This window comes from Lentzea sp. NPDC051838, assembly GCF_040681245.1.
In the GTDB taxonomy this organism is placed as follows: domain Bacteria; phylum Actinomycetota; class Actinomycetes; order Mycobacteriales; family Pseudonocardiaceae; genus Lentzea.
The window spans coordinates 1-109,360 of sequence record NZ_JBFAYI010000029.1; the positions used below are offsets into that span (position 1 = coordinate 1).

The window sequence follows — 109,360 nt, forward strand, 5'->3', positions numbered from 1 at the left end:
TCCGTGAAACGAGGTGAGGCCCCATCCATGATCGGATGGGGCCTCACCTGCTGTTACGCTCCCCCAACTGGACTCGAACCAGTAACCCTGCGATTAACAGTCGCATGAACGCCGAGAGGGGCGGCTCGCTTTTGCGGGCCGCCCCTCTCGTTCGTGCTGTGTTACTCGGAGAGCTCGGCGAGCTGGGCCTTCACCTTGGCCAGCTCGGCCTCCAGCTCCTCCATGCGGGTGCGGTGCTGGTCGCGCGCCGCCTCCAGGACACCCTCGATGCCCTCAGCGATGGACTCGTGCAGCTCCTTGGCCGCCTTGGCCACGGCGATGGCCGGGATCACCAGGCCCGACACGACGCGCTGCGTGCCGTGGACCAGGTCGGCCTGCCATTCACCCTCGGCGGTACCGGTCACCGTGAGCGTGAGCTCGACGGTGCGAGTCTTCTTGGCCGTGCTCTTGGGGCGGCCGGCCTTCGGCTTCTCGGCCTTGGGAGCCGGAGCCTCGGCCTTGGGGGCTTCGACCTCGGGGGCCGGCGCGGGGGTTTCCTCCACGACGGTCTCCTCGACGTCCTGCACCTCGGTGAGCGTGTCCGACACGATCAGGTTTCCTCTCTCCGCAACGACTGACCCGGCGCGCATCCTAGAACACGTGTTCGATCGGGCGGCAATGGGGTCAGCCATGAGCCTATTGCGCTGCCGAGGAGGATTTGGTGCGGGGAGGGGATCCGGTTGCGCAAACACTGGTCATGGCCCGTGCTCACCGCCGTGGCGGGGCTCGTGGCGTTCACCGGGCTCGCCTCTCTGGTCGGGGCGATCGTGGTGCCGAACGGCAAGGGGGCGTTCGAGTTCAGCGTCTGGTCCGCTCTGGTCGCCGCCTCCGCCGTGGTCTTCGCGTTCTTGTTCTTCCACGCGCTGCCCCAGGCGACCGGGTGGCGCGAAGCCGGTGTGCGCGGCCGCGGCCCTCTGCTCTGTTACGTCGCGTTCGCCGGGGCGATCATGGCCTTCCTGTGGGCCGGAGGTGGCGGGCCGCTCGCGCAGTTGCAGCCGACCGCGGCGCTGAAGGTGTCGCGCGTGCTGGTCCTGCTCGCGCTCACCGCGGCCGCGCCGACGGTGCTGGGGCTGTGGCTGGTCGCCACGCGGTTGCGCCGGATGTCGGAGGCGTTGGAGGGGCCGACAGACCCGCCGACGCGAGCGGACGCCGTGCTCGCCGGTCTGATCGACTGCCGGCGCTCCATCGGTGTCTGCCTGACGGTGCTGGCGACGATCGTGACCATCGCGGTGGTCTGTTCGGGAGCTCAGCGCAAGGCGTTCCTGGCCACCGGCATCCCGCAGGAGAAGTTCCCGCCCGAGTGGGTGCTGCTCTACGGCGCGCTGTTCACCGCGATCTCGCTGTTCCTATATGTGCCAACGTTTGTCGCGTGGCGCACGCGCTGTCTGCTGTTCGTGGACCAGTGCTACCCGCTGCCCGACGACGCCCGGCCCACCGCGGACTGGGTCGACGGCCGGGCGCGCCTCACGAGCGTCCTCGGCGCGGACGTGACCGTCTCCAAGAGCCTCACCGCCGCCTTCGGTCTGCTCGCGCCGCTCGCTGTCAGCGTGCTCAGCGTCGTCGTCCCGGGGCTGAAGTGATCAGTACGGCGGGAGCTGCACGCGCCACTGCCGTTCGACGTCGATGACGCCCGGCACGGCCTGCAGCGCGGGGATCGAACGCACCTCCGCCGTGCCGGTCACCACGCCGAGGGCCTCCAGAACCGTGTCGATGACCAGGCCGGCCTCCCTCAGGTCGTCGAGGACCTTCGGGAGGCTGCCTTCGGTCACGGAGACCATCACCTGGTCGACCGAGGTGGTCATGGCGCCTGGACGAGCCCGCTGCCGATGTCGGTGGAGGGCAGCGGCAGCCGCAGCGCCGTGGACGACAGGCGTGCCCACAGCTCGTAGCCGCGCGCTCCCGTCGCCTGAGCGATGAGCACCGCGATGCCGGCCGCGTGCGGAGTGGCCATCGAGGTGCCGCGCAGGCGGGCGTACTGCTGCGGGAGCTTGAACGACGAGTAGACGTCCACGCCGGGGCCCGCCACGTCGATCTGGCCGATCTTGTCCGCCGAGCCGGACGAGAACGACGCGATCGCGCGGTTCACGTCGATGGCGGCCACCGCGATGATGGACGGGCAACGAGCCGGGTGACCGACCGGGGCGATGCGGGCCGGACGCGACGAGGCGTTGCCCGCCGCGGCGATGATCAGCGTGCCCTTGGCCATGGCACGCTGGGCCACGGTCTCGTACACCTGCGAGTACGGCGTGTTCACCGGGACGTCGGCGCCCAGGGACATCGAGATGACCGCGCAGCCGTTCGTGATCGCCCATTCGATGCCCGCGAGGATGCCGCCGTCGGAGCCGGAACCCGCGTTCGACAGCACCTTGCCCGCGAAGATCTCCGCCTCGTACGCGACGCCGTAGCCGGGCAGCGTGGCGGGCGTGCGCGGGCCCGACGACGTGCCGATGCAGTGCGTGCCGTGGCCGTGGCCGTCCTGGACGTCCTCGCCGGTGATGAACGACTTCGTGGTGATCGTGCGACCCGCGAAGTCCGGGTGGTTCTTCTCGAATCCGGTGTCCAGCACGGCGATCTTGATGCCCTTGCCGGTCGCGGTGCTGACGGCCGCACCCGTCGCCTGCAGGCCCCAGGTCAGCTTCGACTCTTCTTCCGCCGTGCCGGGGTCGGCGTCCTTGATCAGGTGCACGACGCGTTCCGGTTCGACGATCTGGACCGGGCCGGGGCGCGCGGCGGCGCCGTTCAGCTCGGCCAGCAGGTTCGGGTCCGCGGACACCACCGCGACGCCCAACTCGGGGAACACCTGCACGGTGTCCGCGTCGAGGTCGCCGCTGTTCGGGTCGAACCCGGCGATCGCGCCGAGCTCGGCCACCCCCTCATCGACGGCGTCTTCCTGCAGCAGCACCAGGAACCGCCCGGTGAACTCCTCCACGGGTTCGGTCATGACGTTCTCGCCCCACTCTCCGTGTAGCCCTCACTAGAGAGTCGTCACTTCGGGGCACTTGTTTCAGGCCATTTGGCGTCTGCGTTGAAAGAATTCCCCGATTGGCTCAACGTACTTGGCCGCGATCGGCCCCAGGATCGCCATCAGCAGCACGTACGCGGTCGCGAGCGCCGCCAGCTGACCGTCCACCTGGCCAGACGCCACCGCCAGGCCCGCGATCACGATGGAGAACTCTCCGCGCGCGACCAGCGCCACGCCCGCACGCATGCGCCCCATCTTGCCGATGCCCTGCCTGCGCGCCGCCCACCAGCCCGTGACGATCTTCGTGAGTGTGGTGATGGCCGCCAGTGCGACGGCGATTCCAAGAACAGGTGGAATCGAGCGCGGGTCGGTGTTGAGTCCGAACACGACGAAGAACATCGCGGCGAACAGGTCCCGCAACGGCTCCAGCAAACGGGTGGCGTTCTCGGCCGTCGAACCTGAGATCGCGATGCCGAGCAGGAACGCGCCGACCGCCGCCGACACCTGCAGCTGCGAGGCGACCCCGGCGACGAGCAACGCCGAACCGAGCAGCTTGAGGAGGAAGACCTCGTGGTCCGGACTGTCCACAATGGCCGAGATGAACCGGCCGTACTTGAGCGCCACCACCAGAACCACGGTGATCGCGAGCAACGAGATGCCGACCGACGTGAGTCCGCCGAGGAAGCTCACCCCCGACAGCACAGCCGTGAGCACCGGCAGATACACAGCCATCGCGAGGTCTTCGAACACGAGCACGGACAGCACGACCGGCGTCTCGCGGTTACCAAGACGGCCGAGGTCGCCGAGCACCTTCGCGACGATGCCGGACGACGAGATGTACGTGACGCCCGCCATCGCCAGCGCCGCGACGGGACCCCAGCCGAGCAGCAACGCCGCGATCGCGCCCGGTGCGGAGTTGAGCACCAGGTCGAGCACGCCCGCCATCCACGACCGCTTCAAACCGGTCGTGAGCTCGGAGGCCGAGTACTCCAGGCCGAGCAGGAGAAGCAGCAGCACCACGCCTATCTCGCTGGCGATGCTGGTGAACTCCTGGATGCCGTGTAACGGGACGAAACCGCCGACGCCGAAGGCCAGGCCCCCGACGAGGTAGAGCGGGATCGGCGAGATGCCTATCTTCCACGCGACTCGGCCGAGCAGGCCGAGACCGAAGAACACCGCGCCGAGCTGGATCATGGCGAGAGTTGTCTCGTGCACTGTGCTTTAACCGCCGTGGAGGATCTCAGCGGCGGCGTCGAGGCCGTCCGCGGTGCCGACGACGACAGCCAGGTCGCCGTTCTCGAAGATGAAGTCGGGGCCGGGCGACGGATGCGCGTTGCCCGAGCGCACGACGGCCACGATGGACACACCGGTCCTCGTGCGCAGAGCGGTCTCGCCGAGAGTGTGGTTCGCGAACGCCGTGACCGGCAGCTGACGCGTGGTGATGCCCGCGATGTCGCGGTGCTCCTCGCGCAGGTGGGCGACGAGCTGCGGCGCGCCGAGCAGGCCCGCGAGCGTGTTCGCCTCTTCCGGTGAGAGGGGTATCGAGGCGGCGCAGGAGTCCGGATCGCTCGCCTTGGAGAGGATCAGCTCGAACCGGCCGTCCCGATACGTGATCACGCCGACGCGACGTCCGGCGCGGATCATGAAGTCCTGGCGCGTCCCGATACCCGGCAAAGGCGTGATCTCTACGTTCACACAGATCATGATACTGGGATGACTCTGCGAGTACGCCCAGTGCGACGCGGGTGGGTGGTGCGCGACCGCGTGCCCGGCCCCGACGTCGACGAGTTCGCCGAACCCGGTCAGGTGATCGGAGCGCTCGCCAGAGCCCCGCACGGCACGTTGCTGGCCGTCCAGCACCCCCACCGCACGCCGGCGGCCCTGGCGGCGGGCACGGGACTGCTCGACGCGCTGCCCCACGCGCGGGCCGAGCTCTCGGCGTTGATCCGGCGGGCGTACCGCGAGGTGACGGACGTGGTCGCGCCGTACCGGGTGGACGGACCGGACGGGACGGCGTGCGGGCTGCTGTGCCTCGTCGACCCGGACGCGATCGAGCACACCGAGGACGTCTACCCGGACGTGGTCGCCGAACGCGGTCAGGTGCTCGCGTCGCTCGGCATCGCCACGAGCGCGGCCATGTTGATCCCGATCAACCCCCACGACGGGCTGACGGATCTCGTGCTCGGCATCACCGACGAGCCGGCGGTGTCGCTTGTGGACTCCGGCGGGCGCAGGCACTGGGTGTGGCTCGTGGGACCCGGTGAGCTTCAAGACGCCTTCCTGGAAGCGGCCGGCGCGCACCCGTTGCTCGTGGCGGACGGCAACCACCGGGTCGCCGCGGCCAGGGAGGCGGGGCTGGCCGGACTGCTGGCGCTCATCACGTCCGGGCCGGGGTTGCGGGTCGGGCCGATCCACCGCGCGATCGTGGGCACCGGGTTGGGCGCGTCCGATCTGGTGACGGCGTGGGAACGGGTCGGGCTGACGGTGTCGTCGTTGCCCTACGTGGTGGAACCGGAGCCCGGTGTGGTGGTGGTGCGCTGCGCGGACGAAGTGTTGAGGGTCGAACTGCCTGTGGGACAAGGGATCGACCACGCCGTCGTCGAGTCGTTGCTGCTGGACGCCGCGTTGGGGCTGGACCCCGAAAGTCCCTGTCTCAGGGCGGTCGTGGACCCGACGGTGGAGGCGGAAGCGGTGCTGCTGATCGCGCCGGTGCCGTTGGAAGAAGTGCTGGCGGGCACCAAAATGCCGCGCAAGAGCACGTATTTCACGCCCAAGCCGCGCAGCGGACTTCTGCTGGCTGACCTGCACCCGTAGGGCCCTGCCGGGCGGATTCGTTCGGCCCTGGTTGCCGATCACCCCAGCGATGAAAACTCGGCACATGCGCGCTGACGTGTCACCTTCGTTGCCTTCGCCTCACTCGAAGATCGGGCTTGTGCACGTCAGGCATCTCAGGGCGATGACGGCCGCGTTGCGCGCCGTCGACTACCGCTACGGCGGCGGGTCGTGCCGCACCCAGGTGGAGGCCCTGTTGTCGTGGTGCGACAAGGCGTTCGCGCACTCGGCGAGCGCGGCTGTGCGCCGTGACTTCCGCGGTGCCATCGCCGAGTTGCACTCGCTCGCGGGGTGGACCGCGTTCGACGCCGGGCTCGGCGGGTCCGCGCACCGCCACTTCCTCCTCGCCCTGGACTTCGCCCAGGACGAGGACCTGGTGGCGAACATCCGCTATCGGATGGGGCGGGTCCATCTGCACCACGGTGGGCCCGCCGAGGCGCTCGGCATGTTCCGGCAGGCGAGTCTGATCGCGACGAGTCACCACACGAACGCGATCCTGGCCGCGAACCAGGCCTGGTGCTACGCGGAAATGGGGCAGCGGGTACCCGCACTGGCGATGCTGGGGCGTGCGCACGACGAGTTCGCACGCGGGGATGTGGACAGTGCTGCGCCGTGGGCGGCGTTCTTCGACGAGAACGACCTCGCGGGCATCACGGGTGCCATCTACACAACTCTCGGACGCACTGTGGACGTGAGTTTCGCGCAGCCCGCCATCACGGCGTTGATGCAGGCGGCCACGGGGTATCGCGATGACATGACACGCAGTAGGACGTTCAGTCTCATCGCGTTGTCGCTCAACCATCTCGTGGCGGGAGACGCGGACGAAGCGGCGGCGGTCGCGGCGCTCGCCGTCGCACAGACCGACTACATGATGTCCGCCCGCACCCGCAAGAAGCTCGAACCCCTGCACTTCGAAGCGGGCAGACGCCGTGCGATCACGCTGAAGGAGTTGATCACGCCGTTGCTCGAGGCTCCGTCGTACGCCGCGTGATGAGCGCGCAGACCCGGTGGTTCCCGGCGATCCCGGGGTCGTTGCCCGAGATCCGGGCTTTCGTGCGCGAGCTCGCCGGTGAGTCGGGTCTGAAAGGGGACGACGCGCGGGACGTGCTGCTGGCGGTGTCCGAGGCAGCGGACAACGCGGTGCAACGAGCCGGCGCGTCGATCGTGGGGGTGACGTGGGAGCCGCGCGACCACGCTGTGTTGCTGACCATCGAGGACGACGGGGTGTTCGACCTCGAAGCCGGGACGTCCGCCCGGCCGCTGGGGCTGCGACTGCTGTTCGGCATCGCCGACGAGGTGCAGGTGCGGCCCGGCAAACCGACCTGGCCCGGCACGGTCGTGCGAGCGCTCGTCCGGGTCTGGTCACGCGCGGGCGCCCCGGATCTGCCCGCGCCACCGGGACGCCCGCGCGTGTTGCTCGTCGACGGCGACAGGTTCTCCGGCCAGTCGCTGGCCGCGTTCCTGCACGCCGAGGGCTACGACGTCACGCTGACGACGACCGTCGCGGCCGCCGAGTCGGCGCTGGAGAGTCCTCCGGCACTGGCGATCGTCGACCTGCTGACGTCTCATGGAGAGGGGACACGGTTCGCAGCCGTCGCACGGACGTTCGGAGTGCCGGTTGTAGCCGTTTCGGCGATCGAGCCGGCGACTCTTGTTGCCGATGCTTACTTGCCGAAACCGGCGCACCCACTGCGCGTGCTCGCGGCGGTGCGCGACCTGTTGTCTCTCGACTCGTGAGGCGCACGAAATGGAACCCGAACCGGGCCTGCTGGAGGTACGTCGCCACGGTGCTGTGGTGACGCTCGCCGGCGAGGTCGACCTCAACACCAGCGATCTGCTGAGGTCCGAACTGGCTCTGGCCTGCGCGTTCGGGGACGGCCTGGGTGACGTGGTGATCGACTTCAGCGCGCTGACGTTCATCGGGTCGAGCGGGCTGCACGTGCTGATCGAGACCGCGACGGCGCTGGGGGAGCGGCGGCTGGTGCTGCTCGGCGGAGGGTGGGCCGTCTACGTCGTGAACCTGCTGGGTCTCACGGTGCGGTACCCCAACATCGTCGTCGACAAATGATGCTTCCTCAAAACTGACTGACGCGTTAGTTTTCCGTCTTGCCGCGGGTCGCTGGATGTTCCACCTAGTGATGGGACGTTCATGCGCAGACCTGTCCTGCTGGTCGTTGCTTTAGTTGCGTTGGGTCTACCGGGAGTTGCTTCGGCCGCTCCACCCCCTGCCGAACGGGTGATCACGTTGATCACCGGCGACGAGGTGGTGCTGACCGGGTCGTCGCGGGTCGCGGTGCGGCCTGGGCCCGGGCGGTCTTCGGTGAGCTTCCTGCAGCAGACCGGCACGCCCGACATCTCGATCGTCCCGTCCGACGCGGCGCCGTTGCTGCGGGACGGGCGGCTGGATCCTCGGCTGTTCAACATCTCGGAGCTGGAACGGCAGGGGTTCGTCGGGTCGCCGCTGCCGCTGATCGTGTCCGGTTTGCCCGGAGTGCAGTCGTTGTCGTCGTTGAACGCCACTGCTGTTCGGGCGTCTTCCGAGGTGTGGCAGGCGGCCGTGAGCGGGTCGGCTCGGGTGTGGCTGGACGGCCGGGCTCGTGTGGTGCTGGACCAGAGCACGCGTCAGATCGGGGCTCCGGCGGCGTGGGACGCGGGGATCACCGGTGCCGGTGTGACGATCGCGGACCTCGACGGCGGCTGGGACCCGACGCACCCGGATCTCGGTGCGGTGGCCGAGGCGCGCGACTTCACCGGGACGGGGATTCGCGACGGGTACGGGCACGGGACGCACACCGCGTCGATCATCGCCGGGCGGGGTGGTCGCTATCGTGGTGTCGCGCCGGATGCCCGGTTGTTGGTGGGCAAGGTTTGCACGGACGACGGCAGCTGTCCCGAGTCGGCGATCATCGCCGGGATGGAGTGGGCGGCGGCTTCCGGTGCCACCGCGGTGAACCTGTCCCTCGGTGGCGCGCCCACCGACGGCACGGACCCGATGTCGTTGGCTGTCAACGCTTTGACGGCGCAGTACGGGACGTTGTTCGTGGTGGCGGCGGGCAACTCCGGTGCTCCTGGCACTGTGGGGACGCCCGGCGCGGCCGATTCCGCTTTGACCGTGGGGTCTGTGACCAAACAGGACGGGTTGAGCTCGTTCTCGTCCCGTGGGCCGCGTGTGGGGGACTACGCCGTGAAACCGGACATCGCGGCGCCGGGCACGTCGATCGTGGCGGCGCGGGCTTCGGGGACGTCGATGGGCACTCCCGTGGACGCGTTGTACACCTCGGCGTCCGGCACCTCGATGGCCACGCCGCACGTGACCGGCGCGGTGGCGTTGCTGAAGCAGGCGCATCCTTCGTGGCGTGCCGGTGAGTTGAAGTCCGCGGTGATGGCGTCGTCGTTGGAGCTCGGTCTCTCGGTGTACGAGCAGGGTGCCGGGCGGCTGGACGTGGCGCGGGCGCTGGGGCAGTCGGTGACGTCGTCGCCTTCTTCTTTGTCGTTCCCCTTTGACGCTTGGCCTTGGGGATCCGTGACGCGCACGGTGACCTACTCGAACGCTTCGGCTTCGGCGGTTTCGTTGTCGTTGAAGGCACCTGCCGGGCCGTTCTCGTTGAGTGCTTCTTCTCTTGTGGTTCCTGCTGGCGGTACGGCTTCCGTTGACGTGACGTTCACGCCTGGTGCTGCCGGGCAGTTCGGCGGTTCGTTGGTCGCCACTGGCACGGGTGTTGTTGTTCGGACGCCCGTTGGTGCCGTGGTGGAGGAGGAGAAGTACACGCTGTCGTTGGACGTCGTGGGCCGTGATGGCGGCGATCCGTGGTTCGCGACCGTGCAGGTGATCGACGTGGCCACCGGTGTCTCGCACGGGTACTTCTTCACCGATGGCGCGCATGGGTCTGTGCGGGTGCCCAAGGGGCGGTACGACGTGCACGCGATGGTGTACGGGTACAAGCGCGACACCACGTTGATGTCGTCGCCGGAAGTCGTTGTTGGTGGCGACACCTCGGTCCGGTTCGACGCGCGGACGGCCTCTGCGTTGCTGCCCAAGGTGGATCGGCCGGGCGCGAAGCACGGGATGTTCTTCCTGTCGCTGTACTCGGGCAACGCTTCGAAGTCGACAGGGATCGGGCTGATCTCGTCGGTCGGCGGGGACACGTTCGTGGCTCCGACCGCACGGGTCTCCGGGCGGATCTTCCAGTTCTGGTATCAGCCGGTGCTGGTGACGTCCGACGCTGTGTACAACCTGATGTTCGTGCGCGAGGGAGCGATCCCTGATCCCGCTTCTCTTGTGGTGCGTGACTCTTCGTTGGCACGCGTGAATGCGACCTATCAGTCGCAAGGTGGCGCACCGGCCGTTGGTGTGCGTGGCGGCTACGGGTACTACAAGGGGTGGGCGCCCAACGTGACCGTTCTGCTCGACATGCCCGTACCTACTACGCGAACCGAGTTCTACACACCTGGGCGTGATGTGGAGTGGGACAGCACGTTCGGGTTCCGCGGCGGTGGCTGGGGCGAGTACCAGCGGTCGCCCAAACGTTCGTACGCGGCGAAGTCGTACACGGTGGTGTGGAACAGGTCGCCACTCGGACCGTCACTCGGGTCCTACGAGGACAACTGGGGACTGTCGCGGACCGGTGATGTGCTCAATGCCTCGATCCCGTTGTTCTCCACCGCGGGCGACTGGGCGTACACCGAGTCGTGGGGCTCCTACGCCAACGCCTCGACCACGTTGTCGTTGGACGGCAAGGAGATCGCCTCCTCGCCGTATCCGGGCTGGATCGCCACTCCGGTGCCCGGCGCGGGCAAGTACACGCTCTCGACGGTGACGGACCGCCCAGCGCCCTACTCGGCGTTCGGCACGCACGCCGAGGCTTCGTGGACGTTCAACTCGCCTGGCACGACCGAGGCGAAGACCGCGCTGCCGTTGATGGTCGTACGCGCGTCGGGCCGCACCGACAGCCAAGGCCTCGCGCCGTCCGGTCGGCCGTTCTTGCTCGACCTGAAGGTGGACAAGCAAAAGGGTGCGAAATACGGGCGAGTGGGCGTGCCGCGCGTCGAGGTGTCGTACGACGACGGCAAGAAATGGGAGCGCGCTCTCGTAGTCGGCAAACACGCGTTGCTTTTCCACCCGCACGGCAAAGCGTTCGTTTCGCTGCGCATGTCGGTGTCGGATTCTCTCGGCAACTCGGCCACGCACACGGTGATCCGGGCGTACGAGGTCGTACCGCGCTAGGGTCGGGCCCATGGCGGTACGAGCGATCAGGGGAGCCACGCAGATCGACGCGGACTCGCGCGACCTGCTGCTGGAAGCGACGGCCGAGCTGGTGCGCGAGGTCCTGGAGCGCAACGCGCTGACAGCCGACGACCTGATCAGCGTCGTTCTCACCGCCACACCCGACCTGACGTCCGAGTTCCCCGCCTACGCAGCGCGTCAGGCGGGGCTCTCGGACGTGCCGCTGCTCTCCGCCACGGAGATCGCGGTGCCGGGCGCGATGCCGCGGGTGATTCGCCTGCTGGCGCACGTGGAAACCGATCTGCCGCGCTCGTCGGTGAAGCACGTGTACCTGCGCGGAGCGGCCGCTCTGCGCACTGATCTGAATCACTGAAGCCCGGTCGCTTTCTGTGAGGCCTGGAATTTCTGAACTCACCCAAATGGGTGTTTTGCCCCTGCCTGGATACCGATAGGAAGGATGCAAACCACACGTCTGATTCGTATCGCGCATTGTTCTGGGTCACCTTGGGGAAGTCGTGACCGGCGTTGACGCGGACGGGCGGGAAACCTTGGGGGCAGGGGGAACTGTGGGGATTCGTGAGGCGCGCCGGTCGCGCCTGATAGCGCTGAGCTGTGTCCTGGCGGTGGGCGCGAGCCTGCTGCAGGCGGTGACGTACGGGACGGCTGCCGGTGCCGCTCCCGGAGTGACGGCGGGTGCCGGACCGGTGGACCGGCCCGCGCCCGCGTCGGCACGGCCGGACGAGGCGGTGTCACCGGACAAGTGGCCACCCGTTGTGCCACAAGGGATCAAGGCCGGCGGCGGACCGGCCAAGGTGGACAAAGCCAGAATCGCGCAGGTCAAGGCCGAGGTCGACGAGGTCTTCGCGAACGTCGACCTGCGTTCGGGGTTCGTGCTCGGCGACACGTCGCTGGTGGCCTACTTCGACGTCAAGGACGACCCGCGGCCGTGGCAGTCGTGGCGCGTCAGGGTTTTCGAGGCGGGCAGTGGAACCGAGCAGGCCTCGACGACGTTGCCGCGATCCGATCTGAACGTCCGATGTGGAGCGGTGCGGCAGTTCTGCCGGTCGTTCGGCGCTGCGGACGGCTGGGTGCTCGACCGCGAGAAGGACTACTTCGTCACGATCGCCGCGGTGCTCGACGAGGGCGGCGAGCTCGTGTCGGCGCCGAGTCCGGCGAGCAGGCCGCGCACCACGGAGCTGCCGGATCCGCTGCCGATCGAGCAGGTGTCCGGCTGCGGTTGTGGTGCGGCGCTGAGCAGCACCGGTGCGCGGCCGGCGTTCCGCGGTGATGGCGTCAACACCGCGACCGGTGCCTACAGCAGGCTCGAACCGGACCTCGCGATGGCGTCGTTCGGCATCCCGTTCACCTCGAATCGCGTGTACTCGTCGAGCCTGACGATTCCGGGGCCGTTCGGGCCGGGCTGGGCGTGGTCGTACAACATGCGCGTCACGCCGACCGAGCAGGGCGCTCTCGTGCTCGCGGACGACGGCGCACAAGTGCTCTACAAGAACGCCGAGGGCGGTTTCCAGCGTCCGCCGGGTGTGCGGTCGACGTTGCGCAAGACCGCGACCGGTTGGGAACTGGTCACGCTCACGCAGATCGTGCACGAGTTCGACGGCCAAGGCCGGCTGATCGCGATCCGCACACCGCGCGGTGTCGCGACCAAGCTCGCGTACACCGGTGAGGGCGTGGAGATCACCGACCCGTCCGGCCGCGTGGTGAAGGTGCGGGTCGAGAACGAGCGGATCCGCTGGATCGAGCTGCCTGACCACCGCAAGACGTACTACGACTACGACGATTCCGGGCGCCTGAAGGTTTTCAAGGACGCGCGCGGTTTCAAGTGGAAGTACGGCTACGGCGCCGACGGCCGGTTGACCGAGGTGCAGAGCCCGCAGGACCACAAGCGGATCATCCTGGTGCGCAACGAGTACGGCGCCGACGGCCGCGTCACGAGGCAGCTCGACGCGCTGGGCAACGCCACGTCGTTCGCGTGGAACGGTGAGACGCAGGAAGCCACCACCACCGACGCGGACGGCGTGATCATCCGTGACGGCTACCGCGGCAACGTCTTGCTGTACACGCGTCGTGGCGCCGGTGACACGGACAACCACCGCTATGACAAGTCGCTGAACCGCGCGTTGGTCGTCAACGGCAACCACAACCAGCACGAGTCGTTGTACGACCTGAACGGCAACCCGGTCACCAGGCGCGCGCCGGCACCGATGAAGTTCGACGAGAAGACCAAGTACGACGCGCGCAACAACCCGATCGAGTACACGGACGCGAACGGCAACGTCTGGAAGAACACGTACAACGAGTTCGACGAGCTGATCCGCAGCACGGACGCGGAGAACCACTCGATCACCCACGCCTACGACGACCGCGGTCTGCGCGTCAGCACGACCGACCAGCGCGGCAAGGTGACCAAGTACGAGTACTTCGCCGCGGGGCAACAGAACTCGGGTCTGGTCGCCGCCGTCGTCTCGCCAGAAGGCAGGCGTTCCGAGCTCGGCTACGACAAGACCGGCCGTCGCGTCACCGAGACCGATCCGCGCGGCACCGTCCCCGGCGCGAACCGCTGGGACTACACCACGAAGACGAGCTACAACGAGCTGGACCGCGTCGTCGAGGTGCAGGAACCGGGCAAGGACCACTCGTACCGCACGTTCTACGACGAGGTGGGCCGGGTCCGGGCGATGATCAACCCGGAAGGCCTCGAGGTCAAGAACCGCTACCTCGACAACGGCCGCCTGGACGCGGTGATCGACCCGCGCAAGACGTCGTCGATCGCCTACACCAACGCGGGCAGGCGTGCGGCCACCCGCACCGAGATGCGCGGCGACGGTCCCGACCTCGTCACGTCGTACAAGTACAACGCCAAGGGGCTGCTGCAGTCGACCACGTCGGCGCGAGGCAACGTGCCTGGGGCGAACCCGGCGGACTTCACCACCACGTACCTCTACGACGCGAACGACAACATGGTCCGCATGTCCCGGCCGTATCCGGGTGGCCAGGTCGTGCACCGCGACATCAAGGTCGACCAGCTCGACCGCACGACGTCCACTGTGGACGAGCTCAACAAGACGTCGTCCAACCAGCGCGACAACAACGGTCAGGTCACCTCGGCGACCGACACGCTCGGCCGTGAGCTCAAGATGGGCTACGACCGCAACGGACGGCAGACCTCGCAGACCGACGCGGGCGGCAACTCCTCGAAGTTCACCTACGACGAGGCCGGCAACAAGACCAGTCGCACCGACGCGACCGGCGGCAAGACCACGTGGGAGTACAGCGACGACGGCCTGCTGGTCGCGACCACCGAGCCGCGCGGCAACGTGGCGGGCGCGGACAAGGAGCGGTTCACCACCCACGTCGAGTTCGACCTGGCGGGCAACCGCACCAAGGTGATCAACCCGCTCGACCAGGTCACGACGACGGCGTGGGACGCCAACAACCGCATGACGTCGGCCACCGACGCCAACAACCACACCACGCGTTACCGCTACCGGGAGGACGACCAGGTCCACAGCGTCCACCAGGCGGACGCGAAGTACCACCCGCACGCGCCGGACATCAACGCCACCGTCTACGACTACTACGAAGACGGTCTGCTGAAGTCGGTGCGGGACCCCAACTTCCACAGCTCGCGCATCGAGTACGACCGGGCCGGGCGTCCGGTGGGGTCGGTGGACGCGTTGGGGCGCAAGGTCGAAGCGGGTTACGACGCCGAGTCGAACCTCGTCACGATGATGACCCGCCGGCAGGGCGAGCACATCTCCGACGAGGAACGGGCCAAGCGCACGATCGTCAACACCTACGACATCGTGAACCGGCGCGAACGGCGTGCTTTGGGCACTGAAGGCCATGCGTACACATGGGGTTACGACGCCAAGGACCGCGTCACGTCCTACGGCGACCCGTTGGGCGTCCGCGAGGTCACCTACGACGACGAGGACCAGATCAAGAAGGTTCTTCGGCGTGAAGCGGGTGGCCGCACCGAGACGTTCAACTACGAGTACGACGTCCGCGGTGACATCAAGAGCCGCGAGTACCCGGACGGCACGCGCGTCACGTCGGACTACGACAAGGACGGGCGGGTCACCAGCGTCTCCGCGGCGGGTGCGACGTGGAACTTCGGCTACGACGTGGCCGGACGGCGCACCAGCACGACGTTGCCCGGTGGCACGGGGCTGACGGAGAACCGGGCGTACGACGACGCTGGACGGTTGACGGCCATCGGCACCGAGCGGGTCGGGCCCGCGCGGCCGGACGTGCAGGATCCGGTCTCCGCCTACAAGCTGACGCTGGACCCGGTCGGCAACCCGACGAAGGTCGACACCACCCGTGGAGGCGTGACCGAGTCCGTCGCGTACTCCTACGACGAAGCGGACCGCGTGACGTCGGCGTGCTACGCGGCGGCGGACTGCGGCAAGCACACGCCGTCGGCAGGCCGGATCGACTACGAGTACGACCTGGTCGGCAACCGGTTGTCGCAGAAGAGGTCCGGCACCGCGGGCGAGGATCTGACGCGGTACCACTACGACGCGGCGAACCAGCTCACCAAGAAGATCTTCGATCCGCGTGGTGGTCTCCCGACGATCACGGACTACGACTACGACCTCAACGGCAACCAGACCAAGGCCGGTCGCGAGAAGTTCACCTACAACCTGGACAACTCGCTCGCCACGGCCACGAACGCCGGTGGTCAGCAGACGTCGTTCTCGTACGACGCAACGGGTCTGCGGCTCGCGGGAGTCAGTGGCGAGAACACCAAGCGCTGGTCGTGGGACGTCAACGGCACGCTGCCGCAGATCGCGGTGGACACCACGTCGGGTGCTTCCGGTGCGGTGCTTGAGAAGCGCACCTTCGCCTACGGGCCGGACGACGAGCCGCTGGCGTTGATCGACCCGGCCGCGGGCGTGCACCCGTACACGCACGACTGGCTCGGCGGCATCGCGAACATGCTGTCGCCGGACGGAAAACCGTTGGCGGGCTATGACTACGACCCGTACGGCAACCCGCGGAAGGGCTCCACGCTGCCGCCGGGTGACCCCGCGGGACCGGCGAACCCGCTGAAGTTCACCGGCCAGTACCAGGACTCCAGCGCGGGGGACGGCAACTACTACCTGCGGGCCCGCAACTACAACCCCGACACCGGCCGGTTCACCTCGACCGACCCGATGCCGCAACCGGGGCCCGCGATCTCCGCCTACGCCTACGCGGAGAACAACCCGCTGGCGTTCACCGACCCGACCGGCGCGGTGGTCGACGCGGGTGGCGGCGGTGGCACGACGCTGGAGAACGGCGCCACCGAACCGACCGGGCCGAGCCCGGAGGACGTGGCGAAGGCCCAGCAGATCCAGAGCAAGAGCGTCCTCGACGTCATCCTGGAGGCCGGCGGTCAGATCCTCATGGAGTTCCTGGGGATCAACGACCTGATGAACTGCCTCAAGGGCGACCTGGGCGCGTGCGTCTCGCTCGTCGTGGGCGCGCTGCCGTGGGGCAAGATCTTCAAGGCCCCGAAGATCATCGGCGCGATCTTCAAGGCGGGCAAGGCCGTCGTCACCTTCTTCCAGGAGCTGAAGTGGGCGCGCGCCATCATCCAGGGCGCGGAGAAGGCCGCCGAAGCGGCGAAGGCGGCGGCCGCGGCAGCCGCGAAGGCAGCGGCGGAGAAGGCGGCGAAGATCCGTGCCGCGGCGGAGGAGGCGGCTCGCAAGGCCGCCGCTCAAGCCGCTGAACGTGCCAAAGCCGCGGCGGCGAAGGCGAAAGCGGCGACCAAGAAGAAACCCGAGACGTGTCCGGGCGTCAAGCACAGCTTCCCGGCTGGCACGCGGGTGCTGCTCGCGGACGGCTCGACCAAGCCGATCGAGGAGGTCCAGTCCGGCGACACGGTCGTGTCCTCCGACGAGAAGGCCGGCAAGTCGGCCGCGCAGCAGGTCTACTTCACGATCCGCACGGACCACGACAAGTCCTATGTGGACGTTGTGCTGGTGGGCGGCGAGAAGATCATGGCGACCGCCAACCACCCGTTCTGGTCGGTGACCGCCGGGCGTTGGGTGGACGCGGGTGATCTGCGGCCGGGTGATCTGCTCAAGACCGCGGCCGGGACGTTCGTGCAGATCTCGGCGGTGCGTGCCCACACGGCGTCGCAGCGCACGTACGACCTGACGATCAACGGGACGAGCACGTACTTCGCGCTCGCCGGTTCGACGCCGCTGCTGGTGCACAACTGCGGCACGAACCTCGCGGACGAGGCCAAGAACCTGCCGAAGGACCGCGACCGGAGGTCCACGGGCATTCTCGACGTCGGCACCGAGCAGTTCCCGATCTCGAGCGGTCCCGGTGGTCATTCCGAGCTGGTCAAAGACCTTCCCGGACGGACCAGGCAGAACGCGGACCACGTCGAGACGCACGCGGCGGCGTTCCTGAGGAGCAATCCGGGGATCAGGAAGGCGGTTCTTTACGTCCAGAACGCCAAGAACCAGATGTGCACAGGGCCCAACGGATGTGCTGCCAACCTCGAGGACATGCTTCCGGAAGGGGTGCAGATGTGGGTGTACATGAACGGAAGGCCGTTGGCGAAGTTCATCGGTAACGCGAACTAGGGCATAATGGTCGGGTGGAAGAACTTCTTTCGATATCCGGCGAAAGTGTCGAAAGGTTTCTGAGGAGATGGCACGGCGAGCCGGACCTACCGGCTCGCCGTCTGCCTGTGGACGCACCGGCGGCGCTGAAGGCCTGGTCCGAGCTCGTCTCCCGGTGGTCTGCCGACCTCTTCGGGGTCAGCGGGCCGCTGGATCCTCCTGAGCTCGAGGCCGGAAAGCTGATCTTCTGGGCTGATGGATCGGATTCCTGGGAGTTCGGTGTATCCGTTTCCGAGGATGATCCGCCGGTGTTCGCCAGGGAGGTGGACTCGGATTGGGTGCCCGTCCAGGAGTCTCTTTCCGAGTTCCTACTGCACGTGACTGTGCTGGAGTCCGCGATCGGGGCTGCTGATCAGTGCTCGGCTCGCGCTGTTCCGGTGGAGCGGTTGTCCGGAATTGTTTCCGGCTATCGCGCTCTTCCGTTGCCGGCGTTGCCGTGCCCGTCGATGGATGTCCGGATTTACGTCGGACCGGATTCGCTCCTCCAGATTTCGGAGAGCGTGAGCGATTTGACCGCGCCGAAGGGACAGTTGTTCGACGTTTCGGTTTCGGCGCTGGTACCGGCGTCGATCGACGAGGTGATGGAGCGTCATCCGGAGATCGCGTGGAAGCGCTACTCCGCTGCCGTTGCAGAGGGGTTCTCGCCCGACGATCTTCCGGAGTTTCTCCGCTAGAACCGTCCCGCTGCCTGTGTGAGCCTCCGCACCAGGCACAATGGTCGACCGTGGGCGTCTCGGAGGGAGCTGTGGTGGGCCAGGGTCAGTTGCGCGGTGTGGTGGCTCTCGACGGACCTTCCGGCACCGGGAAGTCCACCGTGGCGAAGCGCCTGGCGATGGCGCTGGACGCGCGCTACCTCGACACCGGCTCGATGTACCGGGCCGTGACGGTGGCCGTGCTGCGCGCCGGGGTCGACCCGGCGGACGAGGCCGCGGTCAACGAGGTCGCCGAGGGCGCGAAGCTCGTCGTGGGCACCGACCCGTCGGCGCCCGGCATCACGCTGGACGGCGACGACGTGTCGGTGGAGATCCGCGGACCCGAGGTGACGCTGGCCGTGTCGCCGGTGTCGGCCACGGCGCACGTGCGAGAGCTGCTCGTGGCGCAGCAGCGGGCGATCATCGCGGACGCTGTCGACCACGTCGGCGGGATCGTCGTCGAAGGCCGGGACATCGGCACCGTCGTGTCGCCGGACGCGCCGCTGAAGGTGTACCTGACGGCGTCGGCCGACGCTCGGGCACAACGCAGGACGAAGCAGGACAACGCGGCCAGCCGTGAGTCCACTGTGGACGTGGTGCTGAAGGACATCCAGCGCCGCGACAACTACGACTCGTCGCGCGCGGTGTCGCCGTTGAAGGCCGCTGACGACGCCGTGGTCGTCGACAACACTCTTCTGGATCTCGCGGGCACTGTGGACGCGCTGCTGGACCTCGTCGAACGCCGTGGGCTGCGGGTGACAGGGTGAGCGTTCCCTCCGGGAGTCTGGGGTGGCTGTTCGACTTCGGACGCTGGATCGCGCGCGTGCCGTACGCGTGGCAGTTCCGGATTCGGGTGCACGGGCGCGACCGCGTACCCTTGAGCGGCGGCGTGGTCGTCGTCGCCAACCACAGCTCGATGGCTGATGGACCGATCCTGTTCGGCGTTGTGCCCCGGCGCGTGACGTTTCTGATCAAGCAGGAGATGTTCAAGGGCATTGTGGGCTACCTGCTCGCGAAGATCGGACAGATCCCCGTTCGTCGGGGAGAAGCCGATCGCACCGCGCTGACCAGCGCGTTGGCCGTGCTCAAGGCCGGTGGCGTGATCGGGATCTTTCCCGAGGGCACGCGCGGAGAGGGCGACGTGGCCTCGGCGCAGAACGGTGCGGCGTGGCTGGCGCGAGTGGGCGGTGCGGTGGTGCTGCCGATCGCGTGCCGCGGGACTTTCGAGGCCAAGGGCTGGCGGCCTGAGGTCGACGTGCTGATAGGTGAGCCGTTCCACCTCCCTGAGGGGAAGGGGAAGGCCGCTCTCGGCGTTGCCACCGAGCAGGTGCGCGACCGCCTGGCGACACTGGTCGCCGAACTTGATGGACTTCGTGTGAGTGAGGGAAGACGATGACGGACCTGGACGGCACCTGGGAGGACGAGGCCGACTGGTCAGCCTTCGACGACCTTTCCTCGGAGGACGAGGAGGCCACGCCGCCGCAGCCGGTGCTCGCGGTGGTCGGGCGGCCGAACGTCGGCAAGTCCACGCTGGTCAACCGCATCATCGGCCGTCGTGAGGCCGTGGTGCAGGACGTGCCCGGCGTGACGCGTGACCGAGTGGCGTACGACGCGCTGTGGAACGGCCGCAAGTTCACCGTGGTCGACACGGGCGGCTGGGAGCCGGACGCGCAGGGCCTGCAGGCCGCCGTGGCGCAGCAGGCCGAGCTCGCGATGGCGACCGCGGACGTGATCCTCGTGGTCGTGGACGCGACGGTGGGCGCGACGACCACGGAAGAGGCCGTTGCTCGCGTTCTGCGCCGCTCGAAGAAGCCCGTGATCCTCTGCGCGTCCAAGGTGGACGACGAGCGGCTCATGGCCGACGTGGCGTCGCTGTGGTCGTTGGGCCTGGGCGAGCCGTTCCCGGTGTCCGGTCTGCACGGCCGCGGCTCCGGTGACCTGCTCGACGTGATCCTGGCGAAGCTGCCCGAGACGCCGCGCGACGACTTCCGCGGCGGCGCCGGTGGCCCTCGTCGCGTGGCTTTGGTCGGCAAGCCGAACGTCGGCAAGTCGTCGCTGCTGAACCGCCTGACGGGCGAGAACCGCTCGGTCGTCGACTCGGTCGCCGGCACCACCGTCGACCCGGTCGACTCGCTGGTCGAGCTGGACGGCGAGATCTGGCGCTTCGTCGACACCGCCGGCCTGCGCAAGCGGGTGAAGTTCGAGAGCGGCGCGGAGTACTACGCGTCGCTGCGCACCAAGTCGGCGATCGAGACCGCCGAGGTGGCGATCGTGCTGCTGGACGCGCACGAGCCGTTGTCCGAACAGGACCTGCGCGTTCTGACCATGGTCGTCGAGTCGGGCCGCGCGTGCGTGCTGGCGTTCAACAAGTGGGACCTGGTCGACGAGGACCGCCGCAACGAGATGGTCCGCGAGCTCGAACGCGGCCTCGTGCGCGTGCCGTGGGCCGATCGCGTGAACATCTCGGCCCTGACCGGCCGCGCGGTCCACAAGCTGGCGCCTTCTTTGCGCACGGCTTTGAACTCGTGGGACACGCGCGTTCCCACGGGCCGCCTGAACCAGTGGCTGTCGGACCTGATCGCCGCGACCCCGCCGCCCGTGCGTGGCGGCAAGCAGCCCAAGGTGCTGTTCGCGACCCAGGCCTCGACCCGCCCGCCGACGTTCGTGCTGTTCACGACCGGCTTCCTGGAGGCGTCCTACCGCCGCTTCATCGAGCGCAAGCTCCGCGAGGAGTTCGGCTTCGAGGGCAGCCCGGTCCGCATCTCCGTGCGCGTGCGCGAGAAGAAGAAGGCGGGCGCGTCGAAGAAGTAGTACTTGGGTGATCTAGTTGCCCTTTGGCATGAGGTGCGGTTGGTTGGGTTCGTGGCCGTACGAGTAGTCCTAGCCGACGACGAGGCCCTGCTGCGGCGGGGCCTGAAGGTCCTCCTGGAAGCCGACGGGCGAGTCTCGGTGGTCGGCGAGGCCGCCGACGGCGCCGAGCTGATCGACGTGGTGCTGGCCCATCTGCCGGACGTGGTGCTGGTCGACGTCCAGATGCCGGGCGTCGACGGCCTGGAAGCGGTCCGCCGCCTGCGCACCTGGGCCACCCCGCCCGCCATCGCGGTCCTGACCACGTTCGACCTGGACGACTACGTGGCGACAGCCCTGGACCTGGGCGCCCAGGGCTTCCTGCTGAAGGACGCCGAGCCCGAGGCCCTGGTCCGCGCCGTAGTGGATCTCGCGGCTGGTGGGGCGGTGTTGGACCCGCGCATCACGGCCCGGCTCCTGCCTCGGCTGCGTGGGTTTCGAGCCAATAGACAGCTCGACTCGCTGTCCGCCCGCGAACGCCAGGTGCTGGAGCTCCTGGCCGGCGGCCGCTCGAACCACTCGATCGCCGACGAGCTCTGCCTGTCCGAGGCCACCGTGAAGAGCTACGTCTCAACCGTGTTGACCAAACTCGGCGTGGAGAACCGGGTGCAGGCGGCTCTCGTCGCGCACCAGGTCGGTGTGTGGTGAAACCTGTTCTGCGCGAGGTCCTCACCGTGGGCATCACCACGGGAGTCGTGCTGCTGACCCAAGACCGTCCTTTCCCATGGTCTTTCTGGACCGCGGTCGGTGCTTCGTTGTTGCTGCCCCTGCGGTTGCGTTGGCCATGGCTGGCCTCTTTGCTGTGCGTCCCCGCGGTAGCCGGCGGACTCGGCTGGGCTCCGGCTCTGGTGGCCCAATTCCGCTTGGGCCGCAAGGAAAAATCCATCCCGGTCCAGGTGTTCTGGGTCCTCCTCCTGACCGTGGCCGCAATCGCCCCCGTCCTCCTGACCGAGGACATCCCTCTTGGGCCTTTGCTCTTGGCCACTGCGTTCGCCTTCGGCCTGGCCGCGGCTCCTACAGCTCTGGGCGCTCTGGTGACAACGCGCAAGGAACTGACCCAGTCGCTCTACGAAACCCGCCGAGCCCGTGCCGCCGAACTGGAAGCCCAGGAAACCTCAGCCCGAGCCGCCGAACGAGCCCGAATAGCCCGCGAAATCCACGACGCCGTGGGCCACCACGCGACCTTGATCGCAGTGGAGTCCGCCGCTTTGGCCGCCACCGCCTCGGACCCGGCCGTCCGCGAGACAGCCCAGCGCTTACGTGCCCTGGCAAAGGAATCCTTGTCCGAGATGCGCGCGGCGCTGGGCCTGCTGAACTCCGACACGTCGTATGCGTCGCTGGCCGAGCTGGTAGACCGAGCCCGAGTGGCAGGCGTCGCCGTAACCCTGTCCGAAACGGGTGAGACCGTCCTGTCGCCTGCCGTGTCCCGAGCACTCTTTCGTGTGGTCCAAGAAGCCCTGACCAACGTGACGAAACACGCACCAGGAGCCTCCGTCCTGGTGACCGTCGACCGCTCCTCGCCCGTACGCGTCTCAGTGGTGAACGGCCCAGGCGACCTGCCTTCGTTGGGAGATGGCGGCGGCGCGGGCCTGCACGGCCTCTCAGAGCGCGTCCGCCTAGCCGGTGGCACCTTGACCACGTCGTATCGTGCGGACGGCGGCTTCAGCGTCTCGGCCGTCCTACCGCCCGGTAAGTCGAAGGTTGACGGACAAGACTCGACTTTCGGCGGTAGTGCACGATCCACCGCCGACGCATAGTTCTACCTGTCGGTCGAGGATCGGGGGATCGGTCGGACCGAGGGACGCGGGGACCCGTACGCCGGGTCCCCGCTGTATTTCTCCTGTTTCCGCAGCTCGGAGCCGTTGTGAGGGCCCGTTTTTGATCTCCGTTCAGGGTGTTGTAGGATTCTTCCTGCACGCCGGGGAACCGGGAGTGTGGCCGGGACGTGGCGCAGTTTGGTAGCGCACTTGACTGGGGGTCAAGGGGTCGCAGGTTCAAATCCTGTCGTCCCGACGGCCAAGAGGGTTCTCGCAGGTCAGATACTGCGAGGACCCTCTTTTTGTGATCTTGCCGAGTTCTGCCGGGTCGAGCACGCCGCTCATCGACCCCTTTACTCGGAGGGCTTTCACAATGCCTCTTCTCGACCTGAACAAGCTCTCAATCGGTCTCTCGAAGACCTGGACGGGCTATCTGCGCGACTGGGACCGCACACTCCGTTCCGCGAGTCATCCGGAGACCACTCGCTACAACTATCTGCTGGCCGCCGCTCAGCTCGCGCGCTACCTGGCCGAGTACTCGCCCGACCCGGAGGCCGATGACGCCGCCGACGACCCGTGCGAGGTGACTCGTGCGCACATCGAGTTCTTCCAGGCGTGGATGATCGAGACCCGATCGGGTGCTACAGCGCTGAACAAGCACAAGGGCCTGCAGCAGTTCTTCAAGTGGCTTCAGCTCGACGAGGAGGACATCGACCGTTCGCCGATGGAGCGGGTGAAGCAGCCCAAGCCGCAGAAGAAGCTCATCGCCGTCATCCGCGACGACGACACCAAGAAGGTCCTTGGCACCTGCAAGGGCAAGGACTTCGTCCAGCTCCGTGACGAGGCCATCATCCGGCTTTACTACAACACCGGCGCCCGCCTGTCCGAGGTCGGCAATCTCAGCCTCGACGACCTCAACCAGGACACCGACTCGGTGCACTACCACGGCAAGGGCAACAAGGACCGTCGCGTCCGGTACGGGCCCAAGACCGCACGAGCGATCAGCCGCTACCTCCGCGCTCGCGCGAAACACAAGGGCGCCGAGCTACCTGACCTGTGGCTCGCCGACCGCGGCGGCCGGCCGCTGAAGCCCAACGGCATCAAGATCATGATCAAGCGCCGTGGTCTCTCCGCCGGGCTGACCGGTGTGCACGCGCACCGGTGGCGGCACAACTTTGCGCACGAGTGGAAGCGCGCGGGTGGCGACACCGGCGACCTGATGCTGCTGCTCGGCTGGACTTCCGAGGACATGCCTCGCCACTACGGCGAGAGCGCGGCTGCGGAGCGTGCTCAGGAGACTCAGCTGCGGATGGGGATCGGTGAACATGTCTGACGACCTGATCCGCCGGGCCGTGGTCGTGATCATGGCGACCGTCGTCGGACTGACGTTCCTCTTCGGCTTCGGCAACGTGCTGAGCCTTGGTTTCCGGCTGGGCGTGCCGACCTGGGTAGCGCCACTCGTGGCGCCCGCAGTCGATCTCTCCGTGCTGGGGTTGTTGATCGGCTTGCGCCAGCTTTCGGCGACTGGTGCCACACCCGGCCAGTTGCGGCCAGCGCGACGACTGCTGTTGTTCTGCAGCCTGGTCACGCTCGCTCTGAACGTGGCCGATCCGATCATCGCGGGCGAGTATGGCAAGGCTGCCTTCGACGCGGTCGGTCCCCTTCTGCTCATCGGTTGGGCCGATGTCGGCCCGACGCTTCTCACACGGATGACTGCACCCGCTCCAGTGGGCGACCAAGAGGTCGATTCTGTCGTCGAGGAACTACCCACTGGTCGACCGGCCGACGAACCCGCTGCTCCCGCGGTCGTACAAGACGAGCTGCTCGAGCGGGCGAGGCGCGAGGACATCCGGCATCGCGAACTCCACCACCGGCCGATTTCGGCAGAGGCGCTTCGTCAACGGCTCCACGTCGGCTCCGCAAGGTCGAGAAGGCTAGTAAGGGCGGTTCGCTCGGAGGACTGGTCAGGCGTTGGGCCTGTACTCGCCAAAGCCTGAGCGAGTGTGGGGTCGGTCAAACGCGTAGTGACGAACATCGACTAGGTGGCGAACCTATAGGTATGACTCCGATCCATCGTAGAAAACTCGCCTCTGCCTCATCACGATTACCTGCTCCGCGTAGGCGTCATGGCCGAACTGGTCTGAAGAGACCATTGTCGACTTATCGGGAGTGGAAGGCCATGAACTGGTCAATGATCACTTCAATCACGTCCATGATCACGACGATGATCACCGCCTTCACCGCAGTAGGAGCGTTGGTGTTCACGAGTCTGGCGCTCAAGGCTACGCAGGCTCAGAATGCGGTGACCGAACAAGGCCACTTCACCGACCGGTACACCAAAGCGGTCGAGCAACTCGATAAGGCAGGCACCGACCACTTGCAGGCCCGCCTCGGCGCCATCTACAGCCTTGAGCGCTTGGCGCGAGACTCTCCCCGTGATCAAGCCACCATTGTCGAAGTCCTCTCCGCCTTTATCCGTACCAACGCCGCAGCGCCGACGATTGCCAGCCGTGATCGGAGTTCCTGCCCAGACCTACCTCCTCATCCTGATGTCCACGCGGCCCTTGCGGTTCTAAGCCGCCGCGACAGTGGGCGTGATAACCGGGCTTTGGTCGACCTGCGCGGAACGTGCCTACGTAACGCGCGCATCACTCACTTACCCAGTGGTGGCTTCGGCACGAATGTCTACAAGGCGCAGTTTGCGGGCGCGTACCTCGATGGCGCAGACCTCAGCGGTGCAGAGCTCTGGTTCGTGGACCTCCGCGGCGCACACCTCGATGGTGCGTACCTCAATGGTACGAAATTGGGCAGCGCAGATCTCTTCGCTGCAGCGCTCACAGACACACACCTCAACGGCGCAAACCTCAGAGACGCGGACCTCAGAAGCGCAACCCTTAATGGCGCAGACGTTCGTGGCGCGGATTTTAGCCGAGTCCAGCATGATGAATTCACTGACGTCGAGGGTGTCACCACGGACACAAAGACGCTCGGTCGGTGGTGGTGATCGAAAGTATCCGTATGAGCATCAACGATGCCGCAGGGCTTCACCTACGGCATCGCGCAGACCAACTACCGCGGCCTTGGTCACCTAGAGCGCGCCGCGAGCGGTGTGCTGCGGGCCAGCTACTACTTCGAGAGCAGTCGGACATCCGGCGCAAGACGCACAACTGGTAGGACCGCTGAGGGACGACTGGCAGGCAACCGTCAAGGTCGAGGTTATGGCGATCGTCTGCTCGCTAATCCTCAGGGTGAGCGACCGGCTCGTATGGCCTGATCCTGCGGGCGATTGGTACCTGCAGGACCGACGGTCGCAGTGATCGCAGTCCCTAATCGTTGCGGTGTGCGCAGGTTCGAACCCCCGGCAAGGCACCACGCAGACCTGCTCACCACTTCGGCCAAGCGTCTGACCGGCAAGTTGGTACTTGAGACCAGCTTCGTCGTGGACGAGCCGCGGGGTGGGCGATGAACCGCCAGGTGGAGCGCGGTGCAGGTGGCCTGGTCGTTCGTGCGGTTACGTGGATCATGGCTGCGGTCGTGGGGCTGACCTTCTTGTTCGGGTTCGGCAACGTGCTGAGCCTTGGCCTCCGCCTCGGCGTGCCGGTTTGGGTGGCGCCGCTCGTCGCGCCTGCGGTGGACCTCTCGATCCTCGGCCTTCTGTTGGGCATTCGGCATCTCGCGCTCATCAATGCCCCTATCGAGGTTCTACGTCCAGCGCGGCGGCTGCTGATCTTCGCGAGCCTGGTCACCTTGGCGTTGAACGTGGCAGACCCGATCGTCGCCGGCGAGTACGGCAAGGCGGCGTTCGATGCCGTTGGGCCCGTGCTCCTGATCGGCTGGGCAGAGGTCGGTCCTGGATTCTTGCAAGCAATCGGCGCTGCCAACCTGTCGGAGGCCGCCGCCGTGCCGCGGAATCGTGGCATGGAGCAGCGCATCGTGAAACTTGAGAACGAGGCAAAGGGCGGATTCGGATCGGACTCGCGGATGCGTAATCAGACGCGGGCTCGGAGCCGTCCGCTGGAGCAGTGTCTCGACGAGGCACGTCAGGCGGATGCGGCTCATCGGTCCGCCCACCAGAAACCGATCTCTGCGGAGACTCTGCGCGTCTGGTTGGGTATCGGTGCCGCGCCTGCTCGACAGCTCGTCAAGATCGTTCGCGCGGAGTACCAAACTCGCCTTGCACCTGATCCAGATCTTGACGAGTTCAGCCGGTCGCAGGGGGCAGATCCGGTCCCGGTGGCGTGATGAGGTCTTGCCCCTAGGCGAGCACGTGATGTGAGCGTTCGGAGTTGACAAGGCCTGCGGGAAATTCAGGTAGTCCATCGCCGCATCAACTACTGGCTCTGCGGGCGGCGGATCGAGAAGGAACCAGGAGAGCCGATCACCTGCCGACAACGTCGACTGGGCCTGCCTGCCACCGCGCGCCGCCGGACGGCCTGGGCTGGCGAGCGAGACGGAAAGGTATACGTGAAGGAACTAGCGATTAGCGCCGCTCAAGCTGCCCACTGGCTCCAACCTGGCAAAATATGGCATTAGCGCGTGCCCCAGCAGCTGTCCTGGGCAACTGCATCGGATAGCGCACATCCACCCGTGGTTGAGTGGCAGCCCAAGTCGATCTTGGACTCGGTCCCGAACGAGCGTTCGTGATCTGCTCTCATGATCCAACAGTACGGTGGTTCACAGGTTCCACAACCCGAGGCATTTGGCGGTTATGGAGCGTTCGAGGTCGAACTGCATCGGTTGGCAAGCCGCAAGTATCGTCTCAAATGGACACAGAGGCGCTTTCGGCTCGTTCGCCCAGTTCGACCTTCGCACGAGACTTGGAGGGCATACACGCGCTTCTGCGTTCGATCGCCCGGGATGGCGGCGCGGACCTGAATCGGGTGTTGGCGTTCATAGATGGCTGTCACCATTGCGATCGCCACGGCATGCGGGCGAGCTGCGAGGTGTGCCGGCCCGCCGGCATCACGGCGGAGATGCTGTTGACCCTGAAGCCGCTCAGGATGGCGATACACCGATCTCCCGACCCGGACGCTGCATGACGCTCACTGCGACGGCCTACTTGGCTCGTTGGAGGTTCATGGGCAAGGCTGTGCTGACCAATGGAATCCACGACCAGCGAGCAGCCGTTCGGTAGACAGGTCTTGAGCTAGGTGATCGTGTCCTTGGCCGAGGGTGTGATGGTGCCAGAGGGCTATCGGTGGTAGACCCTCCGAGGGGCGGTGCCTCGATCCGGCGTCAGTCAAGTCGCTCGTTCGAGTTCTTCAGGCTGGTCGCCGCGATCATCTGCTTCCTGCGAACCAGCCTCGCTGCCTGCCTGCTCTTCGTCGTCAAGGCGTCCTAGCCAAGCTTTGGAGTCCAGGTTGAGTGCCTTTCGCAGAGCGTTGCCGGCCGCTGACCCGACGTTGGCAGGTTGGTCCGGCTTGCTGAAGTACAAGATGTGCGGGAGCACAGGTACGAACCGTGTCAACGGTCCGCTGTTGATGCCGACGTCCTCGACCCCAGCGCCGAAGACCTTCGCGACAGGCCCCGCGAACCAGTCACCGAACATGCCTTTGCGGGCCGGGAAGAAGATGTTGGTCCACCTGGTGACGCCGAACAGCGCGGCGTGATGTAGGAGCCGAATCTTGCGTTCTCCGCCCGACTTGTTGTACTTGCGCTCGTAGCCGTAGCCCTTGCCGTCCTCGTGCGTGTCCGGGACGGGAGGTGAGGTCGGCAGTTCACGGTCGTCTATACGAACTTTCAGGGTCGTCCGACGGCGAGCGAACAGCATGTCGGCATGACTGAGTGGACTACCCAGGCTCACGAAGTCCGTCACCAGCCATGGGTTGCCGTTGCGGCGCTGTTCCAGCCAGGCTTCTCGTTGTGCTTCGCGGTATGAGTCCAGATCTGTGGTCGGGGGAGTTTTCACCAACGCTTCGCCCTTCAGGTAGAGCGCGTTGGTTGCCTTGACCTGCGGATTTTCAGGGCTGCCGTGCTGACTGTTGAAGTCTGGATACAGGAAGCAGAGAGCGTCGTATCCGATGATGCTGCCGAGACTGTGCCCGACGACGACAACGCGGTCGTACCGACCGGATTTGTGGATCCGCCGGATCAATTCGACCGCTTCGGCGCGGATCTTCTGGCGTACAGCCACGTTTCGAGGCGAGCGGTCTAGATACCGTGCCACGTCGCCGAAATGTGAGACCGCGAAGCCTTGAACCACGACGCGGATCAATGCACGGACAACGAGCCTTCCAAGTCCCGTCAGTCCGATCGCGCCGAGCACGATGGCCAGGGTCAGCCCGTCCTGTGTGGACAAGGCGTTCGCGCTGAGGGCGAGGGCGCCAAGCAACACCAGCACCGTCAGCCAGCCGAGGACCCACATCAAGCGCAGACTTCCGGACACTTTCCAGCGGAGGAGCAGCGTACGCACGAGCGTCCACAGATGGGTTGGAAGGTTTCCCTCCATGTGGTGTGCCCAGTAGTACTCGTAGAAGTCGGTTCCTGGTCGCTTGTCGTTCTCAGGTGCGTGAAACTTGCGCACCTCGAAGAGTTCCGACATCTGGTCCGGCTTAGACCAGTACTGAGCCTTCGCTTGGCCCTTCTGCTTGGGGTCCGGCGGCGACCACAGGGCCGCCTTGACGAAGCTTCGCAGAAAGTCCATCGCTCTCTGCTCGCCCATGCCATGGATGACGACAACTGCCTGCCGCATCACCCTCACCACCTGCGGTCGTACGGTCGACGCTGTGACGATAGGTCGCAGGACCGCGGGCTCGTGTTACCGACCCAACCAAGTGGTGCGGAGGACGCCTGCTGATCATCTCGTTGTCGACGGCGCGCGGCTGATCGGGCTGAGGCGCTCTGAGCCGACTGCGTTCGCCGCGCGAATGCCACCTGACGGGCCCAAGTCTCGTCGCTGGTCACCTCGCAGACGGCGTTGCTCGCATCCGGTGTCATGGCACTGTTTTGACGCAGCGGCTCGCATCAGCCAGCTCTGCGACGGCCCGAGGCTGTTGATCCCCCTCATCGAGGCCAGAGGTTGGATGGGGTTGCGACGTCGCCACCGGATAGTTGACGTGACCTCTTCTGACACGAACACCGCCGGAAGCAAAGTCGCAGATGCCAGACATAGATCCCGCGCAATCTCTGCACGGCGTGACGATCTGCACCAAAGTGACGATGTTCAGACCATGACGCGACGACGAGGGCTCCTGATCGGTCTCACGCTGATAGCGGGTGCACTGGGGTGGTGGGTCCTGAAGTGAGCCTGTTGTCGGACGCAGATCGGGTCAACGCCAGTGGTTACGGGCAATTCGTTACGCGCGTGCACAGGGAATGATTGGAGCGTGGGGACGCCGGATGCAATCAAGAAGGCGGAAGAAATCCGCAAATGCCTGCTAACGACTTCTCGTGGATGTGAATCTCCACCTTATAGTAATGATCCGCCATCCAAGGCGCCGGGATTCACTGCAGTTTCGGCTTTTTGTGCAGGAAGGCCGACCTATACGTGACTGCCGTCCGGACCCGGCCGAGGGTCGCTGCTGCGCTCAACATGGGCCTACGAAGCTGTGTTTACCTATTCCGAGAAGGTTCACAGCTGGCATGGGAGGTTCCTTTGCGGTGCAGATCCTTCGTCCAGTAATATCATCTTGCCTGACTGTGAATACATTCTCATCATGCGCCCCGAGTGCGATGATGTCGTGATCATTGTTTTGTAGTACATGTACCAGGTGGTGCTGACCGTTCTTGAGGTAGATAATTTCATGCGGAAGCCATATGCCGCTTCCGCCTCCTTCGTGGATCATTGTGATGGCAAGTCCAGCAACTAGTGAAGCGGTTAGATATCGTCGGGTCTTGCGATCCTGCGGGGATGTCAAAGCGTGCGCTCCACGCTTACTTACTCTATTTTCCGGGCCGGTTGAGGTTGCAATCTGAGCAATGTTAACAGCGACGGCCAACGTGAGTAGGAAAAAAGACGATCGAGGCGTCAGTATGGCTGCCAAGGCGAGTCCGATGAGACCCGCAGGAATTGCCCTCCTGGCGGGCAAGGTTCCAATCGACCCTAGTTGCAGTACCACAAAAAGTGACATTGAAAGTAAGGCTGGCAAGATCTGAAAGAGCACGTTCAAGAACGCTGTAGGGATGTTCAGGCTGCTCACTATGATCGATATGTTATGCGGGTCAAAGTGGCTGACAACGACCAGCTGTGAAGTTGTCACCAGGGCTGGAATGCCTGCGAATAAGAGGCCTAGCCAACCGGTCAGCTCCCTCCTGAACACAGAAGATTCTCCAGCCGCCGAAAGTTCCCCTTCGCGGGTTTCGCTAGGATCGTTCTGTGGCATCTCGCGAGTTTCTCCCTTCGATGTGGTCCTTGATGCGCCAGGCTTGGCACAGGCACCACGCGTGCGCGGCAGTTCGTCAAGATCATTCGATCCGAGTATGACGAGCAGGTCGGTGCGGCGCGACATGACAGTGATCGAGCTGACGACGCCGATCAAGCAGCGATCCTGATCGCCTGAGCTGCAGCCGATCGCTGATCCAGGGCTCCGCGTCTGGTGGTGGCTCGACGGTTGGCGCGAAGCAGATGTTCTTGGTGGACCGTCGGTCGCGGATCAGTCGTCTTTGGCGAGGAGCGCTTCCGTCACGGTTCTTAGATCTTGGCTGTCAAGCTCGCTGAGACAATCGAGGATGCTCGGGAAGACATGGTTGGCACTGACACCGGCATCACGGAGAAGCAACGTCCGCATGTGCCTTGCCGTCGCAGGAAGAGGGTCAGTGGGAATGTTGGCTGGATTATCGACCGGCAGAGCTGCTCTGACGGCTGCCCTTGTTGCAGAGACCATGTCGCGAGCGGATTGGCCGCGGGCGCAGAGCGACAGGAGGTTTCCTGCGAGGAGCAAGGAGCCAATCTCGATAGCGGCACGAGTATTGGGACAGTGCATCACCGAGCCGAATACTGCCGCGTATAGCCAAGCGGCGACTTGATCAGGCTTCTCTCGTTGGCAAGCCCGCAGGACGTTGCTAGTAAGCGTCGTCGTGTCGGCGATGTCAACCCAAGCTTGGGGCTGCATGAGACTCGACGCGGCGCTGCCTGCCTGCCAGTCTTCCTGGCGGGCAATCTTGATGATCCGCGGAAATTCCAGATTCGGGTTGCCGATACGTTCCTGAACAAAGGTATCGAGTACGGCGTCGAACCTGGTTGTGCTCAGAATTTTTTCTTTTAGAAGATGTTCAAGAACCGCCAAGGTTGAGAACGTGGGCACGCCAAGGTCGCGGATCACCACGCGGGCCGCGGAATCGTCACACCACACCGCAATTCTTTTGCTCACGCTAAGCTGCACCACTGAGGCGTGAACGTTGAGTCGAAGGCGCTCGTGATCCACGTTGGGCCGTATCGGCTCGCGCCGCAGTCTGGTGATCAGAGACTGTGCCGCAGTCAGGCTCGCTCTGGCGGCAGTTACCTGTTCCTCGGTAAGTTCCGTCACTCCAGGCGCATCCGCGTCCGCGTTGTAGTAGAGCGTTCCACTCTGGCGACTGAGAGCCTCGTCGTACTGGCGCGCATCGCGCGCCACTTCCTCGGTTGTAATGCCACGACGAAAGACTGCCAGGGCGGCTTCACGGATCTCTGCTGGAAGAGTGTTGAGCACCACGATGCTCGAGGCGTCGATCGCGACGTCACGATTGGCAGAATTGCGTACAGTCTCGCGGCACAGCAACGACTCGCGAGTGTCTGGATGAACCATAGGGAGGACGCCGGTACCTCTGCGGATCAGCACGTCGCAGTAGGTCCGTCCCGTGTACTCCGCCAGCAGGATGAGCGGCTTCTCACCGCGGTAGAACTGGCGGGTGAGGCGATTGCGTTCGGCCAGTCGTTCTGGAGTAGGTCGCACCGAGTCGGTGAGCGCCTTGATAAGAAGCTCGTCGTCCTCGGTGCGAATACGGCGCAGGCGGGGGCTTTCCGGCCACCGCTCGAAGAACGACTCGAGTTCTTGGTGGTATTCGCCGAGGAGCTCTGCCGGAATGGGATCGTCGGTGGGTTGCTGCATCATGATGGACCACAGAACGAAAGCGCTGACCTCCTCGTCACCGCGAAACTTTCTGAGAAGGTCCAGGCAGCCGCGGATCGTGGTAGCGGGATCGGCGAATCGCCGATGAAGCTCCGCCCACATCTGAGCGTGTGAGCGGGTTTCGGGCTGTAGCTGTACTGGTGAGGCCAGCAGGGCATCCCATGCGTCCGTCATGTGGTCCAGGACCATGAGGCTGTTGATGAGGACCCATCGAGTCGAGCTGTCGCTCGGATTCTCCTGAAGGATCTGCCGGCTATAGGCGATGGCGAGGTCAAGGTTGGGCTCGTCGAGCGCAAGTTGAGCTGCAAACCTCAATACGTCAACGAACTCAGGCCAGTCGAGGTCTCTGCTCTGAATCAGAGTGGAGACCAATTTACTAGCTCGTTCCGTCTGCCCCGCGCCGGCGAGGACCATCGCTGCCTGAAGGCGAAGGTGGGGGTCGCTGAAGTCATCGGCAGCGTCCAGGAGTGTTTCTGCCGCAGAGTCGATCTCACCTATGGAGCCGTAGGCGTCTGCGAGGGTCATTGCGGCTGTAATGGATTCGTGGCGTTGGACTCGTAGCGATGCAACCGAGCGGTCGTAGTTTCCAGCATGAATTTCGGCGGCCGCTTGAATCTCTGCGGCTGCTTGCGGATGTATCTCCCTCAGGTCGTCCAGTCTGGGGAGGTCAGCTGCTCCGGTCCTGGCCAGGCCGCTCAATGCTTGGACGAGGTAGGTGTAGTTGTCAGCGGCGAGATCGACAGCTTCGCGCCAGAACGGCGTGCTGTCTTCCCGTCGGACCTGGGCGCTCAGAGCCTCGATTAGCTTTCGGTGGAAAGCAGAAGTGACATTGGCCGTGGCCAGCTCAGCGATGTCAAACTTTCGGAGCTGCAACGCTGCCAGTGCGACTTGCTGGGCAACGTCAGTGTGCCTGAACTCTTCAGCGGTTGCGGTACCACCTAGATCGGTTGGCAGACCTGTGCGCAGCACAAAGTCGAGGTCTCCACGTATCCCAGCCGCTTCGCATGACGCGGCGGCAGCAGCGGCGCTGTCGCCGCGGAATCGGCGCCGATCATCTCGTACACGAAGTGCGATCTCCTGCGCTTCGCGCAGGTCTCCAAAGAGGATCTTGGAACCTCGTTGACGAGCTCGAAGTGTCAGCATGCGAGACCGCCACAACGCTACGCCGCCCAGCCATTCCTCTTCCAGTAGCTTCTTCGATATTGACAGTGCTTGGTGGAATGCTTCGGGCTCAATTGCATCGTCGTTAGGATTGCCCAGTGCTATCTGGATAGACAACAACGCCTTAGCTGCTCGATCAGCTGGGTCATCCGGCGTCCATGTGCGAATTTCCCGAAGCGCGTCATTGAGGCGGGACTCGAAAAGCGCCGCTACTGCGCGGGCGTAAGGGTGCTCGGTTAGACCTGATGGCAGAGCCTGCGCCAGCAGCTCGGCAGACGCGGAGTGGTCACCCGCCGAGGTGAGCGTGAATACTGTACGAGCCGTCCAGAGCTGCTTAGGTGGGAATCCTTGCTCAACAAGCTCGGAAAAAATCTCTGCTTGAAGTCTATGAACTCCATAGGCACCTGCCAGTTCGGCAGTGGCAAGCTGGGTATCCCAGTCCGACTGGGCAAGCCATGCAGGCCGTTGCTCCATCCATTCCGTCAGGACCGCCTGTGGCGTTTGCTCGTCCGTCAGCAGCCTGACGAGCCTCCGAGCACTGCGTTCGTCTGTAGCCACAGCCGCCCCGATCCTGCCGTGTGCGACCACAGGCAGTCGGTCAAGTCGCTCGGAAAGCCAACGATCTTCCGAGCTTGCCGGTGTGGAAGAGTGCGTCGAGACGATCCGTCCTGCCTTCTCAATCCCGTTATCCTGAAGGAAGTCCCAGATTTCGTCAGCAGATACTTCCTGATGGATGATCTCGTCCGCGTATTGCAGCAGCACTCTTCGGGCCGCTTTGACATTCCCTGAAACCAGGATGAGTAGCGAGGTGTCGATTTGCTGATCAAGGCGTTCATCGTCGATGGTGTCAACCTTGATGAGGCGCAGCAGTTGGTGCGCCTCGCCGCTGCCAATGCCACCCCATGCAGCCTTGAGGGTCTCGAACCTCTTTCTGCGCCCAGACTTGAGGAATTCGGACTCGAACTCTTCTCGGTCAATGGCATCACGAGCGCCGCCGCAGAGCTGGCGTAGTTCGTCAGCGCTCGTTGTGGACGAGAATATGCAATTGTCTCCGGCTTGTAGCTTCGGCAACCAGTCTTGAAGAAACTTCTCCTTCAGGAGCGAGTTCATTGTCCAGGCGCCGGCGCTCCTCTGCCGTTTCGACTGAGTCCAGGTGCAACTCGAGCCTGCTCGCAGCCGAAACTCCGCTCCCGCTCCGGCATCTCCAGGCACTTCCACGCGGAGGGAGTCGGCGCGCCCCATCAAAATGTCGATCATGGCCAGGACAGTGAACCGGCGTTCGTAGCCGTTGCCGAGCTTGTCCGCGGCTCCGCCCGCCAGCGCCATCGCCACACTGCACCTCACGTATGTCAGTAGCAGGGCTCGATGCCAACGGGCCCGTTCGTTAGTTTCTACACGCAGGGTCTGACAAAGACGCATAGACGGGCCAAGGGCACGATGTTGTGTCTGGTGGGGGTCACTGGACGATCAACGCTCTCGCCAGCTACGACCGGACATCCCCGAGTGCTTCCTTCCACGCGTCCCAACCGGGATGAGGCGATCGCGGATACTCCCGAAGCAGGCGATCGCTCTCGAGCCGTGGTGCACTGGTGGGGCGAAAGACAAGTTCGGGTGGCCCAAAGTCATCGTGCCTGGGGCAACGCGGGCCGTGTGGCTGACTCAGACCTCGCAGCGTGCCGTTAGGCCGTTCATCCAGACGTGCGCTGGGAAACCCGGTGATGGGGTCCGCGAACCTGGCGGCAGCGTAGACAGTGTTTGGGGCCGGCCCTGCCCATTCGACCTGGAGGCTGTCGCAGCCGTGGGTCCAGATGCGGATCCATAGCCCGTTGCGCAGAACCGCGATTCGGCGTAGGAGTCCGCTTGTGAGCTGTGCTGGGCCGTAAGCACGGTCGTAGCGAGTGAGATCCAGTTGTTCGGAGGCGCTCAGACGACTGGGAGAGTGCTGATCGACGCGCGGATAGTCTGCGCTGGCTGCGACCATGGCATCTGTGTAAGCGAGGCTCGCTTTCAGCTCGGGTCCACTCAGTCCAGTGAGGACAACTCGCGTCGTCGCTGGGTGGTCAACGAGGTAAAGCTCGAGATGACGCCGGTGTACGCGGTATCGCAGCCCGACCACACCGTGGACTTCACCTTCGACGTCACGCGGCAAGAGCTCGGTGAGCAGCGGGCCGAGTGCGTTGGGCTCAAGAATCAGGATCAGGTGGTCGGCGGCCGGGATGGCGGCGCGAAAGCACCGAGCTGGCCTGCTGATGCTTACGGGCGGGAAGTTATGGAGGTCGTTGATTGCCCGTGAAGCTGCTTCAACGATGCCGGCCTCAAGTTCCTGTTGTGGACGGCATGGCGCATCGGGAAGCACGGCCTGTCGTACATGTTCGGCAAGGGCAGGGCTTGAGACTTCAGGTATCGATCGCAAGTCGCCGAGGCGTGCAAGGGCCGCAGCGAGCAGACCCCGCTCGTTGCGTGACAAGCGCTTGAGACCATCTTCTACGGCGGGCAGGGCCGAACGCAGACTCTCCCCAGTACTCACCCGACGGTGCTCGGCGAGCTTGCGGCTGAGCAACTCACGGCGCGACATGGCTGTCCTCGCTTTAGCCGCCCGGCTCGGCGTGACAAGGACGCGTGTTGTGCGTCGGTGATGAGGTAGAGGAGAGCGTGGGCTACGTCAGCCCTTGGACGGTCTGCCGCCGTGCTGCCGGGTGGCGGTTCCTGTCTGGCATCGCTTGGGTGCGGCGGGGACGCTAGCAGGTATCGCAGCGGTGTGACTCCGGCTGCGCTCCATGATCACTAGATCCGGTGAACCATCGTGGTGCTGGATTCCTATGTGCGCCACACCTCGATGCGTTTCAGCGCACTAGGCTGTCACGTGTGTTGGTGAGGATGTACGGGTTGCGTGTCACTGCTGACGTGACCGCCGAGGTTGAGGCGGCCGGGCTCGCCCCCTGCGGCCTCTGCCATGCGAACGTGGGCGGCCATGGGGCATGGACGTGTCCAGCGGAATCGAGTTGAGCCGGCGCGCTAAGGATCATGTGCTGGTGCCCGAGATCACCGCGATCGCGAAGGGCTGACTCATCGCATGGCCCGCGACGACAACTCACGGATGGAAGCTATCGGCGTCGCCAGGGTTCAACTCGCTGTCGTCGAGGCTCTGGGATGGGTGTTCCGTTCTCAGACCGACCAGGACAACGGGATCGACGCGCACGCCGAGGTCGACGACGGCGAGGACGTGACCGGGCGACTGCTTGCTCTGCAGATCAAAGCAGGGCCGAGCTGGTTTCGCCGTCCAGGGCCAGGCGGGTGGTGGTACTACGCGAGCGAGCGCCATGCCAGGTACTGGAACGGCTACAGCCTGCCAGTGGTGATCGTCCTGTACGACCCAGAGACCAAGCGCGGTTACTGGGAGCTCGTCAACGACGACACCGTGGTCCCCACATCAAGTGGCGGCAAGAAGGTCCTTGTCCCACAGACGCAGGTGCTCGACGAGTTCTCTCGTGATGCGCTGCAGGCGATCGCCGAGAACCGCCCGGTACCCCGGCTGGACCGGGAGACCCAGCAGATCGTGGCGATGCTTCCGGTGCGGCCACACCTCGTCCAGGTGCGGCGGAACCAGGCAGAGTTCCGGCGTGCATTGCTATACCGCTACGGCTCGGCGTGTGCGGTGACCGGCCCGTGCCCGCCAGAACTGCTAATGGTGGCCCATCTCGTGCCGCTCGCCGACGGTGGAAGCGACGCTACGGACAACCGAGTTCTGCTGCGCGCCGATGTGCACAAGATGTTCGATGTGGGCCTCCTTACCGTCGATCCCGACACGTGGAAGGCTGTCTTGTCGCCCGCGATCAGGGACAACCCGCACTACGCGGCGTTCGACGGTGTCACATTCGTGAAAGGGCCAGCGCTCGAAGCAGTTCGTCAACACTTCCAGCGCGCAACCGCCTCCTGGGCCTAGGTACCTGGCTGACTCGCGTGTTCGAAGCCCAGTTCCGCCGCCACCGTCCGATTCCGGGACCGAAGTGCGTTTGCATGCCGCGAGTTCCTCTCCATCCACCAGTGGCGTCGGTGTTGTCGGTCAGCCGCTCCCCTTGACCTGGCCTGCACAGCATCGAACCTGTTCCAGAAGCATGCTGCGTATCAGTTCTAGCGCCTCTCGCTCTTGCAGCTGCCGGCCGTGCTTCGTGTAAGCCTTGTGAATTCAGTAGATTGTGGACGTCAGCAGCGCCATCAGCGCTGGTTCGACACGTCGGAGCAGCAGGTGTGTGACACTTCCTTGTGCCTCCGCTGCTCAACAACATGCCGCTTGAACGAGCTAACCGCGTCGTCCTCCACCCGATTCATCAGGAGGCGATTGCGACCCTGGCACAGCTGGTTACCGCTCTGCGGCAGTGCCGAACGTCCGAGGACTACTACCAGTTCCAGCAAGATCTGCTCGCCAAGGTGCTCGCTGTGCAGACACATCGGGCTGGATGTCGCCGGATCGCGAAGCTCCTTCGTCAGGGCAAGAAGCTGCCGGCTGACGCTCCTGAGCTCCGGTCCAGCGAGCCAGCGATCGACCCTGAAACCTGGGATCTGGAGGCTGACGTCTGTGAGCGGGTGGATCGCCAGCTGCGCTCGATCGCCGACGCGCTTGCTTGGCGGGTGTTCAACTTCGACAGGCGAATCATCATCGCCCTCTCCCGAAATCAGCACCCAGGTCCGATGGTGGGGAAGAAGGGCCTCGCCGCGGAGCGCGCCTTCGTTGCCGACTGGTGGCGTGATGACCGCCGGTTCGTGTTGCTCCACGACCTGACCACGTGCTTGAGCATCGGCGACGCCACCTCCTTCAGGGAGGTCGGGAACGAGTACGAGGCCTACCTTCACGAGATCAAGACCGACCCGCACCGCAAGGAATCCCAGCAGCTCCGCCGGCAGCGGATGGCGGAGGAGGCGATCCGCTCCAGCGGCCCGTTGCCCGGAGGCCTCTCCGGACGCATCGTGCAGCTGGACCTGCCTTACAAGACTCACCTCAAGCTGCTCGCGACGGCATTCGACCTCGCGCACGACCGAGGCGTTCAGGGCATCAAGGTTCCCGGCGGCCGGGCGCTGGTGGTCAGTGACATAGTTCGCGGCAACGACTTGTGGTCCGAACAAGAGTTCGTCGACCGAACTGCTCAGGTGCACTATCAAGCGCTCAAACGCGCACACATTCTGGAGGTCGGCCACTCGGTCTACGTGCAGAGCAATGACCTCGTAGCTCGCTCGCCCACCATGCCGCCATGGGCGATCTACCCCCTACCGCCATCCTTGGTCGTAAAGTTGATCACCGACTACGCGATGTACTCCGTCACGATGTCGAGCGAATCACTGCTGGCGGCGCTCCGTGATGTTGGCCTGTCGGCTGAGTGGACCCTTGCTCGCGATCAGGCGACCGTCCGGCCGGATCAGGTGGTGCTTCGTGCGCACCACGGAGCTCGAACCATCGAGCTGCGTTGGGCCGAGGTACAGCGGCGACTGCTGCTCGAGATGGCTGATCTACCAACGTGGTCGGCGGGCGTTGCGCAGCTGCTGGATCACAACGACTCCGGACGGCATCCGTGGCAGTCATTCGCCGACGAGTGGAAAGTCTGGATGTAGGCGTCGATGACGCCTAGTCTCGCAGCGTCCCGCTCGCCGCGGCTCGGAACAGCCTAACGACGGCCAGCGTTGTCATGGTGCTTTGCTAGAACATGATCATCTGAGGAGTCGTGGTCGTGCTGATTTCGGGCCGCAAGTCTGCAGGAGATCTCGACGCACTCGATCTCTTCTCGCGCATGGACGTTCCTGCAACGGGTGCGGCGACCACGGTTCCGAGCCCGGAGCGTCGCGAGAGCTTTCACCAGAAGCTCAATGCCGTCCTGGATCAATCACTCTCCAACCCAAGCAGGCTTCATGGCTGGCGCGTCCAGGGACTCTTCGAGGCGATGATCGTGAGCCTTGGGACTGTCCGGATGATCAAGGAGGAGGACGCGGGCAGATACTTCTTCCATGCGGGAGACGAAGTTCGTCCTGCGGACTTCAGGATCATCACCGCTGCCGGCGAGCATTTGCTCGTTGAGGTGAAGGGCGTCAACCCTTCCAACATGACGAAGCCTCAACGTGTCCGCAACCAAGACCTCGATCCTCTGCTGCGCTACGCCGAACTGACCGGAGCGAGGCTGTTGTTCGCTCCCTACTGGTCCGCCATCAACCTATGGAGTCTGGTCGACGCATCCGCTCTGACGCGTCTTGATGAGCGGAGACGTGTGCTCAACTTCGAGTCAGCGATGATGGCGAACGAACTCGGCCTCGTCGGCGATGCCCAGATCGGCACTGAGCCACCGCTGACCTTCTCCGTCATCGCAGACCCTGCTGGCCAGGAGCATGACGACCGCGGCGCACAGACGGAGATTCGCTTCAGAGTCGGCGCCGTGGAGCTTGCCAGCGCTGGCCGAGTCCTTACCGACCCCCAGCAGCAAAAGATCGCTTGGTTCCTCATGCTGCATGGCCAGTGGCCGCCAACCGAGCAGCCCGTCATCGAAGACGGAAGGCTGGTCAGGATCAACCAAGTATTCAGGCCGGTTGTGCCTGACGATGAGGAACTCGCTGAAGCCATCTCCGACCAGGGCTTCGCCCTCGTCGGCTCGCTCAGCTCCATGTACTCCAACGCGTACAACGATGTGACGCTCACAGAGGACGGCGAGATCCGTGCCTTGCGTCATGAGCCAGACCCCGGCGCGCTCGCCTCGCTTGTTCCCTCCGACTACTGGGACAACCGCGAGAACGACGCTCTCCCCATCTGGAAGCTCACTCAGGACCCTGGCCGCTGAGCACAAACGCTTGGCACAGCGCGATGTTGCAGTGCTGATCGAACGTCAGGGCCACGAGTGGCTAGAGCGACGTGGTTTGCAGTGTTTGACCCAGAGGATGCGTAGTGGAGTCGAAAAACATCAGTTCGTGCCCTGGTAGTGCCTGCATCAGCGCGGTCTTGGTGTGCACGATGGCGACAGGGGCATCTGGGCCGCCGGTCGGATAAATCGAAATCGCGATCGGACGTGACGGCCCGGCAGTCAGTGCGTCCACGATGTGGCGGTCAGGCGAGCCGAGGCCCGCGCCGAACACAACAGTAGGTTGCTCATCGGCCAGGAAATCGCGGTATGCGAAAGACAGATAGTCAGAGCGCTGGATCGCACGCAGCTTGTCCTCGGGGTCGCCTTCGCTGACGAACAGCGGTTGCCGTGAGCCAGTCGCACGGTAAGCGCCGCGTACACCTTCCAACAGGCTGACGTCTGCGGCAGTCCACTTGCCACTTGTACCGGTAAGTGCGTCACGCCATAGATGAAGTCCGCCGTGCAGGTGGTAGAGCGCAGTCTTGTTGCTAAAGACCGCGGTGTCGGTGCTGTCGAACGTGAACTCGTGCGACCACATGAAGTCCACCAGGCGCCCACGGACGTCGTCGTGCTGCACCGCCCAGTAGAGCAACAAGTCGTAGTTGAGGGTGAAGACCCGCTTGTACCGAATGAGGTGTGTGGCCATCGACTGCAGGGTTGCCGGATGCACCGCGCTCCAAGGCACGTGCACCTCACCGACGGCATCGAACAGTCCGTCACGCACCTGGTCATAGATCGGATCAACCCAAGCGACCGGCTCGCCGACTGCATCCGTCAGCGTCCGTGTCAACGACAGGCCCGCCAGCACTGCTTCGAAGTTGCGTGTGCCCAGTCGGTCAAACAGGGCAAGAGCGGATGCGGTGAACCTGCTCTCAGCGCTCTCGTACAGCGATCCGTACCCGAATCCAGGTGAGACGTTGATGCTCGCGCCGTTGCCGACCAGCAGCGTGTCCCATCTCCTATCCTCGATGTCTGACCAGGTGAGCAGTTCCGCACTCACGGATAGTTGAGTCATCGACTGGTTCACCTCTCTGGCCCGCGGTGCTGACCTTTGATCAACGGGACGCATCGTCCTACGAACCAGTGTCTGTTGGTCGCCGTATTGATCAGATGGCGTGTCGGAGCTGCTGACTTGCGTCGTGTTGTTAAGCTGATGCGCGGTGGTTACGGCCGCCTTCGAGGCTCCTCCCTCAGCCCGGTTGGGAGTGCGTGCCTACTAAGTCGCTAGAGGCGGCACCGCGAACCACATGTTGCTGCTGACGTGCGTTTGGCATGGACTCTCGGCGGCGCTGACCGGGCAGCGTCAGCGGAGGATGTCATGTCGACTCAGTTTGTTCTGGGCCTCAATCAGCGGGTGGAGCTTCGTCGTAGGTGTACAGGGGAGCATCCCGTGCACCTACGACGCGAACTAGCGAGATCTGACGCTGCGTTGCTGCCGCCGGCCGAAACTCGGGCGCAACGCGTGTTGGAAGCAGGACTGCTCCTCGCAGCTGGCGCGGCCGTGGACTGGGTGCATCAGCAACGTGGATCGACGGCTGACCGCGTCCAGGTCGTCACAACGGTCCGCCCGTACCCACATCTGATCGGGTTGAGCATCGCCGACGAGTCCCTGAACGCGTTCCTCGCCGAAGCGCTGCCTCGTCAGTACGACGGCGAGCTCTACGGCGGGGCCGGCGTGCGTGTACGCGTCGAACGTGACCACCTCGTTCTTCAAGTGCTCGGTACGAATCCACCTGCGCAGGCGCGCGTGTACGGCGTGGGGGCACGTCGCTGGGGCGAGGCCGTGGAGTTCATGAGCGACCATCAACATCCAGAGGTGAACTTCTGGAAGGACCACCGGCGGGAGATTCACCCTGTAGAGGAAACGGCGCTCCGCCGCAGATCCCTGAGGCCGCATGACCTGATGAGCGCAGTGCTCCGCCGCTACGCGCTTTGGCAGGGAGCGAACTGGTGCGACAGCACGGTGACCGGTGAGGATCTGCACGTTCGCTGGAGCAAGGGCCCAGATCGCTTTGAGACTGCCTCGGTGCTCACCCACCCCGCATGCGGAATCCCTGGGGTGAAAGTCATTCCCGAAGAGTTGTCGATCGGCCAGCAACTCCACCTGACGTATCCGCCGCGTCCTGAGCGCGCCGCGCGCCGACAGCGCGAGGCGCCCGAGGACGTCAGAGCGTCTTTCACCGGAGAGACCGTTCGATCTGCGGCACTCGGACTCAGCGGATTCGGCTTGGGGCTGGACAGTTGCTCTGCTTCTCAGCGTGAGTTGAGGGCTCTGCTGGCGTTGCACGTTTTCAATGCGGGGACGCTGGGTGCTCCCCCTGCGCGGCGTTGCCTAGACGCTCTGACGTGCTACGACCTCATCATGTCGCCCAGGCATGACGAACTGGTGATCTTTGCGACGGCGCCGGACAACGTGGCTGGACGGCTTGTCGGCTCGTCGCCGAGCTCGGGGCTGCCAGGGCTGCGCATCGAATGCCGACCGGCCGGCGACATTTTCCGCCTCGTGCACTTGCCGACAGGCGCCCGCCTGACGATTTCCAGGCGTGATGAGCCACCATCATGCGACGCGGCCGAACATGAACACGGGTGGGACACTCGGGGCTGGCTTACCGTCAAAGACCCTCTTGGACAACAGGAGATCACCGACTTGGCGGCATTGCCGCCACGCTCACCAGAGATGGCCGAACTACTCGGCGCCATCCTCGTTCGCGTCGCTACGCGCGATCCCGCACAGCGCTGGGCCATCGGAACCTGGTTCCACGATCCTCTCGGCCGCGATCGGGAGCAGGAGAGGTCTGGGAGCGGTCTGCGGAGACTCTGGGGAGCGAACGACCACTGGGAACTCGAGTGGGGTGGGTACCCATCCGCAGATGATCTCGTGTTGTCACTGACTGACCCTGAAATCGGACTACGCAAGCTTCACGTGGCTGCCGACGACAGGCACACCGAACTGCGCTTCCACCGTGCGGTGCTGCGGACCACTCATCTTCCCTAGCGTCGAGGTCGAGGGATGACGGTCGCGTTGCACGGCGAGCGCACCGTTCGGCCTTCGTTCAGCCACCTGATCCGCTAAGCTCGCATTACCGTGATCACGCAGACGGTGTCGCTGCCCGGAACCGGCGACAAGACCGCTGCAGGGTTCATCAGCCCACACGGCCGCAGTTGTGAGAACTCCGTGCGTCGCACGGCACGCTGGTGTGTCTGACTTCGATCTCGCCGAGCCGGGCGGTGAGCAAGGAGGACTGCGCCAATGCCGCACACGGGTTCGTACTTCGATCGACTTGTCGGTCTCCGTTGCAGCCTCACTGGCGAACGCCCGGACCTCGCGCGGCACTTCGTCAACCGCGAAGCGATCAACAGCTGTGCAGACGTCCTGTCGACGATTCGATATCGAGGGCAATCGGCTGGGGATCTGCGGCTCGCGGTCGCACCAGTGCCCTTGTCTCTGCGGCAAGCGGTGCTCCCCGACGCGCACAGCCATGCGCAGCGCCTGCTGGAAGCTTTTGTACTGCTGGCCCTGCACGGCATCCAGGATGTCATCGAGTACTACCTCACAGGCACTCTCGATTTTGAGAACCACACCATCGCGCCAGTGATCACTTCGGTCAGTCCGTGTCGGGATCGGCTCATCGTGAGGTTGCACCCGGACGCGGCCATACCGCTCCTACGGAGCCTGATTCCGCACTGGGCCAACGACCCCGCCGACTACTGGGGTATCCGCGGACTCTGCGTCGACTTCCGCAAGCGAGCGCTCGTGTTGCGACTCTGGCAAACCGACAAGCACACGACGGCGGGTGAAGTGGTGCTCGGCGGGCTTACCCAACGCCACTGGGGACAGGCGCTCACGCATGTCCATGACACTGTTCAAGACCTCAAAGTCCTTGATCCCACTCGAAGTGGCAAGGGAGCCTCGTTGTCCGGCGAGGTCAAGCAGTGGCCACAACATCCAGGCAATGCTGCGACGATCCAAATCGCGAGCGCGGTCCTTCGCCGCTTCGCGCCACTGCGTATGACCACTCTGGACGTCTGGGATACCAACCACCACTTCAACGTCGAGATCGGAAAGCAAAAGCACATCTCAACTCTGGCGCGTGAGTGGCGTCGCCCCGTCGTTGGGATAGATCCGCACACGGCCATTCTTGATCAAGAACAGCCGCTGGACCTCTCTAGCCACGATGCCATCAGATTCCGCGCCGCTGATGACAAACAGGTTGTGCTGCTGCTGCGACAGCTTGACCTTCCGCTTGTCCACACTGGACAAGTTGGAGCGGCATCATGAGCAGTGCCAAGTCGAACTCTCGCAGCGACCGGAACGCAGAGAAGCTTCCGGCAGACCTTCGGTACAGTCGGACGAAGCGGTGCATGCCGTGCGGATGCGTGGTGCACAGCACCAGACGCCCACGGTCTGCCATCGAGTTCGTAGATCGCATACTCGCTTGTGACCAGCGTACCCACCGGGCAATCGCACTGATGGTTACGCTGTTGCTGGGTAGCTTGCTTGTCGTGGCCGCGGCGGCGTTCACTGTCTTCATCGTCTCACCAGGGTGGGTGAGCTCTGTCGTCGTAGGCTCGGCCGCGACCCTGGCCGCGGCTGGAACTATCAGCCGTCGACAACGATGATCAAAGTCGTAAGGCGTTGTGGCCCACAGGATTCTGGCTAGTCGCCATCACGAAGATCAAGTTAGCGCTGCAGCAAACGCCGTTGACTTGCTCGAGGGGCTCCAGTCGATCAAGACCTTGGCGGTGCGCAGAACCTTGGCCATCTTCGCGGTAACCAACGTGGGTGTCTCGGCGGCGGCGGACCACTTGGCCGCCGCCTTGGCGCGGGCCGACGGTGCGGTTCGGCGCCGGTGGTGATGGCTACGTAGACCTGCGGGCCGTCGGAACCAGAGGTCTTGGCCGAGGGGGTGAGACCGCCGCCGACCAGCACGTCCACGGCGGCGGCGCCCGCCGCTGGGCAGCGTCGCTGTAAGGAGCCAGGCCAGGGCGCTGGCGTCGATGTTCTTGAAGACGCATCTGATCCAGCTCTAGCCGCTGCGCTGTTCGGGTTGTCCTCACGGGTGGCCGTAACGGCTGCGGATTCGCTTCCGACGGTTGGTTCACGAACTGGATGCGACGATGCGCGAGGCTCTCGTGGACAACGGTGGATGCCCAGGCAACGGCTGGAGTGTGATCACTTCCGCGCCGACCAACTCGCAGCTGGCGGGCGTCCTCGCTGGCTTCGTGTTCACCGGGATCATCATCCTGTTCGGCCGGCCTGGCGCGAAGAACACCCAGACACTCGGCCTCTTTGCCGCGACGTTCGTGGTGCTGGGTCTCGACAGCTATCTGTTCAGCCTGGTTTCTGGCGGCAACACGGATCCGATGTGCGCTCGTGTGTGGAGTGAAGCCATGGCCGCAAGTGGAATGCTGGCGGCGGGTGCGATGGCGTTGATTGGCGGGATCAGGTGGCTCCTCTCGCACCACCTCGACGATGACGCGGTTGAGCTGGCGTCGGACTCGAAGATCGTGGATCTCGACCGGCTCTCGCGTTTCATGCTGTACGGCGTCGCGACGACAGTGATGCTTCTGTTGGCACGCACAGCGCTTGACTACTTCGAGGTCGTCTTCGGGAACCACGGGCCTGGCTGGCTGCGTTGGTTGGTGTCGCTGTCGCCCGTGGCCGTGGGTGTCGTAGCGGCGTGGTTGGGGTGGAAGCGAGCGCGGAGAGAAGCTGACGGCAGTATAGAGACGGCGAAGCGCTCGTCCTCGGCAACAGCGCTCGGATTGTTGATCTACGCGGTGATCGGCACCGTGTTCGCCGGAACGCTCACGAGCTTGCCCACGACCTGGTGGTCGCCGACCCCGATGTTCTTCGTACTGCTCACCATGGTGGTCGGGTTGGTGGTTCCCGCCGTCCTGGTGGTTGCACTCGTCCTCTCCGCACCTCGGCCGGCTGAGCCCGTCGTCGAGGCTCAGCCGGTAGAGACCGAAGGTGCTGACGGGCGATGACGACGGACACCTGCCCTGCCGAGATGACGTTGAAGTTCAACATCGCCGGTGTGGCCGGGTTCTACTCGCAGCTGGCGGGCGTGCTCGCCGGACTGGCTTTCGCCGCGCTCATCTTCCTGGCTTCGGCCCGGCTGGACGCGGTGCGGAACTTCTCGCCCGAGGCCGAGGACACACGTCGGCATCTCACGGAGGCGCTGGGCTCCGCGTACCGGATGCTGATCTCCGCGTTTCTCGCTCTCACGCTGGTGAGCCTCGGCGACGCCGTCCTCGCCGGGTCGTCGGTGTCCAGCGGACGTGCGGCTACCGAGGAAACCGTTCTGGCCGTGGCGTTCTCGTTGGCCGGCGCGATGCTCTTCTACGCCGTCGTGCTCACGTTGGAGGCTACGGAGACGTTGTCGTCCAGTTCCACAGACGGAAAGCTGTCGGCCTCCGGTTATGCGAGGAACGTTCTAGTGGTGATCGTGGCCCCGGTGATCGTCGTGTACACGGGGTTGGGCATGACCGACTACGCCGATGTCAGGTATGGCAGCGACCACCCGATCTCCGTCATTGAGCTGCTCGGCATCGGGATGATCGTGGTCCAGCTCGCGGTCAGCTGGATCGGCTATCCCGTGTACTGCCGACGCACACCCGAGTCGCGAACACCTGAGGAGCTGTCGCGATCCACCACCCGCATCGGCTGGATCTTCCTCGTCCTTGTGTTCGCCTCGGTGGTGAGCTTCGGGATCATGGACGCCTCGGCCAGCGAGGATCCGTGCACCACGTTCCATCCGGTCGTTCCATCCGCAGCGTTCGTTGCGACCTCGGCGGCGCTGCTCCTGCTCACCGCACACGTGGCGAGGTTCCGCGCGGTGGAAGCTAGTCGTTCAGAGCAGGTGGATCAGTCTTCGTGAGGCGCAGGTCCGGTTGACTGCCGACATTGCGAGCATGCTGCGCAACACACCTGCAGCAGCGCGCGGCCGCGGCATCTTGCGGTCGATCCCGCTGATCACCTGCTTCGGCACCGACAGCTGGCCGAAGCAGATCCGCTCGGTCACCAGGCTCTCTCCCGAGTCTGGAAGAACGCCTGGCCGCCCACCCGGTCCGGGAAACGGATCATGGTGACGGGCCAACCGCGCAGGCGGGGTAAGAGAAGCGTCGCGATACGGCTGCAGTAGTTGATGACCTCACCTTTGGTAAAGCCACACGGATGCACCTGTCTATCCAAATTGGACAGCACAATCGTTCGGCCGCCTGCGTTGACGGTCACGCCGCGGCCACTCTCGACGTGTCGCGCGCTCCTTCGGTGGTTGCGGGGGAGGGCGTTCGTCGGCACACGGAACGAGGGGCTAGGTCGAGTCGCGGTCGGCGCGCAAGCCGCGCGAGGAGGTGTGCTGCAGGCGGTCTTCGCCACTGGTGAACTGCCGGAACTGGACGTCCCGGCCAACGCTCGAGCTGTGTTAGCCGAAGTCGATCTGGTTGCTTTGCTGTAGACCACGACCTCACCGTCGAGGGCTGCGGCGCGCCCTCGCAGCGCCGCGGTGAGGACGCCTGTCAACTCGGCGAATTCGGCGGTGAGGTCGAGGCCGTTGCGGTTGGTCAGCACTGTGGTGCCATTGGCAGCGATCCGCATTGCCGCACAGTGGCCGTCCAGCTTGTACTCGTAGGCCCACCGCGTGGCTTCGCGGAGAGTGCCGCCGTCGGGCTTGGCGAGCATGGGGTCGATCCACATGCGCACGGAGAGTCGCGAGTCACGGACATGGTGCCCGGCGTTCCTGGCATGTTTCCTTGTTGTCAGGAATTCGAAGGTAACTCGATCGGCCTAACTGCGTGCGTTGGTACAGGCCAGCTCTGACTACTCACGTAGCCGCAGTACGTCAAAGGAGACTAGTTGGTCGGACACGTACAGCTTGTCGCGTCGGCCGTCGGCATAGTTGATCGCGTAGTTGACGACGCCGAGCCAGTCGCCTTCTACGCCGGGAAACCGTCCGTGGAGCTGACCCTGCACTGTGCCGGTCAGGTCGAGTCCGGTGGGAATGACGTGCCGCCTGGCATCTGGCCTGCGGGCGAACAAGCGGTCCAAGCTGACCGAGACCCCGGTGACCACCGGTCTGCGGCCGTGTACGTCGTTGCCCTCCCAGATGGTGAATGGGCTATCAAGCACGTTGGCCGCCTGTTGACGGCAGCGCAGCCCGCGGCCGGCTCCGAATGAGATCGAAGTAGAGCTCGTCGGACAGCTCGGCACGGTCGGGCGCGGGCGCCGTCGCGGTCAGGCGCCAGAAGTGGTCGGCGGTGTCGGTGGCGCAGGCCAGGCAGCTGATGCGGGCTTCACCGTCGCTCACGACTGCTCGGAACTGGGAGTGGCCGAGGGTGTGTCGGCCGAGCTTGCATCGCGCTGGCAAGAGAGCCACTGGCTGGCCAGTCATGTCGACCCTGTACGTGAGCTTACCGTCCATTTGGGACGGTTCGAGAAGCTGCCGATCCAAGGCGTGAGAACCTACCACTGTATTCGCACATATGTTCGCTAGGACGTGTGCGGCGCTTGTCGCGCCGTCTGCTCGGCGGCGGGAGGCAGGGCTTGGGGCCGAGACAGTAGACCCACACTTGCCAGTACCTGAGCCTCGGTTCCACGATGACGACTTGGCGTACCGAGCGAGAGTTCACCGCGTGACCGTGTCGGCCGCGATAGCGCATGGGGTCTCTGAGGTGCGGGTCCCTACCGCGCGACCAAGGACTGATCGGTGCCGCGTCGACTCATTCGGTTCTCGCGCTCATGCTGGACAGAATCGGCTCGGCTTCCATACGTAGCTGAGGTTCGAGAAGGTCCCACTCGCTGCCTTCGCCCACGATCCAGAGGTAGCGGCAGATCGCGGCGAGGAGAGCCAGGTTGCCGCTGAGGGTCTGGAGCTCTGGCATGTTGCGTATCCGCTGGGCGGTATGCGGGTCGAGAAGGCTGTTGCAGTAGAGCGTGGCTAGGTCGTACCCGGCGAACATGGGACGCCAGCTCTCCCAGTCGAGGATGCACATCTGTGGCTGGCGCAGGTTGGCCCAGTGCAAGTCTGCGTGCGCGGTCGTCCAGCTGACATCCGCGAAGACGTTCTCGGGCAACGTGATGCCGAAGTGGTGTTCGACGCTCCGGATGGTCGAGGCCACCGCGTCCAGTTCGTTGTGCCAGTCCATCGGGTGTGCCGCGAGCGCTGTGAGCGACCGTCGCAGTTCTTCCCACCAGATGTCCGGTAGGTGGGGGTCATCGCGCAGCACGCCGCCGGGGGCGACCGTCGTCCCTGGGGCGAGGGTCATCGCCTCGCCCCGGAGGCGCCGGCCGCTCAGGTACTCGTTGTTGTTCTGCCAGTCGTGCCACCGGAGAACGGTGGGTTTGGCGACGCCCAGGATCGAGTTGGCGGTGACGTTGCCGTCCCACCGGCAGACGGGCTCGTAGTCAGCGTCTTCCACCACGACCCTCAGCCAGACATCTTCGCCCTCGCTGCGGGCGACCGCGCCGGCTGAGCGCATGTCGAAGGTGTTGACCGGCTCGCCGACCACACTCACGTCCAGCGCAGCTGCTGCCGCGGCCAGCTGCTTGTCGAGCCAGACCCGTCGCTGCTCGACGGCTTTTTCGATCTCCTGGGCGTCCATGCTCACTTCTTCCAGAACTCGCCTTCTTTGCCCCAACTGCCGCCCTTGCGACCCCAGTCCACGCCACTGGTGCTCACGCTCGTCGTGGTGACGGCGGCCACGAGCTGTGCCCACCTAGTGTCGCGGTTGGACACTGCAGAGGCCATTGTCTCCAAGATCGTCATCTGCTTCCCCTTGTCTGTAGTAGTTCGGCAAGCGCCAGGACGGGCGCTTGCACGGAGTTTCGGCAGTGGTCGGTCTCGGTCGCGGTGAAGGTGCCGTGCTCGAAGAACCGATCACCCGCGTGTGCGCCCTGACAAAAGGAGAAGAACTCGCACGTGCGCTTGCAGGTCTCGAGTGCGGTCGTGAACTCCCGGACGTAGAGCAGGTCGTCAGAGCGCTGCACAATCGAGGGCAGGTCGTCTTCCAGCACGTTGCCCGCGATGAAGTCGTCGTAGGTGGTGCTGCGAGCTCCGAGCAGTTCCGGGGACAGCAGCACCACGTCCCCGTTCCACGCGATCGTCGGAATGGGGTCGTGCTTGGAGTCCGCGTCCCGCCGCTCCTGTGTCAGGCCGAGGAACCCGAACAGATTTGAGACCTCCCGCACGGTCACGTCTGTGTTGTGCCGGCACCACTCGAAGGTGTCACGCCAGAACTGGCGGGAGTGGTCGATCGAGGGTGTCTGGCCGTCGGCGTTCGCGCCTTCCTTGGCTTCGATGTTGAACCCGACCCACGACGTGCCCAGATCTCGCAGGAAGTCCAGGACCTGCGCGGCCTGGCCGGTGCCGCTCTGGCTGACGACCGCCAGGACGGTGAAGGGGATCCCCCTTCGTTTCAGAGTCTCGATGCCCGCGATGGTCCGGTCGAACATCGGCCGGCCACCGCGGTCGACGCGGTGGTGGTTGAGTTCACGAGGACCGTCGATGCTCACGCCCACACCGATCTCGTACTGCTCGAACACGTCGCACCAGGCGTCGGTGATCGGTCTGCCGCCGCCAGTCTGGACCTTGTGCCGCACACGCCCTGCTTGGCGCAGCGACTCGAACGGCTGCAACAACTGCACGAACCGCTCAAGCCCGACTGCCAATGGCTCGCCGCCGTGCCACACAACCTCAACTGGGTCCCACGACGAGCCGATGCCGTCCGCGATAGCGGACGCCACCTGAGGGGTCATTTCTTGCTTGAGGTGCCGTTCCAGCAGGTAGCAGTAGGTGCAGTCCATCGGGCACAGCGTTGTTGGCTGGACGACGATGGTCTTGGGCTGTTCGGCCAACCACGGGGTCATCGCTCCTCCGGCGTGTTGTCGCGGGCGTGACGCTGATCGAATCGCGCGTTCGTTCGTGATGATTCAAATATGGTTTGGAGGACGACCATGCGGCAGATGACAGGCAGGGACACGGAAGGACATTGATCATGTCCAGCGACGCCGCTGCGACCAGCGAGGGGAAGCGGCCGACGCCGAACCTTGTGCTGATCGCCCGGCGGCAGGCCAAGGGCTGGGGGCGAGACCGACTCGCCAGGGAGTTCAAGCGGCTTGGTCGCCAACTGGAGCTCACGACGCCGGAGTTGAGCGCCATGACCAAGGCGATCTACCGGCACGAGACCGGCAGAGCCGCCGTGCGCGACGAGGTCTACATCCGGCTGTACTGCGCCGCGTTCGAGGCCACACCACATGAGCTGTTCGGCACCCTCAACGCAAGTACCACGAACTGCCACTCGTATGGCCTCACGAGCCACAAGTTCGTACCAGTGCACCTCGGACCTGGGCTGCTCGCCGTGCTCATACAACGAGCGAACCTCACGCCGAGCTCGGTGCAATGGGCGGACTGCCACGTCGGACAGGTCGAATATCCGGCCGGCCTCTGCGAGCTGTACGCGTTCCCATGGGGCGTCGCGGTCTTCCACCTGGCCGAGGAGCTCAGCGTGCCGAACATCGCCAGCCTGGCGATGTGGCGTCGGCAGACCTATCGCGAGACCCGGCAGTGGGCGACGGCGTGGCTCCGCGAGCTGACCGGCTCGGACACACCCATCGCACACTACGTGCTGTCGGCCTACTGGTTGCACGAGTCACCGTGCAGCGGCCAGGAGCTCGACACCGCGATGAGGTTGCTGAGCATGCCCCGCGTCCTGCTCGACTGCGGGACGGACGAGGCCGGCCCATCGCTGCACCACGCGGAGCTGGTTGAGCAGATGCTGCTGCGCGATGGGTTCCACGACAGCCGCATCGACGAGTTCGGCATCCGCGGCGTGTCCATCGGATGCGCGAGTTGGGCGGGAATCAGCTACCACCCGCAAGCGGCGGGGCGAGCGCTCCAGACAGCGGACCTGGTCGACTGTGAGCTGCTGGTCCAGGCATTGTGGTGCTACTGCCACCGCGTGCACGAGCAAGTGGAACAAGGACGTGATCCAGTTGTCCCACCTGAGTACGGATGGCGCTGGATCCGTGCGGTCAGGTCGCGGTTGACCATGGCCAGGCCGCAGGAGACAGCGCAACACGCCGCGATGCGGCGGGCGGTGCTCGACACCAGCGAGCTGGGCAAGCACCTGACGACCGCGCTGGAGTTGCTGCGAGACACGAGCGGAGAATGATCAGGTGGACCTAGCCAAGAGCGTGCTGGTTGTCGTCGATATGCAGAACGGGTTCGTCTCCAGCAAGTCAGCGCCCGTCGTTCCGCACGTGGCGGATGTCGTGCGTCGTTGGGAAGAAGCTGGCGGCGCGACCGTGTTCACCCGATTCGTCAACCATCCCGGATCGCCCTACGAGCGGCTGATCAACTGGTCGCGAATGCAGACGTCTCCCGAGATCGACATCGTCGACGAGCTGGTCCCAGCATCACAGCGTGCGATCACGGTGCTGGACAAGCCGATCTACTCGCTGTTCACCGACGAAGGCGCCGCGACAGTGGCGCAACACGGTTGGACCGACATCGTGATCGTCGGGATCGCCACCGAGTCATGCGTGCTCAAGACCGCGTGCGACGCGTTCGAACGCGGCCTGACGCCCTGGGTGGTCAAGGACGCGGTCTACAGCCATGCGGGACAGGAAGCGCACGAGGCAGGCCTTCTCGTGACCAGCCGGTTCATCGGACGCCGTCAGCTCGTCGACGCGGACTCCCTTTTCGCCGACAAGCTGGTGGCGACCGCGTGACACGACCGGTAGCGGTGCTGGACATCGACGGCACTGTGGCCGACGTCCGCCATCGGCTTCACCTTCTCGACACCGACTCGCCGACCAAGTGGGCCGACTTCTTCGACGCGGCCGGCGATGATCCGGTGCTGCCGGATGGTGTCGAGCTGGCGCGCAAACTGGCCGTCGATCACGACGTCGTGTGGCTCACTGGGCGACCGGTACGACTGGCTGAGCTGACTCGCCGATGGCTCGCGGACCAAGGCCTGCCGCCGGGCGAACTGTTGATGCAGCCTCAGGGTGACAAGCGGCCGGCTCGGGTGGTGAAGCTTGAACGCGTTCTTGAGCTTCAACAGCACCGCACGGTCGTTCTGATCGTGGACGACGATCCCCGCGTCGTCAGCCAGCTCCGAGAGGCCGGACTTCCGGTCCATCACGCCACCTGGTCGCCCTGGTCCCCGGCGTTAGGCAATCAGTAGGTCGTACCGTGCCGTTCACATGGTGCCGCACGCATTTCGTATTGAAGCAAGTGACCCTCGGCACCTTAGTGCCGAGGGTCAGCTATGCAAGCTCGGGGCGAGCCCCGCTATGAAGCAGTCGGATAGTCCGTCGCGTAGTGAAGAAGGAACTTGAAGTCCCCGGGGCTTAGGGGAATCCACACCGTCAGATCACCCTTTGAGTCCCGGACAAGCGCCCCGCCGTTCTCGCATAACGCCATTTCGACGCATCCGCCTGAACCGTTGTCTGAGTGACTGCTCTTTTTCCATCGGTACAGGTCGTCTTTCATGCCCGCACCCGCCCTTCAGGTTGCCTTCACAGGTTCTTGGCCAGTCTATCCAGGAGGTTCCATGAGTCCTCCTGCGACAGCGCCACGCCCTGCTCAAGGTCGACCAACTGGTCGAACATGGCCTTGTACCGGCTCAGGTGATCATCACTGTTGAGGAACAGGGCAACCATTTCATGCTCGATGTGAATGAGGTCGACCTTCGGCTCGGGCGGGATCCGGAGGGCGATGCGGAACCCAGCGACCTGAGCGGCATAGGCGCCGGCGGTCAACGGCACGATCTGTATCTTCTTCAGCGGCATCTCGATTATGCCCTGTAGATGCCGACACAACCCTCTCATCGTCGCCGATCCGCCCACCAGGCGATGCAGCATCGCTTCGTCGATGACGACGTGCACCGGCTTGTCTTTGAGATTCTCGAACCTGACCTGCCGAAGCTCGACGTAGCGATCCAGGTCTTCCTGGGTGCTGTCGGGTTGTGCAGCTTTGCGGATGGCTCGAATGAAGTCCGGTGACTGAAACGGCCCAAATGGCTGGCCGGTCCCGTGTGCCCACAGTTCTTCGCAGGATCCCTCTACCTGCGCGTAGTCCAAGGTGTCGGCGTTCGCAACGTCGCTGTACTGCTCAAGCGGGTTGGCGATGCCGGTTTCCTTGGCCCACTGCACCAGCTCGCGGGTCTCCTTCTCGGACACTCCGTAGGCCTGGCACATGACTTCCACGTAGGCCGGGCGGATGGCCTGCCTGCCAGTTTCGATCTTGCTGACCGTTCCCTGCTTGATGCCAAGCCGCTCGGCGATCGCCGCTGAGGTCATCGGCACCTGGTCCCGAAGATCACGCAGCCTCTCGCCCAGGCGCTTCCTGACGAACGGCGTCCGCGGCTGCACCTCTTTGCTCATCCATCCTCCTGGCCGTCCTGGGTGACCAAGTGTGACCGACCCTCGCGAGACGAGGCGAGGCGGTTCCACCGAACGAAGTATTCCCTCAGGAATTATTCCTCAGGTAGTTTCGACCCTGGTCGACCTAGTCGACGACTCGTCTCCAGCCTTCACAGGTTCCGAAGCTGCCGGAGGCGGGTCGGTGGTCCGGGCTGCTGGTTCGCGGTTTACGCGGCGGCAGCCCGGACCGCCCGGCGAGGTGACGTTCGCCGCGGACAGTCCTGTCCTGCTCTGCGGTCATGGACGTCACGCAACCCGGAGAAGCAAGGAACTTCCGGAGGTGTGTGTTGCCGACCGAACTGACGTACGTCTTGTGGCTGACGGTGGCCGTGCTGGCCCCAGTCGGCCTGGCGGCCCTGGAGGTGCTGCTGGCAAGCCCCATCCAGCGAGGTACCGCCGACAGCCATCCACGTCGTGCACGCAGCCGACCGTCGCATCCTCCGTCGGCGACGCAGCTTCCGTCCTACTCCGCCGTCCGCCTCTGCCCCGACCTGGAGCGGCCGGTGCGAGGTGGGGGTGCCGACCGATCTTCGGGGTGTCGGCACCCCCGCGTGCATCGGCTCACGACTCGCGGACACGGAGACCTTGCCCAGGCGCGGCCAAAGGTTCGTACGAGTGACCTGCGGTGCTGGCTATCAGCTGGCGGTATTCGATGAGCGCGCTGCTGAACACCTCCACATTGTCCGAGGAGATCGGCAATCTCGGCGCCTCGCGCGCGCCTGTACGGAGACCGCGACGGACCTCCAAGATTCGCGCGGCAGCGCACGTCTCGGCCGAGCCGGAGTGGATGAAGACGCCGGACGCGTATTGGCGTGAGCACGACTTCGGGCGAGGCGGCCGCCCAGCGCCAGACACCCTGCTGACCGTCTCGCTCTCCGGCTTCGGTGTCCCTGTCGGTGTCACGTGCGGCAAGGTCCTCCCGTACGACGGCCGGTGGGTGTCGTCATCGTTCCCGGTCGTGCTGATGAGGCCTGGCTACGAGCCCACCTCTGTGTCGTGGATGCTCTCGACGACGCCCGCCCGCAACGGCGAGACGCTGCTCATCGCTACCTACGACCTGCTCGGCTGCAACCTCGCCGACGGGTTCGACCTCAGCGGCACTCAGGGCACCGGACGTTTTGACACAGAGACAGTCACCCTGCGGGCACGGCGACTGCGGCTCGCGGACGGCGAAGCATGACGGCCCCAAGGCTGATCGCGGTCGAGGCCGAGCTGGCGTTGTCGAGAGATATCGGCCGCGAGGTAACCCCGCCGCAGCGCAGCGATTCCGCCAGGACTGCCAGCCACGGGAGGTATCGGCGATGAGCAACCTGGTGCTGTTCGGTGAACTTCGTCGTCGTTTGGACGATCACCTTGAACGTGTGTCGCGCGTCGCGACCGATGGTGATGCCGACTCCGCCTTATCGGTGATGCGACAGGACGTTCCAGGTTTGGTCGCAGCACTACGTGTGTTCGCCGATGAGCATCGGCCGGACGAGAACGGCTGCTGCCGGAAGTGTCGCAGCGGAACGTTCTGGCGCAAGGTAGCGGCACCGTGCCGGATGTTGCTCAACGTGCACCTTGCTGTCGGTGCTGCGACAGCGACAACGCGGGACCGTACATGTTGGAGCCCCCGGCAGCACAGGCTGCGAACGTCCTCAAAGGACTGAAGTAGATCACTTGAAACCTTCTTACCAGTAAAAGGAATTGGGCTATGCCGAAGAGGTCCTCGACCGCACGTGGTCGCGCATTTGGTGAGGGCATGCGAAAAGCGATCGCGAACGCTGGGCTGACAGCACGCGAGGTCGCCGAGCTGCTGGACTGGGACGAAGCCAAGGTCTCGAACGTGCTGACCGGCAAGGGCGGCGTCAGCAAGCTCGAAGTCGCGTTGCTACTGGGTGTTTGCCGGGTCGAGGCCGCCGAGCGCGATCGCCTGCTCGTGTTGTTCCCAGTAAGGGAAATTCTTGGCTGGTGGCAGCAGCACGGTACCTGTGCGCCGATCCGGCCGAGCACGGCGCAGGCGCACGTCGCCAAGGCGAAGACTCTGCTCTCCTGGCAGCCGCATGTCGTGCCGATCTTCCTGCAGACAGACGCCTACATGCGTGAGCTGTTGGTCGCGTCCGCCACCGTGTCGGCGGCTGAGGTTGACGAGCGCTTGCGCGCGCAGTCCGAGTTCAGGGCGCTCCTCGGCAACCGGCTGGTCTGCACCTTCTTCATCCATGAGTTCGCACTCCAGCTTCAAGTGGGCGGACCTGCGACACATGCCGACCAGATACACCACCTGATGTTCATGGCGAACTGGAAGAACATCGAGATCCGCATGGTGCCCGCCGAGGCCGGCGCCCATGCGGGCATCGCAGGTTCGTTCTCGCACTTGAAGTCCGCGAAGTATGAGCCGGTGGTCTGGCTCGAAGCAGAGAACTCCAGCCTCTTCATTGAGAAGAAGGAGTCGATCACAGGCTACGAAGCGGTGGCTCGCGAACTCGACCGGGTGAGCCTGGACAGACAGAAGTCGATCGAGTTCATCGACCGCCTCCACACGAGGTTGCGAGAACTTGCAGGACAAGACGAATCAGGTTGTGAGGACGAGGAGACAGAGCAATGACTGAGACCGGAGTGCGCCCACTCGATGCCACCGCGGTGGAGGTCGTGGCCGCGCGGCTCAACGAGGCGATGGAGACAGGAAGTCGGCAAGACCGCGGACTGAGGCTGGGAGTTCGAGGTGAGATCGACCAACTGATCCGCTTTGGGCCGTCGCGCCTACCACTTCCTTCTGTAGTCGTGGTCCTGCTTGCGCTCGTGGCATGTGGAGGCTGGGGAATCCTGTGGGCGGCCACGACAGGGATCTGGGTGGCTGCGGGTCTGTTCGGAGTCCTGCTGATATTGGGAGTCTTCCTTCTCGACCAGGTGTGGCTGATGCAGAAGCGCGAGGATGCGCTGAAGGTCGGCCTGTACGTCGCCGCCGCGAACCAAGACTGAGATCTCTTATGCCAAAGGACTTCCGGGCCACGACGCTCGAACGTGCCATCGGGCGGCAGCTGGCGGGATGGCGCGACGAGCGCGCACTGAGCCTCACCGAGGCCGGTCAACGTGTGGGCTTCAGCAGCGCCAAGCTATCCATGATGGAGAACGCCATGCAGCCCTCAGCGCTCGTGGACATCATGGCGCTCGGGTACGTCTACAAGATGCCCACTCCGGAATGGCAGGCAGTGGTGCTGCGTGCGCAGCACGCGGAACGACTCCGCACGGGCATGCTCGACAACGCGCTGAACTTTGATCCGGCCGCGGACTTCGCGACTCTCGTGTTCGAGGCGTCAAGACTGCGCGTGTTCTCAACCGATCTCGTCCCCGCGATCCTTCAAACTCCTCATTATGCGAACGCCGTAACGCAGAACGAGGACCCGGTACGCGCCGCGCGGCTGGCAATGGTGCGCGAGGCCTGGGCAGGACGCCTCAACGGCAAGGATCCGCTCTTGGTCGAGGCCGTCTTTCCCGAGTCCGTCCTGAGGCCGGTGATCGGCGGGCCACGAGCGATGAAGGCTCAGCTGCTGCACCTTATGGAGATCAGCGAGCATCCGACGGTCAGCATCCAGATCGTGCCGCACAGTGTTGGGGTTTATCCGGCGATGGGCTCTCCGTTCACCCTGCTTGACTTCCCGCACCGCCAGCACAACAACGTTGCGTACGTGGAGACGCTCTTCAAGGCCGAGTACGTCGAGGATCCGGCGCTGACCGAGCAGTGCGCCCAGCGGTTCACCACGCTGCAGGAGCTCGCCCTCGATCCCGGTGAATCGCTGGAGCTCACCGCTGAAGCCGCCGCTGAGCCGACATGCACAAGCATGCGTTGAGATTCTCCGACCACCGGATGCTGAACGCCTCGCCACTGTAGTGAACAGGCTGACCTCGTTGGATGACGTTGGGCAGTCCGCAGAAGTCGCCTGATCGAGCGGCTGGCCGCACGCGACTGCTCACGGCTTGGCGCACTGCACTGCGCAGCAGGCTTGTCGCGCCGGCATCGATGTGCTCGAAGACCGGGTCTACTCGTCGGGCTGGATGATCATCAATCGGAATGGTGTCGACGGTGACTCGCGCCCGCACGTCTGCACCATGTGCCAGGCCAGGTTGCCGGGACCGTTGTCAGCCTGAGGAAGCCGCTGCCTGCTGATCCCAAGGACGCCGTCCGGGCTCTCGTCGAGGACCTCCGGCGTGCCAACGAGTACCGCCAAGCCGAACGCTTGCAACAACGAGGCGCTGTCGCTGTTCACCGACAAGTGATGTCACTTCACATGAACAAAGCCAGACGGGGCGAGAGTGACTGAGACCATCTACACGGCGGTGCCGGTTCCAGAGGATGAGGCGGCGCTGAGTGTGTTGCTGAGGCGGTGGAACGCGATAGGCGACCAGCACGGCGCAGTACATGGCGAGTACTTCCCGATGCTCGATATACAGCCAGGAATCGACTGCTGGTCATGAACACCGTTCTACGATAAGACCGGCATCGTCGTCAGGACTCTCGGGCGAGTATGGCCGCCAGTTCGACCCGCGACGTGACACCAAGCTTGGCGTAGATTCGAGACAGGTAGCCTTCGACGGCGCGGATGCTCACGTGCAGCTGCGTGGCGATGTTTCGGGCTGAGTGTCCGTCGGCCAATAGTGTCGCGATTTCAAGCTCGCGACGTGACAGTCGATGAATGCCGACTGGCCTATCGCCCTCGTGGTCGGTTGTGGAGGATGGCTTCGTGGTCAACAGAGTTAGGCCGGGGATGTGTTGCATGTAGCGGCTACAGGCAGAGATGAATAGAGGATCCTTGGCGAGGGAGCCGATGCTGGTGACAGCATAATTTGGTGCGACTCTCGGGTTCCTGATAAAGCCAAGAAGAAATCGGCCGAAGAAAACGGGGGTGCCAGCCGTGACTCTCGCGAACGGTTCTGCGCGGTATGGCGCATAAATGGATGCATCGAGTTCGAACCGGTATTCTTCACGGGAAGAGCGGGCGACGGGCCGCAGAATTCCGGTAAGGTGGATGCTTCCTCTATCGTCCTGCTCGCGTGAAAGGGTGAGACTGGTGGCGTAGCAGGGGTGCAGCACTTCATTGTGGGCGATCTCTGCCCATTCGGGAGTGGCGGCATTGCTGTCGACGGCGATGTCGATTAGATCATTCCCGGCAAGGAGAAGTGCCGCGTCGTAGGAATCGTTCGTCCACAGCAACTGACAGTCGGTCCACCTTTCTGTTGTGATTATTCCTCGGCTGTTGCGTACCTTTACCGACTTTGACGGGCCGGAGTGGTCCAGGGTGTGGGCAGCGGTGAGGATGAGACGGGGGCCAAGCAGGAAACCTGTACCGAGGTGCTCGAACCTGCTGCCGGCCAGGAGTGGATCACTGGTCCTGGCGATTAGGACTAGGCGGGTAGGTGACGGCTCGCCTGGCCATCGTGGAAGCGGTTCTGAGTCATCGGGTGTGCTCGGCGTGCTGTGGCTGGCGTTGTGCTGGTCAGCTGTGGTGGACTCGGTGTTGGCTGGGGTGTGTTCGTCCTGCTCGGCGATTTCATCCAATTTCAGGCGGAGCTCTGGTTTCAGCTGTGTTATGTACTGAAGCGAGTCGACCGCGAGAGACCGCAGCGTGCGTCTATGAGCGGGCTCAGAGTCGGCCCGATCGAGAATCTTCGTCAGTAGCTCTTCTGTCTGCAGAGCCAGCCCGCAGCCGGCTGCCATGAGAATGACCTCGCGCCACCGGTCGTCGTGGGCGTTGTGTGCGAGCTGATCGATGTCGTCTTGTTTAACCGCTGCGCGGGCAGCAAGGAATTCGTGGAACGTCCTGTGCAGGAAATCGATCTGACCCGCTGCTGGGGAGCGTAATACGCCGCTGCGCTCCAGTAGATATCGAAGCACGTCGGCTGCCGAGGAGTGTACGTTGGGCATACTCGCCAGGCGGGCAGTGACTCGCTCGATTGCCCGCTTCTCGCCGATGGTGGAATTGCCGTTTCGGAAGAGCCAATACGCAAGGTCCTCCAGAATGGCCATTTTTTCTTCAAGGCGCATCGTCTCGGCCGCGTTGCGCACGCGGATCCTGCGTTCAGCGTCTCTTCGTTCGAGGAGCATCTCCAGTGCACTTGAGTACAGCTGGATCGGGTCTTGTGCTCGTACGTGGAACTCGGAGTGCAGGGCGCAGATGAGTGACGCCATCAGCGGACTGGTTGCGAGACTGCCCAAGTGCGGGCTGATTCTGATTGCGTGGAGCAGCTCATCTCGCGCTGCTTGCGTTGGCTTCAGATCGGCTGCGTCAGGCGCGCCGTCTGCAAGCGTCGCGTACCAGTACCTGACGAAAGTGTCGATGTTGGAGGCGGTCATCGGCTCGATGTTCAGGCTCTCGAATGCCATTTCATCCAACCAGTTCCATGGCGTCGCGGCTGGTCTGGACGTGACGACATAGCGGACACTTGGATACGTCAGAAGCATGTCCCGCAGCCATTTCCGTACATGGCTGCGTTGTGGTATTGATAGCTCGTCCACGCCGTCCACCAGCAGGACGGCTCGCCCGCTCCGTAGCAGCTCGTGAGTCCAACCCGCGGGCATCAGGTCGAAGATTGCGGTGCCCACGTCGTTGAGAATCTGCTCCGGCTTCGGAAGGTCCCTACCTGCGTGTTGGCGCAATCGGACAAACAGTGGAACGCATCCGTTCCATTCCCGCATCGGCTCATCGAAGTCGCGGTGAGCGCAGCGAACCGCCAGCCACTGCAGAAGGGTTGTCTTGCCTGAACCGGCCTCGCCCCGGATCAGTGCTCGGGAGGTTGTACCGAGCGCCTCCTGAACAGACGTTACCCATTGTTCATGCACTACCGCACCGGAAGGCTGATATTGGCCATGGAGGATTTGCGACTGGATTGACATGCTCAAATGCGCAACTCTCAGCGGATGGTTGATGCCCCGACTGCTCATCGTGAGTCCAAAGACCTCAACTCGTTCCAACGTGTCTGCGAGGAAGCGCAGGTAGAATTCCTCAAAGGCTTCAAATGCCCCTGTTCGATCTCCTGCCCTCCGTGCGAGAAGGTACAGACGCTGGTTGATACGGAGAATAATCTCGAGCGGCCGCGATATTATGTCGCTAAATACTCCTTCCGTGAACGAAGGTAGCGCGTTCGCCACTTCGATGGAAAATGAACAGCACTCACGTAGAATGTCTTCGCAGAGCTCGGCCGCGGGCCGATTCAGTCCGTAGGTGAGCCGACTGGACCACCTGTTTATTGTGTTGAACAGGCGCTCTGGTTCGAGGTTTGCGTCGGCCAGGTCTTCGTCTGTGAAGATCGCTTCGTTGAGAGCGTCGGCAGCTGCGCGAGCGGCTGCGTCGAGCTCATCTTCCTGAAGTTCATCTCGATCCGCACCCTGGTTGACAAACAGGTGAGCCTGCACTTGTTCTGCAACTTGTTCGAAGAACCGGTCGAGATATCGCCGCTCGCGGTCTTTCGGCACGTGGGTGCGAATGACATCTTCCAAACCTACAGTTGGGTCGTACGCGGCTACAGGGTCTCTTAGCCATATTTTGCACGCGGTCTTGACCACAGCGGTGCTGAGGCCCAACGCAGGGTCCCCACTCCGTCGGTGGACCGCCGGCTCGGGCAGAGAAGAGTGCCTCCTGGTAGGACTGGCATCGGCCTCACGTCGGTCCTGGGCCTGGGTCAAGAGCCGACGTAGATCCCGGGATGCCTCGGCGAACGGCAGTAGCGACGGCGGAATCTCGAGCGGCCCGTCAGAGTCCGCGATGACTGCAGCAAATGTGGCAGTCGCATCCGGATGGTTGGCCATGTGGTGCGTGAGCACTCGATAGGTTCGCCACGCGTCGTGCACGCCGAGGACGTTGCGCAGTTCATCCTGGATGCCGTCGCGGAATGTCAGCGCGGTCTGATCGTTGTTGCAGGATGTGTCGAAGAGACCGCTCACGACGACTTCAGCGACATCGACCGTGTCCGCCTCAGGTACGAGAACCTGTCGGATCATGTCGAGTACTGGCAAGCTGACCTGGTTAAACGGCGCGCACAGTGTCGCCAGGCGGGCGGCTGCGGGTGAGGCCGTCAGGAAAAAGGCCTCTACGAGGTCACGAGCCGTCGTCTGATCGTCCAGATCATCCGATAAGGACCGTGGTAGTTCTGGGCGACCGCTCGGTGGAATCAGGACGGCGTCGCAGCCGGTGGGGTCGGAGCGCATCACTGTGGAGGCCCACTGTCCCAGCATGTGCGGGGTCAACGTCATTATTGGAACGGGCAGCCATTGCTGGTCGCTGGCGATGCCATCGCTGAACAGGGCGGGCACACGGTACTGCAGTGCGGTGTTGCGACACCCTGGTGAGCCTGGGCCGATGCGGACAGTGGGCAGATCCAACCCGGTCTGCGCCCACATCTTGGTGGGCAAAGGATTGATCAGCGCCACCGGAGTGCTCTGTGCGAGCTCTCGAAGTACGTCCCATGGTGCTGAGGCGAACCATCCGTCTGAGCAGCAGTCAGTGACGACGACGATGGCGCGGCGCTGGTCGCTAGACCGGAGTCGGTCGAGGGGCACCACTTCACCTCTGACATCGCGCAGCACCGGCACACCGGTCGTGGTGAGGCTCCAGCGCCGGATCGACCGAAATGCACCTACTTGGTGCAGCAACCGGAGGAGATCGGTGATTGCGCTGTCCCAGACTGCCATCGAGACCGCGTCGTCCACGACGACTTCAGCCTCGAACCAACGCTCAGGAGAAGGCCCGAGGACGGGGATCAACTGCAGGGTGCGTGCATAGCTCTGGATGGTTGCGTCCATGGCGAGTTGGCTCCGAGGGCCATCGGCCCATGGACGGCGGAACGGGCGCAATGATCGAGCCAGTTCGACCTGTCGAGGCAAGGACTGAGCCTTTGGTGCCCGAACTGTCCGACCTCGTTGGGGCGTGGCGTCGCCACCTGACCGCAACACACCATCAAACAATCCGGCCTCGGAGTCTTTTGGTTCCTCCGGCGATGGCTGGTTACTTGTTGATGAGTGCGCCGGATCTGTCAAAAGAGCGGGTCGGTCTACTGCTGGGAGCAGGTCTGGGCGAGTAGGTTCCGGAGACTCTCCGGGCGTGGCCGATAGCCACAGAACATCCGCGATGGCTGTGGCGTCGAGATGTTGATCGATCTGCCGCAGTCCCTCGACCAACCGCGTGATCCAGTCAGGCACGGGTTAGCTCGCGCAGTAGCTGCTCGGTCAGCCGGGCATGTTGCTCGCCCGTCGGTGCGGCTTGTCCGGTCAGCAGGTACGCCGCGTTGAGCAGTTGGTCGATTGCAAGGTGTTCACCGCGCTCAGCGCGCTCGAGGAAGTGTTGGACCAGTTCGTTCAGCTGTGCGTCACTGTCAGGGTGCTTGCCCAAATGGGCCTGCACCACTTGACTTATCACCAGTGAGTTGGGGGGAGGCATCGTGAAGCGGACGCACCGGCGCAGGAACGGTGCGGGAAAGTCACGCTCACCGTTGCTAGTCATGACGATGAACGGGAATTCCGCACACCTGATCCGGCCCCGCGCGACCGGCTGCTGCTGACCGCTCTCCCATTCGCGGATCGAGACGGTCTCTTTCTCGTAGCGGGCTAGCTCCGGGATCTCGAACTCGCCACGCTCAAGGACCTCTAGCAAATCGCTGGGCAGATCGAGATCGCTTTTGTCGATCTCGTCGATCAGCAGGGCTCGCGGACGCTTCGCCGGCATCAGTGCTGTGCCGAGCGGACCGAGCTGCAAGAACGGCGCGATGTCGTCCACGCTTTGCTGGAGCTGCTGGGCATGGATACGACCGAGAACGTCGTAGCGGTACAGGGCGTCCGTGAGAGTGCTGCGGGAGGTGACGTGCCAGCGCAATACCGGTCCAAGCATCAGCTCGTCGGCAACCGACTCGATGACGGTGGACTTGCCTGATCCGGCGGGACCTGTGATCAGCATGGGACGTCGTAGGCACAGTGCCGCGTTGACGGCGTCAGACAGACCCTCTGGCGGCTGGAAGATCTTGCCGAGCGACGGCCGGGGAAAGGTTCGCCACGGAGGCGGATCGGGCAGCACGACCTCGCGGACGGCTCCGTCGCCGCGGTAGAGCTGACTCCAGGCCATCAGTTGCTCCCTCGTTTCGCCGTTCGTGGCTGGATGCGGCGGCAGAACCCCAGCCACTCTTCGTCGTCCCACACTGCGCGCAGATCGGCGATACCTCCCGAGGTACCGCTGCCCCAACGCAGCCGGTAGCTGTACAGCAGTTCATCAGGCAAGAGGTGCCAACACTTGGTCACGCTGTCACGCAGGTCGGGTGGGAATTCGTCGACCGTCTGCGGCCACAGCAGGATCGGCGAGTGCATCAACAGCAGGTCCAGCAGGCCCTCCCGAGCGCGCGGCCGTCGGCCTAGACCGAGCGCACGTCCATAACGGCCGTTGGCAAGGTTGTCGCGCAGCTGGATGAGATCGCCGAGGACAGGTCCGTCCAGCCAGTCCACCGGTGAGTCAGGACTGCCCGCATCGAGCTCAGCCAGGCGTCGGGACGCATGGTTGATAGCGCGAACCATCATGCGATTCGGCTTCAACCGGTCGCTCCAACGGGTCGACACAAGAAAGTCCAAGCCCAGCTTCTGGTGGTAATGGACCTCTTCGGGGCGCCACCGCACCAGTAGCGCGGTAGGCAAGGCGACATCGACGTGCCGCAGATCCAGATCAAGATCCTCAGCGTGTTCCACCGCCCAGTCCATGGCGTCAACCAGTGCGGCTTCCACGCCCTCGCGATCTGGCAGACATGTGAACTCGTCTTGCTGGTACCGCTCACCGTCCCGAAGTAACCACGCGGAGACCGTCTCGGGCCAATCGCCAGCGACTGAGGCATGCAGGCTGATGATGAGCCGAAGGCGCCTGGACGCGTGACGGTCTCGCATCGACTCGAGCGCGGTGTTCAGTTCAGAGATCGCGTCGACTGAGTCCGCCCAGGCTTGAAGTCGAACGTCGCCCAGTTCGCCGCCGGACTCGACGATCAGTGCGGTTACGAACCTGGCAAGCTGTTGCCGGCAGTCCGGCTCCGTAGTCGGATGAGACAATGCGAGATGATCCAGAACGGCCGCGTCGTTCGCCAAGTGCATGGGCAGGGCCGGCAATCGGGCGATGTGCGCGGCACGGCGAAGCGTGGCTTGGCTCAACGCGTGGGCGAGATTGCCTCGTAGATACATCGTGGTCCGCGTTGCGACGTCGAGGTTGTCGATCGTCTTGAGGGCAAGTTCCTTCTCTACTGACCACTCCTGAACCTCGAGTTGTCGCCGCAGCTCATCGAGCCCGGAGCTGCTTCGATCCCTGGCCAACTCGACGGGCAGCCTAAGCTCGAGGAGTAGCTCCCCGAGCTGGCCTGCTGCTGGATCATCACCATGTACAGGCCTGATGACGCCGTGGCGCCGGTTGTGGGCGAGCCACAGATGTTCCTCGGCCAGTGAGTCGCCGTCGTAGGTCACAGAGACCGTGTCCTGACCAACGAGCTTCTCGCGAACTCGGCCAAGGATCGAGGAGGGGCTGAGCGTTGGCCCAGCTCCACGAATTCCAACACGCAAGACGCTGGCGACCTGCCGCGACAGCCGCAGGTTGAACGCCTCCTGGTGTAGCGCAGACGCCATGAGCAGATTGCATCGAGTCTTTCCGGTGCGGATGCCGGCGGCCAGTCGCCCAAGGTCCGGGGCAGCCGCCACCGCAGTGCACGTATCGATGATGGCAATGACACCGTTGACCCGTGGCATGTCCGCCGCCTCTATCAGCAGCTCGCGCACGTTGACTGCACTGGCTCGGAGCCCAGGCTCGGACTGCGATGCCATGAGGTACAGCGTCGGGTCGCTGCCTGTCACGAACCCATGGCCAAGTATCGCCAAGACCAGTGTGGCGTCATGGTCATTTGCATGCTCGATCGCTGCGCGTATCCCGATGCGAATGTCATCTGCGGTCAGGCACTTGGCTGTGAGCAGTTCCGAGCCATCGGGCAGTCCAGGGCGACATGCGCCCAGCGTCGAATCGGTGAGCACGCTTCGGAGTTCATCGGCAGCCTGGACGATCAGGGAAGTTAAGGTCGGATCATGGTCGTACTGGACCGCAACGATGAGGACATGGCGGCGGACGGTCATTGCGAGTCCGCGCTGAACCTCGCGGCTACCTCGGCCACCGGACCGGCAACGCTGCTGTGCTGCAGGTACTTTGTCGCGGGGTGAACCCACATCCCGTCTGAGTCAACCCGCGAGCTATGTGGAGCTACACCCTGAGAGTTCGCGGCGACATCTGTCTCAAGCTGAGGCCGGGCGGCGATGATGTCGTCCCGATCCCAGAAGTTGAGCCAGCGCTGCACAGATTCCGGCGCACGGGGCGGAGTCGGTCGCAGCCGTGATAGCACCACGGTGCGCATCGCGATTGGCGATCCGAGCGTCACCAACAGAGGCACCGTGCCAGTGAACTGATGCAGCGTCTCCAGACACACGACGCTGCCCAGTGAGTGAGCGACTACGATGGTCGGAGAGTCACCGAGTGCATCCATGACACGAGCGCGGATCCGCTCATCAAGACTGGACCCCGACGCGTCGTGCTCAGCGCGAGCCAGGTAGCGCGCTACCTGGGCGAGGTCGCGGACCATCATCTTGCCGGTAGCCCATTGCCCGGCCTTCCGCAGTGGGCCAAGCCCTAGCAAGGTGGTCGCAGCGTTGACCGTTCGTCGGACGATGTTGCCTACGCCCTGCGCAGCGCCCTCGGTGTGCAGTTCGCCATCTGCATGCCTGAGGCGGTTTTGGGCCGCCGCTTCGTGTGGCAGGGTCAGCTGAACGGTGATTGCCTCGCGCAGGAGATCGGCCAGGATCATCGCTTCACGCTCATTGAGATCGATCTCGCCGTCGGTTTGAGCGCCGGGCTTGGCGAACAAGTCTGCGTAGTTGGCGAATACGACCTCTGGGCCGGACTGCTGGTCGAGTGTGGCGGCGAACTGAGAATGACCGGCCTGACGGGCGCCGATGAGCAGGGCTTCCAGCCAAGCAGCTCGCTCGCGGTCAGTATCACGTACACCACCGATACCGTGGACGAACACGAGCCGCGTCATGGCGAAGCTTCCTCCCAGGTTCCCTGTTCCTAACACCTCGCTGAGAGGAAGCGATGTGTTACCACGTCAACGGAACGTGTCACGTATCGTTACCGCAGTCCGAAGCAGCTCAGCGTGATGAGTCTGCGGATCCCGGCTGACTAGGCCTTCCGGAGCATTCGCCCCTCTGAACAGAAGCCTGATCATCAGTCAAGACTGGACGACGTGGTCGGCGGTAGCGACAGGCCCGTATCCGTCGAACAGCTCAGCAACCCCGACGTTGAGCGTCTGCGCCATGACGAGCACATCGGCGAACGTCAGGTGTGTTCGGTTGCCGGTCTTGATGCCGCGGTCTTGCTGCGGCTCGGCAGCGCACCACGGCGTGGCCATGAAGGTCAGAACTGACCGCGGATGCCGGTCAGTTCTGACCGCAGTTGGCGATTAAGCGCATGATCAATGTCGATGAGTTTGGACCGCACTAGTTAATCTCGGTGGCGCTCAGGCGGTGGTGATCACCACGCTGGCCGATCTTTGTTGAGGGCGCAGGTCTGGGTGAGCCCGCAGGGTTTGGTTCCGGTCTCGATGGTGTTGCCGCCGTGGGTGGGCCCCGGTCGACGATCGCGCAGAGCCGCGGGTCGGTGAAGGTCTTGGTCCAGTCGCTGAGTCCTCTCGTTGGAGGCGATCGCGACGTAGTTCTTCTCCTCTGGTCCGGACAGCCCCGCACGGGCATCCCGGCGAATCGCGGCGTACAGCTCCACCCTCGACATCGACGGCACGAGCGGCTCCTCGGCACACGCGAAGCGACCATGCTCCTACCGCCGGCAACCCCGACGTCAAAATTCGTGAACATCGACCCGGACGATCAAGCCCCTGCCGTCCAGGTTAATGAACAACCGCCGTCGCAGAAGGCGAACAATCTCACCCTGCGGTCAGATGCCACCAACACCAGCCTCACGACCTCGCCGGGTGCGGTCACGACCAACGAACAACCGCGGTCACTTCACGCAGACAGAACCAAGCCGTCCTGGCCCGGCAACTCATGCGGGCCGCGAACGTTAGACAGCGGAGCGCAGAGGTAGCTCATCGACGCCTCGGGTTCCTGTCGAATCTGGAAGGCGTCCGTGGGCGTCTGGAAAGGAACCCCGTTGCACGGCGGGCGCAAGGTCCGTCAGCAGCGTGTCCGCCAATGGAGTCAGTTCGTACATGGTCGACTTCGGGAACCGTGCTGGTTGCTCATGCCGCACCACGAGGTTCTTGTCCTCCATGCTGCGCAGGGTTCGAGTCAGGATGCTGTCGTGCAACCAGCGGTCCGAGTCGGGTTGCCCGATCGCGGTGTCGTGAATGGTCGCCAAGATCTCGGAGAAGTGCTGAGGGCCATCAGCAAGTGTGCCGAGGATGGCCGGCACCCACTCGCCTCTCAGAAGCTGGAGCAGGTTGTACAGGCCGAACCAGTACGTCGATTCTCGAGCCGGAATGACTGTGCGGCAGGGCATGCACGGCGTCGGCCGCTGCAGAGGTACGAGGTCGTACCGCGATGATCCGGGGCTGCTGGGCAGCTCGTTGGGATCGTCGAGTCCGGTATCGAGTGTCGACGAGGCGATGCGGATCGTGTTGCGTCCAACGCGCTTGGCGCGCCGAAGGGCAGCATCGGCATCGAGCAGCAGCTTGTCGACGTCGGCGTCGTCCGCTCCAGGTGTGTGAACGGCAATGCCGATGGAGGCACTGAATCCGCTGAGGACCGCCTCGATACCTGAGGCTTCCGCGGGGGCGAGGCTGATAGCAGCGATATCTGCGTGGATCCGTCGCCCTACAGCGAGAGCATGTTCGGTGTCTGCGCCAGGCGCCAGGACTACGAACTCGTCGCCTCCGAAACGACCTACCAGGTCGGAGTCGCGAACGGCGTTGCGTAGCACCTCGGCGGCCGCACTCAGGACGGCGTCACCAGTCGAGTGGCCGAACTCGTCGTTGACGGATTTGAAGTGGTCCAGATCGATGAAGAGCAGCGTGGCCGACTGACCTCGGCGCAGAGCCTTGCTGAGGGCGTGTGGGGCGTGAACGTCCCAGCCCCACCGGTTAAGCAAGCCCGTCAGTCGATCCTGATCCCAGGTCCCCCGAGGCTGGCCGCACGATGCGCACTGCCGGGGCGGCGGTTCACTCAGTCGTGACGATGTGGCTGTGGCTGTAGTTGGCGCGGTCATCCTGACGATCCCCCGAACGCTTCTACCCGGCGTCACCCACCGGAGTTGTACTGGATTGCTGTTTCAGGTTTGTCACCCTTCAGGGCGGTTGAAGGCAAGTGCTCGTGACATTAGGCTGATAAGAGCAAGACTTCAACCAGAATGCGCCGATCTGGTGATATTTCCTCAATTCAGTACAAGTTCGGGCCGGGGGTGGGCGTATGGACGTACAGGCGTGGCCGTCGTTCGCGGATGTGCTCGACCAGCTGTGTTCGGCCCCGCGAGCCGGCACCGGACGGCCGTACTCCAACGTCGAGCTTGGACAAGCCACCGGCATCACACACAGCTACATCGCGCACCTGCGGAAAGGGCGCCGCGAGCCCACGCTGCAGACCGTCGTCGCCTTGTCCGAGGCCTTGGACGTGCACCCGGCCTTCTTCGTGGGCGGCCGCCGCGATCGCACGCCTCACCTGCCCGACCGTCCGTTCGCTGTCAAGCTCAACCGGTTGTTCTCACTGGTACACCCGCCTGGCCAGGGTGAAATCACGCCGGAGGCCGTGGCGGCCACGGTGCGCCGCAGGGCAGAGGCCATCGGCGACGACGGTTGGACGATCGCTCCGAACACCATTCGCGACCTGCGCAGCGGCAAGAATCCCAGCCCGAAACTCAAGCACGTGATCGCCCTCGCGGTCGCCTTCGGCGCGGAGCCCGCCTACTTCTTCGACGAGGAGCTCGCCGGCCGTGTAGAGGAGCAACTGGAGACCCATCAAACGATGGAGCGCCTGGGGGTCAACGAGGTCATCCTGAGGGCGACAGCGACATCCCCTTCGGCCGAGGTACGGACCAAGGTGGTGCTGGCGCTTGTGCGTGCGTTACGGCCCGAGGTCGAGTCCGAGGAGCTACTACGGCTGCTGGAGCAGCCCGACCTCGGACCATCAGGCGCTACCGGTGAAAGCAGCTTGAGGTGATTCGCGATGAAGCGGCCGACTGATGCCTGCGATCTCGCTGTGGCGCAGCACCAGAGCGGTGAAGGGCGGTGATGCGGCTATGAAGGCTCGGCACCTGCGGGGCCTACGCGACGAGTTGATCCGCGACTTGGATCTTGCGCCAACGGCGACGACCGAGACCGTGTGCCTCCGGCTATGCGAGGTGATGGCCCAACGCCTCCAGAGAGAAGTCCGACTGCGATTCGACGATCTGGGCGCCGGCGTGAGCGGCCTGTGGGCGGTCACCGACGACGACGTTCATGTGGTCATCGTGACCACTGCGCGCAGCTGGGTGCACCGGCTCCTGATCCTGCTGCACGAGATAGCGCACATGCTCTGCGAGCACCGGCCCATGCAGCTGACTGCAGAGGAAGCACGCGCCTTGTTCTATCCCGATTTGTCTTCGGACATGCTGCGGATCCTTGCCGGGCGTACGACACTCACACGCGCTGAGGAACGGGAAGCCGACCAGGTCGCTGGTGCACTGACGCAAGGGCTGATCGATTGGGCCGATCGGCAGGAGACCCCACCATTCGAGCCTGGCCAGGACGACCTGGCCATCAGGGCTTGGTACACCCTCGGGTACTCCCCGCGAGGTCGTCATGGTTGACGGAATCTTCTTCGTGGCAGCACTGGGCATCGCCGCGTTGGGGCTGTACAAGTACCAAGCGCTACGCCATGCCCCGGCCGATCGCAAACCGGCGATCCGGCCCGTCTGCGTTTCCTGCCTGTTTGCCGCTCCAGCAGTGCTACTGGCCGCACCAGCAATCGGCGTGAACCTCGACAGCATGACCGGGGTCCACAGTCTCTCGATCTTGCTGGGGTTCTGCTTTGCCTTGGGGTTTGTGTGCTCAGTACAAACCATGCTCGTCTACTGGCTGCATCCGCCGGCGGCGGCATGGCAGACCTCGCGATGGCTGGTGCTGACCTACTCGAGCGTGGCGGCCTCGATCATCGTGCTGTTCTTCCTGGGCGACCGCCCTGCCGAGCATCACCTCGACTTCGCCGCCGCATACGCACGGGCGCCCTACCTGGCCCCGCTCCTCGTTCTGTACTTCGTGTCCTATGCAGTCGGCGTGGCCAACGTCGTTCGCCTGTGCTGGCAGTGGTCCCACCATCCTGAGACCGCCGACCGACCTTGGTTGCGTCGAGGACTGCGCCTGACGGCAGTGGGCATTCTGTTCCCGGTCGCCTACGGCGTGATCAGCTTGGCCGCAGTGGTCGGCAGCTGGTTCGGTGCCGAGTTGGACTCCTGGAGCAGCGAGATCGCGCCAGCGCTCTCCGTCCTTGGCGTGCCTTTGGTAGTTGTCGGCAACAGCATCGCTGCCTGGGGGCCAGGCCTGTCGTCGGCGTGGAGTCGCATCACGCATATCGGTGCCGACCTTCGCGACTACCGTGCGCTCGCAGACCTGTGGCAAGCCCTGCGGAGTGTCGAGCCGGAAATGGTGCACACGCCCAGATCTCTGGCCGATCGCTTCAGCCTTCGGAGGCGACTGTTCTGGCGCGTTATCGAGATCAACGACTGGCTCCACCAGCTCTCCTCGCAACGCGATGCCGGTTTGATGGCTGCTGCGCGACAGCAAGCACGCCAAGCTGACCTTGACGACGTGCAAACCGCGGCCCTAGAGGAAGCCGTCCATCTCAAGACCGCCTTGCTGGCCCGAACCACCGACGGCGGCACCATCGACCGTCCAAATCAGACTCATGCTGATGACACCGATGATGCGGGACATGCCTTCGCCGGCGAACGTCGACGACTCGTTCTCATCGCCCGTGCCTTCACCAGTCCGCTGAGCAACGAGGCCGTCCTGGCCGCATCCCAGGAAACTCAGTCCGTGCGCGCACAGCCGCATCCCTAAGCCCTGGCAGCCATTCGGGAAGGACGCTCGCCCATGCCCACCGGAAAGCCATCGCATGCTGTCGTCCTGGGAGGCGGGCTGGCCGGCACCCTTGCCGCGACTGTGCTGACTCGTCATGTCGACGTGGTCACCATCATCGAGCGCGACCGACTGCCCGACGGACCTGTCCACCGCGGCGGTACACCGCAGGCCTACCACACCCATGTGCTGGTCTCTGGAGGCGCCCGCGCGTTGGATGAGCTGTTGCCTGACACAACCCGAGAACTACTCGATCACGGTGCACAGCACATCGGCGCACCTAACCGCCTTCTCGCGTTGGTCTCGAGCGGATGGTACGAGCGCTTCGAGGAGATGCAGTACCTCATCTCCTGCAGCCGCAGCCTGCTCGACTGGATCGTCCGGCGCCGCGTCCTTTCCGATCCCCGTATCAGTGTCCGCCAAGCCACCGACGCCATCGGATTGCTCGGCGGCCCGAAGCAAGTCACCGGGGTGCGCCTTCGGGATCGGCCGAACGGGCAGACCAGCGAGATCGAAGCCGACTTTGTCGTCGATGCCACCGGCCATGGTTCCGCAGTCATCGAGTGGCTCGCTACGCTCGGCGTACCAGCACCGGCCGAGGTACACATCGATCCGCAGGTCTTCTACAGCACCCGCCTGTACCAGGCGCCAGATGCTGCCAGGGATGAATTTCCTGAAATCAACATCATGTCCGACCCGGCCCGCACCGACTACGTCAAAGCCGGAGTCCTGGTACCCATCGAAGACGGGCAATGGATCGTCACCCTTGTCGGCACCCGCGACCACCAGCCTCCCACCGACGAGGCCGGGTTCGCTGCATACGCCCGAAGCCTGCGCCATCCCATCATCGCCGACCTCATCGACACCGCCCAGCCGCTCACCTCACCCCGCGGCTTCCGCATCCCAGGCAACCGGCGCCGTCACTTCCACGATCTACCGGACTGGCCGAGCGGATTCGTCGTGCTCGGCGACGCCGCCTGCACCTTCAACCCCATCTACGGACACGGCATGGCGATCGCCGCCCGCGGCGCACTCGCCCTCGACGCAGGACTTCACCGCCACGGCATCAACAACGGCGCTCATCGCATCCAACGCGATATCGCCGACGAAGCCGACCTCGCTTGGGAGATGGCCACCCGCCAAGACCTGCGGTACCCGACAACACTTGGGCCGCGTCCCGGCTCTGTGGCCCGCCTGCAACAGCGGTTTCTGGACCGCGTAACTTCGGCAGCAACCACGCGTCCTGCCGTCGCCGCCGCGCAACTGGATGTCTACACCCTCTCGGGACCTCCACGCCGTCTCCTAGCTCCTCGCGTCCTTTTCGGCACTCTGCTGGGTCCACGACGGCGAGCGCGGATCGAGCCTCCTCTCACCGCAGACGAACGGCCCACATCCTCGCGGCCGAGCACGTAGCCGACATCCCAACTCAGGCGGCTGATCATCTTCTGGCGCGATGATCAGCGGCTGATGGCCCCTGCCCCCGCATCTCGCCGAGGAAGTCGTCCATAAAGGACAGAGCGTGCGGATCTAAGTCAATCGTGCAGCGGATCTAAGTCAATGCAGGCGTCCCAATGCGAAGTGTCCTGGCTGGCTGTGGTGACAGCTCGAGCCGGGCGTGCAGCCGCCAGCCCGATCTCCCGCGCGAACGTGCCGACCGGCGGTCTTCCGTCGGCTTAAGCTGTTTTGCCATCGCTCTATTGGTTCTGTCTGCCTGAAGTGACTGCGGTTGTTGCTTGGTCGTGACCGCACCCGGCTCGAGCTGCTGGCCGGTGTTGGTGGCATTTGCGTGAGGTGACCTCCATAGCTAGAAGCCGTCAGTGTCGACGAATTAGGGCCGCGGGCACGCACGGGGTCTACAAAGCCCTTCGTCCAGGTAGGCGCGGGTTCGTCTTTAGCTTCCCCAACGGACGCACTCGTCTGACCTTGTCCAACCTAGCCGCGGGTTTGACGCGTTCTCCGCCGCTCGCTGCTGGCCATCCGAGATCGATGTGACTGCTCGGGCCGAAGGTCTTGCCGAACAGTTCAGCGGTCATGACTCGAACACCGTTGACCTCCAACGTGACCGAGTCAGGGGCCCAAACGCGACCGTAGCGCCGACGGACCTTGGCCGACCCGGTCGCCCACGGGTCAGGCCCCAAGACGAGGTGGGAGCCAACGACATCCTCGAGCTTGATCGGGTTGTCTGAGGTCGTCACGGTCGTGAGGCGGTTCGTCGTTCCTGGCTCGAGGTACGGGTAGGGCTTCCCGATCGGGTCCGCGTCGCGGGCCACGACGTCGACGGGGTTGATGTAGTTCACGAACGTGAGCAAGAACGACCTGGTCATCGTTCCGCCACCGGCACGGTTTGTCAGGGTCAGGACCAAGCTGGCAGACATGCCCAGGTTGCGTGCAGAGTTCGGGGCCGTTTTGATGATCATGGCTAGTGAGTCGATATCGAGATGGGTGACATCGGCTGCGAGCGCGCGCCCAGCGGTACGCAAGTTGCACCGCTTCAACAGGTCATCGAGAGGTGTCGGCCGCGGCCTCCCTGCTGGAAGACGCATCGTGGTTTCAGCCGCTACTTCGACCATCGTTACCTGATGCTCGAAGTATCTGGTGATGGCCTGGGTGGCGTAACTCAGGGTGCCCTGCGCGTTGGGGTGCGCCATGGACGCGATGAGCCCGTGCTGGATGCGGTGCACCTCATCAATGAGCGACTCCAGCAGCAGATCTCGGGCACCATCCCGGCCGGCCACAAAGTCAGCCAGGTCACGCTTGACTGTCAGGGGTCCATCGATCGCAGCGTTAAGCTTCGCAGCTTCCTTGCGCGCCCTCGCATAAGCCCCGCCCACATGGCCCAGACCGATGAAAGCGACAAGATCTCGCATGTCCTGGAGTTCACGAAAGCGTGGAATGAGCCGTGCCCGATCGGCAGCGGCAGGATCCTGGGTCGGAGAATCGTAGTCATCCCAGAGTCGGGAGTTCGGCGTGAAGCCCGCATGTGATGAGCTGAAGTGGGAGGGCACGAAGATAACACCAGGTCCACGGCGGGCATCATCGGTGTTCATATAGTTGACGGCTCTGCGAGTCCAGTACTGCCAGCGGCCGTGGAACCACTCGGATCGTGTCTGTGCCTCGTTGATCATCTTGTTGACGTCGATCATTTTGTAGACGTACCTGTTGAGCCACCACTTGAAGTCGTCGTTGTACTCGTGCTTGAACAAGGCACGAAGTTTGTCGGCGTCCGAGGAGTACGAGGCGCCGGAGTAGAAGCCGAAGTAGAAGATGACGGCGTTGGGACACCTGGTGCGCACGGCCTGGAGCAGAGCGGTGACATTGTCTTCCACGACGCGTCGGATGTCGCCGTCGTAACGTTCGATGTAGCGCCCTGTGTAGAGCAACGGGTTGATGACGTCCTCGGGAGAGATGTCGTTTAGGCCGCCAGTGACGAGGGCGACATTAACCTTCTTGCCTGCAGCGACGGGCAGCATCTTCACCTGCCCCAGCACCGTCGGGAAGGTCGCTGGGATCTCGCCGTATAGCCCGTGCGCTGGGGCGTCGGTAGTGCCATCGAGGAACTGCTTGCGGGCCGTCGCGTCGGGGAACAGGAACGGGTAAGTGTCGGTGAACTCGAGGCGTTCCCCAGGAAGATCGCGGACCTTGGCTCCCGAACGTGAAGCATCGAACACGAGCGCCCCAGGCTGGCTGGGCTTACCGAACGTTGAACCGATCAGCTGAGTGAACCGCATCGAGAACCGATCGGCTCGTTTGTTGCCCTGGCCCCACATGAGCGAGTCACCAAACGCCGCTATTCGGATGTGCCCGGGCAAGGGATCGCTGATGACTGGCCCCTGGCCTGGGTGGTGGTCTGGCCGAGGGAGTCCTGGACTACGCATTCCAGCCATGACGTGCTCCGCTCACCGAAGTGCCTGTTTCGACGCTCCTCGGCCTAAGCAGTGCTGTCAATAGTCGTGCGGCGCGCCAGCACACCGAGCCGCTCCGCACGGGCCGTTTCGGACAGTTGCCAGCGGGTGGGCCACGTAGCCTGCGTGTGTACTACTGGGCGCGAGCAGAAAGCAGATTCCAAGTCGCGTGGGAGATATAGGAAGTAGCAATAGCAACAACAGCAACTACATTGACTCGGACGCCGTGAAGGCGTTCCTCGGCATGCTGAGGATCCAGAAGTACCTTCACAAGAGCTACATCCGTGATCATGTCACCCTGTCCTACGTGGGAGCACGGCTGGGCCAGTCCGCTAGCTGTCTGACGACGACTGCTTCATCCAGTAGGCGAGGTTGTCACGGGTGGCCAGGGTGTGGGGGTGGTCAGGTCCGAGTACCCGCATCCGATCCGCAAGCAACTGCTCGAGAGCCGCGGCCGCACCGGCCGGATCACCGGCTTCACCCCGCCACCGCGCAAGGTTGTGACGGGTCGTCAAGGTGCGGGTGTGGTCGGGGCCAAACACCCGTTGCTGGTCGGCAAGTACCCGCTCGAGGGCCACCGCTGCTCCGGACGCGTCGCCGGTTTCGCCCTGCCACTGTGCGAGGTTGTGGCGGGTCGTCAGTGTGTGGGGGTGGTCGGGGCCAAACACCCGCAGACGGTCGGCGAGAAGCTGTTCGATGGCCGTTACAGCTCCAGCCGGGTCACCAGCCTTGCCCCGCCAGTAGGCGAGTTGGTGGCGGGACCTCAAGGTATCGATATGCTCCGGTCCGAGCACCCGTATCCGATCAGCAAGCACCCGCTCATAGGCCGTTACGGCTCCGGCCGGGTCTGTTGCCTCACCCTGAAAGTGTGCGAGGTTGTGGCGGGTCGTCAAGGTGTGAGGGTGCTCAGGGCCAAATACCCGCAGATGGTCAGCGAGCAGTTGCTCGAAAGCCGCTGCTGCTCCCGCCAGGTCGCCGACTTCACCCCGACAGTGCGCAAGGCGGTAACGGGTCCTCAAGGTGTCAGGGTGGTCAGGTCCGAGTATCCGTAGATGATCGGTGAGCAGTTGCACGAAGGCCGCTATTGCTCCGGCCAGGTCACCGGCTTTGCCCTGCCACAGTGCGAGGTCAAAACGAGTTGTCAGGGTGTCGGGGTGGTCAGGTCCGAGTACCCGTAGGTGATCGGCGAGTAGCTGCCCGAAGGCCGTTGCCGCCCCAACAGTGTCACCGACTTCGCCCATTGACCGGGCGAGGTTGTAACGGGTGGTCAAGGTTGTGGAGTGATCGGGCCCTAGAGTGCGGTCGGCGACTGTGTGGAGCATGTCGAAGTAGCCCTTGGCTTCCGCATACAGTCCGCAGTCGCCGAGGCTGCGTCCTAACCGAAACAACACGTGGTGGCAGCCGATATCCGATGCCCACAGATGGTCGCCCGCGGCTGCGTTGAGCGAGTAAGCGTTGCCACGCAGCACCAGACTTAGGTCGGTATCACGCTCGATGTCTGGCCACACCTGTGTCAGTGCGTTGGCACATGTGCGTGCCAACAACTGCGCGCGTTCTATGGTCATGATGTTGCGAGTGGCGCGCTGAACGAGCGCGTGCACCCGCACCGTCCGTGTCTGTGACTCCGGGTCGAGAGTGATCAGGCTCAGACGATGTAGACATGCCAGGCCGTCCTCCGCGTCCTGTGCACTAACCACTTGCCCCGCGCTGCCAGCGAGCAACTCCAGCACGGCCGGTGCAGACATCACCGCGATCGGGACGCCGCTGGTGTCCAGCAAGCTCGCGGCCTCCAGCAGCGGGCCGGCGAGGCCACGCGGACGCAACCGGTTGGCCTGTTCGATAGACAACGACCAGGTCGCGGACACCGTGGCCCGATGCTCATCGGGCAGTTCATCGTCCTCAGGTACCAACGCCGCCAACGAGTGTCGACGATCCGCTAATCGCGCCCGGTAAGCGGAACAGGACAGGTTGCGGTCGCGCATGTAGGCGACCGCCTGGGCCAGCGCGAGGGGCAGACACCCCAGATCCGCCGCAACCGCGTCGGCATCGTCGAGCAGTCGCGGACGGTCGGAGAGCGCGGTCCGCAGATAGGCGTGCGCTTCCTCTGAGGTGAAGACATCGAGATCGACTACGTGACGCCCGTAGCCGCGCAGCGCGGCGTCTCGCCGCCGAGTGGTCACCACAGCTGTCCCAGTCGTTGTCCCCGGCGGCCACAATCCCCGCAGATCTGCCGGGCTCTGCACATCGTCGAGCACCACCAGCCAGCGTGCTGCAGTGCTGGCCAGCCACGACATGAACCGCGCAGCCCCATGATCCGGCTCAGCGTCTTCGACACCGATCAAGTCCGCAGCCACACGGGCATAGCTGGACACCACCAGCTCACGGGAACCGGCGGTGATCCACACCAGCAGATCCACTTCACCCGCGGCCCACACGGTCTCCGCGAAGTCCACGACGAGCTGGGTCTTGCCCACCCCGCCTAACCCGCACACCACTCTCGTGCCCGGACCGCTCAAGGGACGCACCATCGTGCTGGCATCAGTCCCGGCCAGGCCGACCCGCAGCCCGGAGCCGTCACGGCGTTGAAACGACGCAGCCCTGGGCGGCACCACCCCGGCCCGGTACGGCAATCCCACCACCGGTCGTCCCAGGCCATAGTGGTTGTGAATCCGAACGCCACCGTCGATAGAGCCAGCCTGGACCACACTCCCGTGGACATCGCCGTAGACGTGATTGACAGCGTCGACCTTGGGGTCAGGATCGTTTGGCACCGTCGATAGTTACCACGCTTGCGTTAACCGCCGGTACCCGATCTCAAGTGGCTCAAAGTTAACCCAAACGAGTGACCATTCCTCCTGGCTTCTCATTCTGACTTCAAGGTCCGTGCCTTACGCACGTTGAAGCAAGTAGGGGGTCACGGTGTAGACCTGGGAGACAGCACCAAGTCTCAGATTTCAGAAGCAGGGAGGTGTCTTGTGTGGACGTTGACACCGCTGGACGGCGATACGTCGATCTTCCTGTTCTGTGGAACGCTCGGAGCAGTCGCAGGGCCGGCAGCCTTGATCCTCAGCCACTCGATCGCGCACGGCAAAACGATGTCGTGCGACCTTTCAGCGAGGATTGGCTGGCGTCCGCTTCTCTCGGCCGGTGCGTTCCTCAGCGCCACACTGATCCATGTCGCCTGGGTGGTGCCATCCGTGGCGGTGGCGGTCGTCGCCTGGATGGTGATCCTAGGTTTCCTGCTCGTATTGATCGATTGGAGTTGCCACCAGCTACCACACCGCGTGGTCGCAGTACTGCTTGCTGGCGGACTCGTCCAGTTCAGCGTCATTGGTGTCGCAGAGCGCAGCGTTGGACCGCTTGCTCGTGCAGGGGCGGCCGCGGTGGTGGTGTTCTTGGTGTCGTTTGTGATCTACCTTCGGCTTCGCGCGGATCTTGGGTTCGGCGACGTAACGCTCGCTACGACGTTCGCGGCCTTCCTTGGATGGTTCGGATGGCAGTACGTCCTATTCGGACTCATCGCTGGTCTCGTTCTCGCAGGGATCGCGAACCTGGTTCTGCTCGCGGCCAGGCGTATCAGCCTCCGCGACCACACTGCTCTCGGCCCTGCGCTGATCGTGGGGTCGATCTATACGGTTCTCCACGTGTGACGGAGGTGGCTTGATGTGTCCGCCGCTCAAGGACGAGAGCCCCGTCATCGCGTACGAGGCGCCGCGGGCGCTACACCGCGCTACAGCGATCTTCATGTTGATCGTGCAGGTCGCTCTCGCCGACTACCTCCGCCCGGACGTCAGCTTCGCGCCGGGCGTGCCAGTCGAGGTGGCCCCCGCGCCCTCACGAGGGGCCACCTCGGCACCACCGTTCACGTATCCCGTTTGGAGGCCGCGATGAAAAGGGCTGTATGCCTTCTCATTCTGGGAGGCGTGGTGAGCGCACTGACGGCATGCGACCAGCACGCTTTTGACAGTACAAACGTTGGCTCGTCGTCTCGACCACCGTCGTCATCAACGGGGGTTCCTGCTGACGTCGCTCGAGATAGCGCGGTCTCGGCCTATCGAGCGATGTGGTCTGCCTTCGCCGCAGCGGGGATGACGTCTGACTGGCAGTCTCCCGCGTTGGGGCAGCACGCAACGGGAATCGCCCTGGACAAGCTGACGCGGAGCCTGCGCGCGGACCAGGACAAGGGGCTGGTTACCAAGGGGAGCCCAACTCTCAGCCCACAAGTGTCCGCCGTGGATCCAGCTAGTGACCCGCGGAAAGTGACGATCACCGACTGCGGCGACTCGACCAACGCGCTCAAGTATCGCAAGGACAACGGTCAGCTTGCCGACGACGTGCCAGGTGGCAGGCGGCTCATCAACGCCATCGTGGAGAAACAAGCGGACGGGAAGTGGAAGGTAACCGACTTCGGCGTCCATGACCTTGGGACGTGTAAGTGATGCGACGAACCACAACACTGGTAGCGCTAGCAACGTTAGGACTGTTTGCAGGAGGAACAACGCCAGCACTCGCCGACGACATCTGGGGCGGAACGAACTGTAACCAACGGCCCTCTCCGGTATGCGACGTCTCGGCAGGCACTCGCCCAGACCACTCGACGAGCCACGGGCACAACAACACCAGCGGCGACAACGCGTCTGGCGACGAAGGTTTCGGCTGTCGCTACGTGCCAGTTGATGGCCAGCCGCCGGAGGGACAGCAGAAGGAATCTGGTGGCTGGTTCATGGTTCTGTGTTCGCCGGATGGCAAGGATCCTGACTCGCACGGTCCGGTCTGGATCCCTGCCGGCGCACAGCGTCCCGCGACGCCATCACCTGAGCAGGTCGCGCAGATCGCGCGCAAGCGGTTGCAGATGCCGCGGCCCAGTATCTCAGCGAGTCCGGGCGGAACCCAGCTGGTGAACCTCCCGACCTGGTTGTGGCTCTCAGGCGGATGGACGCCAGTCTCGGCCACCGCCTCCGTGCCGGGTGTATCCGTGACCGCTATGGCCAAGCCCGTCTCGGTGACCTGGTCCATGGGAGATGGCGGCTCAATCACCTGCAGCACCTCAGGCACTCCCTACACCGCAGATCGAGACCCGAAGAGCGCGTCGCCTGACTGCGGCTACACCTACCGGAAGTCGTCAGCAGGGCAGCCCGCCGACGCATTTTCTGTCACGGCAACCGTGAACTGGACCGTGACGTGGTCCGGTGCAGGACAAGCCGGAGCGTTCCCGAACATGACCACCTCAGCCGCAGTGGACCTACGGGTTGCCGAAAGCCAGGGGATCGCGGCCGGCTGAACCACGCCTATCGCCTTACGAAGGCGGGCGTTCAGAACGAAACACCAGGTTCGAACCAAGGCACGTCTGACACCTGAGTCGGCGCGTCGCGATGGCGCCATGCCTGAAGGAGGTAGGTGGTGACAACAACCGCAGCTTCGACCAGTACCGATACGACGACGCGAAAGGCATCGTCGAACGCGTGGACGGACCGTGATGGCAAGGTTCCCTCGCGTCTGACCGGCGGTGCTCGACGCCGCAGCGTGCCGTACCTCTCGCTTGGTGTCCTTCTGGTTCTCGTGTGCGCGGCCGGAGGTGTCTTCGCCGGCATGCAGCTAGGTGACCGCGAGAGCGTGCTTGCGTTGGCCCGTCCCGTTGCCGTAGGCCAGATCTTGTCTGCGCAGGACCTCAAACAGATCGGCATGCCGAGGAACAGCGGCGTGGACCTAATGCCTGCGGCGGCTACATCCGCAGTAGTGGGACAACCCATCGCATTCAGCCTGCCCGCCGGTTCTTTGCTGACCCGCTCTGCTCTCGGCGCGCCGCTAATTCCAGTCCCTGGCAAGGCCATCGCCGCGGTGGGACTCAAACCGGGGCAGTTCCCGCCTGATCTCTCCCCTGGGACCACGGTGACAGTGCTGACCACGCAAGGGCAGAGCACAACACCTGGAACTGCAACGGGAACAGGGCAGACGTCGTCGTGGACCGCCGTAGTGGCTGGCGTCGCAACGCGCGAGACCGAACAGACCACAGTCGTGTCCCTGCAACTGTCCGAATCGGACGCACGCGCACTGGCGGCTGCTCCAGCTGGACAGCTAAGCCTGGTCGCGATCGCAGGAGGAGGCCGCTAATGCTCATCGCCGTTTGCTCACTGAAAGGGTCGCCCGGCGTGACCACCCTCGCCACGGCTCTCGGCGCCCGCTGGCCAGGCCAGCAAAACCCGATCGTGGTCGAGGTCGACCCGGCTGGCGGCGACCTCATGGCCCGCTTCCGTCTGCGGGACACCCCCGGTCTGGTCAGCCTGGCAGCAGCAACCCGCCGCCGCGGCGGCACCGACCCCAACCTGCTGGCCCAGCACGCCCAGCTCCTACCTGGAGGGCTACGAGTGGTACTCGGCCCGGTTGGCGCCGAACAAGCACGCGCCGCCCTCGGCGTACTGGCACTGGGACCGCTGTCTCCGCTGCGTCGAGCCGCTGACCAATCTGGCAGCACGGTCATCGCTGACTGCGGCCGGGTCGACCCAGACTCACCTGCGCTCGCGATCATCCGCAGCGCAGACGTGATGCTGCTCGTCGCCCGTCCTCACGATGACGAACTCGCACACGTCGCACTCAAGTTGCAGGTGGCCCAGCAGTGGTCTCGCCGCCCGTGCTTCGTCCTGATCGGAGACGGCTACCCAACCCCGGAGGTGTCACAGACCCTCCGCGTCCCCGTCATGGCTCGCGTACCTCGCGATATCAAAGGCGCAGCTGCTTTGTGCGGTCAGAGCATTAGCCGACGCGGCCTCAGCAAATCCGCTCTCGGCCGTGCCGCCGCCAAGATCGCGCTCAACGTCCACGTGACCTCACAACAGCCGATCCACGACGGCACCCACGCACCGCAGCTGCAGCTGGCACGTCCAGGGGAAGCCACCTTGAGTGCCGTCCCGCAGCTGCCCGCGCCGAGCTTAGGCAATGGGGTGGTGGCACCATGACGCGGCCCAAGCTTGGCGACCTACGCATGACCACCTCGGCCAACGGCGCCAGCCCGAACTTGCTTACGACACAACATCCGCCAGGTCCCGCGCAGATTCCCTTCCAGCCGGCCGACGAGACGGCAGCCATCGAACGACTGCGCCAGCACCTGCGTCATGAGCTCTCCTCCCAGCTCACTCAACGCATTCGTGCTGACGAGTCTGCTGGCCGGCCACCGATCGACGGACCGCGACGCCGCCAGCTCGCCCAGGCAATCCTGACCGACGCTGCCGAGGCACATGCTCAGGCCGAGCTCCGCAACTCCGCTACCGGCGGAATGCTGGTGCCGCCCGACGTCGAACAGCGGCTCATCAACCAGGTACTCGACGAAGTCTTTGGTCTGGCTGGACTGGAACCACTCCTGGCCGACACCGAGATCGAGAACATCAACATCAACGGCGACCACGTCTTCGTCAAGCGCGCCGACGGTAGCCGCCACCGATTGCCACCGGTGGTGGGATCCGACACCGAGCTGATTGAGCTCATCCGCGATCTCGCCACCCGCAGCGGTGTGGAGGAACGGCGATTCGACCGCGGCAGCCCGATCGTGAACTTCCAACTTCCCGGCGGAGAGCGCGTCTCAGCCGTCATGGCAGTAACCGCGCGACCGTCAGTGAGCATTCGCCGTCACCGGTTCACCAAGGTCACCCTCGCCGAACTGCGTGGAAACGGCACCATCGACCTCGCCCTGGAGAGCTTCCTAGGGGCACTCGTGCGAGCCAAGCGCAACATCCTGGTCACCGGCGGCACGGCGATCGGCAAGACCACCTTGCTGCGCGGCCTCGCATCGGCCATCCCGCCCTGGGAACGACTGATCACCATCGAGGATGTCTTCGAACTCGGCCTCGAGGAAGACGCCGACGCGCACCCCGACGTGGTGGCGCTGCAGGCCCGCGAGCCGAACATCGAAGGCCAAGGCGCGATCTCACTGTCAGACCTGGTCTGGCAGTCCCTGCGAATGTCGCCGGACCGGGTCATCGTTGGCGAGGTCCGCGGCCCCGAGGTCATCCCACTGACCAATGCGATGTCTATGGGCAACGACGGCAGCATGGGCACCCTCCACTCGTCCAGCAGCCAAGGAGCCTTCACCAAGCTAGCCGCCTACGCAGTGCAAGGCCCCGAACGGCTCCCGATGGAGGCGACCAACCTGCTGGTGGCCGCCGCACTGCACTTCGTAGTGCACCTCGAGAAGCCACGCGACGACTCAAGCAAACGCGTCGTCTCCTCCATCCGCGAAGTCGTCGGAGCCGACGGCGCCCAGATCATCAGCAACGAGGTCTGGAGGCCAGGCCCAGATCTGCGCGCGGTGCCAGGTGCTCCGCTGCGCACCGACACCCTCGACCTGCTCGTCGAACGGGGCTATGACCCGGACTTGTCCGAGCGGCGCGATGGGTGGTGGACACCGTGACCGCGACCGCCGCCTTGTTCGGCTTGCTCGGCGCTGGCGCAGCCGTGGGTGTCTTGCTCATCGTGGCAGGGCTGCGTGGCCGTGCTATAGGCCCAGCTACGTCGTCGAAGCTGAGCGTCTGGCTCGCTGCGCGCCCCGACCGCAAACAAGTCGGCCAGTTGGTCGTGGCTGCCGTCGTGGGCCTGGCTGTCGGCACGGTCACCGGGTGGGTGATCGGCGCGGTCCTGGTCGCGTTCGCGGTCGTCTGTCTACCGCGGATCCTCGGCGCGAACATCGACCACAAGCACCACCTCGAACGCATCGAGGCGATCGCCGGGTGGACCGAGATGCTGCGCGACACCCTTGTGGCCGCGGCAGGTCTGGAACAGGCCATCCTCGCTACCGCGCCTGCTTGTCCCGTGGCCATCCGAGACGAGATCACCGAGCTCGCAGTCCGGCTGGAGCGCGGCGAACGACTCGCCCCCTCGCTGCGCCAACTTGCTGATCAGCTGCACGATCCGACAGCAGACCTGGTGATCTCCGCCCTCGTTCTCGCCTCCGAACACCAGGCCCGCCAGCTGGCCGAGCTGCTCGGTGAACTCGCGAACGAGGCACGCGAACAAGCATCCATGCGGATGCGTGTCGAAGCCGGCCGCGCCCGCACTCGAACCAGCGTGCGCGTCATCGTGATCACCACGCTGTCCTTCGCCGTCGGCCTGGTGCTGCTCAACCGTGGCTATCTCGCGCCGTACGACTCCGCATTCGGGCAGATCATGCTGCTGATCGTCGGCGCGCTGTTCGCCATCGCTTTCGCGTGGCTGGCCAGGATCGCGCGCCTGCACGAACCCGAGAGGTTCCTGACGGAGCTCGGAGCTGTCCGGCAACACGACACCGAGGTGGACATCGCCCACATGCTCACCGACACGGGGGCGTCGTCATGATCAGCACATTGCTTTGGGGAGCGGGGTTTGGTGTCGGATTGTGGGCGTTGGCAATCTATGCCTTCCCGCCGCGGCCGCCCTTGCGAGCCCTGGTCGACCGGTTGCACACGGTGCCCGAGCCGCCGCCGATCCTCACTGCGGACTCCGACGGTTGGGCTCTGCGCATTGGCCGCCCGTTCGTCAAGCCGTTGGCCTTGCTCGGATTGCCCAACCGCAAGCTGCGCAACGACCTCGCGGTCACCGGAAAGGGCATTGAGCACCATCTCGCTGAGAAGGCCACGTTGGCGCTGACAGGGCTGCTGCTGCCGACTCTCATCTACCTGTTCCTCACCGTGGCAGACGTGGGCCTTGGTTGGGAGATTCCGGCCATCGCGAGTCTCGTTCTCGCCCTTGGCGGATTCCTGTTCCCAGACCTCAGCGTTCGTCAAGAGGCCGAGCGACGCCGCTCCACCTTCCGCCACGCCCTGTCGGCTTACCTCAACCTGATCCGGGTACTGCTGGCCGGTGGCGCGGGCGTCGATGGAGCGTTGTCCGATGCGGTCGGTATCGGCAAAGGATGGGCATTCCAGCAGCTTCGCCGCGCGCTGATCACGGCCAAGCTGACCCGAACCACGCCTTGGTCCGCGCTTGGTCAGCTCGGCACTGAGCTCGACGTGCACCAGCTGTCAGAGCTGGCCGCGTCGGTCAGCCTCGCCGGGACCGAAGGCGCTCGCGTGCGCTTCAGTCTCGCAGCGAAGGCGGCGGCGCTTCGCACGCGTGAACTCACTGACGCCGAAGGAGAAGGACAAGCCGCTACCGAGCGGATGAGCCTGCCTGTCGTGATTCTCTTCGGCGCCTTCCTCACCTTCATCGGATTCCCGGCGCTAGCGAGCGTACTTGGAGGGCTCTAACAGTATCTGTCTATTTAGGACTTTGTAAGGGAGAAGACGATGTTCACAGAGTTTCAGATTCTAGTCGCACACATCCGCGTCGAACTGGAGCGGCTACGCAACGACAACCGCGGTTACTCGACCGAAGCGGTCGTCGTGACTGCACTGCTGGTCTCACTTGCTCTCGCAGCCGTGGCGGTCGTAGCCGTGAAGGCCATCCAGAAAGCCAACAGCATCAACCTGTAGGTCGGTGGACGTCATGCCGCACAACGAACGTCGAGTTGGACGGAGAACCACGCGCAGGTCTTCAGCCTGGTCATACACGCGAGGACGACTGTGTGGACTGCGGAGCGATCAGCGTGGGGCTGGCACAGTTGAACTGGTCATCGCCATGCCGCTGCTGCTCTTGCTGCTTCTGCTTGGCGCACAGTTCGCCCTCTACATGCACGCTACGCACATCGCTCAAGCGGCGGCCGCGCAGGCCTTATCCGCCGCTCGCGTCTCAGGCGGCAGCGCCGTAACCGGCTATGCCAAGGGACAGCAGATTCTCTCCCAACTGGGGACCGGTCCTTTGAGGGAGACGTCGATGAACGTCCAACGAGGGCCAACCCGAGCGTCTGTGACCGTGAAGGGAACGGTGATCGCCTTGATCCCGCTCACGACCTTCACGGTGCAATCCGAAGCTGTTGGGCCCGTGGAGAAATTCACGCCGCTGATCGACGGCGAGGTGGCAGCACCATGACTGAACGCGTTCGCCTCTTGATCCTGACGGCTCAGCGAGATGAGCGAGGCTCAGCCGCAGTTGAGCTCACTCTCTTGGCACCGCTCCTGATCCTGCTGTTGTTGCTCGTTGTGCTCTGCGGTCGACTGGCCGAGACCAAGCTGCGGATCAACGATGTCGCGCACCAAGCGGCTCGTGCCGCAACCCTCGCTCGAACATCATCGCAAGCAGTCGCCAACGCCGAAGCCACTGCCAACGCCGCATTGGCCTCTGCAGGAATCAGCTGCCAATCGTTGTCAGTTTCCACCGATGTGAATGGGTTCAAGCCTGGGGCCACGGTGATCGTCACGGTGTCCTGCAGCGTCGGCCTCAGTGACCTCACAGCTCTGGGCGTACCAGGAACTAGGACCTTCCGTTCCAGCTTCTCCTCTCCAGTCGATGTCTGGCGCGGCATACCGTCGCTCAACCACACCGGGAGCGTGTGATGGAACCATTCACGTTGGTGCGCAACCGAATGAGTCAGGTGTGCGAAGACGAGCGCGGCAGGGTGACGGCCTTCGTCGTCATCGTCGCTGTCGCGGCACTCTTGTTCGCTGGCCTCGTACTCGACGGCGGACTGGCCTTGGCAGCAAAGATCCGAGCGATCGGTGAGGCCCAGGAGGCCGCGCGGGCAGGAGCTCAGGAGATCGACCTAGCTGCCTACCGTGCCGACGGGAGCTTGCGTTTGGCAGCGCAACAGGCCAGCACTGCCGCTCACAACTACCTCACTGTTGCCGGACACACCGGCACCGTGTCGGTCAATGGCAACACGATCAACGTCACGGTCACCATCAACGAGCGAACCCAACTCCTCGGACTCGCTGGCATCGGATCGATCACAGTGACCGGAGCCGGGCAGGCCCAACCGCATCGCGGCATATCCGGAGTTCTCCCATAACCCGGCTCACTGCTCGAGCCAAGCACAGGCACCGCACAGAAGGAGACCACGATGCTTACAACCGAGGAGATCCAGCGTCGCGTCAAAGAAGCTGATGCTGACCGCGGAGCCAAGCGATCTGCAACCGCTGCGAGAGTCGGCGATCTCGCCAAGCGACGGGCCGCCGTAGCCGAACAGCTGGCCGACATCGACCGAGAACTCGGCGACGTAATCGCTGAGTCCAGCGACGTAATCGAGATCGATGAGTTGGCGAGATTCACCGACGTTCCGGCCGCAGACCTCAATCAGTGGCTCAATAGCCGGAAGGCGACTCGTCCGAGGCGCAAGCGGGCGACTGCTGGCACGTCGACCGCAAAGAGCGATGCTCCCCACGACGTTGCCACGACGGAAACTCCGTCGACGGGTCGACTTCCCACCTCGACAGCGCACGCGTCGAGTGCTGCCGATGCCCTGCAAGCCTCAGCGCGCGTCCCGGCCGAGGTGGCATGAGAGACGTCGCCGCCCTGTGGGCGCACAGCCTTGAACGCATTCGCACGGAAGCGACCAACGAGGCATAGACCCTTTCCCACCACGGAATTGAGCATGTCGTGACCGCACACGCCACTCATCGGAAGACGACACGGCACCACAACACTGGCCGCCAGGTCGGCTGGACCCAGGCAGCGGCGCGACGGTACGTCGTCCGGCTCATCCGCGGAATCCTTGCTGCTCTTTTACTTGCGACTCTCCTTCTTGGCCTCCCATGGGCTCTCGCGTACTTCGTGGGTTGGCCCCTGCCCGACCACATGCCGACCTGGGGCGAAATCCAGGCGACATTGCTCAACCCGATGAGCCCCCAGCTCCTTCTCGACAGCCTCGCGGTGCTGTGCTGGATCGTCTGGTTCGTCTTCACCCTCGACGTCTTCCGCTGCGCCATCGACGCTGCGCGGGGCATCACCTGGCCGCAGGTCCGTCCGCCCGGCCCGCTGCACGGGATCGCCGCCGCGCTGATCGGCAGCATCGTGCTGACTCTGCTCGGCAACCGCGCTCCCTACACCGTGACAGCGCCGGCGGCGGCCCTCGCAAACGGGCCCGCGCCCATCGCTGTTAGTGCACCGCTGATTCCGGGCGTGACCATCACCTCCGCCGAGGTCGCCGTGGCCGTAGCGCCTCAGACGACCCTGGTGATCGACCGAGCAGCACCGGCACCGCCAGGTACGGTCCAGGCCACGGAGGAAGTCCGGCTCCCGCGAGACGGGATCTATGACAGCCTGTGGCGCGTAGCTGAACGCATCTACGGGCCTGGTGGTGGGCCCCGCTGGCCTGAGCTGTTCCAGCTCAATCGCGGTGTCGAGCAGCTGGACGGCCACGCACTGACCAGCCCCAACCTCGTGCGTCCTGGCTGGAAGATCACCGCCTACATCCCCACACCGCCCGACGTGCACCCGCAGGATGAACAACCGCCGCAGCTTCCAACCGAGCGGCCTGTGCCTCCGAGCACGCCCACTTCAACACAACCCGCGCCAGCTACGACGCCGGACGAGATAGATCAGGCGGGCGAACACGACACCGATCAGTCAGAACCGGGGTTGGACCTGATCACTGGCGCCTTTGTAAGCCTCGCTTTGGCCGCAGGGATCGCGGCCGCGGTCATGACAGCACGCCTCGCCCGCCGGCGGCGCTATCGCATCGGCAGCGGCGACCGCAGCGACCTCGAGCGGACGATCGCGCCCGTGGTCCGAGCCCTACGCGTCGCTCAAGGCCCCGACGAAAACGGCGACAACCCAGGCCCGATTGACGACGTCGAGTTCGTCGACCTCACGACGGCTCCGCCCCGAATCCACATCACCGCGGCCGGATCCGTCGAACCCGACGATGCACCAGCACCCGTTCCTGCGAGGGTCGGCGTGCGTGGCGGACACGAGCTCGCACTCAACCTCGCCAGTGCCCGTGGGCTGGGCCTGACCGGGCCTGGTGCGATGGCTGCCGCTCGCGCGCTGCTGCTGCACCTCCTCACAACGCCTGGGCAACCGACCACCGGTCCCAGCGTGATCGTTCCGGCCAGTGACCTGTTGTTGTTCTTCGATGGAACGGGTGTCGAGAACCTTCCATCCACTGTGCTGGTGGTCGACTCCCTCGACGCCGCGCTCGAGGAGATGGAAACCGCCCTGCTCACCCGAACGCGCCACGTGATCGATGAGGCTGACTCGCTGATCACCTTCGGCTCGCTCGTACTACTCGCCAGCCCTGCCTCACACGCTGAGCGCCGCCTGCAAGCTGTCCTCGACAACGGCTCCGCCCTCGGCTTGGCCGGCATCCTGCTCGGTCAATGGCGGCCAGGTGCGACCATCCGGACTCGCCTTGACGGCACCGTCAGCGCGACCAGTCCCGGCCTCGGCGCCGCCCTCGCTGATACCCGGCTGTTCACCCTGCCGGCTGCTGACGCGAGTGACTTGCTCCGCGTGCTCCGCGACGCAGAACGACTCGACCTCGGGATTCCGAGCCGCGATCACGGGATGGCGAACGACGAGATCCAGCTCCCGGACACCGTTCATCAAGCCACACCGTCAGCACTGCGGCAGGACGACCTTCAAGCCGCGCCTGAGCTTCCCGCGCAGACGCCGATAGATGCGGCGACCGGATGCGACGACAACCTGAGCACTGAACATGAGGATGCTGGAGCCTCGTCATTGCGAGCGGACGAACATCACCAATCCGTCAACGACGAGCAGGGATCACCGCAGCGACCAGTGGCCATTCGTGTCCTGGGACATGTCCAGCTCATCCTGCGCGACTACGGCAAACGTGAGCTGGACAGTGCACTCACTCCGAAGCAGCGCGAAGTGCTTCTCTACCTTGCTTTGCACTCTGAGGGCGCGCGGCGTGAGGCTCTCAACGACGCTGTATGGCCTGACAGCAAGCCGCCACGGCCGTACAACAGCTTCCACAACACGCTGTCGCTCCTGCGTCGCGCCCTAGGCAGTGCAACCGACGGTGCGTTGACCGATCTCGTAGTCAATGACGATGGTCGTTACCAGCTCAATTCTGACCTGGTAACGGTCGACCTCTGGCAACTCCAGGATGTCCTTCAGGTTCCACGACCTGCTGACCGCAACGCTCATGCTCTGCTGACCAGGGCAGTCGAGCTCTATCACGGTGACCTCGCTGAAGACCTGACAGCGTCCTGGGTCGAGCCCTTCCGCGAATCAGTCCGCCGCGATGTACTTGATGCGCTCGGCGCCCTGATCCAGGCCTTGAGCGACAGCGAGCCGGAAACTGCGCTCGCGTTGCTCGAGCGCGCACGCAAGCTCGATCGCTACAACGAGGGCATCTACCGCGACATCATCCGGATCCAGGCCCGGCTCGGCCAGCATGCCGCCATCCCACGTGCGCTCGCACTGCTCACCACGACCCTTGAGGACATCGGGCAGCGGCCGAGCGGCGACACAGTCAACCTTGCCGAGTTCCTCCAACGCCGCAGCGACACTCGGCGGTCTGTGTCTCGCGGCGACGCCGCGGCCAGCTGACGAGCGAGGAGCGTCGGTCGGGCATAGCCCAGCCGACAGGGCTGCTCATCAGGGATTTGTGTAGGTTCTCGCCGCGCGTGACATCTCGATCTTCTGGGACTTGCGGGAACTCAGTGTGTCTCACTGTGTTGACACCATGATCAGTCTCAGTCGACATGTCGTTTCCTCCGGGCAGACGCACGATGTGCAGGTGAACGAGCAACTCGCGGAGGCCGAGACGCCGTTCTGAACGCTCGTCGACGATTCGGACTGGGCGCACGTGAGCGTGGAGGGTCTTGCGCTCGACGTCGGTCGGTGGTGGGACGCAGACTCTGGCACCCGGTTCGTCGCGTGTCGCGGTTGGACGCTCGGGATTCGCCTCGGAACACGGTGGACGTGCAGGCGCGGTCCGGGAACTACCCGTTCTGATTGCGGCGTAACGGTTTGTCGCGATGACCCGACATGAGATCACGTGCGAGGTCCCACAGTCGTCAGAACGATCGCGGCCGTCTTCGCGATCACTGCGTTGATCGCCGGATTCCTGAACCTCTTGCAGCACACCGACGACGACCGCACCTACCGGGAAGTCCACCGCAGCTTGGACAAACACTGGTACGACGGACCGGTTCCGGCACTGCGCGTCATCCTTAAGGCGACCGGCTTGAACTCGACCGAGCGCCAGCTGCAGGCGTCGCTGACGCTCCAACCACCCCGGTACGGCGAAGTGCCGGAGCTGGTCGACAAGAACGGCGACTCCATCGTGCAGGGCGGCAGCGTCAAGCAAGCCGCGACGGCCAACGGATCAAAGACAGGAGGTACTAGCCATGATCGCAACGAATCGCTCTCGTAGTGCCTCCCTGTCGCGAATGATCCGGACGACCGCGACGCATATTTCGTGCGCACGTGGAATGGGGCAGACTCTCGAGGCACCGTCCAAAGGTCCGGGCGAACTCTCGGGTTAGGCGGCGCCCCTGTTACCCGCAGGTGGCGCCCCGCTTCATTCTTCCAGCACGCACCGACCGCGGCGGTTCGGCTGTAGCCGTTTGGCATGCCCCGCGGGGAGGTGTGGGCGTAGCCGCCGCGAACGGCCTCTTGACGAGATGGCACCGCTAGGCGCGGATGCTGGCACGCTTGCGGCGACGTCGGGCCAAGTACCTCCTACCCGCGTCTGCGAGCAAGGTGCCGCCGGCGCCGGCCCCGGCGATGGCCGGGCCAAGAATGATCAAGGTCGCCGTGAAGATCACCCCGAAGAGCACCACCACGATGATGGCGCGGATGAACGGCGCCCACGTCTCGCCGGTGAGGATGTGGTTGAGCAGGGACCACCAGTTGTGGTCCGGGCCGTTGGCCATCGCCGCCCCCTTTCGCAGTGCTGTTACCCACTACTCCCGCGGCCGGACCGCACGCGAACCTCTTGATCATGCGAACCCTCGACTTCACCCCGGCTCCCCCTCCGTGATCACCGTCAACAGCTCATGAAGCCTGGCGTACGTCTCCTCGTACTGGTTCCGGAGCGCGCTCGCCGCCGCTCTCGCCCTCTCGCCGGCGAGACCGTCCCATCCGGCCTGGTCTAGCTGGTCGAGGACTTCGCCCGTTAGCGTCGACTTGCCCAGTTGTGTCGCCCATGCGAGGTCATGCCAGCGGTCACCCAGGCTGCGACCCTGGTCTGCACGCCACACCAGATCGCTGAACCTGGTTGTCCACAGTGGAGAAGCGCCGCAGCCGCCCACGCCCACGACGCGCACCATCACTCTGCTGTGGGTGAGTGGAGACGCTGCTACAGGAAGCTCCGTCCGTGGGAGCAGGTGCTGCGGATGCTTCAGGTTCAAGGCTTGCGCCAGCCTCGTGTAGCTCGCACTGGACTTCGCGAAGACCAGGAAGACGGTCTTCGTCAGGTACTGAGCGACGTCATGATCAGTGGGGCGAGCGGTGACGGCGTCGCTGTCGCGGTCGACAAGCCAGGCATTGATGATCTCGGGTTCAAAGTCGGCAGGCGTGAGCAGACGCCCTTGCCCGCCGTGATCGCTGACGCCAAGCGCGTCGTCGGCTCTGGTCACGGTGTCCTGAGCTGTGGAGTCGGCGACGTGCTGCGCGGCTTTGAGGATGGCGGCCGCCCGCGTCTGGGCGTCCTCCAGGATCGCGGTGACCTGGGTGCGCGCGTCGCTGATGGCGGCCTGTGAGCTGTTCGCGTCCGCCGTCAACCGCTTGATGCGAGCTTGCAGCCCGTCGAGGCGGTGGACGAGCTCCTGCGCGCGCAGCGTGACGATCTCCGGTTCGTTGTCCGGGTCGTCGGGCGTGCGGGCCATCGCGGTGTTGGCGGCGACACCGCTGATCACCGGGCTGTCGAGGACATCGAGCAGCTCTGTAACGGTGTGCAGCAGGTCGGCCGCGTCGAGGGCCTGGTAGCGGGCGGCGATGGCGAAGGCGTCGCGGGCACGTTCCAGGTTGCCTGCCGCGAGTTGCAGCTCGCCCAGGGCGAACGCGTCGCGGCCGAGTTGCCCGGCGTCCCGCAGGGCCTGGCGGGCGGCGGTCTCGGCCGGGGAACGCTCGGCTCGTCGCCGGTCGATAGCGTCGAAGTCTAGTGGCGGGGTCACCCCGTCGTCGAAGTGGTGGATACGCGTCATGAGGGGTTCTCCCTGGTGGTGCCCTGTGTGGGCTGGAGCTCCAGGTGCCTGAGCAGACGTTCTCGTGCCTTGGCGAGGTGGTCTTGCACGGCGCGCTGGGTGATTCCCATCTGGGCGGCGACGTCGGCGGTGCTCAATCCGTCGATCGCGACGGCGGCGATCACGGCCCGCTGCCGCTCGGTCAGTAACTGGGGTAGCAACTCCGTCAGCCGGAGCCGCTCGCAGTCGAGGCGGCCGATCAGAGCCAGGAAGTCGTCGTCGGCCTCCGGGTTGGCGGCGTTGAGCAGGACGTCATCGTCGATCGCATACGGCTCGGTTCTGCGCCGGTCCAGCTTCGCCCGGTGGTTGAACAGGTCCCCCTTGGCCGACGCCTTGAGGCGGGCGATGGCCTCGTTCCGGTTCCGGGGCGGCCCGATCTCCTCCCAGTCGCGCTTGAAGTCGACTGCGGCCTCCTGCATGAAGGCCTCGACCTCGTGATGCTCGTGCGGGTCCAACCGGTTGCGAATGTAGGCGGCCAGTTCGACCCAGCAGTCACGCAGCATCGCGCCCACCGGATCCTCACCGTCCCGGCTCCCACCCACAGTGGTCGGTGGCAACATCAGGCGTTTGCGTTCTGCCCGATCGAGCGCGGTTGGACGCGTGTCCGCGACGTGTCACGGTCGTTTCCTCTGGTGCTGGACCTACCCGAGCCAACTCGGATCCGGAAATCGAGTCGATGCCTGTCATGCATGCTCATCGGCGTTCTCCATCGGCGGTAGGAGGTTCCTTAACGCGTAACTCCCGCGACTCGACCTGACGCGAACCCCCCACGTTAATCTTGTCCCTCGTCGCGAGCGGCTCACCGGCTTGCGTGGCCGCGGGGAAGCCGGGTGATCTCGGTGCGGGCCAGACCAGGTGTCCTGGAGGGCAGTGGCGATGGTGTTCGCGAGGTCGTGGCCGTGCTGGGTGAGGCCTGTGATCGGGTTCGGCGGTGCGGCGCGGCGGACGAGGTGTTGTCCGAGCTCGCGTTCGAGCCGCCGGATATAGCGGGCGAGGTTCTTGGGATCGATCGGGATCGCGGCCGCTGCTGCGCGCAGTGTCGGGTGGTCGCGCAGGTGCATGAACGCGGCCAGGCGCGTCCACGGACGCGTGCCGGTGAGCACCGGTCGCAGTTCGGGCGGGATCACCTCGGTCGGGTAGTGCGCGCTGTGGTTTCCGTGCGGGCCTACCGCGCGTACCGGCAGGTCGTGCGGCGGCACCAGCTCAGGATGGTGTTGGCGTGCAGGCCCAGCTGGGCGGCGAGGTCTTCCGAAAAGCGGCCGCGGCGGACGTACTGCTCGCGCAGCCAGCGTTTGGTGATGCCGGGCGGCGGCTTCTTCGGGTCCCGCAACGGGATGCCGTAGGCCGCGGCCAGGGTGGTGATGCGGCGACGGTTGACTTGGTGGCGAACCGCGAACGCGGAGATGAACCAGCCCCGGTCGATGTAGAGCTCGCGGAGCCGCTCGCCGGGTAGCTGGGCGCGTAGTTGTTCGCTGATGTCGTCGTTGCCGCTGAAGGACACGCCTGCGCATGCTCGGTGCACCGTCGGTGCGGTCGACTAAAGTGCCTGGCGACCTGCAGAGCGACTTGAGGAGTGTGCGCCACGGTTCGGGAATCGCGCGCGGGAGATGACTTTCACCTGTTGTGGGCTGCGCGCCGATCGCTGCAGTTGCTGGCGCCGGATACCGATCTTCAACTCGTGAGGCTCGAAGGGCCCAATCCTGCAGACGGGACCGACGAGACCGACTTCCTCGGTTGCGACCTGACCGAGTACCACGGTGGGTCGACGTTCACCGACGCTCACCGGATCGTCGTCAGCCAGCTCAAGTACAGCGTGAAGCATGCCAGCAAGGCCTGGACTGCTGCCCGCTTGGCTGAGGGCAAAGGGGCGAAGAAGGTATCGGTCGCCAAGCGGTTGGCCGAGATGTTCACCGGGGTGTGCAAGAACATCGGGCTCGACGCAGCGCTGCAGAAGACCACGATCGCACTTGTTAGCAACCAACCGGTCGATCGTGCACTAGCCGACATGCTCGCCGACGCGAAGTCCTCATTGGAGTCGCGGCCGACCGGCTATCCGACCGCGTTGCTGCTCAGAGGCCTCGACGCGCGTCACCACGAAGATCTGAACAAGCTCTTGAAAGCCACAGGCCTGCGAAGCAAGGAGTTCACCACCTTCCTGCGAATGCTGGATCTTTCAGGCTGTGGTGAGGAGTCGCGCAGCTTGCAGCGACTCAACTTGTCGACCGGGATCGGCGACGTTCTGGTCGGGGACGCCAAGGCTGCTGGTGATGGCCTGATGGAGTTGATGCGGGCGCAGATGTTGCCGGAGACCGCGGACGATCCAGGACTGAGCAGGGCCAACATCATCGTCGCGCTCGGAGCTAGCGGCGAACGTGCCTTGTTTCCGTACCCCCTCCGCTTGAAGAGCCCGGAAAGCCGCGTCCAAACGCGACAGGCGCACCTGTTGGCACAAGAACTTCAAGGGGAGTCCACCAAGCTGCTGGCCCATGGCCCGCCAGGGGTAGGTAAGACCACCGTTGTGACAGCTCTGCAGCAAGAGCTTCCTGCTGGTTCGGCGGTTGTGGTCTTCGACTGTTACGCAGACGGCGAGTACCTATCGCCCCGCGAGGATCGGCACACCACACGTGCTCTGGTCCATGTGGCGAACGAAGTCGCTCTCCAGCTGGGCCTCGTGCCGACAGTGGTTGCGGACACCCCTCTCGATGAGGGGGTCATGTGGCGCCGTTTTGAGCATGTCATCGACCAGGCCGGCCTTGCTCTACCGCCCGATGCATTGCTCGTGATCGTGATTGACGCCGCGGACAACAGCGCCGAGGCCGCGCGCCGTGTCGGTTCGACGTCGGTCTTCCGCGAGCTGTGGCGTGTCAAGGTCCCGGACAACGTGCGCCTGCTCATGACAGCCCGCTCGCCTCGCCGCAGCGACGTCGTTGACGAAGCTGACCACTCAGTACGGCAGGTGTCGATCGAGCCGTTCGACCTCAAGGCAAGCTCCGATCTGCTGCGGTTGACCTATCCGGACGCGACCGACGAACAGTGCGACGTGTTCCACCAACACAGTCGCGGTATCGCTCGCGTACAGGCTTACGCCACCGCGACTGCGACCTCTGTGGTGCAGGATGCGATCGAACTAGTAGGTGTTGGCCTTAACGGGATCTTCGACGAGGTGCTGTCGACCGCGCTTTCATCAGTGAGCGGAACAGAACGCCAACGACAGATCGCAACTCTATCGACTATGTCCCGACCGGCGAACCCGACAACCCTCGCGCAGGTCTTGGAGGTCTCCGAGGCCCGTATCGCGGAGCTCGTGGAGGATCTCGCGCCCGCCCTTCGCTTCGGGCATGACGGCGTGGGCTTCGCCGACGAGGATTTCGAGAACCACCTCGCAGCCACGGTGACTGAGGTGGAACGCCGCGCCATGCACAGCGCGTTCGCGGACTACTTCTTGCGGAACTACCTCACCAACGAGGAATCGGCACTGCTCGTCGCCGAGCACCTCTTCAACGCCTGCAGAGCCGATGAGCTGATTGCGCTGGCGACAGATGCCTCGACAACCGCGGCGATATCGGACGGGCTGTTGCGGTCCCAGGCTCACCGAGCTCGCGTGCGGCTTGCGTTGCGATCACTTGCACCCGCCGATGAGGCCGGAACCGTTCACCCGGAAGCTCTCCATCAGGCTCTCAAGGTCACACTTGCCGCGGCCGACGCCGCACGGACCGACACAAGTCTCACCGACACGGTCGCAGCGAATCCTGGGCTCGCGGCGATGCATGCCCGTCCTGCGGCGGTCGCGGCGATGCTGTTCCGCCAGGAGCACTCCTCCTGGCGAGGCCGTCTGCACATGCAAGCGGCGGCGCTGGTCGCGTTGGAGGATCCGAAATCTCCTGACGCGCAACAACATCTTGAGTACGCCAATGTCTGGTTGCGAAACTGGTCGAGGTCACCTGACGGTGACCGCGGACAGTTTGATGCCGACGACATCGCATACATGGCCCTGGCAACAGCGCTGATTGACGGTGTCGAGCAGGCAGTCCGCGTCGTGGTCGGGTGGCGTCCCACCTCGTTCGTCCACAAGATCACAAATGCGGTTCTCGCAAGGGCACCGCGCTGGCTCCCATTGGCCACCACACGAGCTGCACTTGCGACGAGTCGCGCCAGCACGTGGGTGAGCGCCCGCACGGCAGTGTCCTACGCGGAGGCTGGCGACTCGGTCCCACAGCAGTGGGTCAAATCGATTGCACAACGCCTGGATCGGTTGCCGCACAGACCTAGTGCGAAGCCACCGACATGGGGTGTTGCGTTCTGTGAACTCGCTCTCAGCTCTGGAGTGTCGAATGCACGCACCCGGCGTCTGCTGTCCCGGTTCGCATCAGGCGTGCCTGACCACTTCGATGAGGTTGACGCTCATCAGCTTCTACGCCCTGTACTGTCCGCCACCAGCTTCAGGGCCGCGCTGAGCGGTAACACCGCCACCGCTGACGACGCTCTCAGACTTCTTCCGAAACTGGCTGACGACGCCCCACGCGAACAACGCGAGCGCCGCGAGAGACAACGCGGTTTGCTCAGCGCGGCCGCCGGCACGCTCCTGTCAGTCTTGTCCGCGCGAGCCTCGTGCCTTGCATCCATGCGTACGGATTCGAGCACCACAGCAATCACAGCGGTGACCCAGGTCGCCGACACTGTGCTCTCGACACTTGAGAACATCCATAGCAAGCCGACTCGGCGTTCGAACTTCCACAGTTCGGAGCGAACTTGGTTCATCGCAGCCACTGACGCGGTGGCCTCGGCGTTGCATCTACTTGACAGAAGTCGGGCTGACGATGCTTCAGGCCTCGGACTGGACGAAAGCCACCAGCAGGCAGCGGGCACGCTTGCGAATCTGTTGACCAACATCGCTGACACTGCTGAAACCAGCCTCGGTGAAGGAGCTTGCTGGGTCTGGATCGCTATGGCGAGGTCCTTGATCACCAAGAACCTGGAGAGCGATACCGCGGTCGATCTGCTGTACCGCTACGCGGCCAGCATCGAAGCAGCAGCGATGCCTGCACGAGAACGCCGTGACGCCCTGCTGGACGCGGCGAACGAAGCCCAACGCATCGATCGCGAAGTTGCATCTAACCTCTTCGACCGAGCCGTTGTAGCCGCAGCGGGTGTCGACTCGGACATCGACCTCCGTCTCCGTACCATCATTGACATCGCGGAACGGGCCGCGCAACCCGCTGTGGACGAGGAGCGTCGTCGCGAGCTCGCCGCGATGCTGACCGGAGCCGTTGAGGACGCCACCCCGTTCGTGGACGATGCCGCAGAACATCTGCCGCACGCCGAAGCCCTGAGAGTGGCCGCTCAGCTACATGCTTCGACCGGCCTCGCTAGCACGTGTCGCTGGATCCACGAGGATCGTCTCGATCTGACCTCGGGATTGGTCGCGGCGCTGCCGGCAGCGATCAACTCCAGAACCATGAGTGCGGAACGGGCGTTCTGGTTGCTTAGGCTCTGCCCGAGCTACAGCCACAATCGGAACATTCCGGAGTTGACGACCTACATCCTCGAAGCAGCCCGGACGGTCCGCATTAGCGGCAACAATCTTGCTTCGCTCCAGCTGGCGACGCTGACCGAATGGGCACTGCGCGACACACCCCTGTTGTACCGGCTGGGGAGTTGCCGCTGGATCATCACTGCAGCCGAGTCGATGCAGCTCGGCCAGCTCGCCTGCATCAACAAGCTCCGTGATGCGGCCGAACGTCTGGAAGAGCTTCGAGAATCTGACGAGCATCGCCCCTCACGTTTGAGGAGCGGCTCGTTCACTGACCGGGAGCCCTCTCAGAACGAACTCACTCTCAGGCGGCTGTCGGCTGACGCAGGAACAGCCACGTTCATCAACCTCGAAGCAGACCTCGCTCAGCTTCGAGAAGTGTGGGCCGGGAGCGAGTTGATCCAGCGGTACATGACGGTCGCTCTGCGGAGCGTGCCACGTGCTGATCGACAACAAGCCCTGGAAGCCCTCGTCGGAATGACCGATCGAGATCTACCTGGTGCCAAGGCGACAGACGTCGCAGAGGCCGTCCGAGCGATGTTGCACGAGTTTCGTGACACCAACAGCATCAGGACGTGGGCTGCGCAGCGCATGCCGCAGTGGGTCCGCGATCATCTACCAAGCTTGTTCACCTACGGTAACGCGCGCGACGGCCGATCGGTCCGCCAGCTTGTGCTGCCGACTCTCGACATGTCGCTGCAGATGATGCACGCGATCATTCAGGCGACCGCGACGCATCTAGATGCCCTTGACGCCACCAACCTCCACGCAATCACGCGCGTCCTGGCAGCAGAACTGACGGACGGTACGGCCTGCGCCGACACCGCGTGGTGGGCGCTGCACAACGGACCCACCCATACGATGCCTGCAACGGCGCTCGCCCGGCTTGAAGACTTCCGTCGTCGTCGATCCGAGCTGCCGACTCCGCCCCGCGAGCCGGTGGACCTGCTGGCAGGGATGATGTGGTCGTTGCTCGGGCACGAAGACTTGCATGTCCGATGGCGAGTCGTCCACACGGTACGGCTGCTCCTCGAGCACGGCTCCACGACCGCCTTGGCCACAACGCTGTGGACACTCGCTACCTCCGCAGAGGAAGACACTGGCGAATCAAGCGATCACAGCCGTGCCTTTCAGGCTGTCGAGACAGAGTTCTTCTGGCGTTCGGCGCGAACGTGGCTGCTGATCGCGTTGGCTCGGGTAGCGCACAGCAAGCCGTCTGTGCTTTTGCCGATCTCGACGGCTCTCTGCGACCACGCGCTCGACCGCACTGCACCTCATGCCGCGACTCGCGAACTTGCGCGCGACGCAGCGCTGGCGATCGCGACTGAGTTCCCTGAATCCCTTCCAGCCGCAGTAGTGGAGCGACTGCGAGTCGCCAACAGGCCAAGGAGTTCCACCAGCACCGATGACGATCGCTCTCACACTGGCGTGGATCACGTCGAGACAAGGTTCTACTTCTCCTCGTTCGACACCGTGCCCTATTGGTTCCGGCCCCTGGCAGAAGTCTTCCATGGAACAACGACACAGCACGTGGCCGACCTGACGGATAGATGGATCACCGATCGATGGGGGCGAACGGACGACGAACGGCGGAATGACCACATCCGCGGCCGTTACGGCCGGTCTAGACGCGAGACTCATAATGATCATGGGATGATTCCGCAGATCGAGACCCTTGAGACTTACCTGACCGTCCACGCGATGTTGCTTGCAGCAGGCGAGCTGGTCGATTCCGACGCCGCCCTCTCAAGGCCGCTCTACTACGAAACGTCGGATCCGTGGATGGATTGGCTAGGTCGCTTTCTGCCTGGAGACTTTGCGCTCTGGCAGTCGGACCTGCGGCAACCAGCGCCGATCACCCCGCTCGCGACGGGAGCATGGCATCACCTGCAAGACGAGCCAGCACTCCCAACAGATGACTCCACGTCAGCATCAACCGGCATCGATCCTGTAGCGGTGGTGAAACAGGCCGCCGCAAGCCTTCGAAAGCTGGCCGACGATCCAAGCATGATCATCGTCAGCGCATCAGTGCAGAGCGATCACGGCAAGCACAACTGCAGCGCATGGGCGGACAGCGCGTTGGTGTCGCCAGACGGAGCACCCTCTCTCCTCACCGCCTTGGCAACGAGCAAGTACGTCATGGCGCTGCCAGAGCTTGACGATGACTTCGGCCCACGCGGCGGGCAGATCGACGTCCCAGGACTGCGCCTGTTGGCATGGCAGACGCGACACAGGCATGGCCGTGAGGGCTTGGAAAGTCACGACCCTTACGCCGGCGCGGGCGCCTCGGAGAGTCGTGTTCCCTTCTCTGGGTTCCTCATTCATGCTGGCCTCGTTGGTGACCACACCAAGACCGTGTTCACCACGCCGCAAGGCCACGTAGGCGCTCGCCTCGTTCACTGGTCCGATGCGGACAGCCGCGATCGCTCAGACACATCGGGCTCCCGCGGATGGTTCCTGGCGGTTCACCGCGGCCTGTTTGTTGATTACCTACGAGCCAATGGTCTGAGCATCGTGCATACCTTCCGTGCGCGCCTGTACCTCGACAACGACAGTCCTATCGGGAGTGAAGACCACGACGAGCGCATCCACGACGCATCCTGTTACCTCGTCATGCACGCGGACGGAACCGAGGTGAAAATCGATGGTCAGCCCCAGCAGTGAGGGTCCAAGCGACGGGGGCACCGAAGCGCCTGCGCCACTGCTATCACCAGACGTGCTAGCACTTGGCGAGCGCATCGTGTCCGAACTGGGCGCCGCAGATGCATCCCTCCTGTCTCGGTGGATGGCCTTTCGAATTGCAGAACTCCTGTACCAGGCCCAGAACGCGCAGAGTGACGCTGACCGCCAAGCTGCCGACAGCGCATGTGCAGACCTCATACTCCGAGTTTGGGAGCATCGGCGTCACTGGCCTCAGGGCTGGCCACCTGAGAACGCACTCCAGGTTGCCGACGCACTCACACCCCGTTCGGCATGGTCCGCCGGCCTTCGAGGGCGAGAAGATCAGGACCCATCCTGGTTGCAGGTCTTGAGAGACGCACTCGAATCCATCGAACAAGAACGCAGACTTTGGCTTACGGCTGCGTTTCTTGAGCTAGACCCAGCAGATGCTCGTTCGTGGCTCGAGCAGCGAGGTGCCGAACTTACTGAAGGCGAACGTAGGGCGCTGGAATCAGTGGTCAACGCAGCTGACGGTGCAACCGTTGAGCTTCACGTCCTTTTCGGGCGAGGGCAGGGCAGTTCCACTGAGACCCAGGCGCCTGACTGGTCAAAATTCCTCGAAGACAGGATACTGGAGTCCGTCGAGCACCGCCGCGCTCTACTGGCGCGACTGTCGAAGCCTGAAGCAGTTAGTTCCGGTGAATCGAGCTAGGGGAACGTCTAGCGTCGATCGTCCGATTCGCTGATTGCCCCCGACATAAGTGTTATGCGGGAATTCCGTGAGCGGGCGCGTGCGAGGATCTCATAGGGTATCCATGGCGACGATCGTCGACATGCGTGAATAGCGTCCTGTCGACCTACCGATGCACGGTCCGATCCTGCTACCTATTAGAGCGGTAGCCCCCAACGGCAGCGAAGCGCCTGCTCGACCCATCTGAATCCCCTACCGATGCTACGTCCGACTCGGTGGCCGGCAGGCGCATGAACAGTCGATTTAGCTGGTGGCTGGCTCTCGGTCTGTAGACCCCATGGTTGCGTTGGCTGCGATGGTCTCCAGCTCCTCGTCCCCCACTTTCCCGGTCCGAGATCTTCTTTGCGCGCGCCATTGCGCTTGTCGCCGGACTCGCGCCAGTTCTCCTCGTCGGGTCTTTCGTCGGCGCCTGGTCAGATCCGTGTGGCGATGCCGGTGCGCGGTGAACGAGCTGCGCCAGGTCGCGCTCTGTATCGCCAGCGTTCGCTGGCGGCTGTCGCGCTTGGGATGACTGCTGCAGCGCCAGAAAAGGTAACAGGAAGGTAACGGCGCGCGTCCCGGGGTTGCGGAGTGTTGACTTAGAGTGTGTACTTCTACATGTCGACTCAACAGTATGAGGTCAACAGTTCGGGTGGAGAGGGTGAGAGTCAGGGCACGGCGTCCCTGTAGCCCTTCCGGTCTGGCCAGTACCTCCTTCTGGTGTCGGTGACAACCATAGTCCCTCAAAGCGCAATCGATGCCGACTGAGCGTTGCTTTGCGTTGGACTGAATCACAATGTCATTCAGCCGATTCTTTCGCCAAGCGGAGTGCTGTCATGGCTATGACTCTGATCTATTGGTCTGCCCGCATTAACGCGATTGCAGATGCTCTGTCTGTTCCGGATGGCGGATTCTCACTGGATCCCACCGATGGTTCAGACGTTCGTTGCGGTTACGCGGTAGCGGTGCATCCGGAACTTGAACGCGTCTATGAGCGTCGCGTGACCGGCGTTGACATTCACGAGTACGTAGCGCAAGCGCAGGACGCTCTTTCGTTGCCCGGTCGTGTTCTCGGCGGTTGGTGTGATCCTGAGACCGGCCGCGCCTACTTGGATGTTTCGGTCGTGACTGCGGATCTCTCCGAAGCTATGGCACTTGCGGTGAAAGCTGAGCAGCTCGCGATTTTCGACTTCTCGGCCATGGAATCCATTCCGGTTCTGGCCTCGTCTGTCGCGTGAATCCTGAGGACACCTAGGGGTGGAACTGCCATGCCCGAATCCAAACCTCACCCATGGTTCCAGCTGCATCCGGTAAGGGCCGAAAACATCGTGTGGCACTGGAGCCAGGCCACGCGTGACGAGATCGCGCAAGGCATGCGTTGGTATGCCGATGCGCACCATGTGGCCACCGCGATCGCGTATGGCGACGCACACCTCGGTGCCGGAATGCTGGCGATCTACTCGCCGCAACAAGGATGGATCGGCAACGTGCTGAACGCTGCCCGCGTCCTGCGTGAGGGCAAGGGGATCGGTGGACCCGGCAGCGGGATGTTCGCCACGATCGGACAGAAGAGCGCGGCCGACCGACTGCTTAACGGGGAACGGTACGAGGACATCCTCAACGGCCCGAAGATCCGCGACTTTGCCCACCTGATCGAGTTCGGCGGAGATCAGAACCCAGACACCCCGAGCGTGGTGATCGACCGCCACGCGCTGTCCGTGGCGCACGGCCGCGCGCTCACATCGGAGGAGTACGGGGCGGCACCGGTGAGCGGGTCCCGCCGTAAGGACGGATCGATCTCCCGCCGGCACTACGACCACGTGGTGAGCCTGTATCACCGCGCATCGGCGCAGCTTTCCGCGCTGGCAGGAGAGCGGATCTCCGCGCATCAGGTTCAAGCCGTGACGTGGCTGGTCCGCCAACGGCTCAACCAGGAAGCGGAGCAGCGACGCGGCCCGAACCCATTGGACAAGGGCCGCAACCACGCTCGCGTCAACTCCGAGCGCGCGTGGAACGAGTTTCGCACCACCTACCTACCCAACCTGGCCGCGTGTCCGGGCACGGGCTACCAGTCGGCCGCCTAGTGAGGTCTCACGATGATTCACGACAGCTCAACCACTTACGACGCCCTGTGTGCAGAGCTCGAGAAGGAGCGTGATCGGGTCCACGCTCTGCAAAACGGTGAACCGCCTGCAGGCAGCCAGTCTCACCAGCCTGTCTGACCTTGCGGGAGAACTCCGTTGTCAGGTAGCGGACCTACATGACAACGCGTTGAGTTCACAGCCCATGCCGCTCAAGGGTCTGCGGAGCGTCACGGGTCGGATGAGCGGCTTGGCGGACTCGCTGAGCCGCGCGGCACACGGCTACTCCGGTGCCCGGACCACAGACATGATCTACCCGACCATTGACGAGGACCTGCGCGAGCACAAGTGGACGCCTCGTCCGAACCGTGGGCTGGACGGCACGTTGCCGCCGGTTCCGATCGCCGAGCTAGCCGATCGACGTGGGTACGCGCGTGGATGGCATCGCGGCCCACAGTGGATCACGTTGTGGTTCACGAGTCCGTGCTCGTTCGCATTCGCGGACAGCAGTGACCACGGCCGGCTCACCGATGTGGACGGTATCCGCGCCGTGGTTACCTCCAGTCGCCCGCTGTCAGCTGGCGACCTCGCGAAATGGGTTGGGGCGCAACAGGAATCGCACATCATGCCGTTTGACGCCCCTTACGGCCGTGCTGCCCAGCATTTGTGCCTCTCCTGGGGAGGCATGGTCGACGACCACCGTTGCGATGATCACGGCCGTCCCGCACCCGACGGGCGCGGCCGGCGGTCGGTGTGGGCACGCCCGACTGACCCTGATTTCCGGCTCTGTGTCTGGGGAATCGGCGATGAACCGGCGCACGTCACCTATTGGGCGGGTCCGGTTGTTGACATGGCGCACCTCGTTCAGATCACGGGGCACTGCCGCTGATCGACGTTTTTCCTTGTGGAAATCGAACTGTCGAGATCCGGCAGGACCAGATGACTTCAGAAGGACCTATGTGGACGGAGAGGCACGATGAAGGACCAGAGCAGTTTCCAGCCTTCGAACGAACCCTGCGCGTCCCATCTGACGCCCGACGACACGTGGTGCATGTGGATCGACTCATGGGGGATGCGCTGTTCCTGGGCGACGGTCGTCGATGAGCGGATCGTTTCGCGGGATGGAACGGACACAACTGCCGACGAGGTTCTGGACTGGGCGGTGGACCTGATCGAGGACGAGACCGGCGACCGCTTCGCCTTGAACCACAACGTGATGCTGGCAACGATGCACCGCATTGTGCGTGAGCGCGACTCTGTCCAGCTGTCAGACGAGATCATCGACCAGATCTCCGAAGTGCTGGAAGCCACTAGTCACGCCGCCGCCACCGATGAGCTCTGCCAACTCGATTGCGTTGGCTTCGACGCGATCGTGCAGTTCGCCACTCTCGGTCAGGTCGTCTACGGATGACCGAACCGGCATGACATTCGCTTGGAGGGTTGGTCATGTCGTTGAACGATGTTCTTTGTGCCCGGTTGTTTCTTACGCGCGCAGTTGAACCGCCAGCACCCGCCGTGCATCACTTCGTCGCCGTGCACGGACCAGTTGATGCCGTTGCTCGTATTCGGCACGGCACCGCCCCTGCTGCAGTCCTCTCCGAGGTCACTCGACCAGGCGCCGAGATCGAGGGGGACTTGCGCGCCGTCGACAACGGCACGGTCCGCCTGCTGGTCCCAGAAGACGACGACTGGCCGCTCGGACGCCTATCCACGTTGGTAGGCCACGGCATACCGCTCGCCTTGTGGCTGCGAGGCAAAGCTTCGTTGGCCGAGCTCACCGACACCGCCGTAACGATCACCGGTAGCCGTGCCTCTTCCGCGTACGGCAACACGATTGCAGCGCACTTCAGCGGCGGGCTGGTTGACGCTGGCGCGACAGTGGTCAGCGGTGGAGGCCTTGGGGTGGACGAATCCGCTCATTGCGGCGCGCTTGCCGCCGATGGCCGAACGGTCGTGGTGCTGCCCTCTGGTGTGGATCGAACGTATCCACATCAGCGTGCCCAGCGCTACGACCGAGTTGTTGATCAGGGTGGTTTGGTGATCAGCGAGTATCCGATCGGCGTGGTGCCGACTCGAACCCGCTTCCATGCGCGATGCCGTCTGCTGGCCGCGCTCACGGCGGCGACCGTGATCGTCGAAGCCGGACGCCGAAGCGGCGCGCTTGCCGTTGCCGGTGCCGCAAAGGAACTGGGCAAGCGTGTGTATGGCGTTCCTGGGCCGATCCACTCCGCCGGGTCGACCGGCGTCAACGAACTCCTCCGCGTTGGCGCCGCCACGGTGGCGACTGCGGTCGAGCACGTCCACTACCAGGAGGGGCTGCGATGAACAGCCCAGACCCATTTCAGGCCGCGCTCGCAACCGCCTCGTTGCCCGCCGAATGGCAAGTCGAGGTGGCGATACGGCCGCGACGCCGCCATCTCGGGCTCCAAGTCAACCCAGGCGGTGCGGTCCTTGTCCTGGTCCCGCCGGCCATTGACCCGCGGCTGATCACCTGGTTCGTCACCTGCAAACGGCAGTGGCTTACCGAGAAGGTGAAGATCGCCACGCAGCTGGCGCCTGATCACCCGCTCAAGGAGTTCGTCGACGGGGAGGAATTCCAGCTCTACGGGGCCAGGTACAGGCTTCAGTTCGTCGACCGCGCCCCCGCGGGTATCGAGCAGCTGGCTGCGTTCGCACCGGACGGGATTCTGTACGTGCGTCGACAGTCGCCGGCTCGAGTTCGGCAGGCGATCATCATGCTCTATCGGCAGATCGGGCTGGCATGGGTACGGCTGTCAACGCTTCTTGAACTCTGACCCCGTGTGGGTCTTTGAAAGTTGACCCCTCAGAGGTTGTTGTCAGTTGTGGTCGGGGTTCTGTTGCTGGT

At 64.3% G+C, this 109,360-nt stretch carries 91 protein-coding genes and 1 tRNA gene; 60 read left to right on the forward strand and 32 right to left on the reverse strand.

The features are described from left to right. Positions 1 to 161: 161 nt before the first annotated feature. The gene (locus AB0M24_RS38130; protein ID WP_363778436.1) at positions 162 to 590 is read right to left on the reverse strand and encodes a DUF6319 family protein; all 429 of its coding nucleotides are present in this window, start codon (positions 588 to 590) and stop codon (positions 162 to 164) included. A gap of 129 nt (positions 591 to 719) precedes the next feature. Between AB0M24_RS38130 and AB0M24_RS38135 the strand changes: the two genes are divergently transcribed. Next, positions 720 to 1,619, forward strand: coding sequence for a hypothetical protein (locus AB0M24_RS38135; protein ID WP_363778351.1), 900 nt, complete (start codon positions 720 to 722; stop codon positions 1,617 to 1,619). Here AB0M24_RS38135 and AB0M24_RS38140 read toward each other — a convergent pair whose 3' ends face one another. From AB0M24_RS38140 to AB0M24_RS38155, 4 genes are all read right to left on the reverse strand, one after another. Then, complete coding sequence (locus AB0M24_RS38140; RefSeq protein ID WP_363778352.1) at positions 1,620 to 1,841, reverse strand: hypothetical protein; 222 nt, start codon at positions 1,839 to 1,841, stop codon at positions 1,620 to 1,622. Continuing rightward, complete coding sequence (locus AB0M24_RS38145) at positions 1,838 to 2,980, reverse strand: S8 family serine peptidase (RefSeq protein WP_363778353.1); 1,143 nt, start codon at positions 2,978 to 2,980, stop codon at positions 1,838 to 1,840. Before AB0M24_RS38145 ends, AB0M24_RS38140 begins: the two co-directional genes overlap by 4 nt. Positions 2,981 to 3,043: 63 nt before the next feature. Continuing rightward, on the reverse strand, positions 3,044 to 4,216 hold the full coding sequence (locus tag AB0M24_RS38150; protein WP_363778354.1) for a cation:proton antiporter: 1,173 nt from the start codon (positions 4,214 to 4,216) through the stop codon (positions 3,044 to 3,046). A 6-nt stretch (positions 4,217 to 4,222) separates the two neighbouring features. Continuing rightward, positions 4,223 to 4,696, reverse strand: coding sequence for a TrkA C-terminal domain-containing protein (locus tag AB0M24_RS38155; protein ID WP_363778355.1), 474 nt, complete (start codon positions 4,694 to 4,696; stop codon positions 4,223 to 4,225). 18 nt (positions 4,697 to 4,714) lie between these two features. On the opposite strand from AB0M24_RS38155, the gene AB0M24_RS38160 reads away from it, so the two are divergent. From AB0M24_RS38160 to AB0M24_RS38250, 19 genes are all read left to right on the forward strand, one after another. Further along, positions 4,715 to 5,815 carry a DUF1015 family protein gene (locus AB0M24_RS38160; RefSeq protein WP_363778356.1) on the forward strand — a complete coding sequence of 367 codons (1,101 nt, stop codon included), beginning with the start codon at positions 4,715 to 4,717 and terminating at the stop codon, positions 5,813 to 5,815. 64 nt (positions 5,816 to 5,879) lie between these two features. Further along, positions 5,880 to 6,824 (forward strand): hypothetical protein, encoded by a 945-nt coding sequence (locus tag AB0M24_RS38165; RefSeq protein WP_363778357.1) that lies wholly within the window; start codon positions 5,880 to 5,882, stop codon positions 6,822 to 6,824. Further along, complete coding sequence (locus tag AB0M24_RS38170; protein ID WP_363778358.1) at positions 6,824 to 7,570, forward strand: ATP-binding protein; 747 nt, start codon at positions 6,824 to 6,826, stop codon at positions 7,568 to 7,570. The genes AB0M24_RS38165 and AB0M24_RS38170 overlap by 1 nt, the downstream gene beginning before the upstream one ends. 10 nt (positions 7,571 to 7,580) lie before the next feature. Further along, complete coding sequence (locus AB0M24_RS38175) at positions 7,581 to 7,901, forward strand: STAS domain-containing protein (protein WP_363778359.1); 321 nt, start codon at positions 7,581 to 7,583, stop codon at positions 7,899 to 7,901. Between the two features lie 81 nt (positions 7,902 to 7,982). After that, positions 7,983 to 11,057, forward strand: a complete 3,075-nt coding sequence (locus AB0M24_RS38180) for a S8 family serine peptidase (protein WP_363778360.1) — start codon at positions 7,983 to 7,985, stop codon at positions 11,055 to 11,057. A gap of 10 nt (positions 11,058 to 11,067) precedes the next feature. Beyond that, positions 11,068 to 11,430 (forward strand): chorismate mutase, encoded by a 363-nt coding sequence (aroH, locus tag AB0M24_RS38185; protein ID WP_363778361.1) that lies wholly within the window; start codon positions 11,068 to 11,070, stop codon positions 11,428 to 11,430. Positions 11,431 to 11,623: 193 nt separating this feature from the next. Continuing rightward, entirely contained in the window at positions 11,624 to 17,662 is a 6,039-nt protein-coding gene (locus tag AB0M24_RS38190) for an RHS repeat-associated core domain-containing protein (protein ID WP_363778362.1), read from the forward strand. A gap of 107 nt (positions 17,663 to 17,769) precedes the next feature. Beyond that, positions 17,770 to 18,375, forward strand: coding sequence for a hypothetical protein (locus AB0M24_RS38195; protein ID WP_363778363.1), 606 nt, complete (start codon positions 17,770 to 17,772; stop codon positions 18,373 to 18,375). 98 nt (positions 18,376 to 18,473) lie between these two features. Further along, on the forward strand, positions 18,474 to 19,160 hold the full coding sequence (cmk, locus tag AB0M24_RS38200) for a (d)CMP kinase (RefSeq protein ID WP_363778437.1): 687 nt from the start codon (positions 18,474 to 18,476) through the stop codon (positions 19,158 to 19,160). Next, positions 19,157 to 19,789: a lysophospholipid acyltransferase family protein gene (locus AB0M24_RS38205; RefSeq protein ID WP_363778364.1), complete on the forward strand. Its 633-nt coding sequence runs from the start codon at positions 19,157 to 19,159 to the stop codon at positions 19,787 to 19,789. Before cmk ends, AB0M24_RS38205 begins: the two co-directional genes overlap by 4 nt. Next, positions 19,786 to 21,204, forward strand: a complete 1,419-nt coding sequence (gene der, locus AB0M24_RS38210) for a ribosome biogenesis GTPase Der (RefSeq protein WP_363778365.1) — start codon at positions 19,786 to 19,788, stop codon at positions 21,202 to 21,204. The genes AB0M24_RS38205 and der overlap by 4 nt, the downstream gene beginning before the upstream one ends. A 51-nt stretch (positions 21,205 to 21,255) precedes the next feature. Then, entirely contained in the window at positions 21,256 to 21,888 is a 633-nt protein-coding gene (locus AB0M24_RS38215; RefSeq protein WP_363778366.1) for a response regulator transcription factor, read from the forward strand. Positions 21,889 to 21,914: 26 nt separating this feature from the next. Next, positions 21,915 to 22,997, forward strand: coding sequence for a histidine kinase (locus tag AB0M24_RS38220; RefSeq protein ID WP_363778367.1), 1,083 nt, complete (start codon positions 21,915 to 21,917; stop codon positions 22,995 to 22,997). A gap of 182 nt (positions 22,998 to 23,179) precedes the next feature. Continuing rightward, positions 23,180 to 23,253: transfer RNA gene (locus tag AB0M24_RS38225), tRNA-Pro, on the forward strand. A gap of 117 nt (positions 23,254 to 23,370) precedes the next feature. Next, on the forward strand, positions 23,371 to 24,330 hold the full coding sequence (locus tag AB0M24_RS38230) for a tyrosine-type recombinase/integrase (protein ID WP_363778368.1): 960 nt from the start codon (positions 23,371 to 23,373) through the stop codon (positions 24,328 to 24,330). Beyond that, positions 24,323 to 24,994 (forward strand): hypothetical protein, encoded by a 672-nt coding sequence (locus AB0M24_RS38235; RefSeq protein WP_363778369.1) that lies wholly within the window; start codon positions 24,323 to 24,325, stop codon positions 24,992 to 24,994. Before AB0M24_RS38230 ends, AB0M24_RS38235 begins: the two co-directional genes overlap by 8 nt. Positions 24,995 to 25,209: 215 nt before the next feature. After that, the gene (locus AB0M24_RS38240) at positions 25,210 to 26,001 is read left to right on the forward strand and encodes a pentapeptide repeat-containing protein (RefSeq protein ID WP_363778370.1); all 792 of its coding nucleotides are present in this window, start codon (positions 25,210 to 25,212) and stop codon (positions 25,999 to 26,001) included. Between the two features lie 27 nt (positions 26,002 to 26,028). Next, entirely contained in the window at positions 26,029 to 26,271 is a 243-nt protein-coding gene (locus AB0M24_RS38245; RefSeq protein ID WP_363778371.1) for a DUF4360 domain-containing protein, read from the forward strand. 188 nt (positions 26,272 to 26,459) lie between these two features. Then, positions 26,460 to 27,239, forward strand: coding sequence for a hypothetical protein (locus AB0M24_RS38250; RefSeq protein ID WP_363778372.1), 780 nt, complete (start codon positions 26,460 to 26,462; stop codon positions 27,237 to 27,239). A 997-nt stretch (positions 27,240 to 28,236) separates the two neighbouring features. Here AB0M24_RS38250 and AB0M24_RS38255 read toward each other — a convergent pair. The 3 genes from AB0M24_RS38255 to AB0M24_RS38265 form a co-directional block, all read right to left on the reverse strand. Then, positions 28,237 to 29,688, reverse strand: a complete 1,452-nt coding sequence (locus AB0M24_RS38255; RefSeq protein WP_363778373.1) for a hypothetical protein — start codon at positions 29,686 to 29,688, stop codon at positions 28,237 to 28,239. 835 nt (positions 29,689 to 30,523) lie between these two features. After that, positions 30,524 to 31,474 carry a hypothetical protein gene (locus AB0M24_RS38260; RefSeq protein WP_363778374.1) on the reverse strand — a complete coding sequence of 317 codons (951 nt, stop codon included), beginning with the start codon at positions 31,472 to 31,474 and terminating at the stop codon, positions 30,524 to 30,526. A 114-nt stretch (positions 31,475 to 31,588) separates the two neighbouring features. After that, entirely contained in the window at positions 31,589 to 35,530 is a 3,942-nt protein-coding gene (locus AB0M24_RS38265) for a hypothetical protein (protein ID WP_363778438.1), read from the reverse strand. A 613-nt stretch (positions 35,531 to 36,143) separates the two neighbouring features. Here AB0M24_RS38265 and AB0M24_RS38270 point away from each other — a divergent pair. From AB0M24_RS38270 to AB0M24_RS38285, 4 genes are all read left to right on the forward strand, one after another. After that, on the forward strand, positions 36,144 to 36,497 hold the full coding sequence (locus AB0M24_RS38270; protein ID WP_363778375.1) for a hypothetical protein: 354 nt from the start codon (positions 36,144 to 36,146) through the stop codon (positions 36,495 to 36,497). A gap of 780 nt (positions 36,498 to 37,277) precedes the next feature. After that, positions 37,278 to 38,147 carry a DUF4365 domain-containing protein gene (locus AB0M24_RS38275; protein WP_363778376.1) on the forward strand — a complete coding sequence of 290 codons (870 nt, stop codon included), beginning with the start codon at positions 37,278 to 37,280 and terminating at the stop codon, positions 38,145 to 38,147. 320 nt (positions 38,148 to 38,467) lie between these two features. Further along, positions 38,468 to 39,808: a hypothetical protein gene (locus tag AB0M24_RS38280; RefSeq protein ID WP_363778377.1), complete on the forward strand. Its 1,341-nt coding sequence runs from the start codon at positions 38,468 to 38,470 to the stop codon at positions 39,806 to 39,808. Between the two features lie 110 nt (positions 39,809 to 39,918). After that, positions 39,919 to 41,019: a hypothetical protein gene (locus AB0M24_RS38285; protein WP_363778378.1), complete on the forward strand. Its 1,101-nt coding sequence runs from the start codon at positions 39,919 to 39,921 to the stop codon at positions 41,017 to 41,019. Positions 41,020 to 41,080: 61 nt separating this feature from the next. Here the strand turns inward: AB0M24_RS38285 and AB0M24_RS38290 are convergent, their stop codons facing one another. Continuing rightward, positions 41,081 to 42,079, reverse strand: coding sequence for a DUF4917 family protein (locus AB0M24_RS38290; protein ID WP_363778379.1), 999 nt, complete (start codon positions 42,077 to 42,079; stop codon positions 41,081 to 41,083). 501 nt (positions 42,080 to 42,580) lie between these two features. Here AB0M24_RS38290 and AB0M24_RS38295 point away from each other — a divergent pair. The 4 genes from AB0M24_RS38295 to AB0M24_RS38310 all read left to right on the forward strand — a co-directional run bounded on the left by AB0M24_RS38295 (position 42,581) and on the right by AB0M24_RS38310 (position 47,963). Beyond that, on the forward strand, positions 42,581 to 44,074 hold the full coding sequence (locus AB0M24_RS38295; protein ID WP_363778380.1) for a hypothetical protein: 1,494 nt from the start codon (positions 42,581 to 42,583) through the stop codon (positions 44,072 to 44,074). 255 nt (positions 44,075 to 44,329) lie between these two features. Continuing rightward, complete coding sequence (locus tag AB0M24_RS38300; RefSeq protein WP_363778381.1) at positions 44,330 to 45,358, forward strand: hypothetical protein; 1,029 nt, start codon at positions 44,330 to 44,332, stop codon at positions 45,356 to 45,358. An 839-nt stretch (positions 45,359 to 46,197) separates the two neighbouring features. Next, positions 46,198 to 47,070 carry a hypothetical protein gene (locus AB0M24_RS38305; protein WP_363778382.1) on the forward strand — a complete coding sequence of 291 codons (873 nt, stop codon included), beginning with the start codon at positions 46,198 to 46,200 and terminating at the stop codon, positions 47,068 to 47,070. Next, positions 47,067 to 47,963 (forward strand): hypothetical protein, encoded by an 897-nt coding sequence (locus AB0M24_RS38310; RefSeq protein WP_363778383.1) that lies wholly within the window; start codon positions 47,067 to 47,069, stop codon positions 47,961 to 47,963. The genes AB0M24_RS38305 and AB0M24_RS38310 overlap by 4 nt, the downstream gene beginning before the upstream one ends. Here the strand turns inward: AB0M24_RS38310 and AB0M24_RS38315 are convergent. The 7 genes from AB0M24_RS38315 to amcB all read right to left on the reverse strand — a co-directional run bounded on the left by AB0M24_RS38315 (position 47,937) and on the right by amcB (position 51,949). Further along, positions 47,937 to 48,107 carry a hypothetical protein gene (locus tag AB0M24_RS38315; RefSeq protein WP_363778384.1) on the reverse strand — a complete coding sequence of 57 codons (171 nt, stop codon included), beginning with the start codon at positions 48,105 to 48,107 and terminating at the stop codon, positions 47,937 to 47,939. The genes AB0M24_RS38310 and AB0M24_RS38315 overlap by 27 nt on opposite strands. Next, positions 48,104 to 48,781, reverse strand: coding sequence for a hypothetical protein (locus AB0M24_RS38320; RefSeq protein WP_363778385.1), 678 nt, complete (start codon positions 48,779 to 48,781; stop codon positions 48,104 to 48,106). Before AB0M24_RS38320 ends, AB0M24_RS38315 begins: the two co-directional genes overlap by 4 nt. Before the next feature lie 123 nt (positions 48,782 to 48,904). Next, positions 48,905 to 49,213 (reverse strand): hypothetical protein, encoded by a 309-nt coding sequence (locus AB0M24_RS38325; RefSeq protein ID WP_363778386.1) that lies wholly within the window; start codon positions 49,211 to 49,213, stop codon positions 48,905 to 48,907. Then, positions 49,206 to 49,391 (reverse strand): hypothetical protein, encoded by a 186-nt coding sequence (locus AB0M24_RS38330; protein ID WP_363778387.1) that lies wholly within the window; start codon positions 49,389 to 49,391, stop codon positions 49,206 to 49,208. The genes AB0M24_RS38325 and AB0M24_RS38330 overlap by 8 nt, the downstream gene beginning before the upstream one ends. 412 nt (positions 49,392 to 49,803) lie before the next feature. Further along, positions 49,804 to 50,685, reverse strand: a complete 882-nt coding sequence (locus AB0M24_RS38335) for a hypothetical protein (protein ID WP_363778388.1) — start codon at positions 50,683 to 50,685, stop codon at positions 49,804 to 49,806. Between the two features lie 2 nt (positions 50,686 to 50,687). Further along, the gene (gene amcA / locus AB0M24_RS38340; RefSeq protein ID WP_363778389.1) at positions 50,688 to 50,849 is read right to left on the reverse strand and encodes a multiple cyclophane-containing RiPP AmcA; all 162 of its coding nucleotides are present in this window, start codon (positions 50,847 to 50,849) and stop codon (positions 50,688 to 50,690) included. Next, positions 50,846 to 51,949 carry a cyclophane-forming radical SAM peptide maturase AmcB gene (amcB, locus tag AB0M24_RS38345; RefSeq protein ID WP_363778390.1) on the reverse strand — a complete coding sequence of 368 codons (1,104 nt, stop codon included), beginning with the start codon at positions 51,947 to 51,949 and terminating at the stop codon, positions 50,846 to 50,848. The genes amcA and amcB overlap by 4 nt, the downstream gene beginning before the upstream one ends. Before the next feature lie 128 nt (positions 51,950 to 52,077). Here amcB and AB0M24_RS38350 point away from each other — a divergent pair, with 128 nt between their 5' ends. The 3 genes from AB0M24_RS38350 to AB0M24_RS38360 are packed head-to-tail and all read left to right on the forward strand — an operon-like array spanning position 52,078 to position 54,270. Beyond that, positions 52,078 to 53,253, forward strand: a complete 1,176-nt coding sequence (locus tag AB0M24_RS38350; RefSeq protein ID WP_363778391.1) for a hypothetical protein — start codon at positions 52,078 to 52,080, stop codon at positions 53,251 to 53,253. Positions 53,254 to 53,257: 4 nt separating this feature from the next. After that, positions 53,258 to 53,812: an isochorismatase family cysteine hydrolase gene (locus tag AB0M24_RS38355; RefSeq protein ID WP_363778392.1), complete on the forward strand. Its 555-nt coding sequence runs from the start codon at positions 53,258 to 53,260 to the stop codon at positions 53,810 to 53,812. Positions 53,813 to 53,826: 14 nt separating this feature from the next. Next, a complete protein-coding gene (locus AB0M24_RS38360) occupies positions 53,827 to 54,270 on the forward strand; it encodes a hypothetical protein (RefSeq protein ID WP_363778393.1) in 444 nt (147 codons plus the stop codon). A gap of 107 nt (positions 54,271 to 54,377) precedes the next feature. Here AB0M24_RS38360 and AB0M24_RS38365 read toward each other — a convergent pair whose 3' ends face one another. Together AB0M24_RS38365 and AB0M24_RS38370 are read right to left on the reverse strand one after the other, a co-directional pair. Next, positions 54,378 to 54,578: a DUF397 domain-containing protein gene (locus AB0M24_RS38365; RefSeq protein WP_363778394.1), complete on the reverse strand. Its 201-nt coding sequence runs from the start codon at positions 54,576 to 54,578 to the stop codon at positions 54,378 to 54,380. Between the two features lie 26 nt (positions 54,579 to 54,604). After that, positions 54,605 to 55,471, reverse strand: a complete 867-nt coding sequence (locus AB0M24_RS38370) for a helix-turn-helix transcriptional regulator (RefSeq protein WP_363778395.1) — start codon at positions 55,469 to 55,471, stop codon at positions 54,605 to 54,607. A 691-nt stretch (positions 55,472 to 56,162) separates the two neighbouring features. Here AB0M24_RS38370 and AB0M24_RS38375 point away from each other — a divergent pair. The 4 genes from AB0M24_RS38375 (at position 56,163) to AB0M24_RS38390 (ending at position 59,337) form a co-directional block, all read left to right on the forward strand. Beyond that, a complete protein-coding gene (locus AB0M24_RS38375) occupies positions 56,163 to 56,690 on the forward strand; it encodes a hypothetical protein (protein ID WP_363778396.1) in 528 nt (175 codons plus the stop codon). Positions 56,691 to 57,251: 561 nt separating this feature from the next. Continuing rightward, positions 57,252 to 58,094, forward strand: coding sequence for a helix-turn-helix transcriptional regulator (locus tag AB0M24_RS38380; protein ID WP_363778397.1), 843 nt, complete (start codon positions 57,252 to 57,254; stop codon positions 58,092 to 58,094). Next, the gene (locus AB0M24_RS38385; protein WP_363778398.1) at positions 58,091 to 58,468 is read left to right on the forward strand and encodes a hypothetical protein; all 378 of its coding nucleotides are present in this window, start codon (positions 58,091 to 58,093) and stop codon (positions 58,466 to 58,468) included. Before AB0M24_RS38380 ends, AB0M24_RS38385 begins: the two co-directional genes overlap by 4 nt. An 8-nt stretch (positions 58,469 to 58,476) precedes the next feature. Then, complete coding sequence (locus tag AB0M24_RS38390) at positions 58,477 to 59,337, forward strand: helix-turn-helix transcriptional regulator (protein ID WP_363778399.1); 861 nt, start codon at positions 58,477 to 58,479, stop codon at positions 59,335 to 59,337. A gap of 189 nt (positions 59,338 to 59,526) precedes the next feature. Here the strand turns inward: AB0M24_RS38390 and AB0M24_RS38395 are convergent, their stop codons facing one another. Further along, a complete protein-coding gene (locus AB0M24_RS38395) occupies positions 59,527 to 59,754 on the reverse strand; it encodes a hypothetical protein (protein ID WP_363778400.1) in 228 nt (75 codons plus the stop codon). Between the two features lie 46 nt (positions 59,755 to 59,800). Between AB0M24_RS38395 and AB0M24_RS38400 the strand changes: the two genes are divergently transcribed. Next, positions 59,801 to 59,962, forward strand: coding sequence for a hypothetical protein (locus AB0M24_RS38400; RefSeq protein ID WP_363778401.1), 162 nt, complete (start codon positions 59,801 to 59,803; stop codon positions 59,960 to 59,962). A gap of 31 nt (positions 59,963 to 59,993) precedes the next feature. Here AB0M24_RS38400 and AB0M24_RS38405 read toward each other — a convergent pair whose 3' ends face one another. From AB0M24_RS38405 to AB0M24_RS38430, 6 genes are all read right to left on the reverse strand, one after another. Then, the gene (locus tag AB0M24_RS38405) at positions 59,994 to 64,679 is read right to left on the reverse strand and encodes an SAV_2336 N-terminal domain-related protein (protein ID WP_363778402.1); all 4,686 of its coding nucleotides are present in this window, start codon (positions 64,677 to 64,679) and stop codon (positions 59,994 to 59,996) included. Then, positions 64,672 to 65,595 carry a MoxR family ATPase gene (locus tag AB0M24_RS38410; protein ID WP_363778403.1) on the reverse strand — a complete coding sequence of 308 codons (924 nt, stop codon included), beginning with the start codon at positions 65,593 to 65,595 and terminating at the stop codon, positions 64,672 to 64,674. Before AB0M24_RS38410 ends, AB0M24_RS38405 begins: the two co-directional genes overlap by 8 nt. Then, the gene (locus AB0M24_RS38415) at positions 65,595 to 67,619 is read right to left on the reverse strand and encodes a hypothetical protein (protein WP_363778404.1); all 2,025 of its coding nucleotides are present in this window, start codon (positions 67,617 to 67,619) and stop codon (positions 65,595 to 65,597) included. Before AB0M24_RS38415 ends, AB0M24_RS38410 begins: the two co-directional genes overlap by 1 nt. Continuing rightward, positions 67,616 to 68,575, reverse strand: a complete 960-nt coding sequence (locus AB0M24_RS38420; RefSeq protein ID WP_363778405.1) for an alpha/beta fold hydrolase — start codon at positions 68,573 to 68,575, stop codon at positions 67,616 to 67,618. The genes AB0M24_RS38415 and AB0M24_RS38420 overlap by 4 nt, the downstream gene beginning before the upstream one ends. 189 nt (positions 68,576 to 68,764) lie before the next feature. Further along, positions 68,765 to 68,944 carry a hypothetical protein gene (locus AB0M24_RS38425; protein ID WP_363778406.1) on the reverse strand — a complete coding sequence of 60 codons (180 nt, stop codon included), beginning with the start codon at positions 68,942 to 68,944 and terminating at the stop codon, positions 68,765 to 68,767. Between the two features lie 665 nt (positions 68,945 to 69,609). Further along, positions 69,610 to 70,752, reverse strand: a complete 1,143-nt coding sequence (locus AB0M24_RS38430; protein WP_363778407.1) for a diguanylate cyclase — start codon at positions 70,750 to 70,752, stop codon at positions 69,610 to 69,612. A gap of 200 nt (positions 70,753 to 70,952) precedes the next feature. Here AB0M24_RS38430 and AB0M24_RS38435 point away from each other — a divergent pair, with 200 nt between their 5' ends. From AB0M24_RS38435 to AB0M24_RS38450, 4 genes are read left to right on the forward strand one after another with little or no spacing between them, the layout of a single operon-like run. Then, a complete protein-coding gene (locus AB0M24_RS38435) occupies positions 70,953 to 71,699 on the forward strand; it encodes a helix-turn-helix domain-containing protein (protein ID WP_363778408.1) in 747 nt (248 codons plus the stop codon). A gap of 22 nt (positions 71,700 to 71,721) precedes the next feature. Continuing rightward, entirely contained in the window at positions 71,722 to 72,327 is a 606-nt protein-coding gene (locus AB0M24_RS38440) for a hypothetical protein (protein WP_363778409.1), read from the forward strand. After that, positions 72,320 to 73,576, forward strand: coding sequence for an MAB_1171c family putative transporter (locus AB0M24_RS38445; protein ID WP_363778410.1), 1,257 nt, complete (start codon positions 72,320 to 72,322; stop codon positions 73,574 to 73,576). Before AB0M24_RS38440 ends, AB0M24_RS38445 begins: the two co-directional genes overlap by 8 nt. A 33-nt stretch (positions 73,577 to 73,609) precedes the next feature. Continuing rightward, positions 73,610 to 75,007 carry an FAD-dependent monooxygenase gene (locus AB0M24_RS38450; protein WP_363778411.1) on the forward strand — a complete coding sequence of 466 codons (1,398 nt, stop codon included), beginning with the start codon at positions 73,610 to 73,612 and terminating at the stop codon, positions 75,005 to 75,007. Positions 75,008 to 75,447: 440 nt separating this feature from the next. On the opposite strand, the gene AB0M24_RS38455 is transcribed toward AB0M24_RS38450, so the two are convergent. Continuing rightward, the gene (locus tag AB0M24_RS38455; protein ID WP_363778412.1) at positions 75,448 to 77,361 is read right to left on the reverse strand and encodes a hypothetical protein; all 1,914 of its coding nucleotides are present in this window, start codon (positions 77,359 to 77,361) and stop codon (positions 75,448 to 75,450) included. A 467-nt stretch (positions 77,362 to 77,828) separates the two neighbouring features. Beyond that, positions 77,829 to 80,024: a tetratricopeptide repeat protein gene (locus tag AB0M24_RS38460; RefSeq protein ID WP_363778439.1), complete on the reverse strand. Its 2,196-nt coding sequence runs from the start codon at positions 80,022 to 80,024 to the stop codon at positions 77,829 to 77,831. A gap of 447 nt (positions 80,025 to 80,471) precedes the next feature. Between AB0M24_RS38460 and AB0M24_RS38465 the strand changes: the two genes are divergently transcribed. The 13 genes from AB0M24_RS38465 to AB0M24_RS38525 all read left to right on the forward strand — a co-directional run bounded on the left by AB0M24_RS38465 (position 80,472) and on the right by AB0M24_RS38525 (position 93,679). Continuing rightward, entirely contained in the window at positions 80,472 to 81,146 is a 675-nt protein-coding gene (locus tag AB0M24_RS38465; RefSeq protein WP_363778413.1) for a prepilin peptidase, read from the forward strand. Positions 81,147 to 81,611: 465 nt separating this feature from the next. After that, complete coding sequence (locus AB0M24_RS38470) at positions 81,612 to 81,935, forward strand: hypothetical protein (protein ID WP_363778414.1); 324 nt, start codon at positions 81,612 to 81,614, stop codon at positions 81,933 to 81,935. A gap of 1,671 nt (positions 81,936 to 83,606) precedes the next feature. Continuing rightward, positions 83,607 to 84,449, forward strand: coding sequence for a chromosome partitioning protein (locus tag AB0M24_RS38475; RefSeq protein WP_363778415.1), 843 nt, complete (start codon positions 83,607 to 83,609; stop codon positions 84,447 to 84,449). Continuing rightward, positions 84,446 to 85,897, forward strand: a complete 1,452-nt coding sequence (locus AB0M24_RS38480; protein ID WP_363778416.1) for an ATPase, T2SS/T4P/T4SS family — start codon at positions 84,446 to 84,448, stop codon at positions 85,895 to 85,897. The genes AB0M24_RS38475 and AB0M24_RS38480 overlap by 4 nt, the downstream gene beginning before the upstream one ends. Continuing rightward, the gene (locus AB0M24_RS38485) at positions 85,894 to 86,817 is read left to right on the forward strand and encodes a type II secretion system F family protein (protein WP_363778417.1); all 924 of its coding nucleotides are present in this window, start codon (positions 85,894 to 85,896) and stop codon (positions 86,815 to 86,817) included. Before AB0M24_RS38480 ends, AB0M24_RS38485 begins: the two co-directional genes overlap by 4 nt. Further along, positions 86,814 to 87,707, forward strand: coding sequence for a type II secretion system F family protein (locus tag AB0M24_RS38490; protein ID WP_363778418.1), 894 nt, complete (start codon positions 86,814 to 86,816; stop codon positions 87,705 to 87,707). Before AB0M24_RS38485 ends, AB0M24_RS38490 begins: the two co-directional genes overlap by 4 nt. Positions 87,708 to 87,746: 39 nt before the next feature. After that, complete coding sequence (locus AB0M24_RS38495; RefSeq protein WP_363778419.1) at positions 87,747 to 87,932, forward strand: hypothetical protein; 186 nt, start codon at positions 87,747 to 87,749, stop codon at positions 87,930 to 87,932. A gap of 13 nt (positions 87,933 to 87,945) precedes the next feature. Beyond that, positions 87,946 to 88,428 (forward strand): TadE/TadG family type IV pilus assembly protein, encoded by a 483-nt coding sequence (locus AB0M24_RS38500; RefSeq protein WP_363778440.1) that lies wholly within the window; start codon positions 87,946 to 87,948, stop codon positions 88,426 to 88,428. Next, entirely contained in the window at positions 88,425 to 88,892 is a 468-nt protein-coding gene (locus tag AB0M24_RS38505; protein WP_363778420.1) for a TadE/TadG family type IV pilus assembly protein, read from the forward strand. The genes AB0M24_RS38500 and AB0M24_RS38505 overlap by 4 nt, the downstream gene beginning before the upstream one ends. Beyond that, complete coding sequence (locus AB0M24_RS38510; RefSeq protein WP_363778421.1) at positions 88,892 to 89,344, forward strand: pilus assembly protein TadG-related protein; 453 nt, start codon at positions 88,892 to 88,894, stop codon at positions 89,342 to 89,344. The genes AB0M24_RS38505 and AB0M24_RS38510 overlap by 1 nt, the downstream gene beginning before the upstream one ends. A 51-nt stretch (positions 89,345 to 89,395) precedes the next feature. After that, positions 89,396 to 89,833 (forward strand): hypothetical protein, encoded by a 438-nt coding sequence (locus tag AB0M24_RS38515; protein WP_363778422.1) that lies wholly within the window; start codon positions 89,396 to 89,398, stop codon positions 89,831 to 89,833. Positions 89,834 to 90,129: 296 nt separating this feature from the next. Continuing rightward, a complete protein-coding gene (locus AB0M24_RS38520) occupies positions 90,130 to 92,850 on the forward strand; it encodes a BTAD domain-containing putative transcriptional regulator (protein ID WP_363778423.1) in 2,721 nt (906 codons plus the stop codon). A gap of 505 nt (positions 92,851 to 93,355) precedes the next feature. Further along, positions 93,356 to 93,679 carry a hypothetical protein gene (locus AB0M24_RS38525; RefSeq protein WP_363778424.1) on the forward strand — a complete coding sequence of 108 codons (324 nt, stop codon included), beginning with the start codon at positions 93,356 to 93,358 and terminating at the stop codon, positions 93,677 to 93,679. 259 nt (positions 93,680 to 93,938) lie between these two features. On the opposite strand, the gene AB0M24_RS38530 is transcribed toward AB0M24_RS38525, so the two are convergent. The 5 genes from AB0M24_RS38530 to AB0M24_RS38550 all read right to left on the reverse strand — a co-directional run bounded on the left by AB0M24_RS38530 (position 93,939) and on the right by AB0M24_RS38550 (position 96,993). After that, the gene (locus AB0M24_RS38530; RefSeq protein WP_363778425.1) at positions 93,939 to 94,181 is read right to left on the reverse strand and encodes a hypothetical protein; all 243 of its coding nucleotides are present in this window, start codon (positions 94,179 to 94,181) and stop codon (positions 93,939 to 93,941) included. An 84-nt stretch (positions 94,182 to 94,265) separates the two neighbouring features. After that, on the reverse strand, positions 94,266 to 95,453 hold the full coding sequence (locus AB0M24_RS38535; RefSeq protein WP_363778426.1) for a hypothetical protein: 1,188 nt from the start codon (positions 95,451 to 95,453) through the stop codon (positions 94,266 to 94,268). Beyond that, entirely contained in the window at positions 95,450 to 95,995 is a 546-nt protein-coding gene (locus tag AB0M24_RS38540) for a sigma-70 family RNA polymerase sigma factor (protein ID WP_363778441.1), read from the reverse strand. The genes AB0M24_RS38535 and AB0M24_RS38540 overlap by 4 nt, the downstream gene beginning before the upstream one ends. Before the next feature lie 180 nt (positions 95,996 to 96,175). Next, positions 96,176 to 96,691 carry a LysR family transcriptional regulator gene (locus AB0M24_RS38545; RefSeq protein WP_363778427.1) on the reverse strand — a complete coding sequence of 172 codons (516 nt, stop codon included), beginning with the start codon at positions 96,689 to 96,691 and terminating at the stop codon, positions 96,176 to 96,178. Then, positions 96,658 to 96,993, reverse strand: coding sequence for a hypothetical protein (locus tag AB0M24_RS38550; protein ID WP_363778428.1), 336 nt, complete (start codon positions 96,991 to 96,993; stop codon positions 96,658 to 96,660). The genes AB0M24_RS38545 and AB0M24_RS38550 overlap by 34 nt, the downstream gene beginning before the upstream one ends. Before the next feature lie 177 nt (positions 96,994 to 97,170). Between AB0M24_RS38550 and AB0M24_RS38555 the strand changes: the two genes are divergently transcribed. The 7 genes from AB0M24_RS38555 to AB0M24_RS38585 all read left to right on the forward strand — a co-directional run bounded on the left by AB0M24_RS38555 (position 97,171) and on the right by AB0M24_RS38585 (position 109,289). Next, complete coding sequence (locus AB0M24_RS38555; protein ID WP_363778429.1) at positions 97,171 to 103,686, forward strand: ATP-binding protein; 6,516 nt, start codon at positions 97,171 to 97,173, stop codon at positions 103,684 to 103,686. A gap of 1,563 nt (positions 103,687 to 105,249) precedes the next feature. After that, positions 105,250 to 105,651, forward strand: coding sequence for a hypothetical protein (locus AB0M24_RS38560; RefSeq protein WP_363778430.1), 402 nt, complete (start codon positions 105,250 to 105,252; stop codon positions 105,649 to 105,651). A 30-nt stretch (positions 105,652 to 105,681) separates the two neighbouring features. Then, positions 105,682 to 106,497 carry a hypothetical protein gene (locus AB0M24_RS38565; protein WP_363778431.1) on the forward strand — a complete coding sequence of 272 codons (816 nt, stop codon included), beginning with the start codon at positions 105,682 to 105,684 and terminating at the stop codon, positions 106,495 to 106,497. Positions 106,498 to 106,567: 70 nt separating this feature from the next. Then, the gene (locus AB0M24_RS38570; RefSeq protein WP_363778432.1) at positions 106,568 to 107,383 is read left to right on the forward strand and encodes a hypothetical protein; all 816 of its coding nucleotides are present in this window, start codon (positions 106,568 to 106,570) and stop codon (positions 107,381 to 107,383) included. An 87-nt stretch (positions 107,384 to 107,470) separates the two neighbouring features. Continuing rightward, positions 107,471 to 107,905, forward strand: coding sequence for a hypothetical protein (locus tag AB0M24_RS38575; RefSeq protein WP_363778433.1), 435 nt, complete (start codon positions 107,471 to 107,473; stop codon positions 107,903 to 107,905). A gap of 35 nt (positions 107,906 to 107,940) precedes the next feature. Then, on the forward strand, positions 107,941 to 108,819 hold the full coding sequence (locus AB0M24_RS38580; RefSeq protein ID WP_363778434.1) for a DNA-processing protein DprA: 879 nt from the start codon (positions 107,941 to 107,943) through the stop codon (positions 108,817 to 108,819). Continuing rightward, positions 108,816 to 109,289: a YgjP-like metallopeptidase domain-containing protein gene (locus AB0M24_RS38585; RefSeq protein WP_363778435.1), complete on the forward strand. Its 474-nt coding sequence runs from the start codon at positions 108,816 to 108,818 to the stop codon at positions 109,287 to 109,289. Before AB0M24_RS38580 ends, AB0M24_RS38585 begins: the two co-directional genes overlap by 4 nt. The last annotated feature ends 71 nt before the right edge of the window (positions 109,290 to 109,360 follow it).

Bases quoted from the DNA above. Each gene is read 5' to 3' on its own strand.
- AB0M24_RS38140 (WP_363778352.1), bottom strand. From the start codon at position 1,841: ATGACCACCTCGGTCGACCAGGTGATGGTCTCCGTGACCGAAGGCAGC.
- AB0M24_RS38145 (WP_363778353.1), bottom strand. From the start codon at position 2,980: ATGACCGAACCCGTGGAGGAGTTCACCGGGCGGTTCCTGGTGCTGCTG.
- AB0M24_RS38160 (WP_363778356.1), top strand. From the start codon at position 4,715: ATGACTCTGCGAGTACGCCCAGTGCGACGCGGGTGGGTGGTGCGCGAC.
- AB0M24_RS38165 (WP_363778357.1), top strand. From the start codon at position 5,880: ATGCGCGCTGACGTGTCACCTTCGTTGCCTTCGCCTCACTCGAAGATC.
- AB0M24_RS38170 (WP_363778358.1), top strand. From the start codon at position 6,824: ATGAGCGCGCAGACCCGGTGGTTCCCGGCGATCCCGGGGTCGTTGCCC.
- AB0M24_RS38175 (WP_363778359.1), top strand. From the start codon at position 7,581: ATGGAACCCGAACCGGGCCTGCTGGAGGTACGTCGCCACGGTGCTGTG.
- AB0M24_RS38180 (WP_363778360.1), top strand. From the start codon at position 7,983: ATGCGCAGACCTGTCCTGCTGGTCGTTGCTTTAGTTGCGTTGGGTCTA.
- aroH (WP_363778361.1), top strand. From the start codon at position 11,068: ATGGCGGTACGAGCGATCAGGGGAGCCACGCAGATCGACGCGGACTCG.
- der (WP_363778365.1), top strand. From the start codon at position 19,786: ATGACGGACCTGGACGGCACCTGGGAGGACGAGGCCGACTGGTCAGCC.
- AB0M24_RS38230 (WP_363778368.1), top strand. From the start codon at position 23,371: ATGCCTCTTCTCGACCTGAACAAGCTCTCAATCGGTCTCTCGAAGACC.
- AB0M24_RS38235 (WP_363778369.1), top strand. From the start codon at position 24,323: ATGTCTGACGACCTGATCCGCCGGGCCGTGGTCGTGATCATGGCGACC.
- AB0M24_RS38240 (WP_363778370.1), top strand. From the start codon at position 25,210: ATGATCACGACGATGATCACCGCCTTCACCGCAGTAGGAGCGTTGGTG.
- AB0M24_RS38245 (WP_363778371.1), top strand. From the start codon at position 26,029: ATGCCGCAGGGCTTCACCTACGGCATCGCGCAGACCAACTACCGCGGC.
- AB0M24_RS38250 (WP_363778372.1), top strand. From the start codon at position 26,460: ATGAACCGCCAGGTGGAGCGCGGTGCAGGTGGCCTGGTCGTTCGTGCG.
- AB0M24_RS38255 (WP_363778373.1), bottom strand. From the start codon at position 29,688: ATGCGGCAGGCAGTTGTCGTCATCCATGGCATGGGCGAGCAGAGAGCG.
- AB0M24_RS38265 (WP_363778438.1), bottom strand. From the start codon at position 35,530: ATGGCGCTGGCGGGCGGAGCCGCGGACAAGCTCGGCAACGGCTACGAA.
- AB0M24_RS38275 (WP_363778376.1), top strand. From the start codon at position 37,278: ATGGCCCGCGACGACAACTCACGGATGGAAGCTATCGGCGTCGCCAGG.
- AB0M24_RS38300 (WP_363778381.1), top strand. From the start codon at position 44,330: ATGCCGCACACGGGTTCGTACTTCGATCGACTTGTCGGTCTCCGTTGC.
- AB0M24_RS38305 (WP_363778382.1), top strand. From the start codon at position 46,198: ATGCGCGAGGCTCTCGTGGACAACGGTGGATGCCCAGGCAACGGCTGG.
- AB0M24_RS38310 (WP_363778383.1), top strand. From the start codon at position 47,067: ATGACGACGGACACCTGCCCTGCCGAGATGACGTTGAAGTTCAACATC.
- AB0M24_RS38320 (WP_363778385.1), bottom strand. From the start codon at position 48,781: ATGTGGATCGACCCCATGCTCGCCAAGCCCGACGGCGGCACTCTCCGC.
- AB0M24_RS38335 (WP_363778388.1), bottom strand. From the start codon at position 50,685: ATGGACGCCCAGGAGATCGAAAAAGCCGTCGAGCAGCGACGGGTCTGG.
- amcA (WP_363778389.1), bottom strand. From the start codon at position 50,849: ATGACGATCTTGGAGACAATGGCCTCTGCAGTGTCCAACCGCGACACT.
- amcB (WP_363778390.1), bottom strand. From the start codon at position 51,949: ATGACCCCGTGGTTGGCCGAACAGCCCAAGACCATCGTCGTCCAGCCA.
- AB0M24_RS38350 (WP_363778391.1), top strand. From the start codon at position 52,078: ATGTCCAGCGACGCCGCTGCGACCAGCGAGGGGAAGCGGCCGACGCCG.
- AB0M24_RS38365 (WP_363778394.1), bottom strand. From the start codon at position 54,578: ATGAAAGACGACCTGTACCGATGGAAAAAGAGCAGTCACTCAGACAAC.
- AB0M24_RS38370 (WP_363778395.1), bottom strand. From the start codon at position 55,471: ATGAGCAAAGAGGTGCAGCCGCGGACGCCGTTCGTCAGGAAGCGCCTG.
- AB0M24_RS38375 (WP_363778396.1), top strand. From the start codon at position 56,163: ATGAGCGCGCTGCTGAACACCTCCACATTGTCCGAGGAGATCGGCAAT.
- AB0M24_RS38380 (WP_363778397.1), top strand. From the start codon at position 57,252: ATGCGAAAAGCGATCGCGAACGCTGGGCTGACAGCACGCGAGGTCGCC.
- AB0M24_RS38385 (WP_363778398.1), top strand. From the start codon at position 58,091: ATGACTGAGACCGGAGTGCGCCCACTCGATGCCACCGCGGTGGAGGTC.
- AB0M24_RS38390 (WP_363778399.1), top strand. From the start codon at position 58,477: ATGCCAAAGGACTTCCGGGCCACGACGCTCGAACGTGCCATCGGGCGG.
- AB0M24_RS38410 (WP_363778403.1), bottom strand. From the start codon at position 65,595: ATGGCCTGGAGTCAGCTCTACCGCGGCGACGGAGCCGTCCGCGAGGTC.
- AB0M24_RS38415 (WP_363778404.1), bottom strand. From the start codon at position 67,619: ATGACCGTCCGCCGCCATGTCCTCATCGTTGCGGTCCAGTACGACCAT.
- AB0M24_RS38420 (WP_363778405.1), bottom strand. From the start codon at position 68,575: ATGACGCGGCTCGTGTTCGTCCACGGTATCGGTGGTGTACGTGATACT.
- AB0M24_RS38425 (WP_363778406.1), bottom strand. From the start codon at position 68,944: ATGGCCACGCCGTGGTGCGCTGCCGAGCCGCAGCAAGACCGCGGCATC.
- AB0M24_RS38430 (WP_363778407.1), bottom strand. From the start codon at position 70,752: ATGACCGCGCCAACTACAGCCACAGCCACATCGTCACGACTGAGTGAA.
- AB0M24_RS38435 (WP_363778408.1), top strand. From the start codon at position 70,953: ATGGACGTACAGGCGTGGCCGTCGTTCGCGGATGTGCTCGACCAGCTG.
- AB0M24_RS38440 (WP_363778409.1), top strand. From the start codon at position 71,722: ATGCCTGCGATCTCGCTGTGGCGCAGCACCAGAGCGGTGAAGGGCGGT.
- AB0M24_RS38445 (WP_363778410.1), top strand. From the start codon at position 72,320: ATGGTTGACGGAATCTTCTTCGTGGCAGCACTGGGCATCGCCGCGTTG.
- AB0M24_RS38450 (WP_363778411.1), top strand. From the start codon at position 73,610: ATGCCCACCGGAAAGCCATCGCATGCTGTCGTCCTGGGAGGCGGGCTG.
- AB0M24_RS38455 (WP_363778412.1), bottom strand. From the start codon at position 77,361: ATGTGGGGCCAGGGCAACAAACGAGCCGATCGGTTCTCGATGCGGTTC.
- AB0M24_RS38460 (WP_363778439.1), bottom strand. From the start codon at position 80,024: ATGGTGCGTCCCTTGAGCGGTCCGGGCACGAGAGTGGTGTGCGGGTTA.
- AB0M24_RS38475 (WP_363778415.1), top strand. From the start codon at position 83,607: ATGCTCATCGCCGTTTGCTCACTGAAAGGGTCGCCCGGCGTGACCACC.
- AB0M24_RS38480 (WP_363778416.1), top strand. From the start codon at position 84,446: ATGACGCGGCCCAAGCTTGGCGACCTACGCATGACCACCTCGGCCAAC.
- AB0M24_RS38490 (WP_363778418.1), top strand. From the start codon at position 86,814: ATGATCAGCACATTGCTTTGGGGAGCGGGGTTTGGTGTCGGATTGTGG.
- AB0M24_RS38495 (WP_363778419.1), top strand. From the start codon at position 87,747: ATGTTCACAGAGTTTCAGATTCTAGTCGCACACATCCGCGTCGAACTG.
- AB0M24_RS38500 (WP_363778440.1), top strand. From the start codon at position 87,946: ATGCCGCACAACGAACGTCGAGTTGGACGGAGAACCACGCGCAGGTCT.
- AB0M24_RS38505 (WP_363778420.1), top strand. From the start codon at position 88,425: ATGACTGAACGCGTTCGCCTCTTGATCCTGACGGCTCAGCGAGATGAG.
- AB0M24_RS38510 (WP_363778421.1), top strand. From the start codon at position 88,892: ATGGAACCATTCACGTTGGTGCGCAACCGAATGAGTCAGGTGTGCGAA.
- AB0M24_RS38515 (WP_363778422.1), top strand. From the start codon at position 89,396: ATGCTTACAACCGAGGAGATCCAGCGTCGCGTCAAAGAAGCTGATGCT.
- AB0M24_RS38520 (WP_363778423.1), top strand. From the start codon at position 90,130: ATGCCGACCTGGGGCGAAATCCAGGCGACATTGCTCAACCCGATGAGC.
- AB0M24_RS38530 (WP_363778425.1), bottom strand. From the start codon at position 94,181: ATGGCCAACGGCCCGGACCACAACTGGTGGTCCCTGCTCAACCACATC.
- AB0M24_RS38535 (WP_363778426.1), bottom strand. From the start codon at position 95,453: ATGACGCGTATCCACCACTTCGACGACGGGGTGACCCCGCCACTAGAC.
- AB0M24_RS38540 (WP_363778441.1), bottom strand. From the start codon at position 95,995: ATGCTGCGTGACTGCTGGGTCGAACTGGCCGCCTACATTCGCAACCGG.
- AB0M24_RS38560 (WP_363778430.1), top strand. From the start codon at position 105,250: ATGGCTATGACTCTGATCTATTGGTCTGCCCGCATTAACGCGATTGCA.
- AB0M24_RS38565 (WP_363778431.1), top strand. From the start codon at position 105,682: ATGCCCGAATCCAAACCTCACCCATGGTTCCAGCTGCATCCGGTAAGG.
- AB0M24_RS38575 (WP_363778433.1), top strand. From the start codon at position 107,471: ATGAAGGACCAGAGCAGTTTCCAGCCTTCGAACGAACCCTGCGCGTCC.
- AB0M24_RS38580 (WP_363778434.1), top strand. From the start codon at position 107,941: ATGTCGTTGAACGATGTTCTTTGTGCCCGGTTGTTTCTTACGCGCGCA.
- AB0M24_RS38585 (WP_363778435.1), top strand. From the start codon at position 108,816: ATGAACAGCCCAGACCCATTTCAGGCCGCGCTCGCAACCGCCTCGTTG.